Here is an 87,295-nt window from a genome sequence, read left to right as displayed (position 1 = left end):
ATGGCGGCCACTCTGCGCGCAAATCGGCGGGAAATCAATCACATTTGATAAGCGATACTTATTGGGTATGAAAGAAAGATATTTGGCTCGAACAACAAGTAAACAAAATCAAAAGATAATGAGCGTAATAATGGTAGCACCCCTAATCTGGCGGGCCTTCTGAGGATCTGTTGCAACTTTTAGCCATTGACGTTCTCGGAGTTAGCAAGTGAGTAATTGTCGGTCGTATCAATTCGAAAGCAAGTTCATGATTTCTTCCAGATCACGGCACGACACCAAATAACGCAGGTAAAGGAAAACGGCGTGCAATATTATTTCCTTTGGAAAATGCGCGCCCTTGAATGACATCGTCACAGTTTGACTTTTCCGAAATCCGCCGCGCCACTTTCACGAGGACCAACCTCGAACAGAGGGTCTCAAAGCTTGCGACAGAGCCTTTATGGTCGTTGAGGGTCGATCCTGTCTGCCCCCTCCGGCAGGATACGCCCGATTAGAAACTCGTTGTTCGAAAATACTGTGGTGACGCAATCCGCTGCGGCCGTACCTGACCGAAGCCGGATTACGGCGTAATCCGCGCGCAGCGCAGTGTTCTTGGTACATTCCCCGTCAAAGAATGCGCGACGTGCCTGCAATAGCTGATACCAGCGCACTACATCAGGTTTGCTGGTTGGAATGTATTTGAAATTTACGACAAACCCTCGCCCACTCAATCGTTCCATCCCGCCGGGAAACGGATCGCCCTCCAGAATTGATCCTCCTGCAATTGCCTCCTGCACCACGATTGCCGCATTCGGTGCCGTGTTGGTGCGGATCCATGATAGAATATCGCGTTCGGAGGCGCTGAGAGCGGCTTCGAGCCTGATATGTGGGGGATACCGCGTGACGATTTGCGCCAGACTGCCCAAGGCCTGGGGCAGTAAGAGCAACAAAACTGCGGTGCAGGTTGCCAGAGCGAGCCGCGGTCGCTGGTCCTGCTCGACCAGTTCCGACAGCATATGCGCCAAAGCCAGAAGCGACATCAGACAGATTAGCCCGGCAGGACGCAGCAGATAGAAGGGTGCCAGCAAGTAGCGGCCATCGTCCAGCATGTAGATAACAAGCGCCAGAAGGACATATACATTCAGCCCGATCAACCAGATCAGCAAAGCCCGGTCCCTGAACCGGTCGCGTAGCATTACGAGCGCAATCAAAAGCGCCAAATGCACGCATGCACCGGGCAGCCAGGCTTTGAGGAAATGGCGGATGCCATCGAGAAGGGGAGCAACATGGAAGTGCGCTGAAAGTTCTGTGTAGATCGCGTTTAGCGAGCGATCGAGGCCCGAGGTATCGACCTCCACCCCGATCCGCTCCCGGATCAAGACAAAGAATAACGGCAGGATCAGCAGGAAGAATCCGATCGCGAGACGTGCGGATTGCCACATGCGACCTGTTTTCAGAAGGTGCAGCAGAACCAGTGTCACAGCCCAGAAACCACCGACCAGAAAATGCATGTAGGTTGCCACTGCCAACGCGATCATAGCCATTATCCAGCGGCCGTTCAGCGCTGAGGTGATCGCGAGGAATACCGCAGCGTAGGCAAAGACCTTCGCCTCTATTGTGTCGAACATCCATTCATTGCCAAGAATACCTTGAGCGCTTTGACAAAATATCAGGAGTGAGAGAGCCAGTTCGGCCACCCGCAATCCGAAATCGCGTGCGATGGCGGCAACCCCCAAGGCAGAGAGCAACCAGAGTGTCAGTGCGAAGATCGTCTTAGCGGCTTCAAAGCCTGCCAGTGTGATAACGTTGCCGATCAGCAAAAAGCTGACGATGCGTCCCTTTGAATCGTCGAAAACCGCATGGCTGTCTGTGAATGCGTCGGGTTGCGCAAATCTATAGGAGAGATCGAAATAGTTGATCTCGTTACCCGACCATTGCACTGGCCACATAAATGGACCGATGACTGCGATTGCGGTTAGAGCAAGTAACCAATAGCTACGGCTCGTTGCAATGTCGCCGACCTGCCCCAGCGCTCCTTTCATCAGCCCCCCCATAGCACAGGTTGCCATTGCAGTTGCAATTGATATCCGCATTCATCTTCCTATGCGCATGCGGTCGCGGTTTGGTGAGATATAACATGGTGCTGTAAATTTTTTGAAATATTTATATAGCTTTGAACGCTGGAGGTGATTTTGGGAGGCGTGGTTTGGTGTTTCGCACCCTGAAAACTGGACCGTTTGAAGCTGGAGTTTTCCGCTAAGCTTCCCAAACTGGGATAGGAGCGGAATCGCATGAAGGCATCAAAGTCCACGGGGATGCAATAGGCGTTCATCCTGAAGCAGGGCGAGTAAGATCGCTGTTTCATCAAGAGGCTCACCTGGTCGATGTTGGGTGTCAAAGCCTTCGTATCATCCGCAGTAAAATCAACGAGCCTGGAACGGGGGCGCAGCGACCTCCAGATGCTCCAACACATCTACTTGCAAGCGAAAGGAAAAGGTGGTGCTCCGCCGGTGCGGCTCATTGACGGATTTTATAACATTCCACGGTAGATCGAATTTGTAACACAACCACCTTATCCTGTCATACTCTTCAATAGGAAGTCGGGGGTGATTTTAGAAATCCGTATTTTCTATAATTGTCCTCGGAACAGTTTTGCTCTTGGAGGCAAACTCCACGCCGGGATAAGGGTCCCGCGTCTTTCTTAACCAGCAGGCGTGTGTCCGTCGTCAGGGATTTTGGGACAGATGGCGACGTGAGCTATGAGAAGATCGTGTCGCAGTATTTCTATGTCTTCTATGCGCCAGACAAACTGTCGGCGGAGCAATTTGAAAACATTGGAAACTTCTCACTCAATTCGATTAAAATGCTGGAATCCCGGGTTCAGGAAATCCTGCTTAGTGTGATTATGGGGAACGAGTATATGGACAAAGATTTCAGTGCAGCAATGGAACGCTTTAGCACAGAACTTCTGCCGCAACCTTCCTAGGATGCCGAAGGCAGACGCCTCGCGGGCCTTGATGCGCCATGTGGGTTCCCTCTCTGTCGACGATACCTTTGACGTATTACGCACCTGCCATATGATGGCTGTGTTTCAACATGGCTCAGCCTCGTACCACATCAGATCAACGGTGCTGAATCTGCAATCGATTTGGTAAAACCTTTCCGGGTGGCGGGTTTGTGTGACGTCCGCATGTGCCCCGGACAAGGGGGTAAGGGGTTTCGTCTATGGCCTATGTTTCAGGGCAACCAGAGCAGGAGGTGGATATTGCAACCGGACGTTCCACCCGGCCACTACGCGTTCTGCAATTGGGACCTGCGTTCGAACGAGGTGGAATTCAGCGCCATATTCTGGACCTGACGAGTTATCTGCGGGATCGAGGGCATCATGTCGAACTGGGTGGACCGCCCGGTCCATGGGGCCGGGAAGGGCGCGATGTCGGGTTTCATGCGTTGGACCTGAAACGTGTATCGGAAGACGAGGGTCTCAGTATGATGAGACGGCTAGGAGCCGCCGTGGGCTGTGCGCAAAAACTGCGAAAGATTGTCGCCCGCGGCCGTTTCGACCTTGTTCATTCTCACGAAACCGCCCCCGCACTTGTCGCCCGGCTGGCGCTTGCCGGCCAGCCGACCCGCCGCCTTTTCACCTTTCATGGTTCAACGCCCGAACGGTATGGCGGGGTGGCGCGCAGTGCTCAGTTCGCAGCTCATGTCACTGCTTGCCCCAGCCATAAAACCCTTGATGCATTGATCGATCGTGGCCTGCCGCGGGCGCGCACAGCCCAGCTTGGGCTTGGTGTGCCACCGCCACCGGATCAGGATCCCGCTGCAGTTCTGGCGCTGAGACAGGAACTTTTGCGCGACGAGAAAGGTGTGTTGATTTTCAGCCCGGCCCGGCTGGATCCGCAAAAGGGTATCGACCTGATGATCGATGTGCTGGCCCGGCTGGTGAAGGTGCGCCGCGATATCGTGCTCGCGCTGGCAGGTCATGGTCCTTTGGAAGATGTGATTTCGGGTTGGATTGCCTCGGTGGGGGTGAGTGAAAATATCCGGGTTCTGGGGCCGATCGATACCGTCCCCCTGCATATGGCCGCCGCGGATTTCATGCTGCTCACGTCCCGTTGGGAGGCGCTGCCAATTTCAATCGTCGAGGCCTTTCACGCCGGTTTGCCCGTGATAGCGACCGATTGCGGCGGTGTGAGTGAACTTGTGTCTGAACAGGTTGGGCGGCTTTGCCCGGTTGGCGATGCCGAAGGGCTGACTGCTGCTGTGCTGGAGCTTGCGGGGAACGAGGAACTGCGCCGGGAACTGGGGTCCAACGCTCGTGCACTGGCACGTGAGGACCGTTTCGACCCAACCCATGTGCATGAACGGATCGAACAGATTTATCGGCAGATGCTGGATGGGGTGGCCTGACAGAGTGCAGGAAGTAGAAACAATAAGGGAATATTTTGTATATTATCGAGTATTTGGGCTGCTTTGAGGTGAAACCGCCTGCATCCGAGCCTTGTGTCAGTATGCGCCCCGGATACGGTGGGGTGCGAAAGAAGGACCGGCACCTGCATGCGCCGCGTCCAGGCCGACGATTTTGCCGGGTGCCTGACCTGAACCGAGTGGACTGGAGAAGCCCATGAAACAGCCTTCCCCCGCGCTTGACCGCAACGATCTGGCAATACTCCTGTTCATTCTTCTTCTTGCCGCAGTCCTCAGAAGCGCCGGGCTGAACGCGCCCCTGTGGTATGACGAAATCCGGACCGTCGATACGCATGTCAGCCTTCCGTGGAATGAGATGATGCGCGAATATTCGATGAACCATCATTACTTTTTCAGCATGAAGGCAAAGCTGGTTTCCCAGATCTTCGGAGATCAGGCCTGGGCATACCGGTTTCCGGCCGTCCTGTTCGGCGTCGGTCTTGTCGGGGTAATCTGGTGGCTGGCAAAAGAGGTTGCAGACAGCACGATTGCGCATGTTTCTGCCTTGCTGGTGGCCCTGTCCTATCATCAGGTCTGGTTCTCTCAGAACGCGCGCGGATATACCGAGCTTGCATTCTGGAGCACGCTTGGCTTCATTTTCTTTCTGCGGGGGATGCGCCAGCCAGCGACCGGCACCTGGGTTGCATTCGGCTTTACCGCCGCGGCCGCTGTTTTCACGCATCTGACCGGTGCATTTTTCTTTGTTGCACTGGGTCTCATCTGGCTGCTTTCCCTTGTGACCGGGTTCGGCCGGGGCACTTTGACCCGCGAATGGGTGCTGCATCCGCTGGTGGGTGTTGCGGTTGCGCTGGTTCTGGTCCTGCTTGCATATCTGCCGATCTTGCCAAGCATAGCGGGCACGGTGAGCGAGGTTTCGGCGACATCCGCCGTGGACCCCATGCAGGAATACCAGAACCCGCTCTGGACAATTGTCGAAGGTTTGCGGACCGCGGTTGGGGATACCGGCCCGCTGATGTTGTTCATCGCGATCGGTGGGCTGGCCGTCATTGTCTTCGGTGCCGTGGGGGCGCATGCGGTGCAGCCGTTGTTTTTCCCGTCCATCGCCATGCATATCGCCGTGACGCTACTGCTTCTGCTGTCGCTTGAGATGCGGATCTGGCCGAGGTTCTTTTTCGTCGATATCGGGCTGATCATTATTCTGGCCGTTGTGGGGTGTCGATACGGTGCTGATGCGGTGGCACGGTGGGCTCAACAGCCCCGGTTTGGATCGCCGCTCTTTGCGTTGGGCGTTCTGGCGATGATCGTGGTGTCCGTGTTCTTGGTGCAGCGGAACTATTCTGCTCCGAAACAGGATCTGGCGGGGGCTTTTGCGCTTGTTGAAGAAACCCGCAGCCCGTCAGAACGGGTATATGCGATCAACCCGGGCGGCCCCCTTTTCGAAGACCACTTCAACGCCGACTGGGGAACCATCGGGGATGCGCAGGACTATTCCGAGGCCATGGCCCAACCTGGCCCTGTGGCGCTGGTTGTTCTGTTCCCAGACCGGATGTTCCGTGCCATTCCTGATCTGCAACGTGATGCGGAAGGGCGGCTGGAACGCGTGCACGCGTTTGCCGGGACGCTGGGGGACGGGCAGGTTCTTGTCTACCGGCGCAGATGAGGCCGAGGGATCAGGATGAATGACCGTCCAGGGGCTCAAACCCCAGGCTGCTTTCGACAATGTAAAGCGGGCGTTTCTGAGCCTCTGCATAAAGCCGCCCCAGATATTCCCCGATGACGCCCAGCACGACAAGTTGCAGGCCACCGATCAACAGCACTGCAACCATCAATGAGGCATAGCCGGGTACATCCACCCCGTAGACAAGGGTGCGTGAGATCAGGAAAACACCATAGATGATCGCGGCCAACGCAGTCAGCATGCCGACATAGCCCGCAATCCTGAGAGGTACGGTGCTGAACCCGGTAATACCGTCCAGCGCAAAGTTCCAAAGGCGCCAGTAGTTGAATTTGGTCTGCCCCGCCGCACGCTCGGGGCGGTCATACGCCACCTCGGTGTGCCGAAACCCGACCCAGGCAAAAAGGCCCTTCATAAAGCGGTTGTGCTCACGCAACTGAACAACAGCCTGAACCACGCGCCGGTCCATAAGGCGGAAATCGCCGGTATTGGCGGGTATCGGTACCCCCGAAAGCCGGTTGATGACCTGATAGAACTTCAGCGCTGTCCAGCGTTTCATCGCGGTATCGCTGTCGCGGTGGCGCCGGACGGCATAGACGACATCGAACCCTTCGCGCCATTTTTTCAGAAATGTCTTGATCAGTTCGGGGGGATCCTGCAAATCCGCGTCTATCGGAACAACGGCTTCACCCGCAGCTGCATCCAGCCCCGCCGTCAATGCGATTTCCTTGCCGAAATTACGTGAAAAATTCAGCACCTTGATACGATCATCGCGCTCATGCGCGGCGGCCAGAAGCTTGGCAGTTGCGTCTGTGCTGCCGTCGTTCACGCAGATGATCTCGTAGCTTTCCCCAAGCTGATCGAGGAATTGCCCCAAACGTTCGAACAGGGCCGGCAGAACCTCTTCTTCATTGAACATGGGCACGATGATGCTGAGCGTCGGAGCGCTTTGGTCCAAGGCTTTTTCCCGGGACGGAATTGTGGGGGTACTCATGTTTAAATTTACCATAACGCGTAGCCTTTCCCGTGCGTCCGGGGATAAGTGACCATGGTTTTGCCTTGGGCTCAAAAAGTTCTGTGTGCGTGCGTATTTTTTCGAATTTCAGTGTCTTTTCACAGTCACTAAGCACCTCACGCCGTGCATTGGTGATGACAAAGTTTTTAGTTTGGCGTCATTTGGCCAGTCAGGCGCACGCCTTATTCTAGGTTGCCGGATGGATTCTCTATCGCGCCAAGTGTCAGCTTTTCGGACCAGGTGACTGCACCATCCCCGTTCACCATTGATACTTCGATCTCATTTGGTACCTCTCCGTTCCAACCTGCGGTATAGAAACACCCGCCATGTATGGTGTGGCCGTGGTCTTGGATTGCGCTGCGAACGGTTGGCATCGCGGTGCTTGTAACGTCAATTCTGTCCCCTCGAAGGGGGGACGCACAGATCTCCGAGAGCCGCAGAACTGCTTTTGGCGTGACGCAGATACGACCGATTTCGGGCTTGTCGCTGTCAGCGCACATGAGGTTGCCGGAAAAGCCGGAGCTTTGCGACAGGCAGACATAGGCGGCACCATGATGCAGATAGACGGAATTTTCGGCTGGGAAGGCCTCGCAGGCCAGCGGTCCTTCATACAGCCCGCCCTCGGCGTACCAGTCCAGGTCATACATGTCCTTGAAGATGCCCGGGCGGGAGTTGCCAGCGTGAAATACGGTCCAGCCAATCATGTCCCCCCAAGCCAGATCGGGGTAATCTGTATGGCCGACGATGCGGAATGGCGCGCCGTCATACCCTTCCAGCTCCGCGAGCCGTGTCATGATTTGTTCGGCAAGCGTCTCATCACGGTCCCCCATTTCGGACTGATCGCTCCAGACGAAAGGCGCCATGAAGGCGTATGTGAGTGCAACGATCAGGGGCAGGCCCAGAATGACCGGTGCCGTGAACCCTCTTGCCCGTATTTCGGCATCAACGGCCAGGTAGAACACCGCAGCCAGTAAGCCGACATAGGCTACGGCCCGTGACGGTATCCACTGCCCATCGTAGGAGAACCAGATCAGCAAAGGCAGCAAGAGAATACCGGTCATGCCAATCAGGATGCGCAGGGCATGCACCCAATTGTGCGGGTTCCGTACAAGGACAGACATGCTCAGCCCAACGCCCAGCAAGAACCCAATTCCGATATAGGCGCTGTTCAGGGTCTTGATTTCCCAGGGTATTCTTTGTAGCGACCCCCGCCAGATTTGGCCAAGCAATTGAAGGGCTGTTTCAAGCTTGCCCTGCAACTCGTGGAGAGAGGGCATCGCGATACGGTTGGTCGTGGGGACATGATCATGCAACTGGGCAGCCAGATGGGCCTGCGCAAAATAGACCAGAAGGCCAAGACATGATCCAATTGCCGACAGCAGGATGAATGTGCCCACATCTGTGGTCTTGTATCGGTCGGTTCGGATCATCGAGACAAACAGGATCACGGCGCCAAAAGGGACGAAAGGCTGATAGAGTGCTGCACAAAGCGCGATGCATTGCGCACCGATCAAAAGCCAGATCACCCGCGCGCCAAACGCATGAAGGATGCCGCGTTCAAAACATTTGAAACCGGCAACGGAAAGCAGCAACGCCAGTGGGAACGCAAACACGTGGCTCGAAAAAGTAAGGGCGTTGATCATGTAGATGTGATGAACGCCAAGCGTGAAAATCAAAAAGGTCGCGAAGGGCCGGGTGTCACGATCGCCGGACTGCCGCGCCAGAATCCACGACAGCAGAAGGAAAACGCCTGCCGCTAGTCCAGTCTGCAAAACGGGCAGAAAACGTTCCTGGAGAACATGGACATACAGCACCTCCATCGCCCAGCGACCTTCCTCGGTCGTCCAGTTAAGAGGCATCCCGCCCTCGGGTGCACCATGGACCTGACGCCAGTCATCGGGGTTTCTGCCATCCCTGATCAGGCCCGGTGCGGTTGTGAGTGCATAAATGAGCAGGCTGGCGGAAATCGCATGCGGCCAGCGGAACCTGGTCGAGAGGATATGTGCGGGTCGTGCAATGCTCATGCTATACATTTCCCACAAGAAACGTGCACACAGCTGTCTCTGACCCGGTCAAAAATACTCTTTCAACCTGCGGGCGCGCTTCATGTTGGATGGCAGCGACACGATGTTTCGTACCAGCCTGGCTGCGGCACGCATCCCCGGAATGGCCTTGAGCGCCGAGAGCCCTTTGGATGTTTTCAGAAGAGCTTCGTAGGTCTGATTGTCCGCATGTCTGAAGTCTTTGGCATGCAGGTCCTTGCCAGCGTTTTCTGTGGGCGCCGATGCGACCGAGGTCGCCTTGCGGTTCACGTCAAAGACGACAAAAGACTCAAAGAAGCTAATCCCCCAGGCACGCTTTTCCGAGGTGTCAGGCGTCAGCCGCGAGAACCGATGGTTGATACGGTCCACCATGTTCATGGCATATTTGATGAAGGAACGGTGCCTGAGGCCGAACCCTTCCATGTAAGAGGTATGCGTGTCTTCGACCACAAGCATCCCGCCATCCTTGATGTGTGGCAACAGGCATTCCGTCGTAATGATCTGTTGTTCATAGGTGTGGCCGCCATCATCCAGAACGATGTCGATATCACCGACTTCCCTTACGATTTTTTCAAGGAAATCCGGATCGCTCTGGCTGCCGATGAAAATCTCGAACCCTTCCTGTTCCCAGCGCTTTGCATCGGGGTTCAGTTCAACGCCGATGATGCGGGCCTGAGGACCAAAGAATTCCCGCCACATGAAAAGAGATCCACCACCCAGAACGCCGATCTCAACAAACGTGATATCCTTTCCGATGTAAGGAGAAAAAAGTTTGTCATACACATCGAAGTAAGTGGAATGCTTACTGCTTTTGTATGGGCTGTTCATATAGGCCTGATAACTTTTCGACTCTAACATCTCTACGTCCTCGGATCTCAACTTGTCATGCGCTCCACCTGTCGAAGCGGGTATTCATAAACTGGGGCGTCAATTCCATTACTTCGTCTGTTTGGCTGTTTTGTGGCTCCGCTCTTTCCACAGCCTCCGGTCTTGCTGGTTTCCTGTCAAACGCCGTGGGCCCGGTCTGGGGCACTTACTTGCGCGTTATGATGATGGCATAGGAAGAATAAACCGCCCATTGGTGCCGGGCGCACAGGCGCGCCAGCCCGTTATCCAGCTGCCGCAGGCCGAAAATCTTATCATAGTAATGGTGCCCGTAATATTCATGTACTTCGATGCTCGAAAACCCGACATCCGCCAACGCCTTTCGCATGTACGGGGTCGAGCCGCGACACAGTGAGTAATAGGCGGGGAATTTGCCGGTATTCTGGCCATCAAAGCGCCGGGGCTGCAACAGTTGAACCGCCTTGCGTGTCAGTTGTTCGGGAAACAACCAGTTGATCAGGAACGGCGAGGCGAAAATGGTCGGCACCAAGTGAACAGCAACGCCACCATCCGCCAGAAGGTGATGCATGTTTTTGTGGAACTGCTTGCCGTCGGGCATATGCTCGCCACAAAACTTGGACATGATCAGATCGAACCTCTGATCCACATGGCTGACATCGCCGCAGGCGTTGATCTGAAGGGTGTCGAACTCATCGGAAACATGGGAAAGTTCTTCGGCACTTATGTCACTGATCGTGAAGGATGTGACATGATCGGGCAGTGTCTTGTCGCCGGTCGATCGGCTGGTCGTGCCACCGATTTCCATGATCCGGGCCGGTTTTTCATCTGTTATGATGTTCCAGACCGTATCCAGATAATCCTGTCTGCAATCCGTGTGCCAGCGTATTTCTGACTGTACCATTTACTCTCCCAAAAAAACCGTAACCTTGCGCGGCGTTCGAAACGGGGCCAATCGCGATAAAAAGACTTTTTGCAATACGCCTTTTAAGGCAGTGACATGGCTGTTTGACCAATCTTTAGATGAATGCTGGCAGCATTCAAAGAACGTATGCACCCAAGTTTACATGACTGGCAATGCCAGGGGGCGGAATAGATATGGGCGGGTCCGAATTTTCGGTACCCGCCCATGCAGTGGTAATCAATAGGCTGTATTTTCAGCGATCTTTGCCGTTACGCGAACAAATCGGAATACGGCTCGACAAACGGGGTCTCGTCACCGATCGCAAAGGTGTCGACGCTATCACCAACGTACCAATCCCTTTCCCGACCGCCGGCGAAATCGAAATCCGTATTGGTTTCGTCCAGGACAACGGCACCATCGACCAGAACCTGAAGGCGATCGGTGTCCTGATCGACCATCAGAGTGACCTGATGTGTTTCACCGTCGCTCAGATCGACATCCGTGATCTTGAAGCCGTCGCGGAACCCACCATCATTGTTGTCGACTTTTGCGACCAGATGCCCTTTCTTGTTCAGCTTCAGGCCGAAATTCGAGTGGTTCCACACAAGCCGCTCGGCTGTTGTGTCGCCTTCTTCCCGCGTCACGTCGATCGAGAAGCTGACCTGCTCAGCGTCAGAAATCCCGTCCAAGTGCCCGATGTTCCCCCGACTGTCCTGATTGGTGATGTCGATCACCGACATTTCGTCTTGTGAGCTGTCAGCAAGGACAAGTTCGGAGTCGGTGTCAGGCTGCTCTGAACCCGTGTCGGGTTGTTCCGAGCCTGTATCAGGTTGCACGGCGCTTGTATCGCCTTCGGCCTGCGTCGCGTCGACCGGGGAGGAGACTTTGCTGATGTCAGAAATTCCGTCCTGGTACTCAACGCTCTCCGGGCTGTCCTGATGGGTTATGTCGATCATCAGTTCGCCCTGCGGTTCGCCACTAATAGGCTCGGACCCGGTGTCGGGCTGTTCAGACCCGGTATCAGGTTGCTCGGACCCAGTGTCGGGCTGTTGGACTCCGCTGTCCGGAGACGTGGTGCCACTGTCGGGGGACGTGGAGCCGCTGTCCGGGGACGTGGTGCCGCCCTGCTGCGGAGTGGTGGAGCCCGAGGCGCCATACGAATGGGCCGAACCGGCGTTCAGTGTGTCAGCCAGGCTGCCTGGGATGACGACATACTGGTTGTAACCATTCCCCTGCGCCGTTGCCTGATAGGTGAAGTTCTGGTCGTACTCACCGGGCTGGATCAGGGCGTTGTTGCTGACGTTCCAGTCGGATTGCCCGTTATACCCTACGATCTGAGATGTAATGTTCTGATCGATGGTGACGTTTGTGGAACCAGAGGAAACGTTGATCACCGGAATCTCGATCCCGCCGGTCAGCGTCTTTTCGTCCACGTGCAGAACCGAATTCTGGGTGATCGTAAGCCCATCCACACCATAAAGGGAAATGCCGTGGAAGTGGCCATTATAGATCGTGTTCCCTTCGATCAGCACGTTGTGGTGGATCACATTGGGATCGTTGATATCCTTGCCGTCACCACCAGCCCAGATGGTTTGGGTAAAGTCCCCGTTCCCCATGTCGAACACGTTGTTGCGGATGGTGATGTTGTCACTGCCGCTGCCGTTGGCGCGCTGAATCTGGATCATGTCGCGGTGATCGCCGGACCCGGCTGCGCCGCCGAAATCGTGAATATAGTTATTCTCGACCAGAATGTTGTCGACATTGTCGAAGACCAGACCGTCGGACCGTATCGTGTGGATATCACTGCCGGTAACGCTGACCCCATTGGAGTTCACGGCAATGACTGCTTTCCACCACTTCAAGAACTCGGTGTTGTCGATAGTGACATTGGTCGAACCGCTGATTGTCAGGCCTGTTCCATAACCGGTACCATCTGCGGATGTGCCTGTGCCGCTGGCAACGTCGCCATCGAAGATCGAGTTTTTGAACGCGATGTTCTGGCTGTCATAGACACTGAACGGACTTTGGAAATGGTAGTCGCCACTATTGTAAGTGTAGTCGAACTTGATGCCGTCGAATGTGACGTTCGATGATTGCTTGACGTGAATACCGGAAAAGCTGGCTTGCGCATTCGGATCCGCGGATTGGATCGTCACATTCGATGCGAAATTCGTGTAGTGGAGGTTGAGCTGACCGTAATCGCCCGCCGCAAGCAGTATGGTTTCCCCACCTGTCGCCTGAGACAAGGCCTGGTTCAGCTCTGCCGCAGAGGTTACCGTGATTGTCGTCGACATATTTCACCTTCTGTTTCATAGGCGCTGTGAGTGGCAGCGCACGAGTTCCCGCACACCCAGGACGGATGGAACAGCCGCCCGAGGGCGGCAGAGTGGCCGAAATATGGCTATGTTTGGAAATTGTTGCCTGTATCGGGACAATTCTGCCCCTGTGCGTTTATTTCCGAGTGAACTCGATACTCGATACCGGGAATTGTTCCACTTCCCTTAGCGGTTGCCTAGGGTTTGGCGAATTGATTCCCGTAGGGCAACAATGGCCACAAAATAGCCATCATTCAGGCATGTCCTTGCGTATGGGCGATAGGCATCGGCAATGAATTGCCCGGTGCCGTAAGGGAAACCTGGGCGTTGCAAGGGCTATTCGGACGTGCCATGGCGCCAGACGGGCAAGCAGGCGCGATAGACAGTGGAACCCGCCTTGCCTACACTTTCCTGCAAGTGTGGTTATCAGAAAGGTGCGTTATGGCCGGGTCCCGGATTCTCGTCTTGGCAGGGGCGCTACTGCTCATGTTGGGTTTTGATGTGGCGGCCCAGCCCCCCTGTCAGGGGCGAGACGTGCGAACGCACCTTCCCGCAACTCAGACCAAGGGGCAGCCGGTCGCGAATGCCGCCGATCTTGGCGCAGCCCTGCAAAATGCCCGGGGCGGGGACATCTTTCTTCTGGCGCCGGGGAATTATGGAACCCTTAGGATGAACACGGCATACCGGTCACCCGTGGTGATCCGGTCCGCCGATCCTGCCGCACCGGCCTGCTTTACCCGTCTGGTTCTGGAAGGAGCCAGGAATGTGCATCTGGATGGTGTCTATTTCGATTACACCTACAATGGGGGCGATCCGCATTTCATTGCCTATTTCGTCATCCTGAACAGTACGGACATTGTGATATCGAATTCCGTGTTCGACGGTGGGACTGCAAGGGGAACAGGGTCCGAGGCGGACGGGTACAGTATCGGGATCGGCCTGAAAATCGAGCGGGGCGGGAACCTGACCCTTTCAGGCAACGAATTTCGCAGATGGTGGACAGCAGTTCTGTCCGTGCAGTCGCGGCAGTTTGTCTTTACGGGCAACAACATTCACACGATCCGGTCCGATGGGGTTGACGTCGATGCTGCGGATGGCCTGAGAATCGAGCGGAACCGGTTTCACGATTTTGGCGGTGCGGCTGGATCTCAGGATCACCGCGACATGATCCAGATTATGCGGGTATCGCCCCGGGGATCTTCGGACATCGTCATCCGTGACAATATATTCGACATGGCCGGCGGCGATTTCACACAGACCATCTGGGCTGGCGGAGACGGCAAGGACCTCGGCAACCCAGTCATGCGACACCGCAATGTGCTGGTTGAAAACAACATGATCTACAATGGTCATATTCACGGCATTTCGATCCATGGCTCGGACAATATCTCGATCAGAAAGAACTCGGTGATCCATGTGCCCGGCGGTCATTCGGTTCCGGTCATCAACATTTCTCCGGATTCGACCTCGGTGGTCATTGAGCAGAATGCGGTGGCCAATGTCATCGGGCACGAGAACCAGCGCGATTGGGTTGTGCTCAACAATGCGTTGATTCAAGATCAGACCCCCTCTCAGGGTGGGCATTATGACAGCCAGTTCATCTATTACGCGCAAGGCAGGAAAGACGGATACAACGAATACGGCGTGCGCCCCGGCAGCCAGCTTGATCGCCTGAATGCGGGGTCCAGCTTGTCGCAATCCTACCCCTCGCGATGAGGACATTGCGGGCAATGTTGTGGAAAAGTGATTGGCTTCGGGCGCGCGGCCAGAATACTGACAATATGTTGGTGCAATCTGTAATATGTTATCCGTTTAAAGGCAGGAATTTTAGATGACAGCCGTTTTGTCAGCGAAAGCCAGCGCCCCGGCGACAAAGCCGGTCGTTCTCGCCTTGCTCATTGTCTCCTTCGCGATGCCGTTCTATTTCCACCTGGGGGGGCTCAAGCTCAGCGGGTATCGGGTGATCCTGCTGCTGTTCATGTTTCCTGCGATCATCGGATGGCTGAGCGGCAAGGCCGGAAAGATCAGGGCCGTTGATATTCTGGCGATCATGTTCAGCTTTTGGTCGGCCCTGTCCATTTCTGTCAATAATGGTTTGGCGCAAATGTGGCAGTTCATCGGGATGTTCATGATCGAAACCCTGGTGCCCTATTTTATTGCCCGAACCTATATCCGGAACCTGGAATCGTTTCGGTACTTCGTGAAATGCCTGTTTCTGCTTATCCTCATTTTGCTGCCCTTTGCCTTGTTCGAATCCTTTACGGGCAAGACCCCGCTGTTGAACCTGTTCGGCAAGGTTCTAAGCGTTTATCAGAAATGGATTTTCGAACCTCGGCTTGGGTTGCTGCGGGCGCAGACAACGATGCCGCATCCCATCCTGTTCGGCGTGTTCTGCGCGCCGGCCTTCGCGCTGACCTGGTATGTGCTGGGATGGCATAAATCGTTCTTCAAGAAGGTTGGCCTGACCTCGGTAGTAGGGGGGGCGGTGTTCTTTTCCCTTTCATCGGGTGCGTTTCTGAATGTCGTCATTCAGTTGGCGCTGATGGGATGGAACTGGATTTTTAGTTTCCTCAGGAAGAAATGGAAAGTTCTGCTGAGCATATTCTGCGTTCTGTATTTCATTGCCGAGATTGGCTCGAACCGGAGTATGTTCCAGATTTTTGCAACCCATTTCACGCTGACCCCCGGTACGGCATGGGCCCGCATCCATACGTTCAATTTCGCATCCGACGATATTCTGCGAAACCCGATCTTCGGTATCGGCCTGAATGACTGGACGCGCCCCCACTGGATGGTACTGCTGAGCAGCGTCGACAATTTCTGGCTGGTGGTCACATTGCGACATGGTTTTCCGGCCCTGTTCCTTCTTGTAGGCGCGATGATTGTCACGTTCTTTAAGCTTGGCAGCAGAAATCTGACCGGGGCAATGGCGGATGCGCGCCTTGGATATCTGATTTCGCTTCTGGGCCTTTGTGTATCTGCGGTGACCGTCCATCTTTGGGATGCCACGTTCTGTTTTTTGATGTTCCTGCTGGGTGCGGGGGTCTGGTTTTTGGATGCGGATGACGGGTCCGGTCAGGATGGGGACCAGGCCCAGGCCGAGGAAGGAGGGCGAAAGATGCGGTATACCCGGTTTCCCAAGGCCCTGCCCGGAGAACTGTCTACCGGGCGTGTCGCACGCGCCCGCTAACCTGTGGTCGTCCAGCGCCGACGGGTCATGCCCAATGCGCGCCGAAAGCGGCGCGCGAGCGGCATGTGACCCGACAAGATCGCCTTCAAATCCTGATCGCTCATATCCTCGCGCAGCGATGTGCGGGGGCGTATAAATGCGTTTTTGCGCCAGATGCCTCCGTCGCTTGACCAAGCCGTAGTGTAGCCCGCATCGCGCAGCGCACGTAACACCCGTGTATCGTAGCGGCCAAAGGGAATGCCCGCTTCGACCACCGGGCAGCCGCATATCATTTCCAACTGCGCGCGGGATTCGCTGAGTTCTCGGATCAGAGCAGCGTCATCCAGTGTCGGCCAGGCAAGATGGTCAATTCCATGGCTGCCGATTGTCATATCCGCATTCTGCAAGCGACGCAGATGGTCTGCATCCAGTGATCCGGCCTGTCCGATCCGTCCGGTCAGAACAAAAAACCGGGCCCGCAGGCCTCGGGTAACAAGTGCTGGCAGGGCGATGTCATGATCCGAAAGATTGCTGTCATCGAAGGTGATGGTGAACCGGTTCGGATCAGGGTCTGCGGCGATCCGGTCCAGAACCCGCTCAAACTTGCCAACGGACAGCCAGTAGGGGGCCTCGCCCGGTTCCAGAGAGCGTTTTGGTGTTCCGATGCCGTGAAAGTTGATACCGATGGGCTTTGTCATGAGCGCAGCTTCTTCAGGCGGGCGTGAATGGTTTCGGCGATGCTGATCAGGGCAGAGCTTGCGCCGGCAGGGCGGAACTCGTACGGGCCCGCTGCGCGCAACTCTGTGCCGCCCGTGCGCAGCTTGTAACGTGTGACGGAAGGGTTGGCTTCAGGATCTATCCCGCCCAGGTCGAAATACTTCAGGCCCAGGTCGCGACAGCGCAGCATGGAATGCCACATCAGATAATGCCCGGCATTCAGGCGCCGCCCGGTGTCCAGAGTGGCCCCGAACAGATAGACGGCATTGGACCCAGCCCGTCCCAGCGTCATCGCGGCAATGTCGGCCCCGTCCTTGCGGGCAAACAGAACCTCATGGGCAAAATCAGCCCCCTCAAGGCCATAATAGAATTCTGGCGGGATATCCGGCCGAAAGCCTTTGGCTGCCTGAACCTCGGTATACATCGGATGAAACCGGTCGGCTGCCTGTGCAATCGGCACGATATCCAGATCAAGGCCGGCTTTCAGCGCATTGCGTAGGGGGTTGCGCCATTTTCCGTGCAGGGCACGCATCAGTGTATCTTCGTCCTGGGTACAATCCACGACCACGGTTCGATAGGTCGGGGATCGATCGGTGGGCAAAAACGCTTCGCTACGGGCCAGCTGATCCAACAATGCAACATCATGCCAGGGTGTGGCCGGAAACCGCAGGCGCAGGATATGCCCGCTCTCCTGAGCATACGTACGCAGTGCGGCCAGCACGGCACGCAGTGTTGCAGCGTCGGGATCAGGCCGATCGACATGCTGCACCAGCGGTCCGGCGGCAAGCCATGCAATGCCACGCCGCAGGCCAGGAACATGTTTGATGCGCAGACATGCGGCGGCAACAGGCTGCCCGTCCGGGGTGGTGAGCATCAGGAACTGTACGTCTGCCCCGATCCGGCGGGCCGCCGCGCGGGCATAGGTCAGGCTGTGTTCAAGGGTCAGGTCGCGGAACGACGCGCTGAGGGCGGGCCACTTGTCTTCAGGCAGAACCCGTGCAGAGAACTGATATGCGATCATATCCGCCTCATATTCTTGTTTTGATCCAGCTGGACCACAGCGATTTGTTTTTCAACGGGATCACGGCCCTCAGCCGGGGTGCAACCCGCCCGAACCAGAGCCTGTAATAGACCAGGTGCAACACACGCGCCCAACCAAGGCAGAGCTTCAGCAAGACAGGGGATATTCCTGATCGCCGTAAGACGATCAGGCGATGAGTGGGCACCGATTCACCGCCATAGACCAGCTTGTAACCATATGCGCCAATCCCGGCTTCGATCCGCGTCACGCCAGCGGCGATCAGCTGTTCGATCATCTGAACCAAGCCGATTTTCCCAAGGCTGAGGCGTTCCAGTTCCGGATCGGTCGATCTGGCGGGCAATCGCCAATGGCAGGTCTGTCCCGCGACCAGACAGAATTGGGTGGCAAGGGGGCCGTTTCGACCATGTTGTTCGACGAACCAGGTTTCCTGCCCCTGCTGGGTGGCGTCTGCCAGATCGCAGTAGAAGGCGGCGCTGCCAGGCCAATCCGCGAAATGGCCTCCTTTTCCAACCTCCTGCCATTGCCGGTTGTGGAAGGAGACGAAATCCCTGAACTGATGCGCATCAGGATGGACCATCCGCGTTGTCAGGCCGTGGTCATTCTGTAGATGTTTCAGATCCCGTCGATACTGACTCCGCCGTTTCTTGGACAGGTTGGCAAGATAGCCCTCAAACGTATCGGGCAGTTCAAAAACCGTATGGGTGCCAGCCGGCGTGTCGGTCAGCGCCAGCCCCGGTGCCACCCCATTGCGGATGGCTGCCAGCATGGTGCCGCGTTCCGAGGCGGGGGTGAAACTGACCAGATGCGCCCGGCCATCGCCGAGAAGGCCGTTCAGGGCCTCGGCGCAGCTGTTCTTTAGCGCGGTTTCCGTGGCGGCCAGTTGGAAAATCACCGTGTTGGGATCGGTTGCGGCCAATTTGGCGATACGGACCCTCACAGGCCCCAGCCAAACTGGATAGATCATGAACGGCAGCAAGGCGACCAGCTGCCCCTGAGCGTCATATGCCACAAGGGTCCGGAGCGTTTTACCGCGCCCAAAATGAGCCCACCAGGTCAGGACCCAGACCGGAGTGGCATAGATATCCGCGCCGGTCTGTCGGGCCAGTGCGGCCCACGCATCGGTCATGCGTTCAAGGCCGGTGACCCCATCAACCCATTTGAATGTCAGCCGGACGTCTGTGTCGGTCACTCTGTCGGCTCCTGGCTGGTCAGGTGATAGCGCAGCGAGGCCCGGGCCAGACGCCGCCGCGCGGCAGCTTCTTCCCGCTGATTTGCGACCGACATGACAAAGCGCAATACGGATGATCCCACAAACACCATCCGGCCGCGGAACAGGCCCCAAAGGCCATAATGTTTGCGCAGATAGATCATCTTGCTTTTCTGCATCTGTACGTACATCCGCGAGCGGATCTGGGCGGTGCTTTTGCCGCCTCCCTCAAGGTGCAGGATGCGCGCTTCGGGGGTGAACACGCATTTCCAGCCTGCATCGCGGATGCGACGGCACCAGTCGGCCTCTTCCGAGTAGACGAAGAATGCCTCGTCCAGAAGGCCCACGGCCTCGAAGACACGACGGGGCACAAGCATGAACATGCCCGAGACGACGTCGACCTCGCGTTGCGAACGCCGATCCCAGTCTCCGTACTCGGCGCGGGCCAGAAGCGGATTGCGCCGAGACAGGCGGTGCAGCCCAAACTCGATCAGCGCCAGGTTTCCCGGACCCGGGTCGGCAAAACAGGTGCGCTGAATGGTGGTTTCATCTTCCAGGACCTGACATCCAGCGCAGCCGACATCCGGGTGCTGATCCAGCCAGTCCAGCATGGTATCGATCGCACCATCCAGAATGATGGTATCGGGATTGAGCAACAGCAGATTGTCACCCCGTGCGATTTCCAGACCCTGATTGTTAGCCGCGGCAAATCCCCGGTTCGCGTCATTGGCGATCAAGCGAACATCAGGGAATTCGTCACGGACAAGATCGACGGATCCGTCGCTTGATGCATTGTCGACGACGATGACCTCATGCGGCTTCCGGGTCTGCCGGGAAATGGATATCAGGCAGTCCCGAAGAATGTCCCGGGTATTCCAGTTCACGATGACAATGGAAACAGCGCATTCGCTCTGCGTGCCGTGTGACGGTGAAGTCATGAAACCCTGTTCTCGTTACTCACTTACATTTTCAAATTGTTTAGCCATTGTTCTGATCTATGAATACACTCAACGTCATTAAGCGACGGCTGTTGTTAAATAGTAGCTGTGAAATTCAGAACGAATAAACCGGTATATTGAGGTATTAGTTTGGCTGTGCAGGAACTTGAAGGGCAAGATAGTGTTGCGATTGAATGCACTGAAACCCTGACCGCAGACCGGAATGCCGAATGGGTGACGTTTCTGAATGCGGCCCGGCATCAGCATCCGCGGCAATCTCCGTTGTTTATGAATTCGGAACAAAGATTGAAACGCAAGGTGATTTATGCCTCGGCGCGCCGGGATGGGGCGCTTGTGGGTGTCGCTCTGATCTCACTTGAACCGCACCCGTATCTGCCCGGCGCCTGGGCCCGGGCCCACTGCCTGAGCGGCCCGGTTTGCGACGATGCCGCCGACATGGTGACGTTTCTGGATGGCCTGTGCCGACAGCCGGGGTTTTCAAGGGTAGGCAGCCTGACTGTCACCCCGTTCTGGACCGAAGAAGAGGCCGACACACTGGATGCCGCGCTGTCTTGTGCAGGTTGGCGCGTGGCTGAAGAAGATCAGTTTCGTGAAACCGGATGGGTCGACATATCGGTCACGAGCGAAGAGATCATGGCGGCGTTTTCCAAAAGCGCCCGTCGCGAGGTCAGGCGCGCCGAACGGCAGGGCGTGACGTTCCGAAGCGCGCAGACCCCGGAAGAGTTCCGCATTTTTCTCGAGAGCATGAACCGGTTGCGCGTTTCGCGCAGGCTGCCCGAGCTGAGCCTTCCCGCCTATGAGGCGATGTTTGAAGATGTATTGCGGCCCGATGAAATTGGCACCGTGATCATGGCCTGGCAGCAGGAGGCCTTTCTTGCCGGGCTTTTGGTGTATCGCAGCAGGGACATTGTGCACGGCCGGCATTTCACCACCGAGCCGGATCATCTGCGGGCGGCGGGCAATCTGCGTATCGCCCCGGCCTTGTGGTTGGAGGCCATGAGATGGGCCAAGGGCAAGGGCTGTAGCACCTTGGATGTCGAGGGCTATCACGTACCGGTTTCGGGCGAGAAGAAGTTCAACATTCACAAGTACAAGTCAGAGTTCAATCCGCGTGTCGTGCAGCGGATTTCAGCACGTGAAAAGGTGTTGAACCGGTCTGTGTACCTGACGGGAAATGCGCGTGATCTGATCCGGGGGCAGTTGAAAAAGCTCAAGAGGGCAGCGGCGGGTTAGGTCCCTGAACGATTGGTAAGGCGAAGTATGAATCTGGCCAAGAAAGGCAAATTGCAACTGATCCGGGGGGCCGCGCGACGTGGGCCGGTTGTTCTTGTCCGGCAGCTTTGGCTGGCCCTGATGGACAGCTTTGTGCGCAAACGCCATCTGGTATTCCGGCTGGGCGCGACCAGTTGTGCTGCCCACTCACAAGCCGGGCAGGACGCGCAACAGGTGCGGGAAATCCGATCACGCGAAGACCTTACCAGGGACGAACTGGCCAGCCTGACGGACCCTGAGGCGGCGCATGACTGGGGAATGCTGGAATGGCTGGACGCCGGGTGGCAGCTTTGGGTGCTGACGGAAGAGGGGCGCATCCAGGCGGTGGCCTGGGTTAGGGATGCCGCGCATAGCCGCGATTTCTTTGTGCCCCTCACTGATACGGAAGAGCTGTTCTGGCATGTTTATGTCCTGCCGCAATACCGCGGCAGAAATTTGCAGGGCCGGCTTTGGGACGCGATTGTTGCCAGCAAAATATCCGCAGGAATCGACGGGTTTTATACCAATTGCCGGGATTACAATTTACCTTCCAGGCTCAATATCCTGAAAACGGGGTTTTCACCGGTTGGGCACTGTAATGAATACCGCCTGACACATCATCGGACTTGGCGGCAGTATTGAAATGCGGGGTTGGCATGAGCAGCAACACACATGAGACCACGCTTTATTGCGGCGACCCGCCCATGCAGTTTGCCAATCTGTTTCGCCGGGACCCGGCAGGCGGATATACAGCCCTGTTTCGGAATCGCCCGGTTTTCTGGAGTTTCAATACCCGCGTGGCGATCCGGGCCGCCTGTGATCTTTTGGCCTTGCAGCCCGGGGACGAGGTTTTGGTGCCAGCCTATAATTGCGGCTCAGAGGTTGACCCGCTGATTGACGCGGGTCTTTCGGTCCGGCTGTATCCTGTCTCAGACAATTTACTGGCTGATCCGGATCGCATTGCACCGCTTATCACGAAGCGCACGCGGGCGATTTACGTGACGCATTACTTCGGCGTGATCCAACCCTCACTGACCGGGCTGCGGGCGCTGTGTGACCGGCACGGGTTGCGGTTGATCGAAGATTGCGCGCTGAGCCTGCTGAGTGGTCAGACCCCCGCCGAAGGCCGGGTGGGTGACGTTTCGGTCTTCTGTTTTTACAAGTTTGTTCCGGTTTTGGGCGGCGGCGCCTTGGTGATCAACGCGCCGGATCTGCATGCTGAGCATCCGTTTACACGCCCGCCCCCCCGCAAGATGGTCACCAAGATGCTGCTGCGGGCCGGGCTGGGCAATGTGCTTGGTACAGCGCGCCTGAAAGGGCTGGTGCAAGCGTTGCGGGGCGGCGAACAAATACCCGTGGACATGTGCCCTGAGAGAGAACTGGAAGATATTCCAAGCCATTACTACTTTGATCCGGCTCTGCGCAGTACCCGCATGAGCGCGTTTGCGGCCCGCCCCTTGCGGGCGTTTTCCGTATCCGAGGCCATCGCAACGCGCCGGGCAAACTGGGAAAGGTACCGTGAACTTCTGACTGATGTCGCGGGTGTGCGCATGCTTGTGCCCGAGCTGACGGTCGACACCTGCCCGCTGAACATGCCGGTGTTGGTGGAGGAGCGCGACCGTGTCGTGCAGGCTTTGCAACACGGCGGGATCGGGGCAACACCTTGGTGGGCGGGATTCAACCGTAATCTCGACTGGACCGGACAGGCCGAAGCGATGGCGCTTAAGAATGACGCCGTGTCACTGCCGCTGCACCAGTATCTTTCCGAGGCGCATGTTGATTACATCGTCTCGGAACTGAAGCGGGCATTGCAGGGGTGAGTGTGTCTCAGGACACCCTGGCGACAATCCTGTTGCGCAGTTTCGATGCGAGTTCGAGCGTCAGGCTTTCAAATCCCTTTGGGCGCCCCGACAGCTGCCAAAGCAACAGATGGGTCGCGATATAGGTGAACACGCCGACGATGACCTTGACGGCAAAGCGGATGCGCAGCAGGGGCAGGTCTTCGGCTGAATCGTAAGCCCAGCCGATTGCGTCGCCACTGCCATAGGCGCTGCTGACGATGAGAACCGCGGTGACCATTGCGATGGCCGCGGCGAAGGTGCGCCAGGCCATGAGAATGGGTGTAAGAAGCCCCCCGGTTCCAAAATCCTTGGCCATGACCAGCGCCAGGCCAATCGCGAACAGGCTGGCTGCGCCGGATCCGAGGATCGCGCCCACAAATCCATAGTTGGATCCCAGCAGCACCAGTATGGTTGTTACGACCAGCAGGATACTGTTGCGCAGGCACAGCCGTTTCGTGTCACCCTGCACATAGCTTGCCGAACGGACATTGGCTTGTAGCGTTTCAATGGCCTTGAGCGGGGCGAGCACCCAGATGACCTGAGAGGCTGCCAGCCATTCATATCCGGCCACCACGACGATCAGGTGATTTGCGACCAGCGCCATTCCGACACTGACGGGAATGATGATGCCCAGCAGAATGGCATTGGCCTGTTCAAAGGCTTCGCGGTCGTTGCCCTGAGTTCTGGAGATGCTGGCGAGCCCGGGATAGATCACCCGCTCAAGTGGCCCGATGACCTGGCTGGTGAACAGCGACACAAGGCGAAAGCCGATTCTGAAAATACCCGCATCCGCCAGCCCCAACGTGGCTCCGATAATGATTTGCGGCATGTTGGTCGTCAGGAATTGCGTGATCTGTGCGCCCAGTGACCATGATGATACGTCGATACAGTCATGCCAGCATCTGAGCGTCAGCTGGGGCCGCATCGGTGCGACGGAAAAGGACCAGATGACGCGTGCGACCTGAGTCAGGAAATTGGCTGCCACAATGGCCCAGAAATCGCGCCAGAACCAGGCAAGGCATACTGCGAACAACGTATATGTGATGCGGCTGATGGCTTCTTCACCAGCCACGAATCCAAACCTGAGATCCCTTTCCAGCAAGGGAAACCGTGTGCTTTTGAGCGAACTGACGATGGCGATCAGGCATAGGGCGGGTATCAGCTCGGTCAGGGCAGGCAAGCCCAGAAACCCCATCAGGGGTGCACTGATCCAGATCAGGCCAGCGGCGGAAGTGCCCAGCAACAGCTGCATCGTGAAAACTGTATTGAGGTGCGCTTCGGTTACCTCGGGTTGCCGGATCAGGGTCATGGAAATCGCCCGCTGCGCGATTTCAAGCAAGGCCACTGCGATGACGAAATAGGCGATTACACCGAAACCCGTCGGGGTCAGCAGGCGGGCAGTGACGATAAGCGTCAGCAGACCAAGAAACTGGCTGAAAACACCCGACGCAAACAGTGCTGCGGCCCCGACGACAAGGGGTGAGCCGCGCGGGACTGCGGCACCGGTCGGTTCGGATTTAGGCGAAGGCTTCAACAGCTTTGTCTTTCCACATTCAAAACAAACAACAGAATACCGGGTTAGTGTTTCCTTTTTATCTCCTCTCTCAGGTATTCCAACCAGATAGAGAAGTGCCGTTCTGGCAATTGGGCGGGGTCGCTGTTACTCAAGGAAGACCGCGCTTTTTTATGTCGAAATCACATGATTTTCTTTCAATGTCAGAAGGTTGTTTCATACTCGGTGATACCTGCGGGTCTAGTGTCCGAAAGTTATCTGCTGTTTCAAGGAGAATTTCTGGCCCAGTGTCTCAGATCAGGCTCCTCATGGGCAAGCGCGTCAAGTATGTGATGCCTGATATGTGTCCGGTGGCGGCCAGTGCCCGGAAGCCGGGGTTCAAAATGGTGTAATGGTATGAAGATTGCGATTTTTGGTCTGGGATATGTGGGGTTCACAGCAGCATGCTGTCTGACCCGTGAGGGGCATGAGGTGATCGGCGTCGATGTAAATGCCGACAAGGTCTCGGAAATCAATGCCGGGCAGCCTCCGATCAAGGAACCCAAGGTGGCCGAACTGCTGACCGAGGCGCTTGCAAAGAACCTGATCCGCGCCACGGTTGAAATCCCCGACCTGTCGGATGTGGATCTGGCCATCGTTTGCGTCGGCACGCCCAGTTCCACTGACGGGTCGCACAACATGAATTTCGTGGCCGAGGTGACGCGGCAGATTGCCAAGGCCGTTTCGCCCGACCGCGCGCGACCGCTGACCGTGGCGTACCGATCCACCTTCCGGCCGGGCACGGTGCGGCAGCTGATCGAGCCGATCTTCCAAAGCTATCTGGGCGATCGGACGGGTCAGGCGATCGAGATTGTCTATAACCCCGAATTCCTGCGCGAGGCTTCGGCGGTGGATGATTTCTTCAACCCGCCCAAGATCGTTGTGGGCACCGCCGATGGCAACCGCTCGGCCGTGATGGACGAGATGCACGAAGGCCTGAATGCGCCGGTGTTCTATACCGCGTTCGAAGAGGCCGAGATCACCAAATTCGTCGACAACACCTGGCACGCCACCAAGGTGGCCTTTGCCAATGAGGTGGGCCGCATCTGTCACAGCATGGGCGTGTCGGCAAAAACCATGCACGAGATTTTCGTCTCGGACACCAAGCTGAACATCTCGGCCTATTACACCCGTCCGGGGGGCGCGTTCGGGGGGTCCTGCCTGCCCAAGGATGTGCGTGCGCTGCAACATATCGCCGGTGAGGTGGGGGCGCATACGCATCTGATCGACAGCCTGTTGCAGACCAACCAGGCGCATAAAACCTATCAGGCGCAGGATATCATGGCGCGGCTACCCGAAGGGGGCCGGGTGCTGATGGCGGGGCTGGCCTTCAAGGCCGGAACCGATGATCTGCGCGAAAGCCCCAATGTCGATATCGCCCGGCGGCTGTTGCAGGCGGGCTATCAGCTGTCGGTCTATGATCCGGCCATCAAACCGGCCGATCTGCGGGGACAGAACCTTGGTTATGCCTTTACCCACCTGCCCAACGTGGGCAGCCTGCTGGTGGATCGCGCCACGGCCGAGGCCGGGCCTTGGGATCTGGTGGTCGGCTCGAACCGGATCGTGAATGATCTGAACCTGGGTGATGCAGAGGTGGTAAGAACCTATGAATATGACTAGCCCTGCACCCGCCGTTCAGCCGATTTCATTCGAAGAGCTGCGCCAGAGCCAGCCCCTGAAGGGCCTCAAGGTTCTGATCGTGGTGGAAAACCTGCCCGTCCCCTTTGACCGCCGTGTCTGGATGGAGGCGCGCACGCTGGCCGCGGCCGGCGCGCTGGTCTCGGTTATCTGCCCCACCGGCAAGGGCCATGAGGAACGCGTGTGGGAAGATGAAGGCATCAAGGTCTATCGCCACCCGCTGCCTTTGGATGCCAGTGGCGCGCTGGGGTATCTGCTGGAATACGGCGCGGCGCTGTTCTGGGAAAGCTGGCTGTCTCTGAAGATCAAATTCACCCGCGGTTTTCACGTCATCCATGGCTGCAACCCGCCCGATCTGATCTTTCTGGTGGCGCTGCCCTTCAAGCTGTTTGGCGTGCGTTATCTGTTCGATCACCACGACATCAACCCTGAGCTTTACGAGGCCAAGTTCGACAAGCGCGGCTTTTTCTGGAAGCTGATGAAGATGTTCGAACGGCTGACCTTTGCCTCGGCCCGTGTGTCGATTGCCACCAATGAAAGCTATCGCAAGATCGCCATCGAACGCGGCGGCATGGCGCCCGAGGATGTGTTTGTCGTCCGCTCGGGCCCCGACCTCAGCCGGTTGCAGCATCTGCCGCCGAACCCGGCCTGGCGCAACGGGCGGAAATACATGGTGGGTTATGTCGGTGTGATGGGTGATCAGGAAGGGATCGACCTGCTGCTGGAATCCGTGGCGCATCTGGTCAAGGTTCAGGGCCGCGACGATATCCAGTTCTGCCTTGTGGGCGGGGGGCCCAGCCTGGACAAGCTGCGCGAACAATCTGCTGAAATGGGTCTGTCGGACTATGTCACCTTCACCGGCCGCGCCCCGGATCGGGATCTGTTCGAGATCCTGTCGACCGCCGATGTCTGCGTGAACCCGGACCGGGTGAACGAGATGAATGACAAATCCACCATGAACAAGATCCTTGAATACATGGCCTTCGAAAAACCCATCGTTCAGTTCGACGTGACCGAGGGGCGGTTCTCGGCGCAGGAGGCCTCGCTTTATGCAAAGGCCAACGATCCGGTGGATATGGCCGACAAGATCACCGAATTGCTGGCCGATGACGAACGTCGCGCCGTCATGGGCCGCTATGGCCGCGCCCGGGTCGAATCCGAGATGGCCTGGCCCCATCAGGTGCCCGCGCTGATCGCGGCGTATCAGCGGATCTGGAAGGGGTAAGGTCTGCTATTCAGCAGCCTGTTTGGTCTTCAGGGGCTTTTGAGCCTTCCGGTGCCGCAATTGCATGGCTGGGGCCTCAACATAATGCCATGACAGCATCGCGCAGATCATCGTTAGTGGAAATGATATGACCATGTTGACGATAGGGGTGGTGACCCCGGCCTGCGCCACCAACTGCTGGATGGGAAAGGCATAAATGTAGACACCGTAGGAATAGTCGCCCAGCTTGTTGTAATGCAGCAGCAGAGGCGTTTTCGCGTAACCCAAGAAAAACACCATATATGACAGGCAGACAGCAAAGACCGGCAGAAACAGCGGTGTGAACCAGGCCACAATGGACAGCGCCGTTGCCGTGATGAACAGGATCGGGGACAGCGGGATGTGCTGGCGCCAGATATAAAAGATCATCCCCGTGAGAAAGGGGAGTCCAAGCCGGGTGAGCTGCTCGATGCGCGGGTTCAGATCGGTCACCATGGCCACCGCATAGACGACCAGGAACAGCAGGGTAACAACCGCAAAGATTTTTTTCCGACCCAGAATGCCGAGGATGCCGCAGATCAATACACCGATATAGCAGGTGACCTCGTAAGACAGCGACCAGAGTGAGCCGTTGACTGCCGGGCCGTACGGGTTGGATTCGAACACGCCGGGCAACACGTATTGAATCTTGAACAGCAGCATGTTGCGCACAAAAAATTCCCCGGCCTGCGCCCAGAAAACGGATGCAGGGGCCTGTGTCAGTATGAACCCGGCAACCAAGAGCGTAATCCCTGTCACGACCGCAAGTGCCGGAAACAGACGCAGCGCGCGGGCGATCAGAAATGAACTGGCAGAGCGTTTTCTATCGAAGCTGCGTGTGATGAAGAATCCTGAAATGGCGAAGAAGATCCATACGCACACCATGCCCAGGGACAGCCCGTGAAGAGCAGTTTCAAACGGTTGACCAACCGCGCCACCCCAACTGAGCGGATAGGCGTGCGATACAAGCACGCCGCTGGCGGCAAGAATCCGGATCAGGTTGAAATTGTTGTCCCGCCCGTCTGCCCGGTCCGCGATATAGCAGCGCGCAGGATTGCCCGAGGCTGCATGCGCATCCTGGTCTTTCATCCGCGAGTCCTCTGGGTTGGTGGCGTAAACATATGGGTCCGCAATTATTTGGAAGTTATCCTTTGATACAATATCCACGGTTCAGTTGCTGCAAGTATCTCGAAACCCGGAACCTGTGGCGGAAACGATTCCGTGGAACATGTCACGATTGTATCGGCTTTGGCGTTCGATAATGCATTCAAGGCCGATGGCAGCGTGTGATTGGCCTCCAGCGCAATTTTCTGAACTGCGCCTTGCACACTGGCTAACGGCCCAACTATCCGCAGCGGTTGCTGTGTGGGGTTGGCAAAGGTCGGAACTGCTGTACCGTTGAAGATCATGAGAAAGGACAAGGGTCTGCAACTGGGCTTGAAAACCCACGAGTCCTTTGCGTCTTCCACATAAGCCCCGGCGCCCAGACTGCGCGTGTCGTGGAGGTTCAACGCCTCAAGATAAGAGGCGTAAATTTTGCCATCCTGATACCACCCGACGGTCAACATCAGATTGCGCAACAGAAACAGCCCGGCGATCGCCGCAACAGCTATTTGTTGTGATCGCAGCCTGGCGCTGGGATTCAGAGACAGGCTGGCGGCCAGAAGGGCCAGCATCAGAAGCGGGATCCGCTCACTCAGATGTCCGACGCCGAACAGGTTCGGAGGGGTTATCAGGATCAGCAAACCGCACAGCGCCACGGCAAGCTTCATACGCCGGTCGATCCGCCATATCCCGGTGATGAGGCCACCGATCAGCACGCCCCATAACAGGACGCCAAAACCCCAGTCGAACGTGCGCCATGTGGATTCAGCCACGCGCAGGAACCCGTCAACGCGCAGATAGGCCTCGGTGCTCAGGCGTGCCCACAATGTTCCTTGCTCGGCATGAGCCAGTAGGTTCGAGACAGGCGTGGCGACGCCTCCGCTTGCGGTTTTCGTTTGCAGGAAGATCACGGCCGGTGCGATGGCGATCGATGCAAGTCTTGCGGCTTTACGCAACAAAACCGGTAGCCCGGGATAGCCTGATCGGAACGCAAGCGACAGTTCGACCATACCCAGCAGCAGCCCCCACAGCGCAAAGGCCAGCCCGTGAATGAAAAACAGGATCAGCCCCAGGCAAGCCGTGACAGCCAGTTGCCGGACGGGGCGGTCCTGTGTCGCAATCCAGTATCCGATTGCGCCCAGCAGAACCCCCAACCCAAGCAGGAAATTCGAAAAACCCCAGATCAGGATATGGTTATACGCCACCAAACCGGCCAGAAATACGGTCAGTGCCGAGAGGCGGCCGTGCAGAACACGTGACAGGTACAAAATTCCCGCGAACGGGGCCGCAATGATCAGGCCAGCGATCAGCTTGGCACCCAAAAGCGGGGGCAGCACTTTCATGATACCCGCGCCCAGAACATCCAGCCCGAGATTGGGCAGCAGTTGCCAAGCCGCCTCATAGTTCTGTTGCAGTGTGGTCGAGTCCGGAAGATTGGCCAAAATGTAGTAACGGGCGATATGAGCGTAGAAATCCGTCAGTGGCAGAACGGGTGTCACGCACAAGGGGATAAGGCTGGCAAGCAGAGTCAGTGCCAGAACTGGTCGCAGAGAACGGCTTTGAGGTGTCGTAATCATTTCTGCCGCAGGCACTTTTCTAACCATATACTAGAAACTAAAAACTGATCCATCAGGTACCGATAGCACATCATTGTGCAATCTATTTTTCTTATCGCGACCACTCAAAATCCAACTGCGATGACTTGGCGTCAAAGGCTTAGAAGCCTGAGCGCCGAATTTCCTCCTCAAAACGGTACAAAGCGGGGCAGGCGGTTCAGGCTTGGCTCCATGAAACGTTGCAACCTTGCATCCGCATCCGCTTCGGTTTCACCGGGCAGGATGGGGGTCACAAACCGGACCAGAGCGCCATCGGTGCGCCCCATGGTGAAGCCGTCCTGAATAACGCTCATCTTGGCGCGGAAATCATTGACCATACGCTTGCCGCGCTGTTCGAACCAGTAATAGACCAGCTGTTTTGACAGCTCTTTCTGGATCACGGCGCGGTTGACCGTAAAGCGGCCATAAGGCGTGTTGCCGGGGTTGATCTCATACGGTTCAAGGCTGAAGATTTCCCAACCGCCCACCGGCAGGCACACTTCGGGCGAATGGATGCCGTCGCCGTCGGTCTGCTTGTCGTAAAAGGCCACGAACATGTTCACGAAATCGCCCGATCCGGTGTTGATATAGGTGGCATTGAGGTAATCGCTGGCACCCAGAACCTGTTCTACCTGTGGATCCAACGTGGTGGGCGACCCGGACCAGGGGCCAAGCTGCCGTGGATACAGTACAAACGGGTCACGTTCCACAGGCCGCACTTCGGAAGCGGGCCGCAGGGTCCAGGCGGTTGAAACCGTAAGCGTCAGAAGGGCCGCAACCGCCAGCGCCACCGATGCGCGAATGCCAAAGATACGCAAGGCAACAGAACCCAGCCCCTGGGTATCCAGATCAATGGTCTCGGCAAAGGGTTGCGGATTCGGCGCCAGGCGCTGCAAGCCGATGGCCATCAGGAACAGAATGGCGACGCAGAGCAGGAAGATGATCCAGCCTTCAAAGAAATGCATGAAGCCTTCAGCCTGCTCGATGCCGTGCTGATTAACCAGCACGCCGATCACGCCAATGCGGATCGAGTTCATCAGCACGGTCAGAGGGGCCGCCGAAACCAGCAAAACCACCTTGTGCCAGATCGGGCCACGGTAAAGCAGGGCAAAGAGATACGAGAAGCTCAGGATCGGGAACAGATAGCGCAGCCCGGAACAGGCCTCGGCCACCTGCAGTTTGTAGACCCCCAGATCGATGATGTTGCCTTCGATGAAAACCGAAACACCGGCCATCTGCACGAACCAGACGCCCAGTTCGGACGAAATCCATTGCAGGAAGATCGTGAGCTTCCAATAGACGAACTGCGGCAGCGGCAGCATGAACACCAGATGCAGCACGGGCAGCTGGTGGTATTTGCCCCGCTGCCAGCCGAACACGGTCAGCATGACGCCGCCCACCCAGATGATCATGGCATAGGTGACGATATCGGGAATACGGGCCAGGTTGCCCAGAATGGCGATGATCAGGGCCACGGCAATCACAAGCACGCCCGGCCAGCGATCATGCACAACCGGGTTGGGGGGCGGCATATCCCGCAATTCACGCAGGAACAGATACAGCGAGATGATCGGGATCAGCGGGCCATGGCTGTATTCGGGGGTGCTCCAGGCGGCGCCCAGAGACACGATCCCGATCCAGAAGACGGGTACCGATCCAAGCAGCAGCAGGACAAACCAGAACAGCCCGACGGTGTTCAGGACCGGCAAGCCTCTTCTGGCCGCTTCAAGGATATTACTGCGGCTGTTTTTCGAATCGAGGTGATGCATCACGGTCCATCATGCACAATAAGGTGTGGCCTGAAATTATGACGGCTCAAGTTCCCGCTATTTTGATCCGTTTTCGGGACATTGGGCGCGGGATGTCCTGATTGTCGATATCATGAACCGCGTGAATGAACGTCAGGGTTTGAGAGAAAAGCGTCGGCCCAAAGTCAGAAAGACCGAGTTTGAAGTTGCCTTAAAGCCGTTCTGATCGTCCATTTCATATTGGTACCCCACGTTTACAGCCCAGTCTTTCGTGACCGCCCGTGTATAGGACGCACTGAACGTACCGCGCTGGCGCGGGTTGGGTTGACCGGTTCCCTCGTCTTCCTGGTCGATGTAATCGACGCTGAAAGACAGACCCGATACCGGGTTGATGAAATAGTCATATGTCAGAAACACCAATGTTTCACGTGTTTCTATGCTCTGCGTACTGGTGCCGACCCGGCGTTGCACCGTTGCTCCGATCCGGGAACTGGCCAGCTGATAGCTGTAGTCGAGCTGCCCGATCGGTGTGACTTCGTCGAATGGTCCTCTGGTCAGGCCCAGGTTGAAGCTGAATAGTCCGTTGGCGCGCTGAAAACTGCGGCCGGCCGTTGCGTTTATCCGTGACCCATTGACCCCGAATGTCTGGTCAATCTGAAAATCCGCCGAACCATCTGGCAGGGTTTTGTTCCATGCGAAATCCCAGACGAAATCCTCGGTCACGGTGTTGGTATTGGTTGTGCGCTGCGTGTCATCCACCTGACTGTAACCGATATTCGCACTGACGGTGGTGACAGGGGATATGTCATAGGTCCCCCCTACTGTCACAACCGTTGTTTGCTCATCGGTTCGCACGTTGTCTTCTGCCGAGAAATCAGTGTAGCCGAGACGCAAGTTGGCTTGGAAAACCGGTGACACCCGCAATGTCGTGATCGCCGTGTAATCGCTTGATTTGTTGTCGAACAGGTTCGGATCGATCGTGTTTGTATAAGTGCGTTCGCTATAGCCGTAGATGAATTGGAACCCGATTGGATCATTCAGGCCGGTTTGCCAATTCAGGTTGCCCAAGGAGTTGACCTGATCCCCGATGGTTCCGGTCACATCGGCGGCATCGATTCTGCCATCCAGATTGGTGTCGGTCAGTGAACGATTAAAAGCCAGATCCTGTTCGCGGTAATCCAATAGCAGGTCAAGCTGGCTGTTCTGGCGCGACCGCTGATACGACAGGCGGGCAGACGGGTCCGCAAAGCTGGAATCCGTCCCGATAATCGGCTCATTGGCGATCCGGTACAGTCCGGAAAGGTCAAGAGCCAATCTCGAATCCGAGGTCTGCTTCAGAATACCCAATGCCAGCGTATTCTCCCACCAGGTCGTGGACCCAAGCGAAGGATCGGTCAGGCGAAGATTGCTGTCATGTCTGAGCGACGAGAGATAATCCAGGGTCACACTCAGGCCGGTCCCGGTCCCAATCTGCTGACCGGTCGGCAGGCCGACCCTTCGGGCCGGGTTTCGCTGTGCCCGTTGTGCGATCAATTGCTGGCTGGGTGTCTGCTGCACAACTGTCGGTGCGACGGTTGTCTGCTGCACGGATGTTTGCTGTGTCGAGGTTTGTGTTTGCTGCGCAGTCGTTTGCTGTGTCGAGGCCTGCTGCCCGACAGCTGGTGTAAACGAACTTATGACAGCGATCCCGCCCCCCAGAATGGTGGACAGCCTGCTCCTGGATTTCCCCACCTGTATCAGCCCCTATTCGAACAAGCGGCGTGCTGGTACGACAACCACGTCTCCGGGTCTAAGCACTGTATTGCCTTGGATGCCACCGCCCGAGCCTTTGTAGTTATAGGTGTATTTTCTCATCACGCCTGTTTTACTGTCAGCCCGGCGCAATTCGATGCGCTTGCGAGCCGCGAAATTGGTCAGACCACCGGCCTGAGCCAAAACCTGAAGAATTGTCGTGCCTTCGGTTGCCAGATGCTTGCCGGGCACATTGACCTCACCCATGATGAAAACATCGATGGTTGGTCCGGATGCGGCCTGTCCGCCCAGAAGCGGCGGCGGAGCCAGCGACGCCACTGAAATAAAGACTGTCGGCGGCGTATTGAAATTCGAGGCCAACGCCGATGAGAGCGACGCGCTTAATCCGCTGGTTGACTGACCGGCCGCACGGATCGAGCCGGCAAGCGGAAAGTTGATGGACCCGTCCGGCAGAACCAGAATGGTCCGATTCAGGGTGGGGTCTTCGAGAACTTCAACCTGCAGCGCATCACCCGGTTGGATTTGATAGGATTGCGCCCATGATGCGGTGGCCGCGATCATGGTAAGGGCAAGAGCGATTAATGACCCGATGACTGTACGCATATTCAAATCTCTCACTTTTTCCTACTTATGCCTTCCCACAAGCTGCAAAACAATCAGCAGGGAGTCTGATACATACAAGATGCGGCAGAAATGCAGCGGCGGCGCGCGTGCACTCTGTGCGCTTACTGACCTGCGTTGCTCATCGTGACCAGCCGTTCGATCTCGGCCTCTATGGATGAGGCAATCTCAGCCGAGGCTGCCCCGGTCGCTTCAGCTGCACGAAAACTGCGCAAAGCTTCTTCGTGCCGGTCCAGAGCGGCGTATGTTTTGCCCAGATGGTACAAGACCAGAGGATGCCCAGAGAAAACCTGTGCCGCAGATTCCAGGTACTGGACGGCCTCTTCATAATTGCCGACCTGATACGCCACCCAGCCATAGGTATCTTGAAAGGCGGGCTCTTGCGTGCCCCGCAGACGTTGCGCCAAAACATGCGCTCGTTGCAGGCTTTCGGCATCGTTGCGCTGGGTTGTCAGCAGGCTGGCAAGGTTGTTGGCAACCAAAATCGACTGACCACTGAGGGGGTAGAGCTTTTCGTAAACGGCAATGGCCTGCTCCATATCGCCGGCCTGTTCGTGAAGCGCTGCCTGCACAAATAGCAGATCGGGATTTTCGGGCAGGGCAATCAGTGCCTCGGCCAGGACATCCTGGGCTTTTTCGATATTGCCACGCTCGGCTTCCAGCATGTGAAGCGCGACCCATGCCCGTGTTATGTCAGGGCGCTCATCGATGATCGCGCGATAAATCTGTTCGGCCTTGTCAAGTTCCCCTTCTTCTGCCAGCGCACGTGCCTTTACAAAGCGCAATGGCAGGGAATCCGGGGTTTCCGTAAGTTTCCGATCGATCCGGGCAAAGGCTTCTTCGTGTTTGTCCTGAGCCAGCATCAGTCGGATAACCGCGATATCAGCGGGCAAGCCGAATTGGGGATCTGCGGCTAATTCGTTGAGAAATTCCATCAGGTCGTCAGAGCGGTTCTGGGAGGCCAGCATGTATGCCCTGAGCTCGTTCGAAAGGCGTTGCGCGTTGGGATCTGTCAGCGCTTCGAGCGACTTCAGAACAGCTTCAAGGCGGTCCCAGTCCTGCTGACGCATATAGGTTTGGGCAAGCAGAGACAGCAGGTCCGGATTTTGCGGGCTTTTACGCAAGGCATCCAGCAACACGCTCTGGGCGATTTCCAAGTCATTTTTTGACAGCAGATATTGACCGTAGCGCGCAGCCTCGGTTCCTGCGTTCTGGGACATCTCCGCAGCCAGGGCAAGCATTTCGCCCATCAGTTCGTGATCGCCGTTGCGCTCGTGAGCATTGGCCATAAGGGTCATCAATTGCGGATCGCGGGGGGTCTGGCTCAGGGCTTCGCGCAGCAGGATAATCGCATCACCGGTCTGATTATCCTCAATCAACCAGGCAGCCTTGAACTTGAGTGCCCCCACCTGTTTCGGATCTTCTTCAAGAATCTTTTCGACCAAAGCACGAGCTTCTTCAGATTCCCCCTCGCTGAACAGCATCCGGGCAAATTCTACTTCGTTTTCCCGTGTTTGTGCGGTTCGCTCTGCATCTGCCAGAAGATTGCGCATTTCAGAAAGCGCGGTTTGCGTGTCCCCGCTGTGAAATTTCAAAGTGGCCCGCCATGCGCGGAGCTTTGCGGCGTTTGTACTATCCTGCGCGATGATTGCATCAATTTCGTTGATAGCGGCTTGGGGACCGCGATGGTCGTTCAGGAATGCAATAAGGCGTTGAGTTGGCATGTGATCTTCGGCCTGAGGGTCGATCTTCCCGCGCAGAATATCCTCAGCCGCATCCAGCTCGTTCCAGTCGATGTAATGCTGAACCAGCATCGCCTCGACGCCCTCATCCTCGGGGTAAAGCTGAAGCATGCCTTTGAGCTGTAAAGCTATCTCTTCGTGTTTGTTCTGAGCCTGTAGGGCACGCAGTCGGATCGCGTACAAATTGTCCTGCTTCGGCACTACGGCCAGTGCGGCATCAATCTCGTCGATAGCATCATCCCAGAGCTCGTTGCGGACAAGCCAGTCGATCACGATTTTCCGCGCGCTCATCAGATCGGGTTTTTGGTCGATCATTTCGCGTGCGGTCCGAATGATGGAATCCGTTCTGGCCACATCCCCGTTACGGATCGAGTCGGTATAGGCCAGGCTGTTATTGATGGACTCGACCTCTATATTGTCGGGTTCCAGTTCGGCGGCTATCGCACCATGGCGTCTGACAGCGTCCCAGTTGCCCAAGTCAAACGCCATCTCGGCCAGTGCGAAGTGGCTTTCGAAATTGTCCGGGTATTGTTCGACCAACAACAGGTACTGGCCGAATGCGACAGGGATGTTCTCTCGATCACGCTCAAGCCGGGCATAGGTCAGGCGCGCCTCTTTGTGCTGGCCGTTCAGTTTGAAGACGTTGCGGAATTCGACCAGAGCGCGCTCGACGTCGCCCTCTTCCAGCAAGGCCAGCCCGGCCTGGTAATGTTTCTCGGCCCGCTCTTCAGCGGTGTCACAGGCACTCAGGAACAGGAACGCAGCACACAGAAGCGATGCAAGACGTGGGAGACGGGAAAAGACGGACTGGTTCATGGGTAGGTTTCCACACGATCTGGGCGCAACAAGGATACAGCCATCCCAAAAGGCTGCAAAATGACCGTTTCAGCAACCGGTCCCACGCAGAACCGCAAAAATTGTCCGAAACAGGATATGCATGTCCGTCTTGAGCGACATATCCTTCCAGTATTCCACATCATGCTGCGCGCGCTCGGCGAATGTCGAGTTGTTTCGGTTGGAGACCTGCCATGAGCCGGTAATGCCGGGGCGCATTCTGTAGTACATGTTGTTTGGATAAAGCTCTTTCTGGCAAACCATCATGGGGCGGGGCCCAACCACGGACATTTCGCCAACGAAAACATTCCAGAATTGCGGCAACTCATCCATCGAGGATTTGCGCAGGAATGTCCCGAACTTGATGATGCGCGGATCATTCCGCAGTTTCTGGTCGCGATTCCATTCCTCACGGGCTTCAGGGTTTTCTTTCAGATGTTCTTGCAGCACATTTTCGGCGTCATGCACCATTGTGCGTAGCTTGATCATCTTGAACGCCTTGCCGTTCTTGCCCAGCCGTTCCTGCCGATAAAACGGAGTCACGCCCTGGAATGCCAAAAATGCGGCCAGCATAAGAACAAAAGGCACAACGAAAGGTGCTGCGAGCAAAGCGAACGCAATGTCAAAAAGACGCTTGCCCGCACTTCTGTACACCCCTCGACACGGCAACGGAGTGGGTACAACAGAAATACCGGAGTAGCCCGCGCCAGCGTTGGCCACTTCTTTCGAATGACTTGTCACTATTTAAACCCCCAACACACACAATTACTCACGAACCACTCACCAAACTTACGAACCGAACACGCTCGACCTCAACCACACATATTTAAAATCTTATATTTTTATACCACTTCGACCCTGCACTTACTCACTTGCGAGGCCGCTTTCCCGTATCCAACTGTTAACAAATTCCACCTGCCTTGCAAAACATTAATGCTGGCGAACGTGTTCTCTGGTCGCTGAATACAGGTGCTTTTTTATAGTATCGTGAAGATGCGATCAGCTGATTGGCCGCAAATTCATGAACTTTCGTTTCCCCGTGGGACACAATGAGCGAAAATTTCACCCTTTGGGTTTGATTTCCGCCCTTAGAATCTTTTTTGATGTGTGATCACATCAGGTTCTGGTCGCCTCTTTTTTGGTCAACCTAATAAGGACACAACGGAAACAATCGCACCGATCACTCCAGATTGAGAAAGCGGAAAGGTCAATTCACCGCGTGTGCAGTTTAGTGGTGCCTGCTATCTTGATTTTGTGACAAACTAGTACCCAAGTACTTTTTGTTTATGTGATGTGTTCTTTGTGTAAGGGATTTCTGGTGGTTCAGAGCATGAGTTTGGATAATCTCCGGGGGGCCAGTACGAGGTTTGACAAGGCAGAAGGCAACCGAGGTGCAATGGCGTCCAGCGACGGGTTTTATCTAGATTATTTCGGGCTTGACCGACGGCCCTTCACGCTGCTTCCGGATCCCGGATTCATGTACTGGTCGCCGCTGCACAAGCGCGGTTACTCGGTCCTGCAATTCGGCATCATGAGTTGTGCGCCCATCACCGTGCTGACCGGGGAAATCGGGGCCGGGAAAACAACCCTGATACAGCATCTCCTCAGCGAGATGGAGCAGTCGATCACCGTAGGGTTGATCTCGAATGCGCAGGGCGGTCGCGGAGAGCTGCTGCAATGGGTCCTGCACGCGCTGGGTCTGCCGATCGAGGCGGATGCAAGCTATGTACAGATATTCCGGGCGCTGCAGGATTTCCTGGTCGCGGAATATGCCGAGGGCCGGCGGGTGGTTCTGATCTTTGACGAAGCGCAGAACCTGACCGTCGAAGGGTTGGAAGAAATCCGGATGCTGACCAATATCAACTCGAATACGGATGAGCTGATCCAGCTTGTTCTGGTTGGTCAGCCTGAATTGCGCGACATGGTTCTTGATCCCAAGATGCGCCAGCTGACACAGCGCGTTGCCGCAAGTTTTCATCTTGAACGGATGGATGAGTCTTCGGTCAAAGCCTATATCAGCCATAGGATGAAAACGGCTGGCGGTTCAGGCGATGAATTCACCGAAGAGGCCTGCAAGCAGATTTTCAAACAAACGCGCGGTGTTCCGCGACTTGTAAATCAGTTCTGCGACTTTGCCCTGCTTTATGCCTGGACGAATGAGGCCGAGAAGGTGGATGAAGAGGTTGTGGAGCAAGTGGTCAAAGATGGCGTGTTCTTTGGCGGAAACTCACTCGAGAAGGAGCTGACAGTCTGATATGGGCCCGGTTCGCTATTACTTTTCCATTTTCCTGAGACGGTTTCCGTATTTTCTGATCGTCGCGCTCATTGTCTCTGTGGCATCGATCATCATAGCACGGGCGCTGCCCCCGACCTACCTGTCTCAGATGCGCCTGATCGTGGAATCGCCCCAGATTCCAGGCAGCCTGGCCGCGAGTACTGTGACCACACCTGCAGCAGAGCAACTGCAGATCATCGAACAGCGCCTGCTGACCCGGCCAGTCCTTCTTGATATCGCCCATGAATTTGAGGTTCTGCCTGATCAGGACGAGGCAACCCCCGATCAGATCGTCAACGCCATGCGCAAGAGCACCTCGATCTGGATCACCGGGGGTCTCAATCAGGCCAATCTGATGACAATCACCTTCGAGGCGCGCAGTGGCCAGATTGCGGCAGGTGTGTTGAACAGATACCTGACGGAAATCCAGAAGCTGGATGTCACCTATCGCAAGGAACGCGCGACCGATACGCTGGCCTTCTTCCAGTTGGAAGTCGACCGCCTCAGCGACGAACTGAGCAAACGTAGCGCCCGTATTCTTGAGTTCAAGAATGACAATTCCGATGCGCTCCCCGACAGTCTGCAGTTCAGGCTGGCGCAACAAGGGGCGTTGCAAACCAATCTTGAACAGACGGACCAGCAGATATTTTCCCTCAAGGCGCAGCGAGAAAACCTTATAAGCATCTTCAGCTCGACAGGTCAGGTTGTCGGTGTTTCACCACAAAATCAGACCCAGGCACAGCAGCAACTCAGTCAGTTGCGATCTCAACTCGACAACCAACTCGTGGTCTATTCCGAAAACAGTCCGCAGATCAAACTGCTCCGCGCCAGGATCGAAAAGCTTGAGCAGGTGGTAGCTGCCGAACAAGCAAACGCCCCGGCACCATCTAACCAGACAGGCAATTCGTCCCTTGATCTGCAGCTGGCGCAAATCGACTCGCAGATTGCGGCGCTCGAAGATCAGCGCCGCGTGCTTCAGGACCGGCTCGACGCACTCACCCTGACGATTGATCAGACCCCGGCCAATGCCATCACACTATCTGAACTGCAGCGCGAACATGACAACATCCAAACCCAGTACAATGCCGCAGTCAGTCGTCTGGCCGCAGCCTCGACCGGGGAACGGATTGAGGTCACGTCCCAAGGGCAACGTATTTCCGTCATTGAGCATCCCTCTACGCCAAGCGAGCCTTCGAAACCCAACCGCCTGATGATTGCCGGAGGGGGATCGGCCTTTGGTATCCTGCTGGGGCTGGGGCTGGTGGTTTTGCTGGAGGTCCTGAATCGGTCCGTGCGCCGGCCCGAAGACCTGATCAACAAGCTTGAGGTCTGGCCGATCGCCACTATTCCCTATGCTCCATCACGCGGTGAAGTGTTGATGCAGCGCGCGGTATGGGGTGGGATCATACTGGCCATTCTAATCGGAGTGCCAGCCGGGGTCTGGGCGGTGCATACCTATTACCTGCCCCTCGATCTTATTACCGAGAGAGTGATGGATAAACTGGAGACATACTGGTGAGTATTGTTTCGATTGATTTGGTGAATGTGTGATGGACCGTCTTCAGAAAGCGATTCAAAAGGCGCGCGAGGAACGGCAGAGCCGCGAAAGCCCGCCGCCGGTCATGGAACAACCGCCCCGTCACGCCCCGTCAGAAGACACTCGTGACGCCCGGTGGCAAAGCGTGCCCGAGATACAGATCGACCCAAAGCTCGCAGTGCGCAACCGGCTTGCATCTCTGGCTGGCGGCGCGGACGCCACCCCCTACGACATGTTGCGGACCAAGATGCTGCAGCAGATCTTGTCCAACAAATGGCGCAGGGTGGCATTGACCTCCCCGTACAGCGGGTGCGGCAAAAGCACGACGACGGCCAACCTGGCGTTCAGCCTGGGGCGGCAGGAAGATCTGCGGACGATCGTGATCGATTTCGACATGCGGCGCAGGGGGCTGGCCGAGATTCTGAAGCAAACCGGCAACCACAGTATGGCCGACGTCATTCAGGGGGCGGTGCCGTTTCATGAACATGCGCTGCGGTATGGCAAGAACGTGATCTTCGGGCTGAATTACACGCCCACGCGCAACCCGGCGGAGATCTTGCAAAGCCGACGGGCAATCGAATTCCTCGAACAGCTTGAGGCGGATTACAAACCCGACGTCATTCTGTTCGACACGCCCCCCCTGATGATGAGCGATGACAGCCACGGGTTTCTCAGGAATGTCGATTGTGCCCTGCTTCTGGCGGCCGCCGAAGAAACCAGCATTGACCATATTGACGTTGCCGAACAGCAACTGGCGGAACTGACCAGCGTCATGGGGATCGTGCTGAACAAATGCCGATACATCAGCGGGACGTTTGGCAATGAGTACGGATCCTACTGATACGGCCCCGGCCGATGCAGTGATCATTCCCCATTACAACGATTTGCCCCGGCTGGAACGATGTCTTCTTGCCCTGAGAGAGAATGATCTGACGGCAACTGAAATCGTTGTCGTTGACAACAACTCTCCGGTGTCGCTGGATACGATGCGCCGGGCCTTTCCCGAGGTGCGTTTTGTGGTGGAAACCCAAAAGGGCGCGGCCCATGCCCGCAATCGCGGGGTGGCCGAGACCACAGCGCAGCGGCTGTTTTTTATCGATGCCGATTGCGTACCCGCGCCGGACTGGTTGAGCGTCGGGCGTCAGGTCGCGGATCAGGCCGATCTGATTGGTGGCCGGGTAGATGTCTTTGACGAAACCCCGCCCCCGCGCAGCGGCGCAGAAGCGTTCGAGGCCGTTTTTGCATTCAACTTCCGCAGGTATATCGAGGTTCAGGGGTTTTCCGGCGCCGGCAACCTGCTGACCCGGCGCGATGTGTTCGATGCGATCGGCGGGTTCATCAACGGTGTCTCGGAAGATCGGGAATGGACCATGCGCGCGGTCGCGCGCGGGTATAGCCTGATCTACCGGGACGACTTTCGTGTCAGCCATCCATCCCGGCAGAACTGGCCCGCCCTCAAGGCCAAGTGGCGGCGCACGACCCAAGAGGCATATCTGCTGCATGGCACCAACGCCGCCGCGCGCATGCGGTGGGCGATCCGTGGATTGGCCATGCCGGCCAGTGCAATTGTGCACACCCCGAAAATCCTTACCAGCGACAAGCTGTCCTCGGCGGGCGAAACCAGTCGGGCGGTCATCACGTTGTTCCGGCTCAGATGTCAGCGGATGATCTGGATGTTGCGCCAGGCGGCAGGTGGCAACATCTGATCAAAAGAAAAGGGACCGCGAAACGGCCCCTTGTCCTGTTTGTCAGGTTTGTGTGTCGCTCAGGCGGCTTTGCGGCGACGCGTCAGAGCCAGACCACCAAGCGCGGTCAGAAGCAGCAGACCACCGGCGGGCAGCGGAACTGGTGCGACGTCGAAATCAAACGTAACCGGCACCGGATTGCCATTGGCATCGGTCGCCCCTTGAGAGTTGGCCCAGCTAAACACCAAATTCTGGCTCAAGGTGTTCGGGCTGACGCTGCTGAACAGCGTGCTGAGTGTCGTCTGAACACCACCCAGAACCGACGTCGATGCCAGCACGTTGGCCGGGTTCAAGGCGTCGACCCAGCTCACCGTCAGACCTGTGAACGTGTTCAGCAGATTGATGGTGATCGAAGCGTTCGCAACACCAAAAAGAGGATCAATGGGCGACTGGAAGTTGATCATGTAAACCCCGGGTCCACCCATCGTGGAAACCGTACCGGAGAAGAGCGTGTCGGAGGTGATGTCATATCCACCCCCTGGCAGAGGACCACCACCCGCTGACACCGAGGTCAGAGCGCTGGCCGATCCGGCCATCATCACAGCAGTAGCAAGCCCCGCCGCCATCATCTTAAAAGTTCTAAACATACAAAGTCCCACCTTTGATTTTTATACACACAACCCGCTCGAAATCTCGGCAGGGCACCTACTGCATTTATTAATAATTCATTTCTATTTGATTGCGAAGGATTTTTCTCGGAATTGTGGCTTTTTTTTGGCGCAAAGGCCGATTGCTCGGCACAATGGGCGCTCGAATTATAGTTTGTTTCTCCATCGTGAACCAGAATCACCCGAATAAGGCGAATCTGCGTCTGGAGAACATGCCAACTTTCCGGCGATTCCGAGCGTTTTCACACTGCACCAAACATAATCCAAACCGGTTCAGGCAATGCAGAACCAACCCCGATCACTCTGTCATGAAATGCAACCGGCACGCCTTTTCACATGACGGGCGCCCCGTTCTGCGCAAGGCGAGAAACAATACAAACCATTTCAGCGCACTGTCTACTTTCGGACCGCCGCAAGGACCCTGCGGATCACAACAGAAGGGAAAAAGGCCACAAACCCGGGTTCCACCATATTTATTCTTCGACGGTCCGAAAGTTTCGTGTAGCTTTGGATTGTTATTGTACCAAGTTCAGGCACGCATTTTCAATCGGAAGCCCTTGTTTAGCCGTTTGTCCATTGTGCCTGCCTATTTAGCGAGGAGACATTGCGCATGGGCGTTGGCCAGAACATAGCCGCTGAGAATGCGAACTGGACCTTTGGGGGCAGTGTTCCCGATACGTTTGTAGACCACATCAAATTGTCTGTTCCTCTTTATGAAATGGGTCACGGCCTGATCTGTCAGGTTTCCGATTTCTTCGTCCGCAATGACAGTCTCTGCTATGAAATCGGCACATCGACCGGAGAGTTGATCCGCAAGCTGGCAGAACATAATGCGGGAAAGCCTGACGCACGCTGGATCGGCATCGATGTCGAACCTGAAATGGTGAAAGTCGCCGAAGCTCATTGCGCGGATGTCCCGAACATTTCCATTCTTCATGACGATGCCCGTCATATGGAGATGGAAAAGGCGGACATGATCGTCAGCTATTATACAATGCAGTTCATCCCGCCCCGGTACCGGCAGGAACTGTTCACCAAGATCTACAACACCCTGAACTGGGGCGGTGCGTTTGTCATGTTCGAAAAGGTCCGGGGGCCGGATGCGCGGTTTCAGGATCTTGTGACCCAGCTCTACAACGAATTCAAAATCGGCAATGGATTCTCAAGCGAGGAAATCGTCGAAAAGGCGCGCAGCCTGAAAAGCGTGCTGGAGCCGTTTTCCACCCAGGGCAATCTGGATCTGCTGGGCCGGGCCGGTTTCAAGGATGTGATGAGTATTCAGAAGTATATTTGTTTTGAAGGTTTTCTTGCTATCAAATGATTGCTTAACGCCATGCCGGCAGAGACCGGAGTGGGATAACACCGCTTATGGCCCGATTGATGGAGGCTGCCGAGGACGCTGATGAACGCGCCTGATTTTGATCCTTGTGAAATGGCACTGGAAGACGGGCTGAATGCAGTAGTTGCTTGCTTTCAGCACACCGTACTTGCGGCGAAGCTGGTCGCAGAACGGATATGACCGTGTCGGCTCTTTCGGATAAGCCATCTTGGACGGTCGGGGCTTTCCTCCTGTTGATCGCGGCGCTGCTGGTCTGCCTGTCCGTTCTCATAATCAATGGCGGGCCGCTTTATTACTTCGATACCGGCAGTTACATCCGGCAGGGAAATGTGGCCTTGAGCAGTTTCCTTCCGCCGACAGCTGACAGCGTTGCGGCAGGTGTAACCCACACCGCCGATGAGGATAACACCGCAACCGGATCACGGTCACTGATCTATGGCCTCATCATGGCTGCGCTTGTTCGGATCGATGCCCAGTACGTCCTTCCGGTATTGCATCTGGTTGCTACGCTGCTGGCCGTCTGGATGCTGGCGCGAACCGCTGGCCGGGCGCCGGGCGGGGCACCGAACACAACCATTATGACCGCAGTGCCTTTGTTGGTGGCAGCCAGTACTTCATTGCCGTTTTATGTCGCCTATATGATGCCGGATATTTTTGCACCGGTGCTGCTGATCGTGATTGCCTCACTGACGGCCTTTGGGCGGATGATGCAAACCTGGGAACTGTTTTTGGTATCCAGTCTGGCCCTGTTCAGCGCCCTTCTGCACCCGTCTCATCTGGCGGTTGCGGCGTTAATGATACCTTTTGTCGCTTTGGCCGCGCTCTGGGGGAAAAGACCACGGCGCTGGCGCGCGACAATCTTGATGATGATGGTTCTGGCGCTGGCACTGGCCGAGCGCAAGGCCTTTCAGGTCACCGTGGAAATCGCCACCAACAAAGAGGTCGTCTATACGCCGCATATCACCGCGCGGCTCATCGTTGACGGGCCGGGCATGGATTATCTGGACGAGGTCTGCCCGAATGCCGAAGTGCCCACCTGCGCACTACACGAAGCGCTGTCGTGGTCAGATGATCCCTACAGGCTGACACCCTCCCATATCATTTTCGAACGCTCCCCCAACCTGGGTTCATTCCGGCTCATGTCACCCGAAGATCAGAAACGGGTTGCCCTGTCCCAACGGGAATTCGCCAAGGCGGTTTTCCTGTCCCGGCCTCTTTCCACCTCGTTGGCACTGGCCCGGAACGGCTATCAGCAGGTATTGCGCTATAGCATTGCCATGACGATCCCAACGGATGTGGAGCTGGAAAACGCCCGCTGGTTGGCCAGAATGGAAGATATCCGGCCCGATATGTTCCAAGGCGGTTCATTGTCTCAGGACAGGGGCTGGATAGAAACGGCCGATATCGTGCACGGCGTGATCTATGCCGTCTCTTTTGCCTTTATCGTGTTTATTCTGCTGCGGCCGGGTAGTGTGTCGCGTGACATGAAGCTGTTTGCGCTGTTCATCCTGATCGGAATAGCGGTCAACGCTCTGGTCTGCGGAGGAGTATCACAACCCGCAGATCGTTACGGCGCGCGCGTGATGTGGTTGTTGCCCTTTACAGCGGCCTTTCTTTTCCTTGTTCAGCGCTCAGGCGCTTCGCGTATCATTGCCGGAGATCCTTCGTGAGTTCAGATCACCCCCTTTCCATCAGCGTGGTCATGCCGGCCTACAATGCCGAACATCTGCTGCCGCGCGTTTTGCCGCCATTGATTGAAATGTTGAATACCGGACAGGTGCAGCAGGTTCTGGTGGTGGATGACCAGTCCCCCGACGGTACCGCGGCGCTGGCACGGGAAATGGGCGCAACTGTTCTGACCACACCCGTCAATGGCGGGCCAGGGGCTGCCCGCAACCTGGCCGCCCAACAAGCCACGGGCGATATCCTGTGGTTCGTGGATTCCGATGTCATCGCCTGGCCGGACGGGCCTGACCATATTCGCCGGGCGATGTCCGAAGACAATGTGGGCGCCGTGTTCGGATCCTATGATGATGCCCCGGACGGGCAGGCCTGGTTTTCACGCTACAAGAACCTTCTGCACCGCTATCACCATCAACGCGCCCGCCGCGAGGCGCGCACCTTCTGGGCCGGGTGTGGCGCCATCCGGCGCGACGTGTTTCTTGAAGTCGGTGGCTTTGATGTCAAAACCTATGAGGTGCCTTCGATCGAGGATATCGAACTGGGTTACCGGATCGCGGCCACCGGTCGCCGTATCCTGGTCGAGCCGCTTTTGCAGGGCAAACACCTGAAGGTCTGGACCATCCGCAACAGCCTGAGCACGGATATCTTCTGCCGTGCCCTGCCCTGGGCCCGGCTGATGATCTCGCGTGAGGGGTTGACCGATGATTTGAACACCTCGATGGCTGAACGTGCACGGGCCGCAATTGCCGGGCTGTTGCTGCTGTCGCTTCTGGCCCTGCCGTTCTGGCCGGGAAGCTGGCCTTTGCCTTTTGTGTTACTGGCTGCGGCCTTTGTCGCCAATCTGGATCTGGTGCGCGCCATGTCCGGGCATGGCGGGCCGTGGTTTGCGTTCAAATGTCTGCTCTACCATCAGGTCTATTACGTCTATTCGGCCACCATCTATGTCTGGTGCCTGTTCGAATATCACATGCTGGGCAGACGGCATAACTTGTCGGTCAGGCGAAGTTAGCCTGTCCGGTTTCACCCGTCGGAAACCGGGCAAACCGATCAGTTTGCCCTGCGCAAGTTTCCTTTGAGGGACCGCGTTCTGGGCTTTCTGGCAGCTTCAATCTGGCCCGGCAGCGTTACCGAAACGCGCGCACCACCCAGAGAGGATGTTCCGATACTGACGGATCCGCCGTAAAGTTCAGCGATATCCTGCACAATCAAAAGCCCCAGCCCATGCCCCTCGGTCTCATCGGTGTTGTCTTTCCGAGCCGACCCCTCTGATCTGCCCGCCCCCATTCCGGGGCCATCATCCTCGATACTCAACGTGATCATGCCCGGCTCGGGTGCCGTCACGGATATGCGCACATGGCTCTTGGCCCAGAGACAGGCGTTTTCAAGCAGATTGCCCAGGATCTCCTGAATGTCGGCCTCCTCGCCCCAAAAGGTGGTTCCGGCGTCTATGGCGTTTTCGATATGCGGCATCCTGTTTCGGAGTGTGATGCCAAGTGCAAACGATACATCTTCGGCGCAGGCATGCACCGGAGAGGATTTTCCATAGGGGCGTTCGGTACGCGCGCGGCTGAGGTTGCGTTTGATGACACCGGTCATACGCCCCACAAAATCCGTTATCTGATCTCTTTTATCTCCCTCAAGCTCTTCGGCAACGCGCGCCAATGCCGCCAGCGGCGTTTTCAGGCCATGCGCCAGCTCTGCGTTTTTTCGACGGTGTTTTTCGATGATCGTGCCGTTGCGCCAGTGCAGCTCGCGCAGTTCCTCGACCACGGGAACCAGATCGGGGGGCCATTTCTGATCGTCTATGATGGTGTCGTTTTTACGCATGACCTTCACGGAATTGCTGAGCCGCTTGAGCGGCATCAGCCCCCTGTTCACAGTGATGTAGACCGAAACCGAAACCACTATGGCAAGACCAATGAAAATCAATGCAATCAGCTTTGCAGCCCGGTTGGTTTCTTCCGTGACATGCATCAGTGGGGCCGCAATCCGGAAGGTCAATGTCTCATCCGGTTCCATCCCGGGAAACGCAGCCCGCCTTCCACGCAGAACATCTCCGCCCGGGATTACGAAATTCCCCCCGGCTTCCGGGACGTCCAGAACCCAGCTTTCTGCGGTGACAGGGCCAAGTGACGGGGATTGCAGCAGGATTTCGTCAGACCCGTCACGCGTCAATTGCCAGAACCATTGCTCATTGGTCAGGTCATAATAGCTCGGGCCAACGCTCTCGAGCAGTTCAGCCTGTGCCCCGTCATAGGCGACCCGCCGGGCTTCGATCAACAAATCCTGCCCAAGCAGCAAATCCATTTCGCCGATTTCATGAGCCCGGTAGACCTGAATGCAGATCATGGCCCCGATACCCAGTATGGCGCAGCAGATCGCTATCGTGGCAATCGAAACGCGACGGGGGATCGTAGCCCAATTATGCGTCATCTACCGGAATCCGATACCCATGCCCCCGCACGGTTTCCACCATTCCCGCCGAAGTCTTCCGACGCAAACGTGAGACAAGAACATCGATGACGTTCGATTGCAGATCCATATCCTCGGCATAGATATGTTCGATCAGATCTGCCCGGCTGACGACAGATCCCGCATGTCGGGCGAGATGCTCCAGCGCCCGGAACTCGAAAGCGGTCAGCGATACGCTGCGCCCTTTGAAAAAGGCAGCTTTTTCATCCGGCATAACCGAAAGATCTCCGACATCGATCGAGGGCGTGCCACGCCCGCTTGCACGGCGCACCAAGGCCTCGAGCCGCGCCAGAAGTTCTTCTGAATGAAAAGGCTTTGACAGATAATCATCAGCCCCGCTGCGCAGCCCGGAAACGATATCGTTCCAGCTGTCACGCGCCGACAGGATCAGAACCGGTGCTGCAACCTTGCGGCTGCGCCATTCCCGCAGGATCGACAACCCGTCCAGCCCCGGCAGCCCCAGGTCCAGCACGATCGCGTCCCAATCCTCGGTCTCTCCCAGAAACAGCGCATCATTGCCGTTTCCTGACAGTCTTACGATATCACCCCGGGCGCGCAGCAAACATTCAAGATCACCGCGCAGTGTATCGTCATCTTCCGCAACCAGTACCTTCATAACCCCTCATACGGGACAAACGGTCCAAACGTGAACACAGCATGACAAGACCCGACATGCACCGTTCACCCCCCCTTTTATATATTTCACCAGATCGGTTGTCGAAAGCGATCCGTTTCAGAACCCGAAATTAAGTTTTAACGATTTGAGGTGCCGGATGTGCGGTCTGTTTGGAATTTTCCCAGAGGATACAACCTCATCCCCTGATGTCACACGGCTTCGTCAAAGCGGTTTCGCCATTCGGCACCGCGGCCCCGATGCCGGCAATATTCTGAGCGAGCCCGGTCTTGGCCTGGCCCATCAACGCCTGTCTCTGGTTGATACCGACACCCGGTCGGATCAGCCCTTTACGGACCCAAGCGGCCGCTACATCCTTGTCTACAATGGCGAAGTCTACAACTTCAGAACCCTGCGCGCTGAACTTGAGGCATTGGGCATCCCGTTCCGCACCACCTCGGATACCGAAGTGGTGCTGCACAGCCTGATCCAATGGGGCGAAGATGCGCTTGCCCGGTTCGATGGCATGTTCGGACTTGCCTTTATCGACCGGCAGACACACCGGGTTCTGCTGGCCCGGGACCGGTTTGGCATGAAACCTCTTTACTGGATGCAAGGCATGACCGAACAAGGCCCCGCCTTTCTGTTCGGTTCAGAGATCAAGGCCTTCGAACCCTGGATAACCCTGCAACCCGACGTCAACTCGATCGCGGCTTACCTGATGAAATTCGGAGGCCCGACCAGCGGCCCGACCTTCTATCAGGGGATCCGCAGCCTGACACCCGGCACTTACCTATGGCATGACGGATCGGGCAATATCGACACCGCCTCTTTCTTCCACCTGACCGACTTTCTCGATCTTGATGAGATGACCCGTCTCGATGGCCTGTCGGCTGCCGATATCGTCGATGAATATGCGGATCTCATGCATAAATCCGTGGCATCACATTTATTCGCGGATGCACCGGTTGGCGCGTTTTGCTCTGGCGGGGTGGATTCATCCCTGATCGTTGCTATCGCAGCGGCCCAACACCAGAATATCGCCCTGTTCCACGCCAATGTGAAAGGCGCCTGGAGCGAGGTGGACGCCGCCTCGGAACTGGCCAAAAGCCTGAAACTTGATCTGCATGTCATCGAGGCTGAAGAGCAGGATTTCGTCGACATGATCCCGCGCGTAATGCGTCACTACGAATACCCGTTTTCCTATCATCCCAATTGCGCGCCATTGATGATGATCGCCCAGCTCGCGGCGGATTCAGGGATCAAGGGGCTGTTATCAGGCGAAGGATCGGATGAGCTGTTTCTGGGCTACCCCTGGCTTGGCCGCAAACGCCTGACAGACGGGTATGAAAGGATGATCAGCGGGTTGGGTTCGGCCATACGCGCAATACCGGGGGTCGGCCCGATCCTGGCACCTGACCGGATGGGAAACATGGAAAACGTCCGCGACATCCTGAATGGTCGCGAGATGGCGCAGGACAAGCGGGCCGTAGCCGACAGCCTGGCACAGCTGCCTCGCAAGTTTCAGGAAAGAGGCCGGCAATGGAGCCTGGATTACATGCACCACCATCTGCGAACGCTTTTGCATCGCAACGATACAATGGGCATGGCTGCCGGGATCGAGGCGCGGTTCCCGTTTCTGGACACACAGGTTGCCCGGTTCGGGGTCAATCTGCCGGCACGCTACAAGCTCAGAGCCTCTCCGTTCGTTTTCGAGAAGGCACACCCCTTCATCCGCGACAAATGGGTGGTCCGCGAGGTTGCCAACCGCTACATCCCCAACACCCTGAGCCAGCGCATCAAGATCGGGTTCTGGACGACGGTGTTTCAGCGGCTTGAGATCCGGCCGGAATACTTCAGGAACGCCCATTTGGGGGATCTTTTCAGCCTGACCCGGACACAGATGACAAACACTATCGAAGAGGCCGGTCCGGATCTGCGGCTGCGGTTGCTGCTGACCGAGGTGTGGCTGCGATGCCGGCTGGATCATCAGGACGAAGATTGCGAAATCAACAGATTACGCGATCACGTCAGCATCCGGCCGGACAGATTTCGCCCCCGACCCTCCTCTGCCAACAAACCTGTGGGCGCTGCGGTCCACAGTTGAAGGGCTGCCCCTTCCTCAGAGGGCCCTGCTTTTGCGGACGGCGGATTGCGGAGCCGCCTTTTTCTTGGGTTTGGCTTCAAACTCTTCGTGATAGGACCGCTCAACATTGACATCCCAGACGTCATGATTTTCACCCAGGATATTGCGCGCCGCGTACATCGCCGACAGCATTGAATGATCCTGGTTGTTGTAGCGGTGCAATCCATTGCGACCCACGGTCTGGAAGTTTTCCAGCGTCTTCAGCCAGTCGCTGACCGTGTCCAGGGCGTCCTTGTATTCGCTGTCATAGACCGGATAAGCCTTGGGCTGCCGGATAACTGCGTGATCGATGACATCACTGGCCTTGGCCAGACCAAGCTTTTCAAGCTCTTCACTGGCAAGATGCCTGAGATCCTCGTCACTTGACGACCACAACCCGTCACCTTTCTGGCAGAAATATTCCATCCCGATCGAGGCAGTGTTCTGATCGGGCAGCATTTCCGCGGACCAGGCGCGGAAATTCTGGATGCGACCCACCTTCACCTGCGGGCTGTGGATGTAGATCCAGTTGTCCGGGAACGGATCCGCGTGATCCAGGATCAGGGTCACGATCAGGAAATCACGATACCGCAGACGGTCTGCCGCCTCGACGACCTCGGGCGGTGGCGGCGGATCAAAAGCATGGATCAGATCACGAACGGCCATCGAATTGACGAACTCTTCACCCTCCACCCGCTCGGTGTGTTTTTCGCCATCTTCAGTCCAGTGGCGCACATCGATCGAGGTGACGCGATTGCCATCACGGTTCACCTGGATCACTTCGGAATGGGTTTCGACCGAGCCCCCCTTTTCCCGGATCAGGTCACGGGTCTTTTCCCACATCATGCCGGGGCCCAGGCGTGGATACTGGAATTCCTCGATCAGGCTGGCGGTGTCATTGGCCCCCGAAATCGCATTCCAGACCGCCTTGGGCAAAGACAGGTTCTTGATCCGCTGCGCGGCCCAGTCGGCGCGGATTTCGGACGGCGGAATACCCCAGACCTTCTTGGTGTAGCTGTGGAAGAAATGCATATAAAGCCGCCCACCAAAGCGGTTGACGACCCAGTCTTCGAACGTGTCTTCCTGCTGGCGTGGACGAATCTTCCATTTGATGAAGCTGCCGATGATCTTGTAGGTCTCGTAGGGGCCGATATTGCCAAGGGCGTTGAAGATACGCAGCGGGTAATCGTAGAATTTGTTGCGATAGAAGATGCGGCTCAGGCGTTGCACGGTGATGAAATCATCCCCCATCACCTCGTGCCACATATCCTCGACTTCGCGCACCTTGGTGAAAAACCGATGCCCGCCAATGTCGAAGCGATACCCTTTGTGCGTTTCGGTTCGCGAGATGCCACCAACCATGTCCGAGGCTTCGAACACCCGGGGAACATGTGTGTCGCTCAGTTTCTGAAGTTCATAGGCTGCTGTCAGCCCTGCTGGACCACCACCAATGACGACAACGGGAACAATATCTTTTTTCAAATGACTAACACCCATACCAAAACACTGACCTAAAGCTACAAGAGGTTATCCGAGATTCACAACAAAATCCTGTCAGTCCCCGAAACGGGGCTCCTGCGCCTTTAGCTCCACCCCTTCCGCGCAGAAAAATCAACCATTCCGTTTGACGAACCGCACTTTCGCCCTTCTGTGCAAATTGTTGACAGGCCAAACCCGGGTCACCTGTGCCGAAAGCCGGTTTGGGCTTTGCGAAACCGACGGTCTTTCACACCGCCCGAAACAGCGCGCGTTTTCCACAATGCCCTGAAACATAACGATGATTGCTGACTGGCACAGCCAGCCGAAACTCCCCGCCCGGAAGCGAAACATAGATTGGATACACACACCTCTTGCACGGCGCCTGACCTGAACCATGACCGTTTTTTTCAGGCTGCGTCTGTGATGTCCTTCACTGTATCGACGGACCGAAAGGGCGCATCAACAATGCTGTGACTTTTCTCGCATTGTGTATAGTTGAGCGCCAGAGCAGCAGGAAATTCAGCACCTCACGACTCGTCGCTTGGTGAATCTTGACAGGGTGGCACCGCTGCCGTCCTAATACGTGAGAATGTTTGCAAAACCCAGGTGTCTCAAACCTGGGGGACGATGAGTAAATTGGTAGCCAGTCTCGTTGTTAACGAGGGAGCGATTTTATGAAGTGTGTTATTCTGGCCGGCGGCTTGGGAACCCGGCTCAGCGAAGAAACCGTCAAGATTCCAAAACCCATGGTCGAGATCGGCGGCAAACCGATCATCTGGCATATCATGAAAATCTACGCGGCACACGGCATCACGGATTTCATCGTCTGCCTCGGCTACAAGGGTTACGTGATCAAGGAATACTTCGCGAATTTCTTTCTGCACAGTTCAGACGTCACGATCGATCTGGCCAATGGCGGGCTTGAGATTGCAAACAGTAAATCGGAACCGTGGCGCGTGACGCTGGTCGATACCGGAGAGGACAGCCAGACCGGGGGGCGGCTGCGCCGTGTCATGCATCTGCTCAAGGATGAAGAGGCCTTTTGCATGACCTATGGCGACGGGGTCGGGAATGTCGATATCAGTTCGCTGGTCGCGTTCCACAAAAGCCACGGCAAACGCGCCACGCTCACCGCAGTCGTGCCACCGGGGCGTTTCGGCGCGTTGGAGCTGGCTAGCGATCAGATCGAACGTTTTGCCGAAAAACCTGGCGGTGACGGTGGTTTTATCAATGGCGGGTTCTTCGTGCTGCATCCTTCGGTTGGTGATCTGCTGGACGGGGACGGCGCAATCTGGGAACGCGCTCCGCTTGAAACGCTGGCCGCAGACGGCGATCTGATGGCGTTTCGCCACAAGGGATTCTGGCAACCGATGGATACGCTGCGCGACCGCCGTCAGCTCGAAGCCCGCTGGCAGGAAGGCAATGCTCCATGGAAGGTCTGGGAATGACGCTGGGTTCCACTCCGAAAATCATCCTGCTTGGCAATCTGGGCTATATTGGTCCGGTCGTGGCGGCGGCCTTGCGGAAATCCTATCCCAACGCCAATCTGATCGGCCTTGATCCCGGGTTTTTCTCGGACCGGCTGACCACGCATGATGCGTGGCCCGAGCGGGTTCTGAACCAGCAGATCATCGCGGATATTCGCGATATCGATGCGTCACTGTTCCAGGGGGCGGATGCGGTTGTTGCACTGGCGGCCATCTCGAACGACCCGATGGGTGCCCGGTTCGAAACAGTCACCACGGAAATCAATCAGGATGCCATCGTGCAGGCCGCTCATCTGGCCGCCGAAGCCGGGGTGTCGCGCTTTGTCTTCGCCTCCAGCTGTTCGGTCTATGGTTTCGCCGAAGGCGATGCCAGATCCGAGGACGCGCCCCTGAACCCGCTGACCGCCTATGCCCGCAGCAAGATCGGGACCGAGCGCGCGCTGGCGGCCATGGACACGCCGGGGATGCTGCGTACAGCGCTGCGTTTCGCCACCGCCTGCGGGCCGTCGCCCCGGCTGCGGCTGGATCTGGTGCTGAATGATTTTGCCGCCTGTGCGGTCACCGCTGGCAAGATCACGGTGCTGAGCGACGGCAGCCCGTGGCGGCCGCTGATCGACGTGCGCGACATGGCCCGAGCCATCGACTGGGCCATCACCCGGACCCAAGATGCCGGGGGGCAGTGGCTTGCGGTCAACGCTGGATCGGATGTGTGGAACTATCAGATCCGCGATCTGGCGCAGGCCGTGGCCGAAGCGGTCCCCAGGGCCAGCTACTCGATCAATCCCGATGCCTCGCCCGACAACCGGTCCTACAAGGTCGACTTTTCGCTCTACAAACAACTGGCACCCGAACATCAGCCGGTGCAGACGCTTGAAGGCACCATCCGGGATTTGTTGCAATTGCTGAACGATATCAACTTTGGCGATGCCGATTTCAGGTCATCTCCGTTGATGCGGCTGAAAGCGCTTGAAGAGCATATCCGCACAGGCACACTGAGCGAGGATCTGCGCTGGAGGATGCCGCAATGACACACCCCGCTTGCCGGAGCTGTGGCGCAGCCCTGACCCAGACGCTGGTCGATCTGGGGCTTTCGCCGCTGGCCAATTCCTATGTCCCGCCCGAGCGCGCGGGCACGGCCTGTCCGCGCTATCCGCTGCATGCCTGGGTCTGCAACGACTGCTATCTGGTACAGGTCGAAGACGCCGTACCGGCGGATGAGATCTTCAATGCCGATTACGCCTATTTCTCGAGCTATTCGGACAGCTGGCTGGCCCATGCCAAAGCTTATGTCGAACAGATGGTCGACCGGCTTGATCTGGGACCCGATGATCTGGTGATCGAGATCGCCTCGAATGACGGGTATCTGTTGCAGTATTTCGTCGAGAAAGGCATCCCGGTTCTGGGGATCGAACCTTCGGGCAGCGTGGCGGCGGCAGCCGAAGAAAAAGGCGTGCGCACGCTGGTCGATTATTTCGGCGAGGCGCTGGCCCGCAAGGTGGCCGCGACCGAGAAACCTCCAGCGCTGATCGCATCGGCCAATGTGCTGGCGCATGTGCCTGACATCAACGATTTCGTCGCCGGGATCGCCACGCTTCTGACCGGCGATGCGGTCTATACGGTCGAATTTCCGCATCTTCTGAACCTGATCAGAGAAGTGCAATTCGACACGATCTATCACGAACATTACTCCTATCTGTCGCTGCTGGCGGTGGAAAAGATTTTTGCCAAGGCGGGCCTGCGTGTCTTCGACGTCGAGGAACTGCCCACCCATGGCGGTTCGCTGCGGGTGTTCGCCTGTCTTGAGGGTGCCAGCCATCCCGAAGGGCCCGGTCTGGCCAAGGTCCGCGCGGATGAGGCTGCGGCGCAGTTCGACCGACCTGAGGGCTATATGAATTTCACCATTCAGGTCGAAGCGCTGCGCGACGGGCTGCTTGGCTTCCTGCGCGAAGCAAATGCCAGGGGTGACACCATTGCGGCCTATGGCGCCGCCGCCAAGGGCAACACGCTGCTGAACTATGCCGGGATCGGCCCCGACCTGATCTCTTACTGCGTTGATCGCAACCCGGCCAAGCAGAACACGCTGCTGCCCGGCAGCCATATCCCCGTGCATGGGGTCGAAGCCCTGCGCGAGACGCCGCCGGATTACGTGCTGATCCTGCCCTGGAACATCCGGGACGAAGTCACGGATCAACTGTCCGACCTGAAGGCACATGGCACCCGCTTCGTAACGGCCGTGCCAGAGATCAGGATCAGCTGATGGCACGGGTTCTGCTGACGGGCGCAACCGGATTGATCGGGCGCGCGACAGCCACGGCTCTGACAGAGGCGGGCCACGAGGTGGTGACGCTGGGCCGCAACCCGGCAAGCGACATCACCTGCGATCTGCTGGACCCCGATGCCATCACGACAGCCCTTGAAACAGCCCGCGCCAACTATCTGGTGCATCTGGCCTGGCATGACGGCGCGCGCGACCGCTGGACTTCTGGGGCCAATCTGGACTGGATGGCCGCCACCCTGCATCTGGTGCGGGAGTTTGCACGCACAGGAGGCCAGCGCGCGGTCTGCGCCGGAAGCTGTGCTGAATATGACTGGTCGGTACCGGAGCTGATCGAAACCAGCCCCCTGCGCCCCCGCACCCTTTATGGGGCGGCCAAGGCCGGAACCGGTCTGGCACTGTGCGCGGGCCAGCAGACGCTTGGCCTGTCCCTGGCATGGGCCCGCATCTTTTTTGTCTACGGGCCGGATGAACCGCCGGGGCGACTGTTTGGCGATCTGATGTCAAACCTCGGGGCGGGACGGCCGGTTGATTGCACCGATGGGCGGCAGGAGCGGGATTTCCTGCATGTCGATGATCTTGCCCGCGCCTTGTTGCGCGTGCTGGAAAGCGATCTGACCGGCCCGGTCAATGTCGCCAGCGGTACGGCGACCCCGGTTCGAGACCTGATTGCAGAGGTGGCAAACCAGATGCACCGGCCCGATCTGATCCGCTTGGGCACCATCGCCCGCGCAGCGGACGATCCGCCCCGGCTGGCGGCGGACGTGACCCGGTTGCGGGACGAGACCGGTTTTATGCCACAATATGACATTGCTTCCGGAGTCGCCCGGTGTCTTCGGTCAAGGGAGGAGGCCGTATGAAATCTTCATCCTTTCTACGCAAGCAATCCTTCATGCTTTTTGCCCTGGTCGGCATCGTGAATACGGCCTTCGGGTATGCGGTTTTCTCGGTTCTGAGCCTGTCGGGGTTGCCCGCACAGGCGGCTCTTGCGATCTCGTTCGTCATCGGCGTGTTGTGGAATTTCATGACCCACGCCCGGATCGTATTCGACACCAAAGGGTTCAGGAAATTGCCCTTCTACCTGCTGGCATATGTCATGGTTTACGTTTTCAACGCCTTTTCGCTCGAAGCTCTTCTGAGCACGGGACTGCATCCGATCCTTGCACAGGGCCTGCTGGTTCTGCCCGCGGCCGTTCTGGCATTCATCCTTGTTTCCCGGGCGCTGACCGATCGCTTCCCGTGGCAGCAGGAGGTCTGATATAATGCCTCAAAACTACAGACATAAACACTTTCGATCCGTAACCGGTCCATCTGATATATAGTAGGATATGGACTGTTAAATGTATTTGGTACCAGTGCTGGAAGGATAATCGTCAATGCGTCTTTATCTTGCTGATCTTGGACATAACCTCGTTACTGCCACGTCGGACACCTACCCGTTGGGTGTTGGAAATCTTGCAACCTATGCCCAGGCTCATGCAAAAAGCCCGACACCGATTGAGGTCGCGATCTTTCGTGATCCGCAGGAATTCAAAGCGGCCGTCGACACAGCTCCGCCCGATGTGGTCGGCTTTTCCAGCTATTCCTGGAACCACCATCTGGCCCTGTCCTTTGCCGACTACGTCAAGGCGGTCAATCCCAACAGCCTGACCCTGATGGGTGGTCCCAACTTTCCGCTGACCGAAGAAGAGCAGGACAGCTGGATCCGGACCATGCCGCAGATCGACATGCATGTGCGCGGCCCCACCTATGAGGGCGAGCGCGCGTTCCTCAGCACGCTGCAACGCTTCATCGATGTCGGCGCCCGACGCGAAGGCATGTGGGAAGAGGCCGTCGATGGCGCGCTTTACGTGCACCCAAAAACCGGAGAGATCCTGCGCGGGGCCGAGCCGCCCCGCATCCGCGATCTGGATGAAATCCCCTCGCCCTATCTGGCCGGGTTGATGGACAAGTTCTTTGACACCGGCCTGTTTGCACTGATGCAACTGGCACGGGGCTGCCCGTTCACCTGCGCGTTCTGCAATTCGGCGGTCAAATCGAACTCGAAGGTGTTCCGCCATTCGTTTGAACGCACCAAGGCCGATCTGGATTACGTCGTCGCCCGCATCAACCATGCCAGCCCGCTGTGCTTTGCGGATGACAATTTCGGCATGTATGTGCAGGACGAAGAGGTGGCCGATTACCTGGGCCATCTGATGGATCGGTACGACTGGCCCAAATACATCCGGACAACCACGGGCAAGAACCGCGGCGACCGGATCATCAAGGTGATGCGCAAGGCCAAGGGCCGGTTGCCGATGACCTCGTCGGTTCAGTCTCTGAATCCGGAAGTTCTGAAGAACATCAAACGCGACAATATCAGCCTGGACACCTATGCCGAGGTACAGCAGGAGCTGCATTCAAAGGGCATGCAATCCTATGGCGAGCTGATCCTGTGCATGCCCGGTGAAACCCGGGAATCCTTCATGGATGCCGTCGATCAGCTGATCGAAACCGGCGTCAGCCGGGTCGCGGCGCACCAGTTGATGCTGCTGCACGGCGCACCGCTGGCCAACCCCGACAGCCGCGAGAAATTCGGCTTCAAAACCCTCCATCGCGTGGTTGCCCGATGCCTGGGCAAATATACCGGCCCAACCGTGGTCGAGACCGAGGAAATGGTGGTCCAGTCCGAGAATTTCTCGTTCCAGGATTATCTGGACACCCGTGTTTTCCATCTGCTGCTGACGATCTTCTATTACGAAGACAATTTCGAAGAAGCCTTCCGGCTGGCGCGGTCCCGTGGCATCCGGCCCTTCCTGATCGTCAAGCATATGCAGGACATTCTCGATCAGGCCCCCAAACCCTTCCGGGATGCGGTGGCCGGTTATCTGGAGGAAAACCAGCAGGAGCTGTTTGAAACCCGCGCCGACTGCGTCGCCTGGGCGCAGGAAAATTATGACGACCTGATCAGCGGCGAATTGGGGGGCAATCTGCTCAGCAAATATTCGATGATTGGCCGGTTCATCGTGCTGGACGAAGCACTTGATTTCCTGAAACGGGCCATCAGCGACCTTCTGGACAAGGACGACCACGAAGCGCACGAGATGCTCGACACGATCATCAATTACTACAGCGCCGTGATGCTGCATGTGCCCTTCTCGGAAACCCTGGAACACGAACCCGTCTGGAGCTCGTCTTTCGATGTCGAGGCCTGGAGGAATTCGGGATATCAGGGCGTGCTGCAGGATTACCAGTTCGATGCCCCCCGCGAGTTCCAGACCCAGGTCGATCAAAGGGTGAAAACCACCTTGCTGTCACGGATCGAAACCTTCGGCGAACATGCCTCGGGGCTGGGCCGGTTTACCCGAACGATGTTCGCCAATGATTTCCGGCGCAACTTCGTGTCAGGCGAAAGCCAACACGCAGCCGAATAGGTCTGGCTTTGGGCTGGGCCTATTCGCCATCCCCCAGATAGACAACGTCGCGGCCCGGGAAGGCCGCGATGATGCCTGCGTTCTGCTCGGGGCCCATATCGCGCAGGAAAATCGGTTTGCCCTCGGGCAGGAACGGATCGTTGAGATAGAGTGCAGACCCGATATCGCCCTGTGTCGAAACAAAGACCAGAGAGTTTCCAAGCCCGGCAGCCTGCCGCCGTATGTCACCGGTATAGCCACCATACCCATTGTATTTCGACACCCCCCGCCATGGGGTGAAGCTGACAACAGACACCGCACACAGCAACAGGATGACGCAGTGCAGGCGGCCACGATGCCGTTCGGGCAGCCGGTCCCGGACGGTCTCGATCCCGGCCGCCGCCAAAGCCAGCGCCGGCAACAAAACCGTATGCCAGTAGCGCGGCCCAAGATAGAACGTGCCCGTAAACCAGTAAAAAAACAGGGCCCCCACAAGGATCGCGAACACCACCAGCATGGCCCGGTCGAACCCGGTCAGCTTTCTGCCCCATATGAACGTAATCCAGACCGGAACCAGGGACCCGAATGTCCAGCCCAGAAGTTCGTAATTGAGCGCGGCAAAACCATTGATCAGATTCAGCAGACCCTCGGCCGGGCTATGCCCGACCCAGATGTCGAGCGCGCCCCAGCTCTCGGCCGGTGGCCCTACATTGGGACCAAACCCATAGGCATTCTGCGTGTCGGGCCATAACCGGCTCAGGTAATCCGCTTGCGGGGTCAGCAGCGCGTCTCCGGTGATCATCAGGTTGAGCAGTAAAAAGACCCCACCCGACAGAACACCGCCCAAGGCGCAGGCGATCACCTGTCCGATCCCCCCCGGCAGGCGCCGCAGCAACCACAGGCCGGTCAAAACGCTTATGATCAACCCATCAAGCTGTCGGGTGACAAAGGCCCAGCCCAAAGCCAGACCTGCAACAAGCGCAAGCAAGACATCCCTGCGCGTTGATCCCTCTCCGGCTCTGAGCAGACACCACCATCCCAGCAGCACCATCACCAATGTCGTGGAATGTGCCATCAGCGTGCCCCCGACGGCGAGCACCCAGGGCGACGTGGCCATCAGCAACGCCACCAGATCGGCCCGTTCGCGACTGACGGCACGGCACACGATGCCATGCGCCAGCCAGACAGAGATCCCGGTCAGCACGGGGTTGACCAGCCACGGCACCCCGGCCAGCACACCCAGGCTCAGAACGATGGCCCAACCCTGTGCCGGCACGCCGATCCACTGATCGCCGCGAATGTCGAACAGGTAATATTCCAATGCGGGCTGCGCCGCTGCGGGGGGGGCCGGGCTTCCGAGGACGCCCGCAGCAAAGGTACGCGCCTGAAACAGATACGCCACCTCATCCTCGACATGAGGCACGCGGTCGAACGCTGCCCAGGCCAGAGCCGCGCTGGCCAGCATTGCAAAGACCGCGAGGGCAGCCACCGGAATGCGGGGTGCCCGGTCAGGCCCGGCAACTGTGAAAACGGCGACCAGCGTCGCCATCTGCACAAGGTTCAGCGCACCGCCGATCCCGATCTGCAAACCGAAGGCCAGATAGTACCCGTAAGCCACGTACGGCGTCGCAGAAACGCAAAAGGCCGCAGCCAGCCCCAGCAAAAGGATCAGCCGCCACCGTCCTGCTTCTGCCATCAGGCCCGTTATGGCCGCCCTTCCCTGCGGCCGCACAAGCACAAAGCCCGTCAACACCGTCTGCCCCGCCAGTATCGCCAGCATGATCAGGTTTTCAGGAGGGTTCGCGGAAATCTCGAGCCGTGGAAACCAAAGGGGTTGGGTCAACCACAACCGGGCCGCACTGCCCAGAAGCAGCGCCGCGCCAAGCAAGCCAAAAAGAAACTGGCCGCGCTGCCGGAAAACACCCCCCACAAGCAACGCAGCAATCACCACGGCCGCATACCAAAGGCGCAGTTCCGCCAATGTGGCATTGCTGCCCGGCAGGTCCGCAGCCCAGGCCGAGCTGCCGCACAAGGCCATCGCCCCGGCAAAGAGCCACATCACCCGACCTGAACGCATATTCATGCCATATGCTCGTCTTTGACAATCGCCGGGTCCCGTGCAGGACCTTCGATATTGATGCGTTCCTGTTCAGTGACGATCGGACCGCCCCGCACCTGATTGTGGATCGAGGTTATGTATTCCCCCAACATGCCGATAAACAGCATCTGGATACCTGACAGGAAGAACAGCGCGACGATGATTGTCGTGGTTCCCCGTGGAGCCAAATCCGGATTGAAGAAATAGAACACCACTGAAATGAGGGAAAACAGAATACAGCTGATGGCAATCACCAGACCACTCAGCGTGCAGAACCGCATTGGGGCACGTGTGAAAGAGAAGATCGCATTCAGCGCCTGATCGGTCAGCGCCATCAGATTGTGCTTGGAAACACCTCTTTTGCGGGCCCGCCACACATACGGAACGATGATGCGGCGAAACCCGCAACTGGCGATGATGCCGCGGATATAGGGGTAGTGGTCGTTATGCGACAGCACCGCATTGAGCACTTTGCGGTCAATAAGCTGGAACTCACCCACTGATGGCTCTAGCCAGACATCGGACAGCCGGTTGACGATCGTATAGAAGATGCCGCGCGCCGCGCGCATCACGATCCCCTCTTCGCGGGTGGTGCGGGCACCGGCCACCACATCGTAACCGCTTTCCCATAACTGCACGAATTCCGGGATCATGTCCGGCGGGTCCTGAAGATCCACCGGCAGGATGACGACCACGGCATCCCCTTCGGCATAACGCAACCCGTTGAAGGCGGATCGGAACACTCCAAAGTTGCGGGCGTTTACGACAACTTTCACATTCTGATCTTTTTCAGCGATCTCTCGCAGGATCTCGACAGTCCGGTCGGAGGATGCATTGTCGACAAAGATATGCTCGCACCTGTAGCCTGGCAGCTTTTCCTCAAAAATCGCTTTTACGGTTTCATAGCAATTCGCCACATTGTCTTCTTCGTTGTAGCAAGGCGAAACAATGGAAATTGTTTTGCGATTTTGTTCTAAATCTGAAGACACCAATTACCCAACCTCCAAGTTGGAAACGATTGTATCACCCGGTGCTGTATCGGATTCGCACATCGCCCAAAGTACAGGAATATTTTGCAATAACGTGCGCACACCGCCACATCTTTTGCCGATTTCACGCATTCACAACAGTCAGTTTTCTCCGACCCCTTGTTTCTTGAACATCAGTTTCATTTAGTGTGCCGGTAAATTTATCAGCTGTCAGCGTTTCAGATGACCCGAACCTTTCGCAACTGGCTATTTTCCCTGCACACCCGGCTGGGATTGCACCTGTCGATCTTCTTCGCCTTTATGTTCCTGACGGGGGCAGTGCTTGTCATCGGCATCGAGGTTGAATCCATTGCCCGGCCGGAAATCTGGACCACCATTGCCAAAGAAGACCGGACGGCCAGTTTTGCGGAAATCCATGACGGCATTAAAACCGCCCATCCCGAAAGCGCTGTATTTGTCATCGAAAAATACCCCGCCCCGTGGTTCGCAGATCGAACCTTCGGACGAACCGGCTGGGGCGAAAACATCAGCTTCTGGACTGACCCGGTGACCGGAGCAGTCGTTTACGAAACGAGGGATGGCGGGTTTCGCGACATTCTGCGCGATCTGCATGATACGTTCCTGACCACCAAACGCCCCATCTTCATCCTGATCTCGGCAACATCCGTTCTGCTGCTGTATCAGATCGTCAGCGGGCTGATTACCTACCGACGTTTCTGGAAAGGGTTTTTCCGCTGGCCCAAACGCTCCGGGGGGTTCAGATCCTGGGTCGGCGCCACGCACCGGCTAACGGCCCTTTGGGCAGCGCCGCTTCTGATCCTGATTGCAATCACCAGCTTTTATTTCATGCTCGGCGGTCTGGGAATCGAAGGCACAACCCCAAAACCTCAGCCCACTTCCCCCCGTGACACCGCCCTGCCTATCGGCTTCAGTTCCGACACCCTTGAACAGGCCGAGGCAAACGCTGTTGCCGCCTTGCCGGGCCTGGAGCCGCTTGTCATGGTGCTGCCGGGAGATCCGGCTGGCACTTTTGCCTTTGAAGGCCCCGTGGTCGGTTTTGCGAAGACGAGTGGATGGGGCAGCGTATCGGTTGATCCAGTGACCCTTGAGGTGCTCGGCGCGTTCACCCCGGATGATACCCGCGGCTTCGCACGCTGGAAGGCATTGATGAACACATTGCATTTCGGCACCTGGGGTGGTGCGTTCTCATTGGGTCTCTGGGTTCTGTCAGGCTTCGTGGCCACCGGCGTTGCCCTGACGGGCGCCTTGATCTTTGCGGCCCGGCTGGCTCCTGAGGCCGCACAATACGGCCCGATCCGGCGCATCTGGCGCGGATTGGGGCTGTCCCGCTGGATCTATCTGTTGATCGTTCTGGGTATCCTGCTGACCGCGTATCAGCGCTTTGGGCCGGGCAGCTACCCGAGAGCTGGGGTTTTCCCGACCGACGCACCTGCTGCGGTGGCCTATCTGATCCTGCCCGCACCTGTGCGCCGCGATACCCCGCTTGATGTCGAAATGCTGGTTGGGGAACCCGGCATCACTGCGGCGTCCATAGCAACAGATGGGGGGGCAGAGCAGCCCGTCGAACTGGTACGGAACGGTGAAAAGGCGCAGGCATCTTTTCGCATCACCCCCAATGACACGGCCAACCAGATCACAGCCCGTCTGACAAAACCCGATGGCACTAAAAAAACCGTCACGTTCCGACTGGGGCAACCGATATGGTAAACGAAACAACACTTCCTCTGACGAATGAGAAGGCGTTTCAGGAACGGCTCAGCATCCTGCAAATGTGCTCGTTTTTCACATTCGGAGGCGGCATTCAGCGCCACATTACCGATCTGGGCGGGTCCCTGATGGCGCATGGGCACAAGGTGATCAAGGCTGGTGCCCCCGGCGAGCTTGGCGAGACCGCGGATGGCAGTGTCTTTGTACCTTTGCAACTTGACCGGGTCAGCGACCACAGTGCGAATGGCAAACTCAACCCGGCCCTCAGAATGTACTGGCTGGTACGTTCGGCCCTGACCCTGCGCCGGGCGCTCAAGGACCATAAGGTCGATATCATCCATGCGCATGAAACCGCCCCGCTTCTGACGGCTCGTCTGGCCAGTCTGGGAATGGGAATTCCCATTGTGATGACCTATCACGGCTCGTCGCCCGACCGTCTCAACGCGGTGGCCCGCGCCTGCCGACAGCAAGCCGATCTGGCGATCTGCCCCAGCGAAACCGTCATGCAATCCCTGCTGGAACGCCAGGTCGATCCCGACAAGGCGCGGGTGATGCTTTTGGGGGTACGTCCCAACCCGCCCGCCGATCCGGCAGCTGCGGATGCCCTGCGGCGCGAACTGTTGGGCGCAGATGGCACACATCTGGTTCTGTCCTTGTCCCGTCTGGACCGCCAAAAGGGCCTCGACGCGATGATCGAAGTGGCCCGGCGTGTGCGGCAGGATCTGCCCGGTCTGCGGATCGTCGTCGGGGGCGAAGGCGTGCTGCGCGGCCAGGTCGAAGCCTGGGCCGAACAGGCCGGGGTTTCCGACATCATCCGTTTCCCCGGGGTGATCTCGGATGTCGCCACCTATCTCGCGGCCTCGGATCTTTATATGCTGACCTCCCGGTGGGAGGCCCTGCCGATTTCAATTGTCGAGGCGTTCCGCGCCGGGCTGCCGGTGATCGCCACCGATTGCGGCGGTGTGCGTGAATTGGTGGATGGCGATGTCGGGCGCCTGTGTGCGGTCGATGATCTTGATGCCCTGTCTCAGGCGCTGCGCGATCTTTGCATCGACCGCGCCGAATATGACCGGCTAAGCGCCAATGCCACGGCGCGCGGTGCAGAAGACAGGTTCTCGCCAGCCCATGTGCATAGCGGGTTTGAAAAGCTGTACCGGCAACTGGCCGGGCGGGGATAACCCCCGGTCAATCCGCCGCGCCGTTCTCGAAAGCACCAGCTTCCAAGGCATGGGCCAGATTGGCCCGCCCTGCACGATGCGCGGCCTGCGCGAAAGCCGCGCCGAACCGGCCCAATACCTGATCTTCACGCCAGAGCGTCTCAAACCCCTGCCGCGCCGCTGCTGCCATCTGATCCCGCGCGGCACCTCCGTTCTGAAAACGGCGCATGGCTGCAATCAGATCATCTTCGGTTTCGAACAGTTCCCCGCCCCCTGCCCGCTCCACGATCTCGGGGAACGGACCCAGCCGCCGGGCGATCACCGGCGTGCCCAGCCGGAAGCTTTCGATCAGGATGATGCCGAAGGTTTCATAACAGACCGAGGGCACGATCAGCCCCAGTGCGCCACGATAGTAAGCGTTCAACTCGTCCGGCGTCTTGCGGCCCAGGAATTTGATCCGGTCATTGCCTGCGGCCTGTGCCTTCAACTCATCCGCATAGTCACCATCACCCAGGATCAGCAGATCCGCGTCGGGATAGCGGTCAAAGGCCGGGAACACATCCTGCAACCCCTTGATCTTTTCCAACCGCCCGACAAACAGGAAATAGGGGCGTTCCTGCGCCGCCGGTTCCGGCAAGGCGCTCTGATCCAGGTCGGGCAGGAAATAGGGCAGCACCTGCATGTCCTGCCGCAGGCCGAATTCACGATGTTTGACGCGGCTGAATTCGCTTTTGGCAATGATCAGATCCATGTGATCCAGCGCCCGGTCCAGCGCACCGGTATACCGCCAGAGCTGCGGCGGACGTTTGTGCTGCAACACGCAGCGCAGGCACTGGCGCTCATCGCACAGCTCGCGCCCATGCCGCCACAGAACATGGGTGGGGCAGACCAACCAGTGTTCATGCGCTTCATAGATTTTCAACCCCTCGCCCATCGGCAACAGGCCGGGGCCGCCGATCAGGGATGTGTTGTTGTGCCAGATGATATCCGGCTTCCGCTCGGCCAGTAACTCGCGGATGCGGGCAGCATGGACAACCGGACGGCCCAGTTGCTGGGTCAGCAGGTTCGACATCATGCCGTTGCGGCTGCGCAGCCCGATCCGCCGCACCCCGTCAGGGGTGCCTTCGGGCTGCGGTTTGCCGCCCAGAATCAGATAGCTGTCTTCGTCATGCACCACCGTCACGTCGTGCCCGCGCGCCACTAGCGCCCGCGCCATGCGCTGAATGCCGATGGCGTCACCGCCAAAGGAATAGGGGGGATAAAATGTGGTGAACATCAAAATGCGTAACGATTTCATCTATCTCTCAATTCCTTGAGTGTCAGCCGCAGGCAGGTGCCCGCCTTGCGGCCCAAGCATCGAAACCAGCAGGCGCAGCCTGTCCCGCTGGAACAGAAAAGCCAGCAAACCATAGGCCAGAACACCCGTCACCGTACCGGCAAGTAAAAGCAAAGCCGGGGACAGGCCGTCCAGTTGCCACATGACCCCCTGCACGGCCGCCACCACCCCCCCTGACAGCAGAAGCGGCGCAAGATGCTGCCGCATCAAAGCCGGCCCGGACAGCCCGGCAATATGCCCCAGATTGGCAAATTTGAGCGGCCAGACCAGCAGAAAGACAGCCACAAAACCGGCTGTGACGACCGGCAACCCATACGGGGCCAGCACCACAATCACCCCCGCCGCCAGCGCCACCTCGACCCAGGACAGAACCGCCAGACGACCGGGCTGACCGGCCGCCAGACAAAAGGTCTGCTGCACCTTTTCGGCGCACAGATACATGCCAAACACCGACATCAGGCTCAGGACCGGAGCCGCCGGAGCCCATTTCTGACCGAACAGCAGCACCAGCGCCGGTTCCGACAGAACCGCCAGCCCGGCAAAGGCCGGAAAGGCCAGAAACCCGGTCAGGCGCATGACGTCGATCAGCAAATCCGTCGCCGGACCACCATCGCGCGCCGCCGCACCAAAGGCAGGCTGCGCCACGGTGCGCAGCGGTGTGATAATCAGGAACGAGGCGGTCTCGATCACGCGCCAGGCGATTGCATAATACCCCGCCGGAACCGGCCCCAGCATCGCGCCGATGATCACCGCAGGCGATTGCACCGCAGCCAGTTCGGCCGCGCGCAGGCCCAGAATCCGGTGACTGAAATGCAAGACCCTGCGCATGTGATCCCGCGACGCATGGAATGCCGGGCGCCAGGAGACCGCCCCCCAGGCCATCACGATATTGGTGGCTGTCATCGCCAGCCGCTGACCGACCAGGCTCCAGACCCCGTATCCGGACAGCGCCATGCCAATGCCCACGACCCCTCCGACCGCCGCGCCGAGCGCTGCACGGATGGCCAGAACACGGAACCGCATTTCCCGGCGCAGGATCGCAACCGGCACCGCCGTCAGTGAAATCATCAGCACCGTTGGGGACAATCCGATCAACAATTCGCGCGCAACCGGCTCATTGTAGAAATATGAGACCGGCCCCGCCCCCAGATACAGCGCAACCGTCAACACACACCCCAGCAGCGCCAACAGCCAGAAAACCGAGTTCAACCGCTCTGGTGACAGCGCCTCATGGGTCAGCAGAATGTCGGAAATCGTTTCACGGACCAGGAATTCAGAAAACAGCACAAAGGCTGCAACCATCGCCAGAAGACCAAAGGCCTCGACCCCTAAAATACGGGCAAGAATGGCAAAAATGATGAAATTGAACGCCTGCTCGACCCAGATACCGGCCGACATCCAGGCAACTCCGCTGCTGAAACTCTGCCGCCCTGACATCCGTTTCCTTCCTGCCGCCCAAACCCCGCCAAGTGCCGATAGACACATGGCTCAAACACTCACACCTGTTGCGCACCGTATACGTAATTACAAACTTGACGCCTTAACGGTCGAATTTGGTCAAATTTATTGTCTATGTTCAGTCTGTACGTGTTCGAATACTATACGCAATACAGGGAATTATGCCCGTCACGTTCCATGCGCCCCGCAAATCCTGCAGCGGTGGCCGGGGCAGGGATTATTGAGTGAATAAAAGGTTTTCATTTTCATGAACAAAGTCGCAGAGCCGATGGAGACGAACAGCGCCACATCCGAAGAGCTGATCGCATCGGAAACCGCCGGCATGAGCCTGAGCGTGGTCATCCCCGCGTTCAACGAGGAAAATGCCGTGCGCCACACGGTCGAGGATGTGCGCACCCACCTTGAACCGCTGGGCATTCCCTACGAAATTATCGTGGTGGACGATGCCAGCCAGGACAACACCCGCGCCGAGGCCGAGGCCAGCGGTGCCACCGTCACCTTCAACGATGTCAATTCCGGCTATGGGGCCAGCCTCAAACGCGGCGTGCGGATGGCGCAGTATGAATATGTGGCCATTCTGGACGCCGACAGCACCTATCCGGCGCGATACCTGCCGGGGATGCTGGCCATGTGCCGCGATCAGGACATGGTCGTCGGCGACCGGGGCGCCGCGATGAAAAACGTGCCGCTGCTGCGACGGCCAGCCAAGAAATTCCTGTTCGCCTTTGCCTCGTTTCTGGCCGAGCGCAAGATCAACGATCTGAATTCCGGTCTGCGCGTGTTCCGCAAATCCGAGCTGATCCCGTTCCTGCCGCTGTTGCCGCAGAACTTCTCATTCACCACCACGATCACGCTGTGCATGACCTCGAACGGCAAGCGGATGATCTATACGCCGATCGAATATGGCAAGCGGGTGGGTAAATCGAAAATCCGACCGATCGATTTCCTGAATTTCATCATCCTGATCCTGCGCATCAGCACGCTGTTCAACCCGCTGCGGGTGTTCATCCCGCTGGGTCTGGCGTTCTTCACGTTGGGCACAGTGAAGTTCATCGTCGATATCTTCTACTGGAACCTCAGCGAAACGGCAGTGTTCTCATTCCTGGCCGCGATCATGATCTGGTCGCTGGGGCTGATCGCCGACATGATCTCGCGGCTGCATCTCAGACCGTGACATGAGCGGCGGTATGCTTTCCGATCCAAATCAACGGCGCTGGCTGATCCGGGTGGCCGGGTCGGCTCTGGTGCTGGCAATCCTGTTCTGGATTCTGCCGGCCGATGCAATTGTAACAGCGCTGAGGGCGATCCCGATCTGGGTTTTCCTGTCCGTGTTCGTTCTGTTCCTGTTGGCCCATGTTGGCGCGGCCCTGAAATGGTGGCTGCTGCTGAACCGGGGGCTTTCGCCCCTGCTGGCCATCCGGGCGCATTTTGCCGGGCTGGCTGCCAACCTGTGCCTGCCCGGAGCTATTGGCGGCGATACGGTGCGGGCCGGCATGGCGCAGGCGGCGATGAAAGACGGCGCGAAGGTTGTTGCGGGCGCAACCGTTGATCGGCTGATCGACATGGTGGCGCTGCTGACCCTGTCCTGTCTGGGCCTGGTCCTGACATGGGAAAGCGCGGCGGGCGGGCATATGATCTGGCCAGTGGCGCTGATCCTGCTGGCCGCGCTGGCGGGTATGGTCGCCTTGCCGCGCCTGCTGCCCCTGCCCTGGCGCTATGTCCCGTCCCTGCCCGGCAAGGGGTTTGCCCATCGTCTGGCCGATGCACTGGCCGGGATGGGCCGCAAACCCGGCACGCTGGCAGTCGCTTTCATCGCATCTGTGCTGATCCAGTTGCTGCTGGTCCTGCTGGCCTGGTGGCTGGCCCTGGCGGCGGGTGTCGATGTGGCCGCCGGGCCATGGATCTTCGCCTGGCCGCTGGCCAAGATCATCGCCGTGCTGCCCGTGTCTTTGAACGGGCTGGGCCTGCGCGAGGCCACATTGGCCGGTTTCCTGGCCCCCTTCGGCGCCAGCGCCCCCGCTGTCGTGGCCGCCGGGCTGGTCTGGCAGGTTGTGTTGTTTACAGCGGGCGGGTTTGGCGCGCTGGTTCTGACCATGTCCGGAATGCGGTTCAGCGCCCCGGCAAATTCCCAAAAGGAAGAGTGCAAGTGACGGATGTTTCCCGACCCAATGGCGGCGGCACGCCTGAAATCATCATTCTGGGCGCCGGGCCGGCCGGTCTGGCCGCGGCCCATGCCCTGACCGGGCAGGCGAAAGTGACCGTGATCGAACGCGCGCCCAGTGCCGGGGGCAATTCGGCCTCATTCCCGATCGAGGGCGTGATCTGCGATTATGGCTCGCACCGGTTTCATCCGGCCGCAGAACCCGAGGTTCTGGCCGATGTAAAATCCCTGCTGGGCGACGATCTGCTGCTGCGCCCACGCCACGGGCGCATCCGGTTGGGCGGCAAATGGATTCACTTTCCGCTGAAACTGACCGACGCGCTGATGCGCCTGCCCAAACCCTTTGCCGCGTCGCTGATCGGCGACATGGTGCTGAAACCCTTCCGCAAGAAAAGCACGGGGCCAGAGACGTTCTCGACCGTGCTGTATGACGGGCTGGGCCCGACGATTTCGGACAATTTCTATTTCCCATACGTGCGCAAGCTGTGGGGGCTGGATCCGGACAAGCTGGCGGTGAAACTGGCGGAACGTCGGGTGGGCAGCGGCTCGGTCGGCAAGATCCTGATGAAGATGCTGCGCCTGTTGCCGGGGCTGCGCAGTGAAACGGCGGGGCGGTTCTTTTATCCGCGCAAGGGGTTCGGGCAAATCTCGGACGCGATGCGCAACAGTGCCGAGGCCAATGGCGCCACCTTCCTGTTCAATACCGAAATCACCGCCATCGAACGGGACGGCATTCGCATCACCGGGTTGACGATCCGCGACGAAGAGGGCGAGCGGCACCTGACCGGCGATCTGATCCTGTCGACCATCCCGCTGACCGGGTTGACGCGCCTGATCAGCGACCCTCCGGCAGAGGTGGTCGAGGCCGCCCGCGCCATCCGCTTCCGCGGCATGATCCTGCTGTATCTGGTGCTGGAGACAGACCAGTTCACCGAGTTCGATGCGCATTATTTCCCGGAACTGTCGATCCCGATCAGCCGCATGTCCGAGCCCAAGAACTATAACGCCAGTGGCGCGCCGAAGGGCGTCACCGTTCTGTGCGCCGAGTTGCCCTGCGACCCGGATGAAAAATGGTGGTCCATGTCCAACGAGGAGTTGGGGCAAGAATTCACCAAATGGCTGGGGCAACTGGGCCTGCCCGTCACCGTGCCGGTGCGCCGCTGCGAAACCCGGCGGCTGAGCCATGCCTATCCGGTCTACGATGTGGGCTATGAAGACCGGTTCGATACGGTTGATCAGTGGCTCTCAGATCTGGACGGATTGCTCGTATTTGGACGGCAGGGCCTGTTCGCCCATGATAATACGCACCACGCATTTGCCATGGCCTATGGCGCGGCGGATTGCATCGACGACAAGGGCAATATCGACCGCGCGAAATGGAACAGCTATCGTGAGGTCTTTGCCACCCATGTGGTGGAAGACTGACCATGCCCGCCTGGCAGGCCGATATCCTGATGTATCATTCGATCTCGGACGCGCCGGGACCAACCTCGATCGCGCCCGACATCTTTGCGGCACAGATGCGGGCGCTGGCGGCGTCCGGCCTGCCGGTGGTGACGCCGGACGCGCTGGCCAACCCGCCTGCCCCCCGTGTGGTCATCATCAGCTTCGATGACGGGTTCCAGGATTTCGCCGATACCGCCTGGCCGATCCTGCGCGAACATGGCTTCTGCCCGATCGTCTATCTGCCCTCGGGCCTGATGGGTGGCGCCGACAGCTGGGCCGGGGGCAACATCCCGCCCCGCCCGCTGATGGAATGGGACCGGATCGAAACACTGGCCGGTGAGGGGGTTTGCTTCGGGGCGCATAGTGTCAGCCATCCCGATCTGTCGACGCTGGATGCAGAGACCTTGGAGGATGAAGTCAGCGGATCCGGTCAGGATATTGCCGCCCGGCTTGGTCAACCCGTCCGGCATTTCGCCCCGCCCTATGGCGCGTCGAACCCGAATGTACGCGCACAGATCGCCCGGCACTACGACACCTCGGTCGGCACAAGGCTGGGCGTGGCAAAAGCGGGCGATGATATACACGACCTGCCGCGGCTCGAGATGTTCTATTTCACCGACATCGCCCGCTGGCAGGCTCATCTTGCCGGGCGCGGCGGGGCCTATTTGGCGGCCCGCAAACTGATGCGCGGCGTGCGAAGCGGGCTGAGCAGGGTGCTGCCCATCAACTGAGTGTCAGGCTTCGGGTGCAAGCGTTCCGATCCGGTGGGCATTCGCCATCACACTGAATGTAATTGTCGTCGCGGGGATAGTCGGCAGGACAGAGGCATCAACGACGTGAATGCGCGTCGCGCCATGCGGGCGCCCCAGCACATCGCTTTCACCCGGGCCCGGGTCATCCGACATCGGCAGATCACCTCCGACATGAAAACTGGCCCCCGGTGCCCCGAACCGCGCTGCAAAAGACAGGCTGGTCAGACCAAGCCCCCGCAAGGCCCGGCCATAGCGCGCAAGCGCGGCGCGCATTGTCTCGGCGGTTGCGGGGTTTTCATTCAGTTCCGGGCGTAACCGCCCATCCTCTGCCAGACGCAAGGCTATTTCATGCGAATGATCGGAATGCAGGAAAACCTGCGCCACGATCAGACGTCGGGCCAGCGCCTCAAGCAGCGGCCCGCTGCCGGGTATCCGGCGGCCATAGTTCTGTTTCAGATCGCGGGCATAGTATTCATTCCAGGTATAGATCTGCGCGTGAACCAGTTGCCGCGACACGGTCGGGTCATCCAGTTCGGCAAAAAGCTGCGGCAGCGTCTGATAGGGAAAAACATCGGGCCGCCTGGGTGCCCGCCAGCGGTGCAGCATCGGCAGAAAGGCCTGCTGGCTGTCTTTCAACACCAGCTCCTTGCCCCGCAAGCCGGGTGACGCCAACAGGATGCGCGCGCTTTCCAGCACCCCGGCGGCCAGAAACACCCGGTTTCCGCGGACATCGCTGCCATCTGCCAGAGTGACGACAACATCGTCGCCTTCCTCGCGGACCTGCCGCACCACGTGATCCGCGCGGTAAGTAAAGCCCGGCTCTGCCTGCAGTGTTGTACGCGCCTGCCGAGCCGACCAGATCAACGACCACGGGCACCCGTGCAGACACAATCCACAGGTCTGACATCCCGGTCCAACCGCCTGACGCGCAAGACCGACATGCATTCCCACCCCCTGCAATGCCTTCGCCTTCTGCCTGGACCGGGCCAGCAGCATCTCGGCCTGCGCGGTTGGCGGAATGGGAGTTCGACCTGTCATATCGCAGGCGGGAAAGAGGTCTTGCAGCCCATCTTTTTGCCCGGACACAGGCATTATGTCCGCCACCGCGCTGTAATGTGGGGCAAGATCATCGGTCGTTATGGGCCAGTCGTCGATATCCGCCTGCCGATACGGCAAAACCGCAGCGCCCCAGACATTGGACAGCCCGCCCGCCGCCCGCGACGCGCGCAAAGCAAACCAATCCGCCCCTTCCGCCAGTGTACGCGCAGGTGAGGCCAGCGCATAACCGGATCCATAGCGCCACACCTCGCCCTCCAGGGCCTGAAACTGAGGCTCCATCCAGGCTGTACGCGCCTCGGCACTCCAGTCTTCGGCGCGTGTTCGAGACATCTGCTGCACCCGGTCCGTGACCCCGGGCCCTGGTTCCACCCCGGCATCCAGCATCGTGACGTTTCGCCCTCGCGCCAGCAAGGCCCGGGCGACGGAAACCCCGGCAGGCCCGGACCCTATGACAACATCGCTCACTGCGCCTTTACTGCCCGGACCAGAACCAGCATTTCATAGTTAGGATCATGGGTGGACAGTTCTTCGGGCGCAATTTCACTGGCCCCAAGGCCATGCAGGTTGCAGATGCAGGTAAAGACGTTGCCAACGGTCGACACCTCGACATTCTCTGCCGGGAAGACCGCCCGGAACAGGCGGCGCTTGGACTGGCTGGTGAAATGCCAGTATTCGCCCCAGTCATCCACGCCTTCGCGCCGCGCCACACGGGTCATCCCATGCGAGGTGCACAGCACCACGCCACCGGGTTTCAGAATGCGTTCCAGCGTTGCAATCGCCTTGTCGACCTCAAAGATCATCTGAAGGGTCTGGGTGATGATGATGCAGTCGAAACTGTTGTCGGGAATATGCGGCGCATCGGTGATATCCGCCACGATGGTCGCTTGTGGATTGCCCTCGACATAGCTCAGTACATCCGCCTGCGTGACCCGGTCACCGCCGAATTTCTTCGTATAGGCCGGATCGCCGAATTCCAGAACCCGGCCACGGATATCGTCGCTGTGGTTTTGCAGGAATTCTTCCATGTAATGGCGTTCGATGGTCAGCAGGTCGCGATCCTGCCCGAACACGGCACTGATCGGCGACAATCGCCGCAAGCCGCCGAAATCGACCGACCCAACCGGCACCGACTGAAGATTGTGCAACCGTTGTTGTTTACGGATCCATTTGCGCAGCCGGTCCGGCAGCAGCACGGTCGCGGTGTCGCGCACCAGCTTTTCAACTCTTTGTCCCGGTGTCATCGTGTTTGGCTCTTCATGCGTAGGCTTTGGCGCGTTTCTCGGCCATGATATCGGCGATGATATCATCCAGCGTGCGCGCCGGGCTGAACCCGGTGAACCGCCGCAGCTTGGACACATCGGGCAGACGGCGGGCCATGTCTTCGAACCCTTCGGGATAGACCTCTTCGTAAGGCACCAGCCGGATTTCCGAGGTTGAGCCCGTCATCGCGATGACCTTTTCGGCCAGCCCCCGGATCGTCACTTCCTGTTCACCACCGATATTGAAGACCTGCCCCCGGGCTTCGGGGACATCGAGCAGACGCACAAGCGCCTCGATCACATCGGCCACATGGCTGAAACAGCGCGATTGCTCGCCGGTGCCATGAACCTGAATGGGCTGACCGGCCAGGGCCGCTTCGATGAAGTTCGGAACAACCATGCCATAACGCCCGGTCTGGCGCGGACCGGTCGTGTTGAAAAAGCGCAGGACGATCACCGGTAGATCAACCTCGCGCGCATAGGCCAGTGCCATGAACTCATCCAGCGTTTTGGCGCAGGCATAAGACCAGCGCAGAATGCTTGTGGCGCCAATCGTTAGGTCGTCATCCTCGTTGAACGGGAACTTCGATGCCTTGCCGTAGACCTCGGAACTGGAGGCGATGAAGACCAGGGGCTTGTGGCGCAGGGCCGCGCGCAACACGTTCTGCGTGCCGTCCACATTGGTCGCAATCGACTGGCTGGGCTGATCCATGATCAGCTTGACCCCGACCGCGGCGGCCATGTGAAACACCGCGTCAGCAGCCCCGACCAGTTCCTCGACCAATGTGGCATCCAGAACGCTGCCTTCGACAAAACGAAAGGCGGAATGATCCTGAACGGAAGACAGGTTTTGCAGCGATCCGGTGGACAGGTCATCCAGCACCGTCACCTCATGCCCATTGCCAATCAGGCGCTCGGCCAGATGTGATCCGATAAAACCGGCCCCGCCCGTGATCAAAATTTGCATGAAAAACCCTCGTACCAACAGAATCCACTCTAATGCCACAGGCTTAGCATAGGGATCGGTGGCCACCAAATGGTAGATACCGCTATGGTGCGCTGACAGGCCGGGCCTGCACAGTTTTGGAAAAAGGGCTGAATTGTTGCACAACGCATTAAGAATGTTGAACCTGCGGACATGACCGAAAAACACGTGGACCCCCGCCCCGGCGACGGGCTTGCAGGCCAGCGCGTGGTCGTGACCGGCGCCACCGGCTTTATCGGCCGGCGCCTGATCGATGCGCTGCTGAAACTGGGATGTGACGTGACCGCCTTGCTGCGCACACGCCACGGGGCTGCCACGTTGGAACAGGCCGGAGCAAAGGCACTGGTTTGCCCGCTGCACCCTGGCCCGGCTCTGACGCAGGCGCTGGACGGTGCGGCGGCTCTGTTTCATCTGGCTTATGATTTCCGGGCCTCCGGCGCGGACAACCTTGCAGCCTTCGACGCGCTTGCCAAAGCCGCCGAAGACGGGTCTTGCAACCGTATCGTGCATCTGAGTTCCGCCGTGGTCTATGACAGCTGGCCCAACGGGCCGATCACCGAACGCAACCCGATCACGCCGGAAGATGTGCAAAGCTATCGCGGTGCCAAAATTGCGATGGAACAGAGACTGTTGCAGGGGAAATGCGACGCCGCCATCTTGCAGCCGACCATCGTCTATGGGCCCGGCAGTGCACTTTGGACCAACGGGCCATTGGCGATGATGCGCAGGGGCGGCATCATCCTGCCCGACCCGCCCGGACAATGCCCGGCCGTGCATGTCGATGACGTGGTACAGGCCGCCCTGCGCGCGGCCTCATCACCCCGGACCGGGGTCGAGCGATACCTGATCAGCGGACCGGACACGCTGGGGTGGAAGACGTTTTTCGAAGGCTATGCCCGCCTTGCCAGATGCGGAGAGGTGCGGATTGATCCGGCTGCGAACCCGGCCCCGCCCCCGTCGCCCAATGGCAATGCGCCCGCAGGCCCCTCTCTGGCGGGGCAGCTCAGCGCGCATCTGCGCCGCCTTGTCGGGCGCCGCCGGGTCGAGGCCGCCGCAGACTGGGCACGGTCCGTTCAGGCCCGGCTGGCAAAACCCCGGCCCGTGATGCCTGACATGGCGGGACGCAGACTTTTTGCCGGTCAGCCAGAGGTTTCAACCCGATATGCACAGGATCAGATCGGGTATGTGCCTCGTGTTTCCTTCGACGAATGGATCGAGCATATGCGAAAACAATCGGCACGCTGATTCAAGACTGCCTTGTTTTTGGAAACACCCATTCCGGGTCTTTGCCGGGAACGACAAATTAGTTGGCTTCGTTCCCGATCTGTCCTATCCGATGAAGAGAGAAGGTTTCCAATCTGCTAAGCTAATTTTAATTCAGTGTGACTTTGTACGATCAGGATAGATTATGAACTACGAAACCTCGCACCATCAGTCCCTCAAGCAGCTTATCGCGGCGCGCGATGCGCGGGTTGCCGTGGTCGGGCTGGGCTATGTTGGCCTGCCGCTGGCGCTGACGGCTTATGATGAAGGGTTTGATACCACCGGCGTTGATCTCAACCCCGACCGGGTGGCGCGGATCAATCAGGGGGGTCAGGTCATCTCGTATCTGGCACCGGATCGGATCGCACACGCGGTGGAGAGTGGGCGCTTTCGCGCAACGCAGGACGCCGCAGCACTGGCCGAGGCCGATATCATCCTGATCTGTGTGCCGACCCCGCTGACCGACGCACAAGATCCCGACATGCGTTTTGTCGCCGCCGCCGCGCAGACCATCGCACAGCATCTGCGCCCCGGTCAGATGGTGGTGCTGGAAAGCAGCGTCTGGCCCGGCGCCACGACCACGCTGGTTCAACCGATCCTCGAAGCGGGCGGTTTGCGGGCAGGTTCCGATTTCTTTTTGGCCTTCTCGCCCGAGCGCGAAGACCCCGGCAATGACAAGTTCGACACGCACAGTATCCCCAAGGTGGTTGGCGCCGACGATCCGCTGTCGCGGCAACTGGTCGAGGATTTCTATCGCGCCATCGTCACCAGCGCCGTACCGGTCAGTTCGGCCGCCACGGCCGAAGCGGTGAAGTTGGTCGAAAACAGCTTTCGCACCGTCAATATCGCGCTGGTCAATGAATTGAAGACCGCGCTTGAAGCAATGGACGTGGATGTCTGGGAAGTGATCGAGGCTGCGGCGACCAAGCCGTTCGGCTTTATGCCCTTCTATCCCGGTCCTGGAATTGGTGGGGCCTGCATCCCGGTGTCTCCGGCCTATCTGGCCTGGCGCGCCGCGGATGCAGGATCTGATACGCCGCTGATCAATCTGGCCCGCTCCAGCAATGACGCCGTTCCGTCGATGCTGGCGGCACGGATGGCGGCGGAACTGGCCGCGCGCAACGGGTCTGCATTGGCGGAAACCGGGCACCCCCTGACCGGACAGCGCATTCTGCTGATGGGCATCGCCTATAAGCGCGATGTCGAGGATACCCGCCGCAGCCCGGCGCTGGTGCTGCTGGACGAGCTGGAAAAGCTGGGGGCCGAGATCGACTATCACGATCCGTATTTCCCCCGCCTGCCCGAAGGTGGCGAATACCCGCAGCTTGCGGGCCGGACATCCCAGCCACTGACGGCGGACAACCTGAAACGCTATGCGGCGGTGGCCGTAATCACCGATCACAGCGCCCCGGATTATGGTCTGGTCGCGCGCGAGGCCGCGCTGGTCTTTGACACGCGCAACGTCTTTGAAAAGCAGGGGATCAGGGTGGCAGACGGGCGCTTGGTCAAGATGTGACCGTCTTGTGGTCGGCGGGGGTGTCTATACCTTCGGAACACTCGGTGGGATTGCGCATTCCGACGGCAAATCACTCCAGGTAATTCAATTGATAAACCGCAAAGCGCGAAGAAACATAGGCTGTCCCGCTCTCGGGATCGATGACGATATCGCGCAGCCAGGGCCCAAGCCTGTAACGCCGCAGAGATTTTCGAGTCTTCAGATCAACCACGTCAACCTGGTTCGTCAATATACTTCCGACCAAAAGCAGGTCACGCTCTGCATCCAATGCCAACCCGCGCGCGCCAAATACAGTGGGAAAGCTGTTCTTTGATGCCAAAGTGGTCGTATCAAAGACCTGAATACGCGCGTGCACCGGCGAGGTCACCAGCAATTCTTCTCGTGAAACGTCAACCGTAGATCGGTCACTGCGGTCGTCCGAAGGACTGCTGGCGAGCAGCTCTCCATTCCTCAGGTTGAAAGCATGTACGCCTTCATCACGGAAGAAAAAATTCACATACATAATTGGTTTAAGAGGATGGGTGATCAGATTTCCGGGATCCACGTCCAGTGTCAACTTGCGCGCCAGGCTATTGGCATCGAATATTTGCACCGAGTCTATATCTTCCGCCCGTTCTGCGGCTTCGGACGCTGCAATAAGAACGTTTTCCGAAGAATTGTAACCCATAATAATTTCCCCAGGGGGCAACGTTCCCAACGCACGGTCGGACACGATCTTGCGGCTTTCAACATCCACTAAAACCAACTTCTCAGCAGCCCGATTGGCGAAAGATATTTGCCTGCGGCCAGGGTCAAAAACACAGAATTGAGTTTTGTCGGTTATGATCCCCGTATCGCTTACCTCTTGAGTTTCGGGGAGCAGCACCAGCAACGTATTTGTCCCGTTTCCGCATAAAAAAAGCTGACCTGAAACAGGATCAAACACCATCGAAGTTATATCGTACTTTGTGTAAATTCCGAAACGCGGGCCGAAAATGACTTTGGCCTGAGGGGACATAAACAGGTTTTGTCCAATTTCTGCCAACCTCGGAAAAGGAAAAAAAACAACGATGAGAGCAGAGGCGACAACAACACCAGGAATGTAGCGTCCAAAACCGGGCTCTTTGCGTGGTGCATCTGAACCAAGCTTGCATCTTATCCAAAGATAGTAGGGGCGCGGAAACAATATTTCGGCCAGACCAACCGCGCAGATCATCACTGCATCAATTAATCTGGCGGACACCGGCTTACGAAGATATTGCGCCCAGAACACCCCGGAATTCGCAATCAAAACCCCACCGCTGACAACGCCAAGCACAACTGCGTCACGTCCCGTCCATGGATACAACGCCCAGCTGACGCCTGCCACGACAAGGACAAACAACGCAAGTGACCTGATGCGTTTTGGTAAGAAACGGGAAAGCAGGAAGATCACAGCACCCAAAGCCAGGACAATCAATACAAACAGCAGAGCTCTTTCCCAAACGGTTGAAATGCCCCCGATTAAACGCAGCATGAAACCTAAACTACCAGTCGTAGTCTCCAGAAAATCCACGAGAGCGTCTCGGAATATGAGAACCCCTAAAAAAATCAGCAGAGGTAAAGCCAAGCGAATGAAGACATACGAGTTCTTCATGGCTTTGTTTGCTTTAAGTCTTTCATTTTGATTCCTCCTTCGAGCGTATTACCGACCCTTACCGCCAAATGACCCCTGACACATGTGGTTCACAAATGCGCGCAATAGGGGGGCGTAGCAGACTAAAAAGCGGCTATCACTGAGCGTCGAATCCAAGCTGCCTTCAACGATCCAAATCGGACGCCTGCGCCCTTCCTGGTAAAGCTAATCCGGATACTCCCCTATTTCTCAAAAAAAAACAACGAATTACAGTTTGGCTTTAACGGCATTATCCCCGCAAGCGCAGCAAATCGTGGCATCTCAATACCAAAAACAATCTCACCAAGTGCCATGAGCACACCAATGCAACCGGTTCTGGCGCGGACTTTTGATCGTTGATGTTCCTGGCTATATCGGGTGGTGGCTCCAGGATCAGGGCCCATCTCTTTCTGGGTCACGGCGTAATGCCCGCAAAAAATCGAGCGTGCAGCGTACTACAAGAGAACCAGGCCTCTCAGCCTCTGTTTCGCGCGCGAAACATCATGTGCCGCGCGCGTGCAGCCAGGCTTTCAGCTCCGCAAGAAATGTCTCGGACATTCCCTCGCCGGACAGGGTGACCTGTGCACCGTTTCGACTCTGTTTCAACTGAATGCCGCCGAATGTCTCTTTCAGGGGGGGCTTGGCAGCAGGTGGGTTTTCCCCATTCGACCCCAGGCCGTTCACTGCACGGGTCAGAGCTGAAATCTCGGCTTCCACGCTCTGAGGCGCGGCCTTCCGCAGAGCGGTGGTGATCAAGGAAGCTGCTTTTGCCTCCTCTTTCAGAACTTTCGCAATCGACAACCCCAACCGTTCAGGAATAGCTGACGCAAAGCGCAGATGGTCATCCAGCGCGTGATAGATCGCGATGAACGAGCCGATCTTGGATCGCTTCGCCCGGCTGGCCGAGGCGAATAACCCGCGCAGGGCCGCAGTCTCATCCGGGTAAACGCCCTGCTCTGCCGCGCGCGCCACGATCCGGGCGCGCTCATAATAGCTCAGCCCGACGCGGATTTCATTTTCCTCGACCATGGCCACATAGGCATCAGATGCGCTCTGCGGCTGCCTCAGGAACGCACGCACGGTCTCAAAGCGGGCCTCGCCCGTTTGCTGCGCCAAAGCTCGCAGCGCTGTCAGACGCCGCCAGCCCGAGATCAACCCGTACCGCCCGCCCTCCAGTTCCACGACCTCGATCGGGGTTTGCTGGCCACGGGCCTTCAGGCTTTCCTTCAGCGCCTCCATATCCGCGTCATCGGCCGCCATACGGTCACGGACCAGATAGGCTTCCTCGATGGCGTCCAATGGCAGATCCTGCACCAAGCGCCCTTCGGCCCGCGCGGCACGCAATTCTCCGGACAGCTCTTCCAGCGCCGCCTGAGCCGCCGTGGCCCCGGCCACCTGCGCAACCGGCGGCGTGGTCCGGGGGGCGTCTGTGGGGAACATGGGATTCAGCCCGGGGGCAGGGCGGTTGTCTTCCAGATAATCCGGTCGGGCAGGGGTCAGTCGTTTACGTTTTGCCATTGGTTTCTCCTTTTCCTGCGCGGATCAGACTCTGTTTCGGGACGTGGCAGGCGTGTTTCGCGCGCGAAACATCGCGCTCAGAGCGACAATTCCGGTGTTCCCGCCTCTTCGGCCTGCCGGGCCCGTTCTTCGCCCCGCCAGACGCCGATCAGCAGCTTCTTGAACGAGGCATAGGTGGCATCAAAGGTTTCCCGCCCGCGCACATAGGTCTCGCGGTTGAAATCGCGGTAATCGGCCTCGTAGATACCGTTGACCTGTTCCCCCGCCTGACCGATCAGCGCCGTGTAGCCCTGCCAGTGCGGCGACAGGGTCCGGCCCAGATAGGCCTGCATCAGCCCGGCCAGTTCCGCTTGCTGGCTGCCGTCATAGCGGGTGATGATCGTGCGCACCGCATCCCACTGAAACGCCATCTCGGGCCGCCCCAGGGCGCGGGCAGCCATGTTCTCGCCATCCTCGATGGACTGGAAGGTGGAATGCAGCATGTCAAAGAAGCGCCCCGTGGAGTCGAACTCCAGGAACGAGGCCCCCATGGGCACCAGAAGGATATCCGAAGCCGCCAGCCCATTGATCGTCAGATAGCCAAGGGCAGGGGGGGTATCGATGAAAATGATATCGTAATCGTCCAGCACCCCATCTTCGTCCAGCGTATCTGTCAGCGCATCCCACAGCTTCCAGCTGCGGCCCTGCATCCGCCAGACGGGAATCTGGAATTCCGCCCAGTAGAGGTTCAGCTGCGCGCCAATCAGGTCGATATTCGGCCAATGGGTGGTCTGGATCAGATCGCTGCAGCGGGTCTTCAGCGCCTCGGACAGGGTATCGTCGATCGGATGTGGGGCCTCACCCCGGTCAAGACGCCCCTGATTGTCGCGGCGCAGATGGGTGGCGTAATGACGGGCGAGTAAGGGGAACACCGTCTGCCATTCATCGCTGACCTTGCCGCTAAAGATCGACGTCATCGAACCCTGGCTGTCCAGGTCGATGACCAGCACCTTGTAACCGTCCAGAGCTGCCGACATGGCCAGATGCGCGCAGGTCGAGGTTTTGCCAACACCACCCTTGAAATTGGCCACGGACACGATCTTGGCGGGCAGACCCTCGGGGCGGTAGGGGCGGTATTCTTTTGCCTTGGATCCTTCCGAGGCGAAATGCGCCCGCAGCCGCAGAACCTCATCCAGCGTGAACCACTTGGCACCGCCTTCGGTTTCGGACTGTCCCTGAGGCAGATCCGGGTTGCCCTTCAGGACCCGGCGAAAATGAGCAGGCGCGACAGGGATCAGATATTTGGTGATTTCCCAGGTTGAAAACAAGCGCAGCTTTTTCTGCCCGTTTTCTTCCAACCCCCGGTTCGCCAGGTCGCTACGCCCCCGCGCACAGGCATCCGCGATTTGCGAGAACTCATGTGTTCCGGTTGGATCGCCCAGTTCAGCATAGGCCAGATCCGGGTCGATATTGAAATACGGGGGAAGTCCGTCGGACGTTGCTGCGCGCATTGAAATACTGCCCATGTGCTATGTTTTCGCCAATATACCACAAAAGGAAGCATGTGAAAGTATTATGAGCATAAAACTGAATTTTCTAAGCAAAATTAAGGGGTAGAAAGCCTTCGAGACGCTGCTTTTGAGCGTTTGGCAAAAAAATGTTCAGTTATAATCCTGTTATTTTATTAGTTACGGGTGAATTCGAGTTCTATTAAGTATAAGAAAAAAAATAGGTTTTTGTATTTCTTGCAAATCATACTGAATCTGATCCCACGATAAGGTGACTCTGATCCCACGTTGCAGTGACTCTGAACCCACGTTCCGGCGGCTTTACGCCTCCTGTGGATAACTCTACGGTAAGCGTCAATAAAACCACGAACAAAGATTCGGGCAGGACATATGGGCAGGGCAGTATGAGCGGGTCAGGGGCGTTGTTGCCTGACCGGCACCCAACGGGCGATTTTTTTGTATGCGATATCTTCGATGCGCTGCCCAAGACAGATATGGGGTCGATGGAGCATCCTATGTTTTCGCTCTCGACCCGGCCGGACCGGCGCATCCTCAATTACGAACATAACGGGGTCGAGATCACGGTGACGCCTTCGGTGCGCGGTCTGGCGACGATCCACGACAAGGACATCCTGATCTTTTGCATCAGCCAGTTGATGGCGGCGATCAATGCGGGCCGGACGGTCAGCCGGGTGTTGCATCTGAAGGCGCATGATCTGCTGGTGGCCACCAACCGCGAAACCAGCGGCGATGGATACAAACGCCTGCGCGAAGCGTTCGAGCGGCTGGCCGGCACAAGGATAACCACCAACATCGTCACGGGCGAGAAAGAGACCACCACCGGCTTTGGCCTGATCGAAAGCTGGGAGATTGTCCGCCACACAAGGGCGGGCCGGATGGTCAGCGTCAGTGTGAAACTGTCGGACTGGCTGTTCCGCGCGGTATTGGCGAAATCGGTCCTGACCCTCAGCCGCGATTACTTCCGCCTGCGCAAACCGCTCGAGCGGCGGATCTATGAGCTGGCGCGCAAACATTGCGGCCGTCAGCCCGAGTGGCGGATCTCGGTCGAGGTGCTGTTGAAAAAGTCCGGCTCGGCCTCACCCCGGCGGGTGTTCCGCAAGATGATCCGGGACATGATCGCAGCCGATCACCTGCCCGATTATGAGATGACCGAAGAGCCGGGCGACCTGATCCGGTTCTCGCGCCGGGGTCAGGTGGTCGAGGGGCCGGACAAGCCGATCCTGCCGCCGCAGGCGCTGGAGGAGGCCAGGGCGATGGCGCCTGGCCACGATGTCTATGCGCTGGAAGCGGATTGGCTGGCTTATTGGGCCGCGTCAGGCCGCCCACAGATCAGAAACCCGCAGCGGGCGTTTCTGGGCTATGTGGCCAAGCGGGTCGCCGGACGGGACTAGGCGCTTAGCTGGAATAGGCGGGGTTTTGTTTCTGCACGCGTGTCTTCACGATTTTGACAGCGCCGATAACAATGAGGGCTGCAATGATGAACAGCCAGCCAAAGAGGATGTAGCTGCCCAGAGCCATCAGGATGGACGCACCGGAAATCAAAGCAAACCCGCCGGCGCACAGGCCAACTAGAATGGCTATCCCGATAATTCCAATCATCTTCTCCAAGTCCTCCGGCTATGGTCTTGGTCTGGTCAAACCCAGGTGGGCGCCGTCATGCCATTGAGCAGATGCCCAAAATGATTCCGCGATGAAATCATGGCAAAACTTTGAACCACCAGAGGTTAAAATTTGGTTATTTTTACCGGAAGGAGCATTGCTCCACTACTCGTGCGACACTGCGTGTTTTTTTGTTGAGACATGAACATGTCTTGCTTTTCTGATGTGTAACTTATGAGGGGCAGCCATTTATGGCAATGGAGGTTCGTCAAGACGTGCAAAGGTCCGCCTATCTTGATTTCAGAATGCAGCCGGTTTCGCCCATGGCCATTTTGACCGGTGCCGCCAATTCTTCCGTGCTTTTCCGATGGCCTTATTCAAAGGCAAGCAAACGCCCGGGACTCAATCAGAGTGCCGAACGGAGAGAGGTGCGAACAGAGCTTCGCCCCATGCCGCCAGAAGGGCGCTTGGATCTACCCCAACAGATCCGTCGCCGGGTTTTCGGCGATATCCACGTCGTCATAGTATTTCTGCGCCTGCGCCACAGATCGGTGCAGCGACAGGCGCATGGCGGCCTGGATCGGCGCACCGTCCAGTGCGGCCTGGGTCAGAAAGCCAGACCGCAATCCATGCGGCGAGGCGAAATCCTCGGGCAATCCGGCCAGCCTGAGACGATGTTTGACAATCTGATAGATTGCATCCGGGGTCAGGCGGCGTTTCAGCACCCGGTCAGCCTTGGAGATGGGGCGGAATAGCGGGCCACCTGTAATCTCACCAACCTCGATCCAATGCACCAGCGCCTGCGCGGCGCGGCCTTTCAGGATCAGGCGTGGCGTCTCTCCCTTGGCCGTGGTCTTGGTTTCCAGCAGCGACAGCCAGGCGACGCCGGATGTGTCGAACTCCTTCAGCGACACGTCCTCGCGCATCAATCCGGTGATCTCGGACCGGCGGCGCCCGCCGCTGGCCCAGCCCAGCATCAGGATCGCCCGGTCGCGGCAATCGCGCCGCGAGCCGCGGCAGGTGGCCAGCAACTGTTCCAGCACGCCACGGGTGATGGGATGGGCGGATTTCGGGGCAGGGGGCCGGGCGGCCGCCCGGCGCGCCTTGGCCCGGGCCTGTTTCACCTGCGGCGCATCAAACGGGCTGGTCAGGTTCTTCATCCGGTGAAAGGCCAGCCAGGAGGCAATGCGCCGGTCCAGCGTCGACGGCGCCGGGCAGGCCAGCGATTTGCGCAGCCCCCGCGCAATCAGCACCTCCGCGGTTTGACGCGCAATATCTTCATCGGGCGCATCACCCAGATCGCGCGCATGATCAAGGATGAAGGCCAGCGCCGTGGCCTCACTTTCGGGCCAGTCCAGCGCCACCCCGAAGCGCGCCATTTTCCACGCCGTCACATAGATCAGATCGCGTTCATAAGCCCGCAGCGTATTGGCGGGGGTGCCGCGGATATAAAGATCACTCAGCGCGTCCTGATCTGCCTGCGACAGGGCAGGGGCGGCGGCGGGGAGATATGGGGCAGGGGGCTTCATGGCGGCCACTCTGCGCGCAAATCGGCGGGAAATCAATCACATTTGATAAGCG

Annotated in this window: 67 protein-coding genes and 1 pseudogene; 33 read left to right on the top strand and 35 right to left on the bottom strand. The window is 57.9% G+C overall.

All coding sequences use genetic code 11. The features are described 5' to 3' along the window. Positions 1-246 precede the first annotated feature (246 nt). Together I9184_RS19770 and I9184_RS19765 are read right to left on the bottom strand one after the other, a co-directional pair. Positions 247-354 (bottom strand): annotated as a pseudogene (locus I9184_RS19770) (IS6 family transposase); the annotation flags it as partial. Positions 355-437: 83 nt separating this feature from the next. Further along, a complete protein-coding gene (locus I9184_RS19765) occupies positions 438-2,072 on the bottom strand; it encodes a hypothetical protein (protein ID WP_209835511.1) in 1,635 nt (544 codons plus the stop codon). A gap of 659 nt (positions 2,073-2,731) precedes the next feature. Between I9184_RS19765 and I9184_RS19760 the strand changes: the two genes are divergently transcribed. The 3 genes from I9184_RS19760 (at position 2,732) to I9184_RS19750 (ending at position 6,070) form a co-directional block, all read left to right on the top strand. Further along, a complete protein-coding gene (locus tag I9184_RS19760) occupies positions 2,732-2,965 on the top strand; it encodes a hypothetical protein (RefSeq protein ID WP_209835510.1) in 234 nt (77 codons plus the stop codon). A 239-nt stretch (positions 2,966-3,204) separates the two neighbouring features. Beyond that, on the top strand, positions 3,205-4,392 hold the full coding sequence (locus tag I9184_RS19755; RefSeq protein ID WP_209835509.1) for a glycosyltransferase family 4 protein: 1,188 nt from the start codon (positions 3,205-3,207) through the stop codon (positions 4,390-4,392). A 214-nt stretch (positions 4,393-4,606) separates the two neighbouring features. Further along, the gene (locus I9184_RS19750; protein ID WP_209835508.1) at positions 4,607-6,070 is read left to right on the top strand and encodes a glycosyltransferase family 39 protein; all 1,464 of its coding nucleotides are present in this window, start codon (positions 4,607-4,609) and stop codon (positions 6,068-6,070) included. Between the two features lie 10 nt (positions 6,071-6,080). Here the strand turns inward: I9184_RS19750 and I9184_RS19745 are convergent, their stop codons facing one another. From I9184_RS19745 to I9184_RS19725, 5 genes are all read right to left on the bottom strand, one after another. Beyond that, on the bottom strand, positions 6,081-7,079 hold the full coding sequence (locus tag I9184_RS19745; RefSeq protein ID WP_209835507.1) for a glycosyltransferase family 2 protein: 999 nt from the start codon (positions 7,077-7,079) through the stop codon (positions 6,081-6,083). Between the two features lie 203 nt (positions 7,080-7,282). After that, on the bottom strand, positions 7,283-9,124 hold the full coding sequence (locus I9184_RS19740) for a glucosyltransferase domain-containing protein (protein ID WP_209835506.1): 1,842 nt from the start codon (positions 9,122-9,124) through the stop codon (positions 7,283-7,285). Between the two features lie 48 nt (positions 9,125-9,172). Beyond that, positions 9,173-10,000, bottom strand: coding sequence for a class I SAM-dependent methyltransferase (locus I9184_RS19735; RefSeq protein WP_209835505.1), 828 nt, complete (start codon positions 9,998-10,000; stop codon positions 9,173-9,175). A 175-nt stretch (positions 10,001-10,175) separates the two neighbouring features. Further along, positions 10,176-10,889 carry a methyltransferase domain-containing protein gene (locus I9184_RS19730; RefSeq protein WP_171637872.1) on the bottom strand — a complete coding sequence of 238 codons (714 nt, stop codon included), beginning with the start codon at positions 10,887-10,889 and terminating at the stop codon, positions 10,176-10,178. 269 nt (positions 10,890-11,158) lie between these two features. Continuing rightward, positions 11,159-13,183 carry a right-handed parallel beta-helix repeat-containing protein gene (locus I9184_RS19725; RefSeq protein WP_209835504.1) on the bottom strand — a complete coding sequence of 675 codons (2,025 nt, stop codon included), beginning with the start codon at positions 13,181-13,183 and terminating at the stop codon, positions 11,159-11,161. 555 nt (positions 13,184-13,738) lie between these two features. On the opposite strand from I9184_RS19725, the gene I9184_RS19720 reads away from it, so the two are divergent. Further along, positions 13,739-14,920, top strand: coding sequence for a right-handed parallel beta-helix repeat-containing protein (locus I9184_RS19720; RefSeq protein ID WP_171637876.1), 1,182 nt, complete (start codon positions 13,739-13,741; stop codon positions 14,918-14,920). A gap of 115 nt (positions 14,921-15,035) precedes the next feature. Next, on the top strand, positions 15,036-16,394 hold the full coding sequence (locus tag I9184_RS19715; protein ID WP_209835503.1) for a hypothetical protein: 1,359 nt from the start codon (positions 15,036-15,038) through the stop codon (positions 16,392-16,394). On the opposite strand, the gene I9184_RS19710 is transcribed toward I9184_RS19715, so the two are convergent. The 4 genes from I9184_RS19710 to I9184_RS19695 are packed head-to-tail and all read right to left on the bottom strand — an operon-like array spanning position 16,391 to position 20,277. Beyond that, positions 16,391-17,071: a polysaccharide deacetylase family protein gene (locus I9184_RS19710; RefSeq protein WP_209835502.1), complete on the bottom strand. Its 681-nt coding sequence runs from the start codon at positions 17,069-17,071 to the stop codon at positions 16,391-16,393. The two genes, I9184_RS19715 and I9184_RS19710, sit on opposite strands and share 4 nt — an antisense overlap. After that, on the bottom strand, positions 17,068-18,111 hold the full coding sequence (locus I9184_RS19705) for a GNAT family N-acetyltransferase (protein WP_209835501.1): 1,044 nt from the start codon (positions 18,109-18,111) through the stop codon (positions 17,068-17,070). Before I9184_RS19705 ends, I9184_RS19710 begins: the two co-directional genes overlap by 4 nt. A gap of 7 nt (positions 18,112-18,118) precedes the next feature. Then, entirely contained in the window at positions 18,119-19,321 is a 1,203-nt protein-coding gene (locus tag I9184_RS21170; RefSeq protein ID WP_209835500.1) for a GNAT family N-acetyltransferase, read from the bottom strand. Then, positions 19,318-20,277 (bottom strand): glycosyltransferase family 2 protein, encoded by a 960-nt coding sequence (locus I9184_RS19695; RefSeq protein WP_209835499.1) that lies wholly within the window; start codon positions 20,275-20,277, stop codon positions 19,318-19,320. The genes I9184_RS21170 and I9184_RS19695 overlap by 4 nt, the downstream gene beginning before the upstream one ends. Before the next feature lie 156 nt (positions 20,278-20,433). Between I9184_RS19695 and I9184_RS19690 the strand changes: the two genes are divergently transcribed. From I9184_RS19690 to I9184_RS19680, 3 genes are read left to right on the top strand one after another with little or no spacing between them, the layout of a single operon-like run. Continuing rightward, positions 20,434-21,531 (top strand): GNAT family N-acetyltransferase, encoded by a 1,098-nt coding sequence (locus I9184_RS19690; RefSeq protein WP_348539553.1) that lies wholly within the window; start codon positions 20,434-20,436, stop codon positions 21,529-21,531. Positions 21,532-21,558: 27 nt separating this feature from the next. Continuing rightward, positions 21,559-22,191, top strand: coding sequence for a hypothetical protein (locus I9184_RS19685; protein WP_171637889.1), 633 nt, complete (start codon positions 21,559-21,561; stop codon positions 22,189-22,191). 14 nt (positions 22,192-22,205) lie between these two features. Next, on the top strand, positions 22,206-23,369 hold the full coding sequence (locus I9184_RS19680) for a DegT/DnrJ/EryC1/StrS family aminotransferase (RefSeq protein WP_171637891.1): 1,164 nt from the start codon (positions 22,206-22,208) through the stop codon (positions 23,367-23,369). A 7-nt stretch (positions 23,370-23,376) separates the two neighbouring features. On the opposite strand, the gene I9184_RS19675 is transcribed toward I9184_RS19680, so the two are convergent. Continuing rightward, entirely contained in the window at positions 23,377-24,924 is a 1,548-nt protein-coding gene (locus I9184_RS19675; protein WP_209835497.1) for an oligosaccharide flippase family protein, read from the bottom strand. A gap of 375 nt (positions 24,925-25,299) precedes the next feature. Between I9184_RS19675 and I9184_RS19670 the strand changes: the two genes are divergently transcribed. Together I9184_RS19670 and I9184_RS19665 are read left to right on the top strand one after the other, a co-directional pair. Continuing rightward, positions 25,300-26,562 carry a nucleotide sugar dehydrogenase gene (locus tag I9184_RS19670; protein WP_209835496.1) on the top strand — a complete coding sequence of 421 codons (1,263 nt, stop codon included), beginning with the start codon at positions 25,300-25,302 and terminating at the stop codon, positions 26,560-26,562. Continuing rightward, positions 26,549-27,805 carry a glycosyltransferase family 4 protein gene (locus tag I9184_RS19665; RefSeq protein ID WP_245218225.1) on the top strand — a complete coding sequence of 419 codons (1,257 nt, stop codon included), beginning with the start codon at positions 26,549-26,551 and terminating at the stop codon, positions 27,803-27,805. Before I9184_RS19670 ends, I9184_RS19665 begins: the two co-directional genes overlap by 14 nt. A 6-nt stretch (positions 27,806-27,811) precedes the next feature. On the opposite strand, the gene I9184_RS19660 is transcribed toward I9184_RS19665, so the two are convergent. From I9184_RS19660 to I9184_RS19630, 7 genes are all read right to left on the bottom strand, one after another. Beyond that, the gene (locus tag I9184_RS19660) at positions 27,812-28,912 is read right to left on the bottom strand and encodes an acyltransferase (protein WP_209835495.1); all 1,101 of its coding nucleotides are present in this window, start codon (positions 28,910-28,912) and stop codon (positions 27,812-27,814) included. A gap of 44 nt (positions 28,913-28,956) precedes the next feature. After that, positions 28,957-30,504: a hypothetical protein gene (locus I9184_RS19655; protein ID WP_209835494.1), complete on the bottom strand. Its 1,548-nt coding sequence runs from the start codon at positions 30,502-30,504 to the stop codon at positions 28,957-28,959. 167 nt (positions 30,505-30,671) lie between these two features. Beyond that, positions 30,672-32,291: a VPLPA-CTERM-specific exosortase XrtD gene (gene xrtD, locus I9184_RS19650; RefSeq protein ID WP_209835493.1), complete on the bottom strand. Its 1,620-nt coding sequence runs from the start codon at positions 32,289-32,291 to the stop codon at positions 30,672-30,674. A 132-nt stretch (positions 32,292-32,423) separates the two neighbouring features. Further along, a complete protein-coding gene (locus I9184_RS19645; RefSeq protein WP_171637903.1) occupies positions 32,424-33,857 on the bottom strand; it encodes a hypothetical protein in 1,434 nt (477 codons plus the stop codon). Between the two features lie 156 nt (positions 33,858-34,013). Continuing rightward, positions 34,014-34,625, bottom strand: coding sequence for a polysaccharide biosynthesis/export family protein (locus I9184_RS19640; protein ID WP_171637905.1), 612 nt, complete (start codon positions 34,623-34,625; stop codon positions 34,014-34,016). Positions 34,626-34,747: 122 nt separating this feature from the next. Further along, on the bottom strand, positions 34,748-37,201 hold the full coding sequence (locus I9184_RS19635; protein WP_171637907.1) for a tetratricopeptide repeat protein: 2,454 nt from the start codon (positions 37,199-37,201) through the stop codon (positions 34,748-34,750). A 69-nt stretch (positions 37,202-37,270) separates the two neighbouring features. Beyond that, positions 37,271-37,873, bottom strand: a complete 603-nt coding sequence (locus I9184_RS19630; RefSeq protein WP_348539552.1) for a sugar transferase — start codon at positions 37,871-37,873, stop codon at positions 37,271-37,273. A gap of 742 nt (positions 37,874-38,615) precedes the next feature. On the opposite strand from I9184_RS19630, the gene I9184_RS19625 reads away from it, so the two are divergent. The 4 genes from I9184_RS19625 to I9184_RS19610 all read left to right on the top strand — a co-directional run bounded on the left by I9184_RS19625 (position 38,616) and on the right by I9184_RS19610 (position 42,737). Further along, the gene (locus I9184_RS19625; RefSeq protein ID WP_171637909.1) at positions 38,616-39,473 is read left to right on the top strand and encodes an AAA family ATPase; all 858 of its coding nucleotides are present in this window, start codon (positions 38,616-38,618) and stop codon (positions 39,471-39,473) included. A gap of 130 nt (positions 39,474-39,603) precedes the next feature. Further along, positions 39,604-41,013, top strand: coding sequence for a lipopolysaccharide biosynthesis (locus tag I9184_RS19620; RefSeq protein ID WP_171637910.1), 1,410 nt, complete (start codon positions 39,604-39,606; stop codon positions 41,011-41,013). Positions 41,014-41,044: 31 nt separating this feature from the next. Continuing rightward, complete coding sequence (locus tag I9184_RS19615) at positions 41,045-41,872, top strand: CpsD/CapB family tyrosine-protein kinase (protein ID WP_171637911.1); 828 nt, start codon at positions 41,045-41,047, stop codon at positions 41,870-41,872. Further along, positions 41,853-42,737 (top strand): glycosyltransferase family A protein, encoded by an 885-nt coding sequence (locus tag I9184_RS19610; RefSeq protein WP_209835492.1) that lies wholly within the window; start codon positions 41,853-41,855, stop codon positions 42,735-42,737. Before I9184_RS19615 ends, I9184_RS19610 begins: the two co-directional genes overlap by 20 nt. A gap of 59 nt (positions 42,738-42,796) precedes the next feature. Here I9184_RS19610 and I9184_RS19605 read toward each other — a convergent pair whose 3' ends face one another. Then, positions 42,797-43,363 carry a VPLPA-CTERM sorting domain-containing protein gene (locus I9184_RS19605; protein ID WP_171637913.1) on the bottom strand — a complete coding sequence of 189 codons (567 nt, stop codon included), beginning with the start codon at positions 43,361-43,363 and terminating at the stop codon, positions 42,797-42,799. Between the two features lie 631 nt (positions 43,364-43,994). Between I9184_RS19605 and I9184_RS19600 the strand changes: the two genes are divergently transcribed. From I9184_RS19600 to I9184_RS19590, 3 genes are all read left to right on the top strand, one after another. After that, positions 43,995-44,705, top strand: a complete 711-nt coding sequence (locus I9184_RS19600; protein WP_170347013.1) for a methyltransferase domain-containing protein — start codon at positions 43,995-43,997, stop codon at positions 44,703-44,705. Positions 44,706-44,905: 200 nt separating this feature from the next. Next, positions 44,906-46,393, top strand: coding sequence for a hypothetical protein (locus I9184_RS21165; protein WP_209835491.1), 1,488 nt, complete (start codon positions 44,906-44,908; stop codon positions 46,391-46,393). After that, the gene (locus I9184_RS19590; RefSeq protein WP_171617578.1) at positions 46,390-47,415 is read left to right on the top strand and encodes a glycosyltransferase; all 1,026 of its coding nucleotides are present in this window, start codon (positions 46,390-46,392) and stop codon (positions 47,413-47,415) included. The genes I9184_RS21165 and I9184_RS19590 overlap by 4 nt, the downstream gene beginning before the upstream one ends. A gap of 38 nt (positions 47,416-47,453) precedes the next feature. Here the strand turns inward: I9184_RS19590 and I9184_RS19585 are convergent, their stop codons facing one another. Beyond that, positions 47,454-48,839 carry a sensor histidine kinase gene (locus I9184_RS19585; RefSeq protein ID WP_171637917.1) on the bottom strand — a complete coding sequence of 462 codons (1,386 nt, stop codon included), beginning with the start codon at positions 48,837-48,839 and terminating at the stop codon, positions 47,454-47,456. Further along, positions 48,829-49,494, bottom strand: coding sequence for a response regulator transcription factor (locus I9184_RS19580; RefSeq protein ID WP_171637919.1), 666 nt, complete (start codon positions 49,492-49,494; stop codon positions 48,829-48,831). The genes I9184_RS19585 and I9184_RS19580 overlap by 11 nt, the downstream gene beginning before the upstream one ends. A gap of 157 nt (positions 49,495-49,651) precedes the next feature. On the opposite strand from I9184_RS19580, the gene asnB reads away from it, so the two are divergent. Next, positions 49,652-51,598: an asparagine synthase (glutamine-hydrolyzing) gene (asnB, locus tag I9184_RS19575; protein ID WP_209835490.1), complete on the top strand. Its 1,947-nt coding sequence runs from the start codon at positions 49,652-49,654 to the stop codon at positions 51,596-51,598. A gap of 15 nt (positions 51,599-51,613) precedes the next feature. Here asnB and I9184_RS19570 read toward each other — a convergent pair whose 3' ends face one another. Continuing rightward, positions 51,614-53,098: an NAD(P)/FAD-dependent oxidoreductase gene (locus I9184_RS19570; protein ID WP_245218223.1), complete on the bottom strand. Its 1,485-nt coding sequence runs from the start codon at positions 53,096-53,098 to the stop codon at positions 51,614-51,616. 671 nt (positions 53,099-53,769) lie between these two features. Between I9184_RS19570 and rfbF the strand changes: the two genes are divergently transcribed. From rfbF to I9184_RS19540, 6 genes are all read left to right on the top strand, one after another. Beyond that, positions 53,770-54,543 carry a glucose-1-phosphate cytidylyltransferase gene (gene rfbF, locus I9184_RS19565; RefSeq protein ID WP_171233823.1) on the top strand — a complete coding sequence of 258 codons (774 nt, stop codon included), beginning with the start codon at positions 53,770-53,772 and terminating at the stop codon, positions 54,541-54,543. Then, positions 54,525-55,610: an SDR family oxidoreductase gene (locus tag I9184_RS19560; RefSeq protein ID WP_209835489.1), complete on the top strand. Its 1,086-nt coding sequence runs from the start codon at positions 54,525-54,527 to the stop codon at positions 55,608-55,610. Before rfbF ends, I9184_RS19560 begins: the two co-directional genes overlap by 19 nt. Continuing rightward, positions 55,607-56,839 carry a class I SAM-dependent methyltransferase gene (locus I9184_RS19555; RefSeq protein WP_171637925.1) on the top strand — a complete coding sequence of 411 codons (1,233 nt, stop codon included), beginning with the start codon at positions 55,607-55,609 and terminating at the stop codon, positions 56,837-56,839. The genes I9184_RS19560 and I9184_RS19555 overlap by 4 nt, the downstream gene beginning before the upstream one ends. Next, positions 56,839-57,717 carry an NAD(P)-dependent oxidoreductase gene (locus tag I9184_RS19550; protein WP_171642541.1) on the top strand — a complete coding sequence of 293 codons (879 nt, stop codon included), beginning with the start codon at positions 56,839-56,841 and terminating at the stop codon, positions 57,715-57,717. The genes I9184_RS19555 and I9184_RS19550 overlap by 1 nt, the downstream gene beginning before the upstream one ends. Next, positions 57,714-58,115: a GtrA family protein gene (locus tag I9184_RS19545; RefSeq protein WP_170347032.1), complete on the top strand. Its 402-nt coding sequence runs from the start codon at positions 57,714-57,716 to the stop codon at positions 58,113-58,115. Before I9184_RS19550 ends, I9184_RS19545 begins: the two co-directional genes overlap by 4 nt. 118 nt (positions 58,116-58,233) lie before the next feature. Further along, positions 58,234-60,270: a radical SAM protein gene (locus I9184_RS19540; protein ID WP_171637930.1), complete on the top strand. Its 2,037-nt coding sequence runs from the start codon at positions 58,234-58,236 to the stop codon at positions 60,268-60,270. Between the two features lie 19 nt (positions 60,271-60,289). Here I9184_RS19540 and I9184_RS19535 read toward each other — a convergent pair whose 3' ends face one another. Beyond that, positions 60,290-62,332 (bottom strand): hypothetical protein, encoded by a 2,043-nt coding sequence (locus I9184_RS19535; protein WP_209835488.1) that lies wholly within the window; start codon positions 62,330-62,332, stop codon positions 60,290-60,292. Continuing rightward, on the bottom strand, positions 62,329-63,336 hold the full coding sequence (locus I9184_RS19530; protein WP_171637934.1) for a glycosyltransferase family 2 protein: 1,008 nt from the start codon (positions 63,334-63,336) through the stop codon (positions 62,329-62,331). The genes I9184_RS19535 and I9184_RS19530 overlap by 4 nt, the downstream gene beginning before the upstream one ends. Positions 63,337-63,558: 222 nt before the next feature. Here I9184_RS19530 and I9184_RS19525 point away from each other — a divergent pair, with 222 nt between their 5' ends. Both I9184_RS19525 and I9184_RS19520 read left to right on the top strand, forming a co-directional pair. After that, positions 63,559-65,064 (top strand): PepSY-associated TM helix domain-containing protein, encoded by a 1,506-nt coding sequence (locus tag I9184_RS19525; RefSeq protein ID WP_209835486.1) that lies wholly within the window; start codon positions 63,559-63,561, stop codon positions 65,062-65,064. After that, positions 65,058-66,242 carry a glycosyltransferase family 4 protein gene (locus tag I9184_RS19520; RefSeq protein ID WP_209835485.1) on the top strand — a complete coding sequence of 395 codons (1,185 nt, stop codon included), beginning with the start codon at positions 65,058-65,060 and terminating at the stop codon, positions 66,240-66,242. The genes I9184_RS19525 and I9184_RS19520 overlap by 7 nt, the downstream gene beginning before the upstream one ends. 7 nt (positions 66,243-66,249) lie before the next feature. On the opposite strand, the gene I9184_RS19515 is transcribed toward I9184_RS19520, so the two are convergent. Both I9184_RS19515 and I9184_RS19510 read right to left on the bottom strand, forming a co-directional pair. Next, positions 66,250-67,518: a glycosyltransferase gene (locus tag I9184_RS19515; RefSeq protein ID WP_209835484.1), complete on the bottom strand. Its 1,269-nt coding sequence runs from the start codon at positions 67,516-67,518 to the stop codon at positions 66,250-66,252. Beyond that, the gene (locus tag I9184_RS19510) at positions 67,519-68,955 is read right to left on the bottom strand and encodes a lipopolysaccharide biosynthesis protein (RefSeq protein WP_209835483.1); all 1,437 of its coding nucleotides are present in this window, start codon (positions 68,953-68,955) and stop codon (positions 67,519-67,521) included. It abuts the gene before it with no gap. A 307-nt stretch (positions 68,956-69,262) separates the two neighbouring features. Between I9184_RS19510 and I9184_RS19505 the strand changes: the two genes are divergently transcribed. Genes I9184_RS19505 through I9184_RS19490 form a run of 4 tightly spaced genes read left to right on the top strand, consistent with a single transcriptional unit; the run spans position 69,263 to position 73,353 of the window. Further along, entirely contained in the window at positions 69,263-70,189 is a 927-nt protein-coding gene (locus I9184_RS19505; RefSeq protein ID WP_209835482.1) for a glycosyltransferase family 2 protein, read from the top strand. Positions 70,190-70,202: 13 nt separating this feature from the next. Next, on the top strand, positions 70,203-71,165 hold the full coding sequence (locus tag I9184_RS19500) for a lysylphosphatidylglycerol synthase transmembrane domain-containing protein (RefSeq protein WP_209835481.1): 963 nt from the start codon (positions 70,203-70,205) through the stop codon (positions 71,163-71,165). Next, positions 71,162-72,601 carry an FAD-dependent oxidoreductase gene (locus tag I9184_RS19495; protein ID WP_209835480.1) on the top strand — a complete coding sequence of 480 codons (1,440 nt, stop codon included), beginning with the start codon at positions 71,162-71,164 and terminating at the stop codon, positions 72,599-72,601. The genes I9184_RS19500 and I9184_RS19495 overlap by 4 nt, the downstream gene beginning before the upstream one ends. 2 nt (positions 72,602-72,603) lie before the next feature. Continuing rightward, positions 72,604-73,353 (top strand): polysaccharide deacetylase family protein, encoded by a 750-nt coding sequence (locus tag I9184_RS19490; RefSeq protein ID WP_209835479.1) that lies wholly within the window; start codon positions 72,604-72,606, stop codon positions 73,351-73,353. 3 nt (positions 73,354-73,356) lie between these two features. On the opposite strand, the gene I9184_RS21160 is transcribed toward I9184_RS19490, so the two are convergent. The 3 genes from I9184_RS21160 to I9184_RS19475 are packed head-to-tail and all read right to left on the bottom strand — an operon-like array spanning position 73,357 to position 76,659. Continuing rightward, positions 73,357-74,898 carry an FAD-dependent oxidoreductase gene (locus I9184_RS21160; RefSeq protein ID WP_209835478.1) on the bottom strand — a complete coding sequence of 514 codons (1,542 nt, stop codon included), beginning with the start codon at positions 74,896-74,898 and terminating at the stop codon, positions 73,357-73,359. Continuing rightward, complete coding sequence (locus I9184_RS19480; RefSeq protein WP_170347056.1) at positions 74,895-75,674, bottom strand: methyltransferase domain-containing protein; 780 nt, start codon at positions 75,672-75,674, stop codon at positions 74,895-74,897. Before I9184_RS19480 ends, I9184_RS21160 begins: the two co-directional genes overlap by 4 nt. 13 nt (positions 75,675-75,687) lie before the next feature. Continuing rightward, positions 75,688-76,659 (bottom strand): NAD-dependent epimerase/dehydratase family protein, encoded by a 972-nt coding sequence (locus I9184_RS19475; RefSeq protein WP_171637951.1) that lies wholly within the window; start codon positions 76,657-76,659, stop codon positions 75,688-75,690. Positions 76,660-76,830: 171 nt separating this feature from the next. Here I9184_RS19475 and I9184_RS19470 point away from each other — a divergent pair, with 171 nt between their 5' ends. Then, on the top strand, positions 76,831-77,922 hold the full coding sequence (locus tag I9184_RS19470; RefSeq protein ID WP_209835477.1) for an NAD-dependent epimerase/dehydratase family protein: 1,092 nt from the start codon (positions 76,831-76,833) through the stop codon (positions 77,920-77,922). Between the two features lie 163 nt (positions 77,923-78,085). Beyond that, positions 78,086-79,456 carry a nucleotide sugar dehydrogenase gene (locus I9184_RS19465; protein ID WP_209835476.1) on the top strand — a complete coding sequence of 457 codons (1,371 nt, stop codon included), beginning with the start codon at positions 78,086-78,088 and terminating at the stop codon, positions 79,454-79,456. Positions 79,457-79,526: 70 nt separating this feature from the next. Here I9184_RS19465 and I9184_RS19460 read toward each other — a convergent pair whose 3' ends face one another. From I9184_RS19460 to I9184_RS19450, 3 genes are all read right to left on the bottom strand, one after another. Continuing rightward, positions 79,527-81,071, bottom strand: coding sequence for a hypothetical protein (locus I9184_RS19460; protein ID WP_171637957.1), 1,545 nt, complete (start codon positions 81,069-81,071; stop codon positions 79,527-79,529). 519 nt (positions 81,072-81,590) lie between these two features. Continuing rightward, positions 81,591-82,607 (bottom strand): ParB N-terminal domain-containing protein, encoded by a 1,017-nt coding sequence (locus tag I9184_RS19455; RefSeq protein WP_171637959.1) that lies wholly within the window; start codon positions 82,605-82,607, stop codon positions 81,591-81,593. A 77-nt stretch (positions 82,608-82,684) separates the two neighbouring features. Then, complete coding sequence (locus I9184_RS19450) at positions 82,685-84,112, bottom strand: AAA family ATPase (protein WP_209835475.1); 1,428 nt, start codon at positions 84,110-84,112, stop codon at positions 82,685-82,687. 386 nt (positions 84,113-84,498) lie between these two features. On the opposite strand from I9184_RS19450, the gene I9184_RS19445 reads away from it, so the two are divergent. Continuing rightward, positions 84,499-85,506: a replication initiator protein A gene (locus I9184_RS19445; RefSeq protein WP_209835474.1), complete on the top strand. Its 1,008-nt coding sequence runs from the start codon at positions 84,499-84,501 to the stop codon at positions 85,504-85,506. Between the two features lie 4 nt (positions 85,507-85,510). Here I9184_RS19445 and I9184_RS19440 read toward each other — a convergent pair whose 3' ends face one another. Continuing rightward, the gene (locus I9184_RS19440; RefSeq protein ID WP_171172364.1) at positions 85,511-85,723 is read right to left on the bottom strand and encodes a hypothetical protein; all 213 of its coding nucleotides are present in this window, start codon (positions 85,721-85,723) and stop codon (positions 85,511-85,513) included. Positions 85,724-86,187: 464 nt separating this feature from the next. Then, entirely contained in the window at positions 86,188-87,243 is a 1,056-nt protein-coding gene (locus I9184_RS19435; protein ID WP_171637963.1) for a tyrosine-type recombinase/integrase, read from the bottom strand. Positions 87,244-87,295: the final 52 nt, after the last annotated feature.

Origin of the sequence: Ruegeria sp. HKCCE3926 (assembly GCF_017872515.1) — a bacterium.
In the GTDB taxonomy this organism is placed as follows: domain Bacteria; phylum Pseudomonadota; class Alphaproteobacteria; order Rhodobacterales; family Rhodobacteraceae; genus Ruegeria.
Note: the sequence above shows the minus strand (reverse complement) of the source record. Positions and strands in the feature narration are given on the sequence as shown.

Coding starts and splice junctions, on each gene's coding strand:
- I9184_RS19560 (WP_209835489.1), top strand. CDS start 54,525: ATGGAAGGTCTGGGAATGACGCTGGGTTCCACTCCGAAAATCATCCTG.
- I9184_RS19710 (WP_209835502.1), bottom strand. CDS start 17,071: ATGACAAAGCCCATCGGTATCAACTTTCACGGCATCGGAACACCAAAA.
- I9184_RS19500 (WP_209835481.1), top strand. CDS start 70,203: ATGCTTTCCGATCCAAATCAACGGCGCTGGCTGATCCGGGTGGCCGGG.
- I9184_RS19520 (WP_209835485.1), top strand. CDS start 65,058: ATGGTAAACGAAACAACACTTCCTCTGACGAATGAGAAGGCGTTTCAG.
- I9184_RS19600 (WP_170347013.1), top strand. CDS start 43,995: ATGGGCGTTGGCCAGAACATAGCCGCTGAGAATGCGAACTGGACCTTT.
- I9184_RS19580 (WP_171637919.1), bottom strand. CDS start 49,494: ATGAAGGTACTGGTTGCGGAAGATGACGATACACTGCGCGGTGATCTT.
- I9184_RS19550 (WP_171642541.1), top strand. CDS start 56,839: ATGGCACGGGTTCTGCTGACGGGCGCAACCGGATTGATCGGGCGCGCG.
- I9184_RS19755 (WP_209835509.1), top strand. CDS start 3,205: ATGGCCTATGTTTCAGGGCAACCAGAGCAGGAGGTGGATATTGCAACC.
- I9184_RS19555 (WP_171637925.1), top strand. CDS start 55,607: ATGACACACCCCGCTTGCCGGAGCTGTGGCGCAGCCCTGACCCAGACG.
- I9184_RS19750 (WP_209835508.1), top strand. CDS start 4,607: ATGAAACAGCCTTCCCCCGCGCTTGACCGCAACGATCTGGCAATACTC.
- I9184_RS19635 (WP_171637907.1), bottom strand. CDS start 37,201: ATGAACCAGTCCGTCTTTTCCCGTCTCCCACGTCTTGCATCGCTTCTG.
- I9184_RS19695 (WP_209835499.1), bottom strand. CDS start 20,277: ATGACTTCACCGTCACACGGCACGCAGAGCGAATGCGCTGTTTCCATT.
- I9184_RS19715 (WP_209835503.1), top strand. CDS start 15,036: ATGACAGCCGTTTTGTCAGCGAAAGCCAGCGCCCCGGCGACAAAGCCG.
- I9184_RS19625 (WP_171637909.1), top strand. CDS start 38,616: ATGGCGTCCAGCGACGGGTTTTATCTAGATTATTTCGGGCTTGACCGA.
- I9184_RS19740 (WP_209835506.1), bottom strand. CDS start 9,124: ATGAGCATTGCACGACCCGCACATATCCTCTCGACCAGGTTCCGCTGG.
- I9184_RS19605 (WP_171637913.1), bottom strand. CDS start 43,363: ATGTTTAGAACTTTTAAGATGATGGCGGCGGGGCTTGCTACTGCTGTG.
- I9184_RS19660 (WP_209835495.1), bottom strand. CDS start 28,912: ATGAAAGACCAGGATGCGCATGCAGCCTCGGGCAATCCTGCGCGCTGC.
- I9184_RS19725 (WP_209835504.1), bottom strand. CDS start 13,183: ATGTCGACGACAATCACGGTAACCTCTGCGGCAGAGCTGAACCAGGCC.
- I9184_RS19585 (WP_171637917.1), bottom strand. CDS start 48,839: ATGACGCATAATTGGGCTACGATCCCCCGTCGCGTTTCGATTGCCACG.
- asnB (WP_209835490.1), top strand. CDS start 49,652: ATGTGCGGTCTGTTTGGAATTTTCCCAGAGGATACAACCTCATCCCCT.
- I9184_RS19665 (WP_245218225.1), top strand. CDS start 26,549: ATGAATATGACTAGCCCTGCACCCGCCGTTCAGCCGATTTCATTCGAA.
- I9184_RS19465 (WP_209835476.1), top strand. CDS start 78,086: ATGAACTACGAAACCTCGCACCATCAGTCCCTCAAGCAGCTTATCGCG.
- I9184_RS19490 (WP_209835479.1), top strand. CDS start 72,604: ATGCCCGCCTGGCAGGCCGATATCCTGATGTATCATTCGATCTCGGAC.
- I9184_RS19765 (WP_209835511.1), bottom strand. CDS start 2,072: ATGCGGATATCAATTGCAACTGCAATGGCAACCTGTGCTATGGGGGGG.
- I9184_RS19735 (WP_209835505.1), bottom strand. CDS start 10,000: ATGTTAGAGTCGAAAAGTTATCAGGCCTATATGAACAGCCCATACAAA.
- I9184_RS19615 (WP_171637911.1), top strand. CDS start 41,045: ATGGACCGTCTTCAGAAAGCGATTCAAAAGGCGCGCGAGGAACGGCAG.
- I9184_RS19515 (WP_209835484.1), bottom strand. CDS start 67,518: ATGAAATCGTTACGCATTTTGATGTTCACCACATTTTATCCCCCCTAT.
- I9184_RS19705 (WP_209835501.1), bottom strand. CDS start 18,111: ATGATCGCATATCAGTTCTCTGCACGGGTTCTGCCTGAAGACAAGTGG.
- I9184_RS19435 (WP_171637963.1), bottom strand. CDS start 87,243: ATGAAGCCCCCTGCCCCATATCTCCCCGCCGCCGCCCCTGCCCTGTCG.
- I9184_RS19455 (WP_171637959.1), bottom strand. CDS start 82,607: ATGGCAAAACGTAAACGACTGACCCCTGCCCGACCGGATTATCTGGAA.
- I9184_RS19475 (WP_171637951.1), bottom strand. CDS start 76,659: ATGCAAATTTTGATCACGGGCGGGGCCGGTTTTATCGGATCACATCTG.
- I9184_RS19685 (WP_171637889.1), top strand. CDS start 21,559: ATGAATCTGGCCAAGAAAGGCAAATTGCAACTGATCCGGGGGGCCGCG.
- I9184_RS19670 (WP_209835496.1), top strand. CDS start 25,300: ATGAAGATTGCGATTTTTGGTCTGGGATATGTGGGGTTCACAGCAGCA.
- I9184_RS19525 (WP_209835486.1), top strand. CDS start 63,559: ATGACCCGAACCTTTCGCAACTGGCTATTTTCCCTGCACACCCGGCTG.
- I9184_RS19545 (WP_170347032.1), top strand. CDS start 57,714: ATGAAATCTTCATCCTTTCTACGCAAGCAATCCTTCATGCTTTTTGCC.
- I9184_RS19450 (WP_209835475.1), bottom strand. CDS start 84,112: ATGGGCAGTATTTCAATGCGCGCAGCAACGTCCGACGGACTTCCCCCG.
- I9184_RS19460 (WP_171637957.1), bottom strand. CDS start 81,071: ATGAAGAACTCGTATGTCTTCATTCGCTTGGCTTTACCTCTGCTGATT.
- I9184_RS19540 (WP_171637930.1), top strand. CDS start 58,234: ATGCGTCTTTATCTTGCTGATCTTGGACATAACCTCGTTACTGCCACG.
- rfbF (WP_171233823.1), top strand. CDS start 53,770: ATGAAGTGTGTTATTCTGGCCGGCGGCTTGGGAACCCGGCTCAGCGAA.
- I9184_RS19470 (WP_209835477.1), top strand. CDS start 76,831: ATGACCGAAAAACACGTGGACCCCCGCCCCGGCGACGGGCTTGCAGGC.
- I9184_RS19510 (WP_209835483.1), bottom strand. CDS start 68,955: ATGTCGGCCGGTATCTGGGTCGAGCAGGCGTTCAATTTCATCATTTTT.
- I9184_RS19480 (WP_170347056.1), bottom strand. CDS start 75,674: ATGACACCGGGACAAAGAGTTGAAAAGCTGGTGCGCGACACCGCGACC.
- I9184_RS19680 (WP_171637891.1), top strand. CDS start 22,206: ATGAGCAGCAACACACATGAGACCACGCTTTATTGCGGCGACCCGCCC.
- I9184_RS19730 (WP_171637872.1), bottom strand. CDS start 10,889: ATGGTACAGTCAGAAATACGCTGGCACACGGATTGCAGACAGGATTAT.
- I9184_RS19745 (WP_209835507.1), bottom strand. CDS start 7,079: ATGAGTACCCCCACAATTCCGTCCCGGGAAAAAGCCTTGGACCAAAGC.
- I9184_RS19655 (WP_209835494.1), bottom strand. CDS start 30,504: ATGATTACGACACCTCAAAGCCGTTCTCTGCGACCAGTTCTGGCACTG.
- I9184_RS19620 (WP_171637910.1), top strand. CDS start 39,604: ATGCGCCTGATCGTGGAATCGCCCCAGATTCCAGGCAGCCTGGCCGCG.
- I9184_RS19505 (WP_209835482.1), top strand. CDS start 69,263: ATGAACAAAGTCGCAGAGCCGATGGAGACGAACAGCGCCACATCCGAA.
- I9184_RS19535 (WP_209835488.1), bottom strand. CDS start 62,332: ATGAATATGCGTTCAGGTCGGGTGATGTGGCTCTTTGCCGGGGCGATG.
- xrtD (WP_209835493.1), bottom strand. CDS start 32,291: ATGCATCACCTCGATTCGAAAAACAGCCGCAGTAATATCCTTGAAGCG.
- I9184_RS19640 (WP_171637905.1), bottom strand. CDS start 34,625: ATGCGTACAGTCATCGGGTCATTAATCGCTCTTGCCCTTACCATGATC.
- I9184_RS19445 (WP_209835474.1), top strand. CDS start 84,499: ATGAGCGGGTCAGGGGCGTTGTTGCCTGACCGGCACCCAACGGGCGAT.
- I9184_RS19610 (WP_209835492.1), top strand. CDS start 41,853: ATGAGTACGGATCCTACTGATACGGCCCCGGCCGATGCAGTGATCATT.